This window comes from Cyanobium sp. Tous-M-B4 (assembly GCF_024345395.1).
Taxonomy (GTDB): Bacteria; Cyanobacteriota; Cyanobacteriia; order PCC-6307; family Cyanobiaceae; genus Cyanobium_A.
In genome coordinates, this window is record NZ_JAGQBA010000006.1 from 1 (window position 1) to 111,533 (window position 111,533).

109 protein-coding genes, 1 tRNA gene and 3 pseudogenes (1 of these 113 running past the window's edge) are annotated in these 111,533 nt (G+C 60.6%); 60 read left to right on the forward strand and 53 right to left on the reverse strand.

What is annotated here, in order from left to right:
- Window positions 1-208 precede the first annotated feature (208 nt).
- The gene (locus KBY73_RS11935; protein WP_254937321.1) at window positions 209-817 is read left to right on the forward strand and encodes an AAA family ATPase; all 609 of its coding nucleotides are present in this window, start codon (window positions 209-211) and stop codon (window positions 815-817) included.
- A 46-nt stretch (window positions 818-863) separates the two neighbouring features.
- Here KBY73_RS11935 and KBY73_RS11940 read toward each other — a convergent pair.
- Window positions 864-935 (reverse strand) — tRNA-Thr (locus KBY73_RS11940).
- A gap of 51 nt (window positions 936-986) precedes the next feature.
- Here KBY73_RS11940 and KBY73_RS11945 point away from each other — a divergent pair.
- Complete coding sequence (locus KBY73_RS11945) at window positions 987-1,241, forward strand: DUF3493 domain-containing protein (protein WP_254937322.1); 255 nt, start codon at window positions 987-989, stop codon at window positions 1,239-1,241.
- On the opposite strand, the gene KBY73_RS11950 is transcribed toward KBY73_RS11945, so the two are convergent.
- The 6 genes from KBY73_RS11950 to KBY73_RS11975 all read right to left on the reverse strand — a co-directional run bounded on the left by KBY73_RS11950 (window position 1,158) and on the right by KBY73_RS11975 (window position 7,988).
- Window positions 1,158-1,901, reverse strand: a complete 744-nt coding sequence (locus KBY73_RS11950) for a low-complexity tail membrane protein (protein WP_254937323.1) — start codon at window positions 1,899-1,901, stop codon at window positions 1,158-1,160. The two genes, KBY73_RS11945 and KBY73_RS11950, sit on opposite strands and share 84 nt — an antisense overlap.
- 5 nt (window positions 1,902-1,906) lie before the next feature.
- A complete protein-coding gene (infB, locus tag KBY73_RS11955; RefSeq protein WP_254937324.1) occupies window positions 1,907-5,275 on the reverse strand; it encodes a translation initiation factor IF-2 in 3,369 nt (1,122 codons plus the stop codon).
- Window positions 5,276-5,358: 83 nt separating this feature from the next.
- Window positions 5,359-5,637, reverse strand: coding sequence for a YlxR family protein (locus tag KBY73_RS11960; RefSeq protein WP_106502372.1), 279 nt, complete (start codon window positions 5,635-5,637; stop codon window positions 5,359-5,361).
- Window positions 5,634-7,022, reverse strand: a complete 1,389-nt coding sequence (nusA, locus tag KBY73_RS11965) for a transcription termination factor NusA (RefSeq protein WP_254937325.1) — start codon at window positions 7,020-7,022, stop codon at window positions 5,634-5,636. Before nusA ends, KBY73_RS11960 begins: the two co-directional genes overlap by 4 nt.
- A 31-nt stretch (window positions 7,023-7,053) precedes the next feature.
- A complete protein-coding gene (gene rimP / locus KBY73_RS11970; protein WP_254937326.1) occupies window positions 7,054-7,527 on the reverse strand; it encodes a ribosome maturation factor RimP in 474 nt (157 codons plus the stop codon).
- A gap of 182 nt (window positions 7,528-7,709) precedes the next feature.
- Complete coding sequence (locus KBY73_RS11975; protein ID WP_254937327.1) at window positions 7,710-7,988, reverse strand: hypothetical protein; 279 nt, start codon at window positions 7,986-7,988, stop codon at window positions 7,710-7,712.
- Between the two features lie 100 nt (window positions 7,989-8,088).
- On the opposite strand from KBY73_RS11975, the gene KBY73_RS11980 reads away from it, so the two are divergent.
- A complete protein-coding gene (locus tag KBY73_RS11980; protein ID WP_254937328.1) occupies window positions 8,089-9,264 on the forward strand; it encodes a trypsin-like peptidase domain-containing protein in 1,176 nt (391 codons plus the stop codon).
- A 36-nt stretch (window positions 9,265-9,300) separates the two neighbouring features.
- Window positions 9,301-10,014 (forward strand): ribose-5-phosphate isomerase RpiA, encoded by a 714-nt coding sequence (gene rpiA, locus KBY73_RS11985; protein WP_254937329.1) that lies wholly within the window; start codon window positions 9,301-9,303, stop codon window positions 10,012-10,014.
- A gap of 3 nt (window positions 10,015-10,017) precedes the next feature.
- Here the strand turns inward: rpiA and KBY73_RS11990 are convergent, their stop codons facing one another.
- Together KBY73_RS11990 and hisD are read right to left on the reverse strand one after the other, a co-directional pair.
- The gene (locus KBY73_RS11990) at window positions 10,018-10,479 is read right to left on the reverse strand and encodes a secondary thiamine-phosphate synthase enzyme YjbQ (protein WP_254937330.1); all 462 of its coding nucleotides are present in this window, start codon (window positions 10,477-10,479) and stop codon (window positions 10,018-10,020) included.
- 21 nt (window positions 10,480-10,500) lie between these two features.
- Window positions 10,501-11,817 carry a histidinol dehydrogenase gene (hisD, locus tag KBY73_RS11995; RefSeq protein ID WP_396097059.1) on the reverse strand — a complete coding sequence of 439 codons (1,317 nt, stop codon included), beginning with the start codon at window positions 11,815-11,817 and terminating at the stop codon, window positions 10,501-10,503.
- A gap of 120 nt (window positions 11,818-11,937) precedes the next feature.
- Here hisD and rpsT point away from each other — a divergent pair, with 120 nt between their 5' ends.
- The 7 genes from rpsT to rlmN all read left to right on the forward strand — a co-directional run bounded on the left by rpsT (window position 11,938) and on the right by rlmN (window position 24,019).
- Window positions 11,938-12,246 carry a 30S ribosomal protein S20 gene (gene rpsT, locus KBY73_RS12000; protein ID WP_254937331.1) on the forward strand — a complete coding sequence of 103 codons (309 nt, stop codon included), beginning with the start codon at window positions 11,938-11,940 and terminating at the stop codon, window positions 12,244-12,246.
- 17 nt (window positions 12,247-12,263) lie between these two features.
- Window positions 12,264-13,085: a TatD family hydrolase gene (locus KBY73_RS12005; protein WP_254937513.1), complete on the forward strand. Its 822-nt coding sequence runs from the start codon at window positions 12,264-12,266 to the stop codon at window positions 13,083-13,085.
- Between the two features lie 212 nt (window positions 13,086-13,297).
- On the forward strand, window positions 13,298-16,588 hold the full coding sequence (gene rpoB, locus KBY73_RS12010) for a DNA-directed RNA polymerase subunit beta (RefSeq protein ID WP_254937332.1): 3,291 nt from the start codon (window positions 13,298-13,300) through the stop codon (window positions 16,586-16,588).
- A gap of 83 nt (window positions 16,589-16,671) precedes the next feature.
- Entirely contained in the window at window positions 16,672-18,576 is a 1,905-nt protein-coding gene (locus KBY73_RS12015) for a DNA-directed RNA polymerase subunit gamma (protein WP_254937333.1), read from the forward strand.
- Between the two features lie 70 nt (window positions 18,577-18,646).
- Entirely contained in the window at window positions 18,647-22,762 is a 4,116-nt protein-coding gene (locus KBY73_RS12020; RefSeq protein ID WP_254937334.1) for a DNA-directed RNA polymerase subunit beta', read from the forward strand.
- Window positions 22,755-22,928, forward strand: coding sequence for a chlorophyll a/b-binding protein (locus tag KBY73_RS12025; protein ID WP_254937335.1), 174 nt, complete (start codon window positions 22,755-22,757; stop codon window positions 22,926-22,928). The genes KBY73_RS12020 and KBY73_RS12025 overlap by 8 nt, the downstream gene beginning before the upstream one ends.
- 41 nt (window positions 22,929-22,969) lie before the next feature.
- The gene (gene rlmN, locus KBY73_RS12030; RefSeq protein WP_254937514.1) at window positions 22,970-24,019 is read left to right on the forward strand and encodes a 23S rRNA (adenine(2503)-C(2))-methyltransferase RlmN; all 1,050 of its coding nucleotides are present in this window, start codon (window positions 22,970-22,972) and stop codon (window positions 24,017-24,019) included.
- A 12-nt stretch (window positions 24,020-24,031) separates the two neighbouring features.
- Here rlmN and KBY73_RS12035 read toward each other — a convergent pair whose 3' ends face one another.
- Window positions 24,032-25,303, reverse strand: coding sequence for an AmpG family muropeptide MFS transporter (locus KBY73_RS12035; RefSeq protein ID WP_254937336.1), 1,272 nt, complete (start codon window positions 25,301-25,303; stop codon window positions 24,032-24,034).
- A 67-nt stretch (window positions 25,304-25,370) separates the two neighbouring features.
- Between KBY73_RS12035 and KBY73_RS12040 the strand changes: the two genes are divergently transcribed.
- The 5 genes from KBY73_RS12040 (at window position 25,371) to KBY73_RS12060 (ending at window position 27,446) form a co-directional block, all read left to right on the forward strand.
- Window positions 25,371-25,496 (forward strand): hypothetical protein, encoded by a 126-nt coding sequence (locus KBY73_RS12040; RefSeq protein ID WP_254931229.1) that lies wholly within the window; start codon window positions 25,371-25,373, stop codon window positions 25,494-25,496.
- 111 nt (window positions 25,497-25,607) lie between these two features.
- Window positions 25,608-26,363 carry a HEAT repeat domain-containing protein gene (locus tag KBY73_RS12045; protein ID WP_254937515.1) on the forward strand — a complete coding sequence of 252 codons (756 nt, stop codon included), beginning with the start codon at window positions 25,608-25,610 and terminating at the stop codon, window positions 26,361-26,363.
- Window positions 26,364-26,413: 50 nt separating this feature from the next.
- A complete protein-coding gene (locus KBY73_RS12050; RefSeq protein ID WP_254937337.1) occupies window positions 26,414-26,617 on the forward strand; it encodes a DUF2997 domain-containing protein in 204 nt (67 codons plus the stop codon).
- Between the two features lie 23 nt (window positions 26,618-26,640).
- A complete protein-coding gene (locus tag KBY73_RS12055) occupies window positions 26,641-27,030 on the forward strand; it encodes a DUF1257 domain-containing protein (RefSeq protein WP_254937338.1) in 390 nt (129 codons plus the stop codon).
- A gap of 20 nt (window positions 27,031-27,050) precedes the next feature.
- A complete protein-coding gene (locus KBY73_RS12060) occupies window positions 27,051-27,446 on the forward strand; it encodes a ferredoxin (protein ID WP_254937339.1) in 396 nt (131 codons plus the stop codon).
- Here the strand turns inward: KBY73_RS12060 and rsmG are convergent.
- A complete protein-coding gene (gene rsmG / locus KBY73_RS12065; protein WP_254937340.1) occupies window positions 27,412-28,161 on the reverse strand; it encodes a 16S rRNA (guanine(527)-N(7))-methyltransferase RsmG in 750 nt (249 codons plus the stop codon). The two genes, KBY73_RS12060 and rsmG, sit on opposite strands and share 35 nt — an antisense overlap.
- A gap of 68 nt (window positions 28,162-28,229) precedes the next feature.
- On the opposite strand from rsmG, the gene KBY73_RS12070 reads away from it, so the two are divergent.
- Together KBY73_RS12070 and KBY73_RS12075 are read left to right on the forward strand one after the other, a co-directional pair.
- The gene (locus tag KBY73_RS12070) at window positions 28,230-28,691 is read left to right on the forward strand and encodes a J domain-containing protein (protein ID WP_254937341.1); all 462 of its coding nucleotides are present in this window, start codon (window positions 28,230-28,232) and stop codon (window positions 28,689-28,691) included.
- A complete protein-coding gene (locus KBY73_RS12075; protein ID WP_254937342.1) occupies window positions 28,688-28,954 on the forward strand; it encodes a DUF3143 domain-containing protein in 267 nt (88 codons plus the stop codon). Before KBY73_RS12070 ends, KBY73_RS12075 begins: the two co-directional genes overlap by 4 nt.
- Here the strand turns inward: KBY73_RS12075 and KBY73_RS12080 are convergent.
- From KBY73_RS12080 to KBY73_RS12100, 5 genes are read right to left on the reverse strand one after another with little or no spacing between them, the layout of a single operon-like run.
- On the reverse strand, window positions 28,951-29,106 hold the full coding sequence (locus KBY73_RS12080) for a hypothetical protein (RefSeq protein WP_254937343.1): 156 nt from the start codon (window positions 29,104-29,106) through the stop codon (window positions 28,951-28,953). The genes KBY73_RS12075 and KBY73_RS12080 overlap by 4 nt on opposite strands.
- Window positions 29,103-29,771 (reverse strand): dethiobiotin synthase, encoded by a 669-nt coding sequence (gene bioD / locus KBY73_RS12085; protein WP_254937344.1) that lies wholly within the window; start codon window positions 29,769-29,771, stop codon window positions 29,103-29,105. The genes KBY73_RS12080 and bioD overlap by 4 nt, the downstream gene beginning before the upstream one ends.
- Entirely contained in the window at window positions 29,768-30,577 is an 810-nt protein-coding gene (locus KBY73_RS12090) for a methyltransferase domain-containing protein (protein ID WP_254937345.1), read from the reverse strand. The genes bioD and KBY73_RS12090 overlap by 4 nt, the downstream gene beginning before the upstream one ends.
- Window positions 30,574-31,257 (reverse strand): alpha/beta fold hydrolase, encoded by a 684-nt coding sequence (locus tag KBY73_RS12095; RefSeq protein WP_254937346.1) that lies wholly within the window; start codon window positions 31,255-31,257, stop codon window positions 30,574-30,576. Before KBY73_RS12095 ends, KBY73_RS12090 begins: the two co-directional genes overlap by 4 nt.
- Window positions 31,248-32,405: an aminotransferase class I/II-fold pyridoxal phosphate-dependent enzyme gene (locus tag KBY73_RS12100; RefSeq protein ID WP_396097124.1), complete on the reverse strand. Its 1,158-nt coding sequence runs from the start codon at window positions 32,403-32,405 to the stop codon at window positions 31,248-31,250. Before KBY73_RS12100 ends, KBY73_RS12095 begins: the two co-directional genes overlap by 10 nt.
- 200 nt (window positions 32,406-32,605) lie before the next feature.
- Here KBY73_RS12100 and KBY73_RS12105 point away from each other — a divergent pair, with 200 nt between their 5' ends.
- From KBY73_RS12105 to KBY73_RS12115, 3 genes are read left to right on the forward strand one after another with little or no spacing between them, the layout of a single operon-like run.
- Window positions 32,606-35,347, forward strand: coding sequence for an RNA helicase (locus KBY73_RS12105; protein WP_254937348.1), 2,742 nt, complete (start codon window positions 32,606-32,608; stop codon window positions 35,345-35,347).
- Window positions 35,348-35,373: 26 nt separating this feature from the next.
- Complete coding sequence (locus KBY73_RS12110; protein WP_254937349.1) at window positions 35,374-35,853, forward strand: DUF1997 domain-containing protein; 480 nt, start codon at window positions 35,374-35,376, stop codon at window positions 35,851-35,853.
- A 28-nt stretch (window positions 35,854-35,881) separates the two neighbouring features.
- Window positions 35,882-36,976 (forward strand): hypothetical protein, encoded by a 1,095-nt coding sequence (locus KBY73_RS12115; protein WP_254937350.1) that lies wholly within the window; start codon window positions 35,882-35,884, stop codon window positions 36,974-36,976.
- On the opposite strand, the gene KBY73_RS12120 is transcribed toward KBY73_RS12115, so the two are convergent.
- Window positions 36,895-38,085: an exo-alpha-sialidase gene (locus KBY73_RS12120; protein ID WP_254937351.1), complete on the reverse strand. Its 1,191-nt coding sequence runs from the start codon at window positions 38,083-38,085 to the stop codon at window positions 36,895-36,897. The two genes, KBY73_RS12115 and KBY73_RS12120, sit on opposite strands and share 82 nt — an antisense overlap.
- Before the next feature lie 61 nt (window positions 38,086-38,146).
- Here KBY73_RS12120 and KBY73_RS12125 point away from each other — a divergent pair, with 61 nt between their 5' ends.
- From KBY73_RS12125 to KBY73_RS12145, 5 genes are all read left to right on the forward strand, one after another.
- Complete coding sequence (locus tag KBY73_RS12125) at window positions 38,147-38,998, forward strand: hypothetical protein (RefSeq protein WP_254937352.1); 852 nt, start codon at window positions 38,147-38,149, stop codon at window positions 38,996-38,998.
- 299 nt (window positions 38,999-39,297) lie between these two features.
- Window positions 39,298-40,140, forward strand: coding sequence for an ABC transporter permease (locus KBY73_RS12130; RefSeq protein ID WP_254937353.1), 843 nt, complete (start codon window positions 39,298-39,300; stop codon window positions 40,138-40,140).
- Window positions 40,141-40,442: 302 nt separating this feature from the next.
- Window positions 40,443-41,504 (forward strand): sugar ABC transporter, encoded by a 1,062-nt coding sequence (locus KBY73_RS12135; RefSeq protein ID WP_254937354.1) that lies wholly within the window; start codon window positions 40,443-40,445, stop codon window positions 41,502-41,504.
- Entirely contained in the window at window positions 41,501-42,985 is a 1,485-nt protein-coding gene (locus tag KBY73_RS12140) for a hypothetical protein (protein ID WP_254937355.1), read from the forward strand. Before KBY73_RS12135 ends, KBY73_RS12140 begins: the two co-directional genes overlap by 4 nt.
- 25 nt (window positions 42,986-43,010) lie before the next feature.
- Window positions 43,011-43,613 carry a hypothetical protein gene (locus tag KBY73_RS12145; protein ID WP_254937356.1) on the forward strand — a complete coding sequence of 201 codons (603 nt, stop codon included), beginning with the start codon at window positions 43,011-43,013 and terminating at the stop codon, window positions 43,611-43,613.
- On the opposite strand, the gene KBY73_RS12150 is transcribed toward KBY73_RS12145, so the two are convergent.
- On the reverse strand, window positions 43,610-44,512 hold the full coding sequence (locus tag KBY73_RS12150; RefSeq protein ID WP_254937357.1) for a glycosyltransferase: 903 nt from the start codon (window positions 44,510-44,512) through the stop codon (window positions 43,610-43,612). The genes KBY73_RS12145 and KBY73_RS12150 overlap by 4 nt on opposite strands.
- Before the next feature lie 46 nt (window positions 44,513-44,558).
- Between KBY73_RS12150 and KBY73_RS12155 the strand changes: the two genes are divergently transcribed.
- From KBY73_RS12155 to KBY73_RS12175, 5 genes and pseudogenes are all read left to right on the forward strand, one after another.
- Entirely contained in the window at window positions 44,559-47,027 is a 2,469-nt protein-coding gene (locus KBY73_RS12155) for a glycosyltransferase family A protein (RefSeq protein ID WP_254937358.1), read from the forward strand.
- Window positions 47,024-47,917: a beta/gamma crystallin family protein gene (locus KBY73_RS12160; RefSeq protein ID WP_254937359.1), complete on the forward strand. Its 894-nt coding sequence runs from the start codon at window positions 47,024-47,026 to the stop codon at window positions 47,915-47,917. The genes KBY73_RS12155 and KBY73_RS12160 overlap by 4 nt, the downstream gene beginning before the upstream one ends.
- Before the next feature lie 348 nt (window positions 47,918-48,265).
- Entirely contained in the window at window positions 48,266-48,679 is a 414-nt protein-coding gene (locus KBY73_RS12165; protein WP_254937360.1) for a nucleotidyltransferase substrate binding protein, read from the forward strand.
- Entirely contained in the window at window positions 48,676-48,912 is a 237-nt protein-coding gene (locus KBY73_RS12170) for a nucleotidyltransferase domain-containing protein (protein WP_254937361.1), read from the forward strand. Before KBY73_RS12165 ends, KBY73_RS12170 begins: the two co-directional genes overlap by 4 nt.
- 100 nt (window positions 48,913-49,012) lie before the next feature.
- A pseudogene (locus tag KBY73_RS12175) lies at window positions 49,013-49,299 on the forward strand (GDP-mannose 4,6-dehydratase); the annotation flags it as partial.
- A gap of 45 nt (window positions 49,300-49,344) precedes the next feature.
- On the opposite strand, the gene KBY73_RS12180 reads toward KBY73_RS12175, so the two are convergent.
- Window positions 49,345-49,749: a type II toxin-antitoxin system VapC family toxin gene (locus KBY73_RS12180; RefSeq protein ID WP_254937362.1), complete on the reverse strand. Its 405-nt coding sequence runs from the start codon at window positions 49,747-49,749 to the stop codon at window positions 49,345-49,347.
- Entirely contained in the window at window positions 49,746-50,009 is a 264-nt protein-coding gene (locus KBY73_RS12185) for a type II toxin-antitoxin system Phd/YefM family antitoxin (protein ID WP_254937363.1), read from the reverse strand. Before KBY73_RS12185 ends, KBY73_RS12180 begins: the two co-directional genes overlap by 4 nt.
- 87 nt (window positions 50,010-50,096) lie before the next feature.
- On the opposite strand from KBY73_RS12185, the pseudogene KBY73_RS12190 reads away from it, so the two are divergent.
- Window positions 50,097-50,201 (forward strand): annotated as a pseudogene (locus tag KBY73_RS12190) (GDP-L-fucose synthase); the annotation flags it as partial.
- A 64-nt stretch (window positions 50,202-50,265) separates the two neighbouring features.
- Here the strand turns inward: KBY73_RS12190 and KBY73_RS12195 are convergent.
- Window positions 50,266-50,457, reverse strand: a complete 192-nt coding sequence (locus KBY73_RS12195; RefSeq protein ID WP_254937364.1) for a type II toxin-antitoxin system VapC family toxin — start codon at window positions 50,455-50,457, stop codon at window positions 50,266-50,268.
- A 102-nt stretch (window positions 50,458-50,559) separates the two neighbouring features.
- Window positions 50,560-50,745 (reverse strand): hypothetical protein, encoded by a 186-nt coding sequence (locus KBY73_RS12200; RefSeq protein WP_254937365.1) that lies wholly within the window; start codon window positions 50,743-50,745, stop codon window positions 50,560-50,562.
- A 731-nt stretch (window positions 50,746-51,476) separates the two neighbouring features.
- Between KBY73_RS12200 and KBY73_RS12205 the strand changes: the two genes are divergently transcribed.
- The 9 genes and pseudogenes from KBY73_RS12205 (at window position 51,477) to KBY73_RS12245 (ending at window position 59,203) form a co-directional block, all read left to right on the forward strand.
- A complete protein-coding gene (locus KBY73_RS12205) occupies window positions 51,477-51,719 on the forward strand; it encodes an AbrB/MazE/SpoVT family DNA-binding domain-containing protein (RefSeq protein WP_254937366.1) in 243 nt (80 codons plus the stop codon).
- A complete protein-coding gene (locus tag KBY73_RS12210) occupies window positions 51,716-52,120 on the forward strand; it encodes a type II toxin-antitoxin system VapC family toxin (RefSeq protein ID WP_254937367.1) in 405 nt (134 codons plus the stop codon). The genes KBY73_RS12205 and KBY73_RS12210 overlap by 4 nt, the downstream gene beginning before the upstream one ends.
- 252 nt (window positions 52,121-52,372) lie before the next feature.
- Window positions 52,373-52,507 carry a hypothetical protein gene (locus KBY73_RS12215; RefSeq protein WP_254937368.1) on the forward strand — a complete coding sequence of 45 codons (135 nt, stop codon included), beginning with the start codon at window positions 52,373-52,375 and terminating at the stop codon, window positions 52,505-52,507.
- A 178-nt stretch (window positions 52,508-52,685) separates the two neighbouring features.
- Window positions 52,686-52,820 carry a hypothetical protein gene (locus tag KBY73_RS15085; protein WP_315858437.1) on the forward strand — a complete coding sequence of 45 codons (135 nt, stop codon included), beginning with the start codon at window positions 52,686-52,688 and terminating at the stop codon, window positions 52,818-52,820.
- A 346-nt stretch (window positions 52,821-53,166) separates the two neighbouring features.
- Window positions 53,167-54,303, forward strand: coding sequence for a GDP-mannose 4,6-dehydratase (gene gmd, locus KBY73_RS12225; RefSeq protein WP_254937369.1), 1,137 nt, complete (start codon window positions 53,167-53,169; stop codon window positions 54,301-54,303).
- Complete coding sequence (locus KBY73_RS12230; RefSeq protein WP_254937370.1) at window positions 54,303-55,274, forward strand: GDP-L-fucose synthase; 972 nt, start codon at window positions 54,303-54,305, stop codon at window positions 55,272-55,274. The genes gmd and KBY73_RS12230 overlap by 1 nt, the downstream gene beginning before the upstream one ends.
- A gap of 62 nt (window positions 55,275-55,336) precedes the next feature.
- A pseudogene (locus KBY73_RS12235) lies at window positions 55,337-55,476 on the forward strand (nucleotide sugar dehydrogenase); the annotation flags it as partial.
- A gap of 224 nt (window positions 55,477-55,700) precedes the next feature.
- Complete coding sequence (locus KBY73_RS12240; RefSeq protein WP_254937371.1) at window positions 55,701-58,133, forward strand: glycosyltransferase; 2,433 nt, start codon at window positions 55,701-55,703, stop codon at window positions 58,131-58,133.
- A complete protein-coding gene (locus KBY73_RS12245; protein WP_254937372.1) occupies window positions 58,130-59,203 on the forward strand; it encodes a hypothetical protein in 1,074 nt (357 codons plus the stop codon). Before KBY73_RS12240 ends, KBY73_RS12245 begins: the two co-directional genes overlap by 4 nt.
- A 149-nt stretch (window positions 59,204-59,352) precedes the next feature.
- Here the strand turns inward: KBY73_RS12245 and KBY73_RS12250 are convergent, their stop codons facing one another.
- Entirely contained in the window at window positions 59,353-60,321 is a 969-nt protein-coding gene (locus tag KBY73_RS12250) for a class I SAM-dependent methyltransferase (protein WP_254937373.1), read from the reverse strand.
- Window positions 60,322-60,683: 362 nt separating this feature from the next.
- Between KBY73_RS12250 and KBY73_RS12255 the strand changes: the two genes are divergently transcribed.
- From KBY73_RS12255 to KBY73_RS12280, 7 genes are all read left to right on the forward strand, one after another.
- Window positions 60,684-60,956 carry a transposase gene (locus KBY73_RS12255; protein WP_254937374.1) on the forward strand — a complete coding sequence of 91 codons (273 nt, stop codon included), beginning with the start codon at window positions 60,684-60,686 and terminating at the stop codon, window positions 60,954-60,956.
- A gap of 107 nt (window positions 60,957-61,063) precedes the next feature.
- A complete protein-coding gene (locus KBY73_RS12260) occupies window positions 61,064-61,495 on the forward strand; it encodes an IS3 family transposase (RefSeq protein ID WP_254937375.1) in 432 nt (143 codons plus the stop codon).
- A gap of 39 nt (window positions 61,496-61,534) precedes the next feature.
- The gene (locus KBY73_RS15155; protein WP_396097073.1) at window positions 61,535-61,684 is read left to right on the forward strand and encodes an integrase core domain-containing protein; all 150 of its coding nucleotides are present in this window, start codon (window positions 61,535-61,537) and stop codon (window positions 61,682-61,684) included.
- Between the two features lie 391 nt (window positions 61,685-62,075).
- On the forward strand, window positions 62,076-63,305 hold the full coding sequence (locus tag KBY73_RS12265) for an FkbM family methyltransferase (protein ID WP_254937376.1): 1,230 nt from the start codon (window positions 62,076-62,078) through the stop codon (window positions 63,303-63,305).
- Between the two features lie 38 nt (window positions 63,306-63,343).
- Window positions 63,344-65,659: a glycosyltransferase gene (locus KBY73_RS12270; RefSeq protein ID WP_254937516.1), complete on the forward strand. Its 2,316-nt coding sequence runs from the start codon at window positions 63,344-63,346 to the stop codon at window positions 65,657-65,659.
- Complete coding sequence (locus KBY73_RS12275) at window positions 65,652-66,773, forward strand: hypothetical protein (RefSeq protein ID WP_254937377.1); 1,122 nt, start codon at window positions 65,652-65,654, stop codon at window positions 66,771-66,773. Before KBY73_RS12270 ends, KBY73_RS12275 begins: the two co-directional genes overlap by 8 nt.
- The gene (locus KBY73_RS12280; RefSeq protein WP_254937378.1) at window positions 66,770-67,690 is read left to right on the forward strand and encodes a hypothetical protein; all 921 of its coding nucleotides are present in this window, start codon (window positions 66,770-66,772) and stop codon (window positions 67,688-67,690) included. Before KBY73_RS12275 ends, KBY73_RS12280 begins: the two co-directional genes overlap by 4 nt.
- On the opposite strand, the gene KBY73_RS12285 is transcribed toward KBY73_RS12280, so the two are convergent.
- Complete coding sequence (locus KBY73_RS12285; protein ID WP_254937379.1) at window positions 67,660-69,309, reverse strand: glycosyltransferase; 1,650 nt, start codon at window positions 69,307-69,309, stop codon at window positions 67,660-67,662. The two genes, KBY73_RS12280 and KBY73_RS12285, sit on opposite strands and share 31 nt — an antisense overlap.
- 300 nt (window positions 69,310-69,609) lie before the next feature.
- Here KBY73_RS12285 and KBY73_RS12290 point away from each other — a divergent pair, with 300 nt between their 5' ends.
- From KBY73_RS12290 to rfbG, 4 genes are all read left to right on the forward strand, one after another.
- Window positions 69,610-70,251 carry a hypothetical protein gene (locus KBY73_RS12290; protein ID WP_254937380.1) on the forward strand — a complete coding sequence of 214 codons (642 nt, stop codon included), beginning with the start codon at window positions 69,610-69,612 and terminating at the stop codon, window positions 70,249-70,251.
- Window positions 70,248-71,093 (forward strand): hypothetical protein, encoded by an 846-nt coding sequence (locus KBY73_RS12295; protein WP_254937381.1) that lies wholly within the window; start codon window positions 70,248-70,250, stop codon window positions 71,091-71,093. Before KBY73_RS12290 ends, KBY73_RS12295 begins: the two co-directional genes overlap by 4 nt.
- 133 nt (window positions 71,094-71,226) lie before the next feature.
- Window positions 71,227-72,000 carry a glucose-1-phosphate cytidylyltransferase gene (rfbF, locus tag KBY73_RS12300; RefSeq protein WP_254937382.1) on the forward strand — a complete coding sequence of 258 codons (774 nt, stop codon included), beginning with the start codon at window positions 71,227-71,229 and terminating at the stop codon, window positions 71,998-72,000.
- On the forward strand, window positions 71,982-73,136 hold the full coding sequence (rfbG, locus tag KBY73_RS12305; protein ID WP_254937383.1) for a CDP-glucose 4,6-dehydratase: 1,155 nt from the start codon (window positions 71,982-71,984) through the stop codon (window positions 73,134-73,136). The genes rfbF and rfbG overlap by 19 nt, the downstream gene beginning before the upstream one ends.
- On the opposite strand, the gene KBY73_RS12310 is transcribed toward rfbG, so the two are convergent.
- The 16 genes from KBY73_RS12310 to KBY73_RS12385 form a co-directional block, all read right to left on the reverse strand.
- A complete protein-coding gene (locus tag KBY73_RS12310; RefSeq protein WP_254937384.1) occupies window positions 73,114-74,406 on the reverse strand; it encodes an NAD(P)H-dependent oxidoreductase in 1,293 nt (430 codons plus the stop codon). The two genes, rfbG and KBY73_RS12310, sit on opposite strands and share 23 nt — an antisense overlap.
- Before the next feature lie 18 nt (window positions 74,407-74,424).
- Window positions 74,425-75,717: an NAD(P)H-dependent oxidoreductase gene (locus KBY73_RS12315; protein WP_254937385.1), complete on the reverse strand. Its 1,293-nt coding sequence runs from the start codon at window positions 75,715-75,717 to the stop codon at window positions 74,425-74,427.
- On the reverse strand, window positions 75,714-76,295 hold the full coding sequence (locus KBY73_RS12320) for a dTDP-4-dehydrorhamnose 3,5-epimerase family protein (RefSeq protein ID WP_254937386.1): 582 nt from the start codon (window positions 76,293-76,295) through the stop codon (window positions 75,714-75,716). Before KBY73_RS12320 ends, KBY73_RS12315 begins: the two co-directional genes overlap by 4 nt.
- A gap of 72 nt (window positions 76,296-76,367) precedes the next feature.
- On the reverse strand, window positions 76,368-77,696 hold the full coding sequence (locus tag KBY73_RS12325; RefSeq protein WP_254937387.1) for a HAMP domain-containing sensor histidine kinase: 1,329 nt from the start codon (window positions 77,694-77,696) through the stop codon (window positions 76,368-76,370).
- A gap of 4 nt (window positions 77,697-77,700) precedes the next feature.
- A complete protein-coding gene (locus KBY73_RS12330) occupies window positions 77,701-78,417 on the reverse strand; it encodes a response regulator transcription factor (RefSeq protein WP_254937388.1) in 717 nt (238 codons plus the stop codon).
- Window positions 78,418-78,456: 39 nt separating this feature from the next.
- Entirely contained in the window at window positions 78,457-79,587 is a 1,131-nt protein-coding gene (locus KBY73_RS12335) for a glycosyltransferase 61 family protein (RefSeq protein ID WP_315858438.1), read from the reverse strand.
- 51 nt (window positions 79,588-79,638) lie between these two features.
- Window positions 79,639-80,664: a glycosyltransferase family 2 protein gene (locus KBY73_RS12340; RefSeq protein ID WP_254937389.1), complete on the reverse strand. Its 1,026-nt coding sequence runs from the start codon at window positions 80,662-80,664 to the stop codon at window positions 79,639-79,641.
- Window positions 80,661-81,740, reverse strand: a complete 1,080-nt coding sequence (locus KBY73_RS12345) for a hypothetical protein (protein ID WP_254937390.1) — start codon at window positions 81,738-81,740, stop codon at window positions 80,661-80,663. Before KBY73_RS12345 ends, KBY73_RS12340 begins: the two co-directional genes overlap by 4 nt.
- A gap of 3 nt (window positions 81,741-81,743) precedes the next feature.
- On the reverse strand, window positions 81,744-82,574 hold the full coding sequence (locus tag KBY73_RS12350) for a sulfotransferase (protein ID WP_254937391.1): 831 nt from the start codon (window positions 82,572-82,574) through the stop codon (window positions 81,744-81,746).
- 61 nt (window positions 82,575-82,635) lie between these two features.
- A complete protein-coding gene (locus tag KBY73_RS12355) occupies window positions 82,636-83,412 on the reverse strand; it encodes a sulfotransferase family protein (RefSeq protein WP_254937392.1) in 777 nt (258 codons plus the stop codon).
- Complete coding sequence (locus KBY73_RS12360) at window positions 83,409-85,694, reverse strand: N-acetylneuraminate synthase family protein (RefSeq protein ID WP_254937393.1); 2,286 nt, start codon at window positions 85,692-85,694, stop codon at window positions 83,409-83,411. The genes KBY73_RS12355 and KBY73_RS12360 overlap by 4 nt, the downstream gene beginning before the upstream one ends.
- 33 nt (window positions 85,695-85,727) lie before the next feature.
- The gene (locus KBY73_RS12365) at window positions 85,728-87,038 is read right to left on the reverse strand and encodes a capsular biosynthesis protein (protein WP_254937394.1); all 1,311 of its coding nucleotides are present in this window, start codon (window positions 87,036-87,038) and stop codon (window positions 85,728-85,730) included.
- Window positions 87,035-88,063 carry a DUF6716 putative glycosyltransferase gene (locus KBY73_RS12370; RefSeq protein WP_254937395.1) on the reverse strand — a complete coding sequence of 343 codons (1,029 nt, stop codon included), beginning with the start codon at window positions 88,061-88,063 and terminating at the stop codon, window positions 87,035-87,037. The genes KBY73_RS12365 and KBY73_RS12370 overlap by 4 nt, the downstream gene beginning before the upstream one ends.
- Complete coding sequence (locus KBY73_RS12375) at window positions 88,060-89,352, reverse strand: DUF6716 putative glycosyltransferase (RefSeq protein WP_254937396.1); 1,293 nt, start codon at window positions 89,350-89,352, stop codon at window positions 88,060-88,062. The genes KBY73_RS12370 and KBY73_RS12375 overlap by 4 nt, the downstream gene beginning before the upstream one ends.
- On the reverse strand, window positions 89,352-90,113 hold the full coding sequence (locus KBY73_RS12380) for an acylneuraminate cytidylyltransferase family protein (RefSeq protein WP_315858439.1): 762 nt from the start codon (window positions 90,111-90,113) through the stop codon (window positions 89,352-89,354). Before KBY73_RS12380 ends, KBY73_RS12375 begins: the two co-directional genes overlap by 1 nt.
- Entirely contained in the window at window positions 90,110-90,331 is a 222-nt protein-coding gene (locus KBY73_RS12385; RefSeq protein ID WP_254937397.1) for a hypothetical protein, read from the reverse strand. The genes KBY73_RS12380 and KBY73_RS12385 overlap by 4 nt, the downstream gene beginning before the upstream one ends.
- A 167-nt stretch (window positions 90,332-90,498) precedes the next feature.
- Between KBY73_RS12385 and KBY73_RS12390 the strand changes: the two genes are divergently transcribed.
- Entirely contained in the window at window positions 90,499-92,433 is a 1,935-nt protein-coding gene (locus tag KBY73_RS12390; protein WP_254937398.1) for a capsular polysaccharide biosynthesis protein, read from the forward strand.
- A 91-nt stretch (window positions 92,434-92,524) separates the two neighbouring features.
- Window positions 92,525-94,534: a 1-acyl-sn-glycerol-3-phosphate acyltransferase gene (locus KBY73_RS12395; protein WP_254937399.1), complete on the forward strand. Its 2,010-nt coding sequence runs from the start codon at window positions 92,525-92,527 to the stop codon at window positions 94,532-94,534.
- Here KBY73_RS12395 and KBY73_RS12400 read toward each other — a convergent pair whose 3' ends face one another.
- The 3 genes from KBY73_RS12400 to KBY73_RS12410 are packed head-to-tail and all read right to left on the reverse strand — an operon-like array spanning window position 94,535 to window position 97,156.
- Entirely contained in the window at window positions 94,535-95,785 is a 1,251-nt protein-coding gene (locus KBY73_RS12400) for a beta-ketoacyl synthase (RefSeq protein ID WP_254937400.1), read from the reverse strand.
- Window positions 95,769-96,158, reverse strand: coding sequence for an acyl carrier protein (locus KBY73_RS12405; RefSeq protein WP_254937401.1), 390 nt, complete (start codon window positions 96,156-96,158; stop codon window positions 95,769-95,771). The genes KBY73_RS12400 and KBY73_RS12405 overlap by 17 nt, the downstream gene beginning before the upstream one ends.
- 50 nt (window positions 96,159-96,208) lie before the next feature.
- Window positions 96,209-97,156 (reverse strand): GNAT family N-acyltransferase, encoded by a 948-nt coding sequence (locus KBY73_RS12410; RefSeq protein ID WP_254937402.1) that lies wholly within the window; start codon window positions 97,154-97,156, stop codon window positions 96,209-96,211.
- 252 nt (window positions 97,157-97,408) lie between these two features.
- On the opposite strand from KBY73_RS12410, the gene KBY73_RS12415 reads away from it, so the two are divergent.
- From KBY73_RS12415 to KBY73_RS12425, 3 genes are read left to right on the forward strand one after another with little or no spacing between them, the layout of a single operon-like run.
- The gene (locus tag KBY73_RS12415; protein WP_254937519.1) at window positions 97,409-98,455 is read left to right on the forward strand and encodes a polysaccharide biosynthesis/export family protein; all 1,047 of its coding nucleotides are present in this window, start codon (window positions 97,409-97,411) and stop codon (window positions 98,453-98,455) included.
- A gap of 6 nt (window positions 98,456-98,461) precedes the next feature.
- Window positions 98,462-98,902 (forward strand): 23S rRNA (pseudouridine(1915)-N(3))-methyltransferase RlmH, encoded by a 441-nt coding sequence (locus tag KBY73_RS12420; RefSeq protein WP_254937520.1) that lies wholly within the window; start codon window positions 98,462-98,464, stop codon window positions 98,900-98,902.
- A 24-nt stretch (window positions 98,903-98,926) separates the two neighbouring features.
- A complete protein-coding gene (locus KBY73_RS12425; protein ID WP_254937403.1) occupies window positions 98,927-99,328 on the forward strand; it encodes an OsmC family protein in 402 nt (133 codons plus the stop codon).
- A 26-nt stretch (window positions 99,329-99,354) separates the two neighbouring features.
- On the opposite strand, the gene purB is transcribed toward KBY73_RS12425, so the two are convergent.
- Both purB and KBY73_RS12435 read right to left on the reverse strand, forming a co-directional pair.
- A complete protein-coding gene (gene purB / locus KBY73_RS12430; RefSeq protein WP_254937404.1) occupies window positions 99,355-100,650 on the reverse strand; it encodes an adenylosuccinate lyase in 1,296 nt (431 codons plus the stop codon).
- Window positions 100,651-100,716: 66 nt separating this feature from the next.
- Entirely contained in the window at window positions 100,717-100,929 is a 213-nt protein-coding gene (locus KBY73_RS12435) for a hypothetical protein (RefSeq protein ID WP_254937405.1), read from the reverse strand.
- A gap of 113 nt (window positions 100,930-101,042) precedes the next feature.
- Here KBY73_RS12435 and KBY73_RS12440 point away from each other — a divergent pair, with 113 nt between their 5' ends.
- Window positions 101,043-101,969 carry a TlyA family RNA methyltransferase gene (locus KBY73_RS12440; protein ID WP_254937406.1) on the forward strand — a complete coding sequence of 309 codons (927 nt, stop codon included), beginning with the start codon at window positions 101,043-101,045 and terminating at the stop codon, window positions 101,967-101,969.
- A 22-nt stretch (window positions 101,970-101,991) separates the two neighbouring features.
- Here KBY73_RS12440 and KBY73_RS12445 read toward each other — a convergent pair whose 3' ends face one another.
- Window positions 101,992-102,330 (reverse strand): P-II family nitrogen regulator, encoded by a 339-nt coding sequence (locus tag KBY73_RS12445; RefSeq protein WP_254937407.1) that lies wholly within the window; start codon window positions 102,328-102,330, stop codon window positions 101,992-101,994.
- A 186-nt stretch (window positions 102,331-102,516) separates the two neighbouring features.
- Here KBY73_RS12445 and queF point away from each other — a divergent pair, with 186 nt between their 5' ends.
- On the forward strand, window positions 102,517-102,942 hold the full coding sequence (gene queF, locus KBY73_RS12450; protein ID WP_254937408.1) for a preQ(1) synthase: 426 nt from the start codon (window positions 102,517-102,519) through the stop codon (window positions 102,940-102,942).
- Here queF and KBY73_RS12455 read toward each other — a convergent pair.
- The 7 genes from KBY73_RS12455 to KBY73_RS12485 all read right to left on the reverse strand — a co-directional run bounded on the left by KBY73_RS12455 (window position 102,939) and on the right by KBY73_RS12485 (window position 110,957).
- On the reverse strand, window positions 102,939-104,237 hold the full coding sequence (locus KBY73_RS12455; RefSeq protein WP_254937409.1) for a cytochrome c biogenesis protein ResB: 1,299 nt from the start codon (window positions 104,235-104,237) through the stop codon (window positions 102,939-102,941). The genes queF and KBY73_RS12455 overlap by 4 nt on opposite strands.
- Window positions 104,234-104,971, reverse strand: coding sequence for a cytochrome c biogenesis protein CcdA (locus tag KBY73_RS12460; protein ID WP_254937410.1), 738 nt, complete (start codon window positions 104,969-104,971; stop codon window positions 104,234-104,236). Before KBY73_RS12460 ends, KBY73_RS12455 begins: the two co-directional genes overlap by 4 nt.
- A gap of 9 nt (window positions 104,972-104,980) precedes the next feature.
- The gene (locus KBY73_RS12465; protein ID WP_254937521.1) at window positions 104,981-106,120 is read right to left on the reverse strand and encodes an FtsW/RodA/SpoVE family cell cycle protein; all 1,140 of its coding nucleotides are present in this window, start codon (window positions 106,118-106,120) and stop codon (window positions 104,981-104,983) included.
- Between the two features lie 215 nt (window positions 106,121-106,335).
- A complete protein-coding gene (locus KBY73_RS12470; protein ID WP_254937411.1) occupies window positions 106,336-106,536 on the reverse strand; it encodes a phycobilisome linker polypeptide in 201 nt (66 codons plus the stop codon).
- A 33-nt stretch (window positions 106,537-106,569) separates the two neighbouring features.
- Complete coding sequence (gene apcB / locus KBY73_RS12475) at window positions 106,570-107,058, reverse strand: allophycocyanin subunit beta (RefSeq protein ID WP_254937412.1); 489 nt, start codon at window positions 107,056-107,058, stop codon at window positions 106,570-106,572.
- 42 nt (window positions 107,059-107,100) lie between these two features.
- A complete protein-coding gene (locus tag KBY73_RS12480; RefSeq protein ID WP_094561358.1) occupies window positions 107,101-107,586 on the reverse strand; it encodes an allophycocyanin in 486 nt (161 codons plus the stop codon).
- Window positions 107,587-107,936: 350 nt separating this feature from the next.
- Window positions 107,937-110,957, reverse strand: a complete 3,021-nt coding sequence (locus KBY73_RS12485; protein ID WP_254937522.1) for a phycobilisome rod-core linker polypeptide — start codon at window positions 110,955-110,957, stop codon at window positions 107,937-107,939.
- Window positions 110,958-111,145: 188 nt separating this feature from the next.
- Between KBY73_RS12485 and KBY73_RS12490 the strand changes: the two genes are divergently transcribed.
- Window positions 111,146-111,533, forward strand: partial view of a bifunctional 2-polyprenyl-6-hydroxyphenol methylase/3-demethylubiquinol 3-O-methyltransferase UbiG gene (locus KBY73_RS12490; RefSeq protein WP_254937523.1) — the start only. It continues 785 nt past the right edge of the window; 388 of the gene's 1,173 nt are visible here — the first part of the coding sequence; it begins with the start codon at window positions 111,146-111,148; the stop codon falls past the right edge of the window.

Below are 111,533 nucleotides of genomic sequence, written 5' to 3' on the forward strand. Positions count from 1 at the left end.
CCCCCGTGGCACTGACCGCACCTGCAATCGGTTGATAGTCAACAGCCCAGCTACGGCTGGGAAATAACGGAATCCCAAAAGCTCCCTCTCACCAGGGGGCTTTTTTATTGGCTGGGTGGTTGGGCTTAGTGGGCAGGATGAATATCAACCGCAAATAGGAAAAACATCAGAGCAGCCCCTATCCTGAAATCGCAAGTTGGCGCTGGCCATGCGGATTGCTATTTCTGGATCCCATTCTCTCGGGAAGTCCACGGTCGTAAATGATTGGGTTGCGCTTAATGGCGACTACATGCGCGAGGAAGAGCCATATCGAGTTCTTGGCCTGCGCGGTCCCTATGAGATTCGTTTTCGCGAAGCCTCCACGCGATTGCACAACGGAATTCAGATGTACTACAGCATTGGCCGTCTTAATCGCTATTTCACGCCTGCTGAACAGGTCATCTTTGATAGGGCGCCAGTTGATTACATTGCTTATTCCCAGTACACGGCAAATCAACATTTGACTGATATTGATGACGACTTTGTCCTGTCAATGGTTTCTGCGGTAAGGGAATCTTTGGAGCGTCTTGATATCTTGGCGTTCGTGCCTCAGTCTGAGGATTGGCCGGTGGTCATGGAGGATGACGGAATTCGTCCGGTTGATCATTCCTACCGCGACGAGGTGGATGTTATCTTTAAGCAGATTTATCGAGATGGTCGTTTTGATATTTTGCCCAAAAAGAGTCCGCCGTTGTTAATTGAGCTGGTGGGATCGCCCGAGCGCCGTTTGCTGCAGTTGGCCCAGGCGGTTGAACAAGTGCAAGTCGAAACGCGCTGACGACATTCAGCTGTGCTCAGGGAGTCGCTGTTGGTTTTATTTCTTAAGCCGGTGATCGGATTTGAACCGACGACCTACTGATTACGAATCAGTTGCTCTACCCCTGAGCTACACCGGCAGCTCAATGAAATTAGCATTCAGGGGTTGGCCTTGATGGGAAGGGTAAGTGATGGGATCCAAGCCAGATTCAATTGATCCAGCCCTTAAGGCGAGGTTGCTCCAAGAAGCTCGTACCCCCTGGCGCGGTCTGCGGCGCGGTCTCTGGGTGGCCTTGGCCGCTTCCGGTGCTGTGGGGTTGGCCACGATGGCAATGCGATTGGCCAGCGGAGCGGAAGTTGCCTCAACTGACCTGCTGATCCAGGTCGGTGCCCTCAGCTTGTTCGGCAGTCTCTTCTGGTTGGATCGCAACCGTGCTGGCGACTGAAGAAGCTTCAGGTTGGATGACAGCCTCTGCCGCTGGAGACTCTGCTGCTGAAGTCTCTGGAGCAGTCGGCTGGGTGGTCAGAAGCGGGTTCAGCAGCAAAAGGGGCAGCCCTAGGGAGATTCGCTGGCTGACGAGCTGCTGCAGGCTCAGGGGTGGACGCTCGAGGAGCGTGGCTGGGTTGCGGATTAGCAGGGCGCTTGCCTGGATCAGTTGTTGCCACTGCCAGGTGATTACCGCTAGTAGCGGGCAGGCTACTAGCAGACCTACGAAGCGAGGGCTTGCTGTCAGTGGCGAGAGCGGCGTGGCCAGGGCTGCGTGCTGGTCTATCCACCAAAAAAGGGGCAGCAGGGCTGCAGCGCCAGCTGCCATAAGGAGCTTGAGCACCAGGCTGCTCTGCAGTGCCGCCAAGCTGAGCTGGGCCCTGCTCCTGGCTTTGATTGGTACTTGGATTACCAGCAAAGAGCAAACGTCGGCTGGGCGCTGCCAGAGCAGGATTGCCGGCCCTAGGGCGCCGATTGCCCAGGCCAGCAAGCGCTCCAGCCCAGGCAGGGGGCCAGGATCCGCCCCCGCCAGTACAAGTACCAACCCCAAAAGCTCCAGTGGCAAGGCCCCAAGGGCTACCAGCTGGAGCCAGAGCAGGGGCTCGCTGCGGGGGTTCACGGAGGTCAGATGGTGAGGGTTCGGCGCTGGGTGGCCAGTTTGAACGCCTCAACTCGATCCCCTTCCTGCCAGCCGGTGTAGCGGTCGGTGCCGATGCCGCACTCGAAGCCGGTGGCAACTTCCTTGACGTCGTCCTTGTTGCGACGCAGGGAGTCGAGGTCGCCCTCGAACACCTTCTCCTTGCCGCGCCACACCCGCACTTTGCAGTTGCGTTGCAGCTTGCCGTTGGTCACGTAGCAACCAGCCACCGCACTGCGGCCGATGGTGAATACGGCGCGCACCTCGGCTTCGCCGAGGGACTCCTCCACCAACTCCGGCTCCAGCAGGCCTTCCATAGCCATCTGGATGTCCTCCAGCAGCTTGTAGATGACGTCGTAGTCGCGCACGTCGACGCCGGTGGCATCGGAGGCCCGTTTGGCGCCAGGGGCCATTGAGGTGTTGAAGCCAACGATCACGGCGCCGGAGGCGGCGGCTAGATCGACGTCGGTTTCGGTGATCTCGCCCGGTGCTGAGAGCAGCACCCGCACCTGCACCTCGCCCTGAGGGAGCTGCTCCAGGGAGCCGAGAATCGCCTCCACGGATCCCTGCACGTCTGCTTTGAGAATCAAGTTGAGCTCTTTGAGCTCGCCCTCGCTGGCCTGGCCCGACATCGAGGCCAGGGAAACCCGGCGTGAAGCCATTTGCTGGGCCAGTCGGGTGGCCCGTGCCTCGTTGGCGCGATCGCCCACCACCGAGCGGGCGGTCTTCTCATCTGAGTAGACCTCAAATTCGTCACCAGCGGTTGGGACTTCGCTGAAGCCGAGGGCTTCTACGGCATAGGAAGGACCTGCCTCCTTAACCCGCTTGCCGGTGTCATCCACCATGGCGCGCACCTTGCCCAGTACGGGGCCGGCCGCCAGCACGTCACCCGCTTTGAGGGTGCCGTTCTGAATCAGCAAGGTGGCAACAGGGCCCTTGGCCTTGTCGAGGTGAGCCTCGATCACGGTGCCCCGAGCCATGCGGTCCGGGTTGGCCTGGAGGTCTTCCACCTCGGTGACCAGCAGGATCATTTCCAGCAATTTGTCGACGTTCTCACCCTTGAGGGCGCTCACAGGCACCATCACCGTGTCGCCACCCCAGTCTTCAGCCACCAGTTCGAGGCCGGAGAGCTCCTGTTTGACCCGGTCGGGGGAGGCGCCTTCCTTGTCGATCTTGTTGATCGCCACCACGATCGGCACCTTGGCGGCCCGGGCATGGCTTATGGCTTCCAGGGTCTGGGGCCTAACACCATCATCGGCTGCCACCACCAACACAGCCACGTCTGTGACCTTGGTGCCGCGGGCCCTCATGGCGGTGAATGCCTCGTGGCCCGGGGTGTCGAGGAAGGTGATCTTGCGTTGCTCGCCTGCGTGGGGGATCTCCACTTGATAGGCGCCGATGTGCTGGGTGATGCCGCCGGCTTCGCCCGCGGCCACCCTGGTTTTGCGGATTGCGTCGAGCAGGCTGGTTTTGCCGTGGTCGACGTGTCCCATCACGGTCACCACGGGAGGGCGACGGATCAGGTGGGCGCGATCGCTTTCCTCGATCATCTCGACCGTCTTGGCGGCCGCTGCCTCTACGTCGTCTTCAAGCACCGGCACGCCGAATTCCTCGGCCACCGCTTCGATTGTGGAGAGATCCAGGCTTTGGGTCACCGTGGCGATGACCCCCTTGAAGAAGAGGCTCTTGATGATCTCGGAGCTTTCCACGCCGAGCTTTTCGGCCAGCTCCTGCACGGTGAGGTTGCCCTCCGGCACGATCAGCATTTCAGGGCGAACAGCCTTGGCCTCGCGGGTCGCACGCAGTTCCATAGCCCGGCGACGCTGCCGCTGGCGGGTGGTTTCCTTCTTGCGCTTGCGCATCGCCGCCATGGGTTTGGCGGCTGGGGCGGGTGCGGTGCGGGGCTTGGCCGGGCGGGCCAGGCTGGCCTGCAGCACATAGGCCTCTTGTTCACCGGCGTAGCCACCGGTTTCAGCTGTGAGCGCATCATCGTTTTCGCCGATGATGTGAACCTTGGTGCGCTGCTTTTGCGGCGTGCGGCTGCGTAGGGCCTCCAGTTTGGCGCTGTCGTCCCAGTCAGGGCGACGGGGGCGTCCCGCTGCACCAGCGGGAGTTGGCGCCCGGAAGCCAGGCCTTCTGGGGGCTGCTGGCGGGGTTGCGCTGGGTCGCACCAGTTCCGGGGTGCCGCCGGGGCTGCTGGGTGCACCTGCTGGGGCTTCGCTGCGGTCGCCGGGGCGCCGCGGGGGCGGAGCTGTGGGGCGGCCGGAAGGCTTCTGGAGCTGCATCAGCTCGCCAGGAGCCATCGGCTTGCGCATGCCGGCTGGCATACCTGGGCGGCCAGGAGCTGCCGGGCGACCGGGAGCACCCAGACCAGTAGGGGCTCCAGGGGCTGCGCTATCGCGGCGAATCGGCTTGCCGACAAGCTCCAAGGGGGTTGGGCCAGGACGGCCCCCAGCTCCAGGCTGGCCGGGCCGGGTTGGAGCTGGCACGCCAGCGCGTTGGGGGCTGGCGGGACGCTGACTCAGGGGGGCCCTGCCTGCAGGCGGAGCCGGGCGGCTGCTGGTGGTGCCCGCAGGGGTGCTGATGGGCCTACCCACCAGCTGGGGCTTGCCGGGCGCTGGCCGCATCGGTAATTCCGGTTTGCGGCTCGCAGCCGGTGCCGGAGCTGCAGGGGCCGGGCGGGCCGGGGCTGGGGTGGCTGGGCGAGCTGGTTTGGATGCAATCACCACAGGCTTGCTGGGTGCAGCAGGCTTGCTGGGCGCAGCAGCGGCGGGCCTGGCTGGTGCAGGCGGCTTGCTCGGTGCAGGCGGCTTGCTCACCAAAGTGGGCTTGCTGGCAGCCGCAGGCTGTTTTACAACTTCCGGCTGTTTTACAAGCTCAGGCTGTTTGACAGGCTCTGGCTGCTTAGAGACCAGCTGAGGCTTGGCAACCACTTGTGGCTTGGAGGCCAGGGGTGGCTTGCTTGCCAAAGGGGGTTTGTTGGGCTGGGCTGGCTTACCCGCAGGAGCTGCGGCGGGGCGGGCCGGAGGCATTGCCGGCTTTGCCGCCGCTGGAGCGACCGGCCGGGGGCTGGTGGCTGGCTGGGGAGGGGCCGGCGATGGGACAGCGGTTGTCTCAGCCTTTTTGACGGAGAGGATCGCTTTCGGCGGAGCGGCAGCGGCCGGCGCCGCCGCCTTGCTGCCGTTCGAGCCGCCCTCGATCAAGGAGCGAATCCGTGTCGCTTCGTCGTCGCTGATAGAGCTGCTATGGCTCTTTGCCGCAACCCCCAGCTTCTCGGCGGCGTCGAGCACGTCCTTGTTCTCCAGGCCTAAGTCCCGGGACAGCTCATAAATTCTGACTTTGCCGCTGCTGGTCATTCAGGTCTCCATGGGTCGGGGCCCAAGGGCCGCCATGCGGGGCCGAGGGGCACACCAGGCCGCACGCGCGCTGCGGCCAATGTTCATCTTGCCTCAGAGGCGAGATCGGCGCCTGGGGTCAGGCGCTTTTCCAGCGTTTCGACAATTGCATCTGCAACCTGGCAGCGCAGGGCCCGCTGCAGACGCTTACGTCGTTTCGCCTCTTCTAGACACGCCTGGTTGGGGCAGAGATAGGCCGAACGGCCCATGCCCTGATCCAACCCGAGTCCCCCTTCGGCCAGCCGAATTACCCGCCAAAGCTGCTGGCGATCCAGCAGCGCGCGGCAGGCAACACAGCGCCGAAGCACGGCACGGCGACTCACCGGGCCTCTGCCTCGGTTGCCTGGGGCGCCTCCTCCGGAGCGGGCTCATATTCGGCCTCGGCCACCTCCTCTTCCTCGTAGTAATCGGCTTCGTCTTCTGGCAGCGGATATAGCTCCCGCAGACGGGCATCCTCCTCGGCCCGGGCGGCCTGTTCGATTTCGAGGCGGGCTTCGGCTTCGGCCTGAAGAGCCTCCTCCTCTTGCCGCTGGGCAATCAGCTCAGCCACCACCGCATCTTCCGAGGCCTGGTCGTATTCGCCGGCGTTCTTGATGTCGAGTTTCCAGCCGGTAAGGCGGGCGGCCAGACGTACGTTCTGGCCTTCGCGGCCAATGGCGAGGCTGAGCTGATCGGAGGGAACCAGCACGTGGGCGTGCTGGCCTTCAGGGTCGACTAGGCGCACCATCTCAACCCTGGCAGGGCTGAGGGAGTTGGCGATGTACTGGCCCGGGTCGGGCGACCAGCGAATCACGTCGATTTTCTCGCCACGCAGCTCGTTAACCACTTGCTGAATTCGGGAGCCGCGGGCGCCAATGCAGGCACCCACTGGATCAACTTCGCGCTCTACTGAGTCGACGGCCACCTTGGTGCGCGGGCCGACTGAGCGGGAAGGGGGATTGGCTTCCCTGGCTACGGCGACGATTCGGACCGAACCCTCCTGGATCTCGGGAACTTCATTTTCGAACAAATAGACCACCAGGCCCGCATTGGAGCGACTCACGAATAGCTGGGGGCCGCGCCGCGCCACCTCGCTCACTTCCTTGAGGAACACCTTGAAGGTGGCATTTGCTCTGTAGTTGTCGTTCGGTAGCTGGTCGCGGCGGGGCAGCTCGGCCTCGACCTCTGGGCGACCCAGTCCAGAACTCACGGCCATGATCACGCTTTGGCGCTCGAAGCGGATCACCCGAGCGGTGAGCACCGGGTCCTCCAAGTCGGCGAACTCCTCCTGGATCATGCGGCGCTGCTGGTCACGCAGCTTCTGAGCCAGCACCTGCTTGGTGGTGGCGGCGGCCATGCGGCCGAAGTCTTCTTTCTCCGGGGTGACATCAAGCACTACCGTGTCGCCGACCTGGGCGTCATCGGCAACCTGCTGCACTTCGGCAAGGGCGATCTGGTGGTCTTCGCTCTCAACTTCCTCAACAATTATCTTCGAGGCCAGAACTCGGTAGCCCTCCTCCTCTAGGTCCAGGCCCACATCGAAGTTGGAGAAGTAGTCCTCTTCGAAGGGGTCTTCGCTGATCCCGAGGTAGAGGGTGCGGCGGTAGCGCTCGTAGCCCTTGAGCAGGGCTTCCCGCAAGGCAGCCTCCACCACGGCGGGCGCAAGTTTCTTCTCGTCGCTGATGTCCTCGATCAGGTTATTCAGACCGGGGAGCAGAACCAGGGCCATGGATCAGGGGTGAGAAATGGTCAGGGAAAGGTCAGTCGGACTCGGATGGGGTGACCAGGCAGACGCTGATCACCGAGTCTCGGGGGATGCGCTGAGTGCGGCCGCGGATGTTGATGTGAACATCCGTCGCATCGCGCTCTAGGAGGAGCCCTTCGCGCCGCACGTCGAGCCCTTGGTCGTCACGGCAGAGCACAACAACGGGAAATCCGCGAAATGAGCGGAAATCCCGATCGTCGCGCAGGTCGTCGCTGACGCCAGGGCTGCTGACCTCCAGCACATAAGCATCACCAAGCAGCTCGGCTGCCTCGATCGCCTCGGCCAGCGGTGCACTAAGGGAAGCGCACTCATCCAGGTTTATGTCACTGCCATCACCTCGCTGCACCAGCACCTGCACCGTCATGGGGATGCGATGGGTGAAGACATGCACTCCTTTGAGCTCAAAGCCAGTAGCAACCACAGCCGCTTGGGCTAGGCGCTCCAGGTCGGGCAGGAGAGGGTGGGGCAATGGGGCGGGGAAGCTGGGGGCAGGCGGCCCGCCGGCTTGTGCAGTACTAAAACTGCCCTACAAACCACAGCTGTTCAGTAAAAACTGAACCCTTAGCGAAGCGCTGAATGCTCAGCGAGGCGCCAAACCGTGACTGGAGGGTATGCCCGCCGGGCAAGCATTCAGCCTAGGGGATGGACGGCTCAGGAGCCAGGCGCCGCCGCCGGAGGTATTTCGATAATCGGGGCTTCGGCGAAGTAATCGCTTTGTTGGACGGTGCCCCTTTGGCTGGCGTCCTGATTCAGGCACTGAGCTTGCTGTTCGCCGGTGCGCAGGTATTGGCATACCCGTGCCCAGAGCTTTGCCCGGGTACCGGGGCCTCCCTGGCTGAAGTGCACTAGGTCGTTGCCGCCAACCATGCCCTGGATTTCCACCTGGCAAAGGCTGCATCGCTGACGCGTGCCGGGGGGAATAGCTGCCATAGCCGCTGTGCGATCTGGATTCAATTTAGGCCGTTACAACCGCCTGCCTGCCCCTATCCCCATTCCCTGCCGACTTGATGGGCTCCCTAGCCTCATAGCCATGCGACAAAGAACGTCGATGAAGTGGGTGTTGGGGTCGAGCTTGTCCCTTGTCAGGCTGGTTTTGACGGTCGGCCTCGGCTTAGTCTTGGGGGTTGGATCCTTCAGCGCTGCTGCCTTAGCTCTGGAGCCTGCGGTCGATCCGATTGCTCAGGCCATTCCCCACAGCTTTGTGGCTGAAGCAGCTCGGGCCGTGGCGCCAGCTGTGGTCCGGATCGACACCGAGCGCGAGGTGGCTCGCCAAGCGTTTGATCCCGCCCTGCTCGATCCTTTGCTGCGGGATCTGTTTGGCGATCCCTCCGGCAGCATGCGAGAGCGGGGGCAGGGGTCTGGCGTCGTAATCGATGCAGCCAAGGGCCTTGTACTCACTAATGCCCACGTGGTCGATCAGGTCGACAGCGTCGAGGTCACCTTGGCCGATGGGCGCCATGTGGATGGTGCGGTGGTGGGCGCCGATTCGGTGACCGATTTGGCCGTGGTCAAAATCTCCGGTCCGCGGGATTTGCGCTCCGCCCGCCTGGGCGACTCCGAGGCCCTGGAGGTGGGCGATTGGGCCATTGCCATGGGCAGCCCCTATGGGCTTGAGCGCACCGTGACCCTGGGCATCGTTTCTAGCCTGCACCGCAACATCAACAGCCTGGGCTTCTCCGACAAGCGACTCGATCTGATCCAAACAGATGCGGCCATAAATCCAGGTAATTCAGGTGGTCCGCTGATCAACGCCAGTGGCGAGGTGATCGGTATCAATACCCTCGTGCGCTCTGGACCAGGCGCAGGGCTGGGATTTGCCATCCCGATCAATTTGGCCCGAGGCGTGGCCAGCCAGCTCAGCAGCGGCGGCGAGGTGGTTCACCCCTATTTGGGCTTGCAGCTGGTGCCTCTCACTGCCCGCCGCGCCCGGGACAACAATCGTGATCCCGAGGCTCTGCTGCAGCTGCCAGAGCGGGATGGTGCCCTAGTGCAACGGGTGCTGCCCGCTAGTCCGGCGGAAACGGCTGGCCTGCGCCGCGGTGACCTTGTGGTGGGCGTGGCAGACCAGCCCGTGCCCGATCCGGCCAGCCTGCTGGAGCGTGTTGAGCGCAGCAGCGTTGGCGAGCCCCTGGCGCTCACGGTGGTTCGGGGTCAACGCGAACTCAGCCTGATGATCAAGCCGGCGGCCTTGCCCCACTCCGGTTGAGCACTGCTACGGTCGCGGCCGATTCAGGAATATTTGATGACGGATCTGCAAGACCGGATGAAGCAGGCGGTGGCTGCTGCGGCCACTGAGCAGATCCAGAGCGGCATGGTGGTCGGCTTGGGTTCCGGCTCTACCGCAGCCCTAATGATTCAGGCCCTCGGAGCCAAGCTCAAGAGCGGTGAACTCACCGATGTGGTGGGTGTCACCACCTCCTTCCAAGGCGAGGTGCTGGCAGCTGAGCTCGGCATTCCGCTCAAGAGCCTTAATGCGATTGAGCGCATCGATCTTGCAATTGATGGCGCAGATGAGGTGGATCCCGCTTTTCAATTGATCAAGGGCGGTGGTGCCTGCCACGTTCAGGAGAAATTGGTAGCAGTGCGGGCCGAGCGCTTTGTGGTGGTTGTGGATTCCACCAAGCTCGTCGAGACCTTGAATCTCAGCTTTCTGTTGCCCGTAGAGGTCCTGCCTGGTGCCTGGCGTCAGGTGCAGGCCCAGCTAGCAGCAATGGGCGGAGATGCCCAGTTGCGCATGGCCGTCAAGAAGGCGGGCCCGGTGGTCACCGACCAGGGCAATCTCGTGTTGGATGTGAAATTCGCAGCTGGCATTAGCGATCCGGCGGAACTAGAGGCGGCGATCAACAACCTGCCGGGCGTGCTGGAGAACGGTCTGTTCGTGAACATCACCGACCAGGTGCTGGTGGGTGAAATTGTGGATGGCGAGCCCCGGGTGCGGGATCTGGTCAAGCGCTGAGGCTCAGTCCCCAGCCGCGCTTCCGTCTCCGCACAGCTGCAGAAGCACCTGGCGCTGACGGGGGCCATCCAATTCCACCAGCAGCACGGCCTGGTAGCGACCCAGGCCCAAGCGGCCGTCCACGACCGGCAGGGTGAGGTGGTTGCCCAGCTTCAGGGCGATTAGGTGGGCATGGGCGTTGCGCGGCTCATCGGCGGGAATGCCCGGCCGCAGGTGCAGGTCGTTGTGGGCGTAGGCCAGCTCTGGGGGCGTCAGGGCCAGGAAGTGGCGCTCGATGTCGCCCAGCAACCGTTCCTCGGCCTCGTTCACGACCAAGGCGGTAGTGGTGTGCTGGCCGGCGGCCACCAGTAGACCATTGCGGATCCCGGTCGCATCCACGAAGGCTTGCAGGTCGGCGCTGATGTCGTCGCAGCTGAAACTGGCCGTGGTGGTGCGTTCCAGCCGGGTGGAGTGAAACGTCACCATGGCGAGGCAAACTCCCCCATCTCAGTTCAGCCTGCGCTTGACGGACTCGGCGTGGCTATGCAGCCCCTCGCTTTCGGCCAGGGTGATCACAGCGGACCCGGTGGCCTCCAGGGCCTCCCGGTTAAAGCGGATCAGGCTGGTGTGGCGCATAAAGGTCTCCACGCTCAGGGCGCCTGCGAAGCGAGCCGTGCCGGCGGTGGGCAGGGTGTGGTTGGGGCCGGCTAGGTAGTCGCCGACGGCCTCGGGGGTATACGGACCCATAAAGATGGCGCCGGCGTGCTTGATCTGTTCGGCCAGGATTTCGGGGTCTTGCACCAGCAGCTCCAGATGTTCGGGGGCGAAGCAGTCGCTGAGTTGGGCGGCGCGGCCAAGGCTGTCGCAGAGCACGATCAGCCCCCAGTCGTTGAGGGCGGTGCGGGTGATTTCAGACCTGGGGTGGTTTTCAAGCTGGGCCTCCAGGGCTGCTGGCATGGCGGCGGCCAGCTCCGGGCTGGTGGTCAGCAGGATCGCGGCGGCCAGGGGGTCGTGTTCGGCCTGGGCCAGCAGGTCTGCGGCTACCTGGTCTGCCCTGGCGCTCTGGTCGGCGATCACCAATACCTCACTGGGGCCTGCCAGCGAATCGATTGCCACGCGGCCGTAGACCGCTTTTTTGGCCAGGGTCACGTAGAGGTTGCCGGGGCCGCTGATCACGTCGACCCGGGGAATGGTGGCGGTACCGAAGGCAAGGGCGCCGATCGCCTGGGCACCCCCAACCCGATAAACCTCCTCCACCCCGGCCAGGTGGGCGGCCGCCAGCACGGTTGCATGGGGCTCGCCGCCGGGGCCTGGGGGCGTCACCATCACGACCCGCTGCACCCCGGCTACCCGCGCCGGCACAGCATTCATCAGCACGGTGCTGGGGTACGAAGCCCGTCCCCCAGGCACGTAAAGGCCGGCGCGCTCCACCGGCCGCCAGCGCCGACCTAACAGTTCGCCATGGGGACCGGTGACGGCCAGGTCGGCCGGCAGTTGATGCTTGTGGAAGGCGAGAATTCGCTGGTGTGCCAAGCGCAGGGCGTCCTGCAGGGAGGCCGGTGTGGCTTTCCAGGCGTCAGCCAGCCGCTGTGGCGGAATCCGCAGGGGATCTGGGCGCACGCCATCAAAGCGTTCGGTGAGCTCCATCAGGGCGGCATCGCCTTCCGCTTGCACCCGGGCGAGGATCTCCTCGACCCGAACCATCTCTTCGCGTAGGCGCCCGCCACTGGTGCGTTCGGCGATGGTTGCCAGTCGATCAGCGGCGGCGTTTGAACCGTCATCGCGCAGGCAGCTGATCGATAGGGCAGCAGGCGTTGCGACCACGGAACGGCTCAGGGTTACGGGATTGTCAAGCTAGGCCGGCATAGCTCTTGCAGGCGGTGAGGGTCCTTAGGAGGGCCTGGCGGTAAGATCTACCTTCTCTGATCCAGCGTCCGTCCGCCTGTGGCCAATAACACCTCATCGAAGAAGCGCATTGAGGTTGCCGAGCGCAACCGTCTCCGCAACCGCACCTACAAGTCGGCCCTGCGCACCTTGATGAAGCGCTGCTTCACCGCTTGCAGCGCCTATTCCCAGACCCCTGGTGAAGACGCCAAGACAGCTGTTCAAACCACCATGAATGCTGCCTTCAGCAAGATTGACAAGGCGGTGAAGGTGGGTGTGCTGCACCGCAACACCGGAGCCAACCAGAAGTCGCGTATCAGTGCTGCTGTGAAGCAGGTGACCGAGCCGGCCACAGCCGCCCAAGCCTGAGCCAGCTCCCCTCCGTGATTGCTTCGCCAGCACCGACTGAATCGGGTTTGCCCGTTTTGGTTGACAGCCACTGCCACATCGTTTTCCGCAATTTCGACGACGATCTGGAGGCAGTGGCCCAGCGCTGGCGCGATGCAGGCGTTCGTTCCTTGGTCCATGCCTGCGTTGAGCCCGGAGAAATTCCAGCGATCCGCGCCCTGGCAGATCGTTTTGAGGAGTTGCGTTATTCCGTAGGGGTCCATCCGCTCGATACCGAGCATTGGCAGCCCGACACGCCAGAGATTTTGCGTCAGGCTGCCCAGGCTGATCGGAGGGTGGTGGCGATCGGAGAACTCGGCCTCGATCTGTTCCGTGAGCAGAATCTGGCTGCCCAGATGGCCATGCTCGAGCCCCAGCTTGATCTGGCAGTGGAGCTGGACCTGCCTGTGATCGTGCATTGCCGCGACGCTGCCGAGCCGATGCTGGCCTTGCTGAGGCAGCGGGCTTCCCTAGGTGGCTGCCCTCGCGGCGTGATGCATTGCTGGGGCGGAGATCCGGGTGAGATGGCTGGTTTTTTAGAGCTCGGTTTCTTTATTAGCTTTAGCGGCACGGTGACTTTTCCCAAGGCGGAAGCCACCCATGCCTGCGCCCGCCAAGTGCCCGCCGATCGCTACCTGGTGGAAACCGATTGCCCCTTCTTGGCGCCGGTGCCCCGCCGCGGCAAGCGCAACGAACCGGCTTTTGTGGCGGCGGTGGCAGCCCGGGTAGCCGATTTGCGTGGGCAAACCCTCACAGAAGTGGCTCATACCAGCACTTCCAACGCGGCACGGCTGTTTGGACTACCGCTTCACAATGTATGATGTTTTATTGGCCTGGAAGCGGAAGCGCTGCTTGTTGTCGACGTCTGCATTCTTGAAGCGACCCCGTTGAGCATGCCCCCGCGGGCAGCCGTTCCCTACGAGGGGAGCGGCTGTTTGTGTGGGCGGTTGCGGAGCATTCAAGTAAGCGGTGATCGGCATCAGATGCGTTCCACTGCCCAGTCCTTATCCACCCGTTCCTGCAGGTTCACCGCATGAGCAGCGCGATCCAGGTCGCCAAGACCGCCACTTACCTCCCCGACTTGGTGGAGGTGCAGCGCGCGAGCTTCAAATGGTTCCTGGAGAAGGGCCTGATCGAAGAGCTCGAGAGCTTTTCGCCGATTACCGACTACACCGGCAAGCTTGAGCTGCACTTCATCGGTAGCGAGTACCGGCTGAAGCGCCCGCGTCACGACGTTGAAGAAGCAAAGCGCCGTGATGCGACTTTTGCATCCCAGATGTATGTCACCTGCCGCCTGGTTAACAAGGAGACAGGGGAGATTAAGGAGCAGGAGGTTTTCATCGGCGAGCTGCCCTTGATGACCGAGCGAGGCACCTTCATCATCAACGGTGCCGAGCGGGTGATCGTCAACCAGATCGTGCGCTCACCTGGCGTCTATTTCAAGGATGAGCAGGATAAGAACGGTCGTAAAACCTTCAACGCCAGCTTGATCCCTAACCGGGGTGCCTGGTTGAAGTTTGAAACTGATAAAAACGACCTGCTGCACGTTCGTGTCGACAAGACGCGCAAGATCAACGCTCACGTGTTGATGCGGGCTATCGGCCTGTCTGACAACGACGTGCTCGATAAGCTTCGCCACCCCGAGTACTACCAGAAGTCGATCGAGTCGGCCAACGACGAGGGCATTTCTTCCGAAGATCAGGCCCTGCTTGAGCTCTACAAAAAGCTGCGTCCAGGCGAGCCTCCCTCTGTCAGCGGCGGCCAGACCCTGCTGCACAGCCGCTTCTTCGATGCCAAGCGCTACGACCTAGGTCGCGTCGGTCGTTACAAGATAAATAAAAAGCTGCGCCTCACCATCCCCGATGCGGTGCGCACCCTCACCCCTGAGGACGTGCTCAGCACCATCGACTACTTGATCAACCTCGAGCTCGATGTGGGCGGCGCCAGCCTCGATGACATCGACCACCTCGGCAATCGCCGGGTGCGCTCGGTGGGAGAGCTGCTGCAAAACCAGGTGCGGGTTGGTCTCAACCGGCTCGAGCGCATCATTAAAGAGCGCATGACGGTTGGCGAAACCGAGTCGCTTACCCCTGCCCAGCTGGTGAACCCCAAGCCCCTAGTGGCGGCGATCAAGGAGTTCTTTGGCTCCAGCCAGCTGAGTCAGTTCATGGACCAGACCAACCCACTGGCGGAGCTAACCCACAAGCGCAGGATCAGCGCCCTGGGCCCAGGCGGTTTGACCCGCGAACGGGCGGGCTTTGCAGTGCGCGACATCCATCCCTCCCACTACGGGCGCATCTGCCCGATCGAGACACCGGAAGGACCTAATGCAGGCCTGATTGGCTCCCTGGCCACCCACGCTCGAGTCAATGAGTACGGCTTCATCGAGACGCCGTTCTGGAGGGTTGAAGAGGGCATTGTTCATAAGAGCGGTGATCCCATCTACCTATCTGCCGATCTCGAGGATGAGTGCCGCGTAGCTCCTGGCGACGTGCCCACCAATTCCGATGGCTACATCACCGCAGATCTGGTGCCTGTGCGCTACCGCCAGGACTTTGAGAAGGTGCCCCCCGAGCAGGTCGATTACGTCCAGCTCTCGCCGGTGCAGGTGATCTCGGTGGCTACCTCCTTGATCCCCTTCCTTGAGCATGACGACGCCAACCGGGCCCTAATGGGTTCGAACATGCAGCGCCAGGCTGTGCCTTTGCTGCGGCCAGAGCGCCCCTTGGTGGGCACCGGCCTGGAAACCCAGGTGGCCCGCGACTCCGGCATGGTGCCGATCACCCGGGTCAATGGCACGGTCACCTTTGTCGATGCCACAGCCATCGTGATTCGCGATGAGCAGGGCACCGACCATGTGCACCACCTACAGAAGTACCAGCGCTCCAACCAGGACACCTGCCTCAACCAGCGCCCGATTGTGCGCCAGGGCGATCCCGTGATTGCCGGTCAAGTGCTGGCCGACGGTTCTGCATGCGAGGGCGGCGAGATCGCCCTGGGGCAGAACGTGCTGATCGCCTACATGCCCTGGGAGGGCTACAACTATGAGGACGCGATCCTGCTAAGCGATCGTCTCGTGCATGACGATCTATACACCTCGGTTCACATCGAGAAGTACGAGATCGAAGCTCGTCAGACCAAGCTTGGGCCTGAGGAGATCACGCGGGAAATCCCTAATGTGGCCGAGGAGAGCCTGGGCCACCTCGACGAGATGGGAATTATCCGCATCGGCGCCTATGTCGAAAGCGGCGACATCTTGGTTGGCAAGGTGACCCCCAAAGGTGAATCCGACCAGCCCCCAGAAGAGAAGTTGCTGCGTGCAATCTTCGGCGAGAAGGCCCGCGACGTGCGCGACAACTCCCTGCGAGTGCCCAGCACTGAAAGGGGTCGGGTTGTTGACGTGCGCATCTACACCCGCGAGCAGGGCGACGAACTGCCGCCCGGCGCCAACATGGTGGTGCGGGTCTATGTGGCCCAGCGCCGCAAGATTCAGGTTGGCGACAAGATGGCCGGCCGCCACGGCAACAAAGGCATCATCAGCCGGATCCTGCCCCAGCAGGACATGCCCTACCTGCCCGATGGCACCCCCATCGACATCGTGCTCAACCCCTTGGGTGTACCGAGCCGCATGAATGTGGGCCAGGTGTTCGAGTGCCTGATGGGTTGGGCGTCTTCCCACCTCGACTGCCGGGTCAAGGTGGTGCCATTTGACGAGATGCACGGCGCTGAAAAGTCGAAGCAGACCGTGCAGGCCTACCTCGAGGAAGCCGCCAAATTGCCCGGCAAGGAATGGGTCTACAACCCCGATAACCCAGGCAAGATTCAGTTGATCGACGGCCGCAGCGGCGAGCCTTTTGACCAGCCTGTGACTGTTGGGTACGCCCACATCCTCAAGCTGGTTCACCTAGTGGACGACAAGATCCACGCCCGCTCAACCGGCCCCTACTCCCTGGTTACCCAGCAGCCCCTGGGCGGCAAGGCCCAGCAGGGCGGCCAGCGTCTCGGTGAGATGGAGGTCTGGGCTCTTGAGGCCTATGGCGCCGCTTACACCCTGCAGGAACTGCTCACCGTCAAGTCCGACGACATGCAGGGCCGCAACGAGGCGCTCAACGCCATCGTTAAAGGCAAGCCGATCCCCCGTCCTGGCACGCCGGAGTCCTTCAAGGTGCTGATGCGCGAGCTTCAGTCGCTGGGTCTAGACATCGCCGTCTACACCGACGCCGGCGAAGAAGTGGATCTGATGCAGGACGTCAACCCCCGCCGCAGCACCCCCAGTCGTCCCACCTACGAATCCCTCGGCGTCGCGGATTATGACGACGACTGATCGCTGATTGATCGCGGATCGCTCCTTCAGCGGGCGAAGCCGTGCCTCCCATTCCTTTCTCGATCTCCGCGAGCTGCAAGCCGATGTCCAACAGCAACCTCCGCACCGAAAACCACTTCGACTACGTCAAGATCACCTTGGCGTCGCCTGAGCGGATCATGCAGTGGGGGCAGCGCACGCTGCCCAACGGTCAAGTGGTGGGTGAGGTAACCAAGCCCGAAACCATCAACTACCGCACGCTGAAGCCCGAGATGGACGGGCTCTTCTGCGAGAAGATCTTTGGCCCGTCCAAGGACTGGGAGTGCCACTGCGGCAAGTACAAACGGGTGCGTCACCGCGGCATCGTCTGCGAGCGCTGTGGTGTGGAGGTGACGGAGAGCCGGGTGCGCCGCCACCGCATGGGTTTCATCAAGCTTGCTGCCCCCGTATCCCACGTTTGGTATCTCAAGGGCATTCCCAGCTACGTAGCGATCCTGCTCGACATGCCCCTGCGGGATGTGGAGCAGATTGTTTACTTCAACTGCTATGTGGTGCTCGATCCGGGCGACCACAAGGACCTCACCTACAAGCAACTTCTTACGGAAGATGAGTGGCTGGAGATCGAGGACCAGATCTACGCCGAGGATTCGGATATTGAGAATGAGCCCGTGGTGGGAATCGGCGCCGAGGCGTTGAAGCAACTGCTGGAAGATCTTGAACTCAACGAGACCGCCGAGCAGCTGCGTGGGGACATTGCCGCCAGCAAGGGGCAAAAGCGCGCCAAGCTGATCAAGCGCCTGCGCGTGATCGACAACTTCATCGCCACTGGTGCCCGTCCCGACTGGATGGTGCTCGATGTGATCCCGGTGATTCCGCCCGACCTGCGCCCGATGGTGCAGCTCGATGGCGGTCGCTTCGCCACCTCAGACCTCAACGACCTCTACCGCCGCGTCATCAACCGCAACAACCGGTTGGCCCGTTTGCAGGAGATCCTGGCTCCTGAAATCATCGTTCGCAACGAGAAGCGGATGCTGCAGGAGGCGGTAGACGCCCTAATCGACAACGGCCGCCGCGGCCGCACCGTGGTGGGCGCCAACAACCGAGCTCTGAAGTCACTGAGCGACATCATTGAGGGCAAGCAGGGCCGCTTCCGTCAAAACCTGCTTGGCAAGCGGGTCGACTACTCCGGTCGTTCCGTGATCGTGGTGGGTCCGAAGCTGAAGATGCACCAGTGCGGCCTACCTAAGGAGATGGCGATCGAGCTATTCCAGCCGTTCGTGATCCACCGCCTGATTCGCCAGAACATCGTCAACAACATCAAGGCCGCTAAGAAGTTGATTCAGCGCGCCGATGATGAAGTGATGCAGGTGCTTCAGGAGGTGATCGAAGGTCACCCGATCCTGCTGAACCGAGCTCCGACCCTGCACCGTCTTGGCATCCAGGCCTTTGAGCCGAAACTGGTTGATGGTCGCGCCATCCAGCTACACCCGCTGGTGTGTCCGGCCTTTAACGCTGACTTTGACGGTGACCAGATGGCCGTGCACGTGCCGCTGGCGATCGAAGCTCAAACTGAGGCCCGCATGTTGATGCTGGCCAGCAACAACATTCTTTCGCCAGCTACTGGCGAGCCGATCATCACCCCGTCCCAGGACATGGTTCTTGGCGCTTACTACCTCACGGCCGAAAAGCCTGGAGCCATCAAGCCTGAATTTGGCGACCGGGCCAAGACCTTCGCCAACCTCGACGATGTGATCGATGCCTTTGAGGAGAAGCACCTTCACCTCCACGATTGGATCTGGGTGCGTTTCAACGGCGAGGTGGAGAACGACGACGAGGACAAGCAGCCCCAAAAAGAAGAAACCCTCAGCGACGGCACTCGCATCGAGCAGTGGCTCTTCCGCCGCGATCGCTTTGATGAAGATGGCGCCCTAATCAGCCGTTACCTGCTCACCACCGTGGGCCGCGTCGTGATCAACCACACGATCATCGACGCCGTGGCTGCGACCTGACGGCCGTTCCGGATTCAAGGTTCCGGGTTTCCGTTTTCCTTCCTCTTACGTCTATTAACTGCGCGCAGCCATGACAGCCACACCCGCTAAGAAAACCACCAAGAAGAGCGCCAAGAAGGCCGCCGAGGCAGCCGCTCTGGAAATTGCTGCTGCTGCAGCACTGAAGGCGAGCAAGGCGCTTAGCAAGCAGGCGCCACCCTTCCGCAACCGCATCATCGACAAGAAGGCCCTGCGCAATCTGGTCGCTTGGGCCTACAAGCACCACGGCACGGCTGCTACGGCCTCCATGGCTGATGAGCTAAAGGATCTCGGCTTCCACTACGCCACCCAGGCCGCCGTTTCGATCTCCGTCGATGACCTGCGCATTCCTGGTGACAAAGCTGCGCTGCTGGCTGAAGCCGAGGAGCAGATCACTGAAACCGAAGAGCGCTACCGGCTCGGCGAGATCACCGAGGTTGAGCGTCACACCAAGGTGATCGACACCTGGACCGAAACCAACGAACGTCTCGTGGCTGCGGTGCGCCGCAACTTCAACGAGAACGATCCACTCAATTCGGTTTGGATGATGGCCAACTCCGGCGCCCGGGGCAACATGTCCCAGGTGCGCCAGCTGGTGGGCATGCGCGGCTTGATGGCCAACCCCCAAGGGGAAATCATCGACTTGCCGATTCGCACCAACTTCCGCGAGGGTCTGACGGTCACCGAATACGTGATCTCCTCCTACGGCGCCCGCAAGGGTCTGGTGGACACCGCCCTGCGTACAGCCGACTCCGGCTACCTCACCCGTCGCTTGGTAGACGTAGCCCAGGACGTGATCGTGCGGGAAGACGACTGCGGTACAACCCGCAGCATTCCAATCGATGCCGATGAGAAAGGCAGGTTTGGTTCCAGGTTGATCGGCCGCCTTGCAGCCGAGCCCGTGGTTGCAGAGGACGGCGAAATCATTGTTGATCGCGACGGTGAGATCGACCCGATCCTGGCGCGCCGGATCGAGGCAGGAGGTGTGAAAACGGTGAAGGTGCGTTCGCCGCTCACCTGCGAGGCCTCCCGCTCGGTGTGTCGTAAGTGCTACGGCTGGGCCCTAGCCCACAACCAGTTGGTTGACCTCGGTGAAGCCGTCGGCATCGTTGCTGCCCAGTCGATCGGTGAACCCGGCACCCAGCTCACGATGCGGACCTTCCACACCGGTGGTGTGTCCACGGCCGAAACCGGCGTGGTCCGCTCCTTGGTGGATGGCACCGTTGAATTCGGGCCCAAGGCTCGGGTGCGCCCCTTCCGCACCCCCCACGGTGTGGAGGCCCAGCTAGCCGAAACAGACTTCACCCTCAGCGTTAAGCCCACGGGTAAGGGCAAGCTGCAGAAGCTCGACATCATCAATGGCTCGATCCTGTTTGTCGCCGATGGCGACACCGTGCCTGGAGACACGATCCTGGCCCAGATCGCCGCTGGCGTGACAGTTAAAAAGAGCGTTGAGAAGGCCACCAAGGACGTGATCTGCGATCTGGCCGGTCAGGTGCGCTACGAGGATGCGATCCAGCCCAAGGAGGTCACCGACCGCCAGGGCAACATCACCCTCAAGGCCCAGCGCCTGGGCCGGATGTGGGTGTTCAGCGGTGACGTTTACAACCTGCCCCCCAATGCCCTGCCCGTGGTGGGTGGCAACAAGGCCGTCACCACCGGCGAAGTGCTGGCCGAAAGCCGCCTGGTGAGCGAGTACGGCGGCGCCGTGCGCCTGCGCGATAGCGCCGGTGACTCCCGCGAGGTACAGATTGTCACCGCCAGCCTCACCCTCAAAGACTGCAAGTTGGTTGGTGAATCCACCCACTCTGGCGAGATCTGGCACCTCGAGGGCAAGGACAACATTCGCTACCGCCTCAATACCGCCCCGGGCAGCAAGATCGCCAACGGTGAGGTGATCGCTGAGCTCGCCGACGATCGCTTCCGCACCCAGACCGGTGGCACCGTCAAGTTTGCCCCTGGTTTGTCGATCAAGAAAGCCCGTAGCGCCAAGAATGGCTACGAGGTGAGCAAGGGCGGCACCCTGCTGTGGATTCCCCAGGAAACCCACGAGATCAACAAGGACATCTCCCTGTTGATGATTGAGGACGGCCAGTGGATTGAGGCCGGCACCGAGGTGGTGAAGGACATCTTCAGCCAGACCGCAGGCATCGTCACGGTGACCCAGAAGAATGACATTCTTCGGGAAATCATTGTGCGCTCAGGCACTCTCCACCTGGTCTCCGACAGCAAAACCATCAGCAAATTTGCTGACGGCAAGATGGTTACTCCTGGCGAGGAGATCGCCAAGGGTCTTAAGGCAGAGGCGATTCTGTTTGTGGAAGCAGTTGAAACCCCCGACGGTGGGGCCCTGCTGCTGCGTCCGGTTGAGGAGTACGCCATTCCAGATGCTGCCCACCTGCCCGAATTGGGCGCGGTTAAGCAGTCTGGCGGACCCTCTTTGAATCTCAAGGCCACCCAGCGCTTGGCCTTTAAGGACGGCGAGCTGATCAAGAGCGTCGATGGTGTGGAGCTGCTGCGCACCCAGCTGATCCTGGAAACCATCGACACCACTCCCCAGATGACGGTGGATGTGGAAGCGGTGTCTGATAAGCGGGCTAAGACGATCGAGCGCCTGCAGCTGACGATTTTGGAAACCCTGCTGGTGCGTCGCGACACCCTCTCCGATGCCAGCCACGGCTCCACCCACACCGATCTCCAGGTGGAAGACGGCATTGCGGTGAAGCGCGGCGATGTGGTGGCCACCACCCAGATCCTCTGCAAGGAGGATGGAGTGGTTCAGCTGCCTGATCTGGTCGATGGCGAGCCGATTCGCCGTTTGATCGTCGAGCGCGACGGCGACACCCGCAACATCGAGCTTGGTTCGGCTAAGTGTGAGGTTGGGGTTGAGCAGCGCATCGTCGATGGCGACCGGCTGGCGGAAGGGGTCGAAGCCCCCTGCTGCGGTCAGGTGGAAGCCATCAACGGCAGCACCCTCACTATTCGCCTCGGTCGCCCCTATATGGTTTCGCCCGACTCCGTGCTGCACGTGCGCGATGGGGAGTTGGTGCAGCGCGGTGACGCCCTGGCCCTGCTGGTGTTCGAACGTCAAAAGACAGGCGACATCGTGCAGGGTCTGCCCCGTATTGAGGAGCTGCTGGAGGCCCGCCGTCCGCGGGAATCCACAATTCTCTGCCGCAAGAGTGGCACCGTGCAGATCAAGCAGGGTGATGACGATGACTCCATAACCGTCTCGGTTATCGAGCACGACGATGCCATCACCGAGTACCCAATCCTGTTGGGTCGCAACGTGATGGTGAGTGATGGCCAGCAAGTGCATGCCGGTGAATCGCTCACCGACGGCCCGATCAATCCCCACGAGTTGCTTGAGTGCTTCTTCGAAGATCTGCGCAGCCGTAAGCCCACCATGGAGGCGGCCCAGGAAGCCATCTCCAAGCTGCAGTTCCGGATGGTCACGGAGGTGCAGAACGTCTACAAGAGCCAGGGAGTTGCGATTAGCGACAAGCACATCGAAGTGATCGTGCGCCAGATGACCAGCAAGGTGCGCATCGAGGATGCTGGGGATACCACCCTGCTGCCCGGTGAGCTAATCGAGTTGCGTCAAGTGGAGCAGGTCAATAGCGCCATGGCAATCACCGGTGGCGCACCCGCCGAGTTCACACCAGTGCTGCTGGGTATCACCAAGGCCTCGCTCAACACCGACAGTTTCATCTCGGCTGCCTCCTTCCAGGAGACCACCCGGGTGCTGACTGAAGCTGCCATCGAGGGCAAGAGCGACTGGCTGCGCGGTCTCAAGGAGAACGTGATCATCGGCCGCTTGATCCCTGCTGGTACTGGCTTCAGCGGCTTCGAAGAGGAGCTGCGGGCTGAGGCGGGCCCCCATCCCGACATCCTCGAGGAGGAGGCCATGGGCTATCGCCGCATGCAGAACCTGCGTCCCGACTACACCGTCGAGATGCCGGCTCCAGCGGCGTCGATGGCCGTGCTGGATGATCCCTCCGATGCGGATCTGGAGGCAACTCGCAGCCGCCATGGCATCGAAGCAAGCGTCAGCGGCACGGCAGCCTTTACCCGACCATCCGTTGAGGAGGGGCTGGAGGAGGAGCTGATCGCTGATCCCGCTGCCCTCGAGGGTCTGCAGGAAGAGGGGCTCCTCACCGATGAGTAATTCCGCCCGCACCAGCCTGAACACGCCGGTGCCCCAGCGCCGGTTGCCCCGCTTTGGCTTCCACGCCCACACCGAGCTGCTCAATGGCCGCATGGCCATGCTGGGTTTTATTGCCCTGCTGGTGGCGGAATGGAAGCTGGGCCACGGCTTGCTGACCTGGCCTTGAGCACATCGCCCGCTGCGCCGCTAGCCACTCCCCTGCTGGGGATGGGTTTGGCGGCCTTGGAGCAGTGGGCCGTTAGCCATGGTCAAGCCGCCTTCCGCGGCCGCCAGCTGCACGATTGGCTTTACGCCAAGGGAGCTCGCAGCCTCGACCAGGTGACTGTGCTTCCCAAGTTTTTCCGGGATCAGCTAACCACCCAGCCCCCCATTGATGCCGGCGACTGGATTGGTCGCTCGCGGGAGTTGCACCGCAGCGTCGCCCGCGATGGCACCACAAAATTATTGCTGGGTACCCACGACGGCCTCAGTATCGAGACCGTGGGCATCCCCGCCGAAGGCAGGCTCACGGTGTGTGTGAGCAGCCAGGTGGGCTGCCCGATGGCCTGTCGCTTTTGCGCCACCGGTAAAGGGGGGCTGCAGCGCTCCCTGGCGGTGCACGAGATCGTCGATCAGGTGCTGAGCGTGCGTGAGGTGATGGACCAGCGCCCCAGCCACGTGGTGTTTATGGGTATGGGTGAGCCCCTGCTCAACAGCGAGGCGGTGCTGGCAGCGATCGATTGCCTCTGCACTGATCTGGGTATGGCCCAGCGCCAGATCACGGTGAGCACTGTGGGGGTGCCCAAAAGCCTGCCAACCTTGGCGGAGCAGGCCCTAGAGCGGCTGGGCCGGGCCCAGTTCACCTTGGCGGTCAGCCTGCATGCCCCGGACCAGCGCCTGCGGGAGGAGCTGATCCCCACGGCCCATGCCTATCCCCTAGAAGCGTTGCTGGCCGATTGCCGCCACTACGTTGAGCTCACCGGCCGGCGGGTCAGCTTTGAATACATCCTGCTGGGCGGCCTAAACGACCAGCCCCGCCATGCCGAGGCCCTTGCGCGGCTCCTGCGCGGCTTCCAGAGCCATGTGAATCTGATCCCCTACAACCCGATCGCCGAGGAGGAATTCCAGCGTCCAGCGCCTGGCGCGGTGGAGGCGTTTCGACAGGCCCTGATCGATCGCCACGTGGCTGTGAGTGTGCGGGCCAGCCGCGGCCTCGATGCCGATGCCGCCTGCGGCCAACTGCGTCGCCGGCTCGAGGGCAGCCTGGAGCCGGCTTAAGCCAGAGCTCGATCAGGTGGCGTCGCGGTTGGGATCGAAGGCGCCGCGTGCTTCCTGTTCCCCCCAGGGGGTGAGCTGCAGCATCAGTAGAAAAGCCGGTATGGCGGCAGCGGCCGTAGCCAGGAAAAACATGGGCCAGCCCACGTTGCCCGCCACCACGCCGGCCGGGGCTGACAGCAGCGAGCGGCTGAGGGCATAGATGCCAGAAAGCAGGGCGTACTGGGTGGCCGAAAAGCGTGGGTTGCAGAGGCTCATCAGCAGCGCCACAAACACCGCGCCCACCATGCCTCCGCTCAGGTTCTCCAGGCTCACGGCGGCGATCAGCCCGCCGAAGCCCCAATTGAATTGGGCTAGGGCCCAGTAGGTGAGGTTGCCGCAGACGCCGGCGATGGCGAACAGCCACAGGGAGCGGTTCATGCCGATCCGGGCAAACAGCACGCCGCCAATCACGGTGCCGGCCATGGTGGCGGCAATCGCCCAGCCCCCCTGCACCAAGCCGATCTGGGCATCGCTGAACCCCTGCAATTTCAGGAAGGGGATGGCCATGGCGTTCAGCAGGCCATCGGGCCAGCGGTAGAGCAGCACCAGCAGCAGCAACTGCCAGGCCCGGTTTGGTCCCGCCCGGAACAAGAACTCCCGCGTTGGACCAAGCACCGCCTGCCGCAGGCTCGTGACCGGGTGTTGCACCGGTTGCAGGGCCGGGGCCCAGATCGTGATCGGCACTACGGCCGCCAGCAGAGCTGCGGCGGCAAGGAAGGCGGCCGGCCAGCCAAAGCGATCAGCCAGCAGGAATCCACCGGCACCCACCGCGAGCATGGCTGCCCGGTAGCCGAGGGTGGCTCCGGCAGCACCTGGCCCCCGCTCCACTTCGGGCAGGAGGTCGGTGCGGTATGCATCGACAGCGATGTCCTGGGTGGCACTGCAGACGGCCAGCACCAGGGCCGCGATGCCGATGGCGGTGAGGCTGGCTGGATTAGTGCTGGGTTGCAGCAGCGCCATCGCCGCAATCACGGGCACCAGAATTAGCTGCATCAGCAGCAGCCAGCCGCGGCGCCGATCGGGCCAGGCGATCGGCCAGCGATCTAAAAGCGGCGCCCAGAAAAGTTTGAGGGTGTAGGGCAGCTCAGCCAGTGGGATCAGGCCGATCAGGGCAAGAGGAACGCCGCTAGCGGTGAGCCAGCCCTGCAGCAACTTGCTGCCAACCATCAGCGGGGTGCCGCTGGCTACTCCCTCGGCGGTCACAGCTGTTAGACGCCGCCAGCTGCCGGAACTCTTATCTGCCATCACGTGGGCTTTAATCGGCGAACCCTAGGGGCGATGATGGAAGCCAGCACTCGAAAACGCTCCGGCCGTGCAATTTTTTCGCTCCACCCTGCTGCCGGCCGCGATTGTGGTGTTGTTTGGTCTGGCCCTGTTTGCCGTGAGCGCCCGCATCTGGTTGCCAGGTGACATGGCAGCCCCCGCCCCGATTGGCTGAGTCAACGTTGTGAGCGTTTCTCCCCAGTCCGATCAGCCATCCGGTGGGGCGAGTCCCTTCGGTGACGGTCCCTTCGGTGCCAGCCCTCAAGAGCTGTACCTCGACCCCGAGATGCTGGCTCAGGAGCTGGCAGAGGAGCTGCGCGGTGATCCGCTCGACGACCTTGATAGCAGTGATCCAACGGCCAGTGATGTGGCGGCCGAGTGCGATCTGGGCTTGGTGTTGTTGCGGGGCGAGGCAGGGGGAAGCAGCCATGAGCAGTGCATGCAGGGGTTGCGCATTTTTTGTGAACACCGCGATCCCCGGGCCCTGCCCCTGCTGCTGCCGCTGCTGACGGTGAGCTGTCCAATCCTGCGGATGAGTGCGGTCTACGCCTTGGGCCGCAACCCCAGTCCCCAGGCGGTTGAGCCCCTGCTGGGCCTGCTGGTCTCAGATGACAACGGCTACGTGCGCAAGGCCGTGGCCTGGAGCTTGGGCAACTACCCCGACGCTCCCATCCTTAATCCCCTAATTCGCTCCCTGCAGGTGGATATCTCCGCGGTGCGCCTCTGGGCTGCCAGCTCCCTGGCTGAGGCGGGCTGCACCGGGCCGGCAAAGGCCGATCCGGCTGCGGCCCAGCTGTTGCTCAGCCTGCGCATCGACAGTGAGCCGGCGGTGCGCAGCAACAGCGCTTGGGCTCTCGGTCGCCTCTACGGCGAGCTGGTGGAGCCCCGGCAGCAGCTGGTGGTTGAGTCGCTGTTGAACGCCATGCTCAACGATTTCGAATCCGGGGTGCGCGATGAGGCCCGGCTGGCCCTTGAGCAGCTCGAACAGCCGGAGGTGTTGGAGCGTCTGCAGACGCTGGTGGAGGAGGGGTTGCTCAGCTGACCAGGCGCAGGATTTCCTGGTTAACATCCGCAAAGCTCTCAGGCAATGGGATGGATCAGCTCACCATCCGCTATCGAATCCACCCCGATGGGCGCGTCGAGGAGCTGGTGGAAGGGCTGAATGGCATGGCGTGCGAACAGCTCACTGAGCGCATTGAGGCCAGGCTTGGAGTTGTGCAGCAGCGCCGGTCAACGGCTGAGGCCTTTCTCTGCCAGCAGCAGGCCCAGCAAAGCCAGGTCCAGTCTCTCTCCTGAACCAATTACTTCTCCTTAAATCGATGTCGCACTTCAGCACCATCAAGACCGAGCTCCGTGATTGCCAGTCCTTGCTCGAGGCGCTTGAGGATCTGGGCCACGCCCCAAGGCAGGGAAGCTTGATGGTGCGCGGTTATCGCGGCCAAACCGTGGAGGCCCAGCTGGCTGTGGTTCAGGCCAATGGCGCTGATATCGGTTTTCGCTTCAATCCTGAGACCGGTAGCTATGAGCTCGTGACCGATCTCGACCTCTGGAATCAGGCCGTGCCGGTGGAGCGCTTCCTGGCCCAGCTCAATCAGCGATATGCCCTGCGCAGCATCCTGGCCGCCACTGCTGAGGAGGGTTTCCAGGTGAGCGAGCAAGCCCAGCAGCAAGACGGCAGCATTGAATTGGTTGTTACCCGTTGGGCCTAGATCCGGCAGCTCACCCCGGCATGGTTGATCCCTCCCTGGCGTTCACCGCCACGGCCCTTTCCCCCGATTCACGGCGTAGTGGTCACGAACCACTGCTGGGCGGAGCTTTGGGTCAGAAGGCTGTCTGGGTTGACGAGGCTGTCTGCATTGGCTGTCGCTACTGCGCCCACGTGGCCGTCAACACCTTTGCGGTTGAACCCCACTGGGGCCGCTCCCGGGCGATTCGCCAAGACGGCGACTCCACCGAGCTGATACAGGAGGCGATCGATACCTGTCCCGTTGATTGCATCCATTGGGTTGCTTATGAGCAGTTGCCCGAGTTGCAGCAGCAGCTAGACGGCCAGGAAATTCTTCCCCTTGGTGTGCCTTCGCCGGTGCGGCTCAAGCGCACGTTGCCGCGCCCAGGGGCTGCTTAGCCGGCAGCCCCACGGCCCTGGGATAGGTGCGCGGGCAGGGGGCCAGCGGTTTAACCACCAGGGCGTGGCGGCTACCCCGGCCACTAGGTAATTCCCTGGCCAGGCATTGATCGATGCCAGCCTTCAGGGGGATAAGGGCGGCGTTGAGGTCCCGTTGGTCATCGGCTGACCACTGGCCGCGATAAAGCAGGGCTCGCCCCTGGGGTTGCAGCAGCGGCACCAGGTATTCGGCCACCACCGGCGCGCTGGCCACGGCCCGGGCCAGGGCCCAGTCGAACTGGCCCCGACAGGCCTGCTGCTGGCCGGTGCGCTCGATCCGTTCGCAGCGCAGCTGCACCCTCTCCCCAAGCCCTAGCGCTGCGGCCATGGCCTGCACCGCCTCCACCTTGCGCCCCACCGAATCCACCAGGGTCAACTGGGCCTGGGGAAAGGCGATCGCTAGCGCCAGGCCGGGGAAGCCACCGCCGGTGCCCACATCGATCAGCCGCAGCGGTGCCTGGGCTGCCCCCGATTGCAGTAGGGGCACCAGGGGCCAGAGGCTGTCAAACACCTGGGCTATCCAGAAGTCGTCGTCCTCCACCAGCCGGGTCAAGTTGAGCTTGCTGTTCCATTGGCGCAGCTGCTCCTGCAGGTCGCCCAGCGACTTTTCTTGGGCTGGGCTGGGCTGCCAGCCGAGCTCCTGCCAGAGGGCATTGCCGGTGAGGGTGCGAGCCATCCAGCTTGGCGACGGGTTTCTGATCTCTAGGATCCCGCAGACCGGATCGTTTTCCCGGTGCCCTGCCCTTGGCCAGCTCCCCACCCAGTTATTACTCGTTGCTCCAGGTGCAGCAGAGCGCCTCGTCCCAGGAGCTACGCCAAGCGTTCCGGGGGCTGAGCAAGCGCTACCACCCCGACACCACCGTGCTGCCGGCTGGGGAGGCTGCATTGGCTTTCCAGCAGCTTCAGCAGGCCTATGGGGTGCTGAGCGACCCGGCCCTGCGTCAGCGCTACGACGACCAGCTGCGCCCGCCTTCGCTGCCCAGCAGCCCCGTTGCACCGCCACAGACCATCATTTCTCGGCCTGCTTCGGTGCGGCGTGATCTTTCTGGTGGCGAGTGGCTGGCGCTGCTGCTGCTGGGCTTTGCCCTGGTGTTGAGCTTGGTTCTGGGTGTGGGAGTGGCCTGGATGCGCGGCGCCCAATTGGTGCAATGGCCGAGCTGGTGGCCTGAGGGCGCCCCCACCAACGTGACAGGGTTGGTTTCATGACCGATATGCCCAGTTCCCAGACACCGCTGTACCACCACCCCCTGCCTGCTCTGGAGCACTGGCTGGATCAGTTGGGTGCCAAGCGGCAGCGCGCCAATCCCTGCCTCTGGGACCTGCACCGCCCCGAATGGAGCGCCCAGATTGAGCTGGAGGTGGACGAGCTCAAAGTGAGCTGGCACAGCGACGGCCAGGTGTGTGTGCGTCACTTTCCCTATGGCTTGTCGCGGGCCGATGCCGAAGCGGTGATCCTGGCGGGGCCTTAACGGCAGATGCGGCTCTGGCGCTCCTCTGCGCTGGAGAGCGGCCCGCAGTTGACCCAGCGCACCAGGGAGGTTTCAACGTCGGTGAACAGCACCAGCACGCCGCCGCAGAGCAGCACCAGGGCGCCACTTACCAACCAGTGCTGCTTGCTCATCGGCGGGGGTTTGGGCCTGCGCCCATGGCTGCCGTCAGGGTACGGCCCAGCTCTTGCGCCTGCCATTGGGCAGCCAGCCCCGAGGCGGTGAGCGGTTCTAAAGGTGGCAGCTGGGCTAGCACGGGCGCTTGGGCCAAGGCGGCCAGGGTGGCGGGATTGTCGGGATGGAGCGGGCCATTCAGCACCAGTCCCAGCAGGGGAATCGAGCGCTGGCGCAGGGCCTGCACCGACAGCAGGGTGTGGTTGAGGGTGCCCAGGCCGCTGCGGGCCACCAGCAGCACCGGCAGCCCCCAGGTGGCTAGCTGATCGATTTGCAGCCAGTCGCGGCGCAGGGGCACCAGCAGCCCACCGGCGGTCTCAACTACCAATGGCCCGGCCACTGCCGGCAGGGCCAGCCGGGCCGGGTCGATCGTGATGCCCTCTAGTTCGGCTGCCCAGTGGGGTGACACCGGCGTCTGCAGCCGGTAGGCCTCCGGCAGCAACCGCTCCGCTGGCAGCTGCAGCAGGGCCTGCAGGCGGCCCGAGTCGCCGCCGCCTTCCAGTCCGCTTTGCACCGGTTTCCAGTAGGTGGCCCCGAGCCCCTGCACCACAAGGGCGCTCACCACGGTTTTGCCCACGTCGGTGTCTGTGCCGCAGATCACCAGGGCGTTGCTGCAGCTGCTCATGGGCCGGGTCGCTGACCAAGTAGCACTAATACTTCCCAGCTGACGCAGCCATCTGCTGGCCAGCAGTGCAGCAGCCGGCGCAACTCGGCCGCACTGAGGCGGCTGGCCCGGCTGGCGCTGGCCCCGAGGCCCTGTAGCTGCTGCAGAAAGCCGAGGCCGCTGCCGTAGGCGCGGCTGAAGCGCAGCCGGCGGCTGTAGTGAGCCATCAGGCCGCCCCGGCTGGTGGCTGCCAGCAGGGCTTCGGCGTCGGGCAGGCTCAGGGCTGTGCAGGGCACCCCTGCAGCCGCGGCGGCCTGGTGCCACTGGGGAAAACTGGCGCTTGTCGGCACCGCCAGGCCGAGCCAGCCCCCTGGCCGCAACTGCTCGCACCAGTGCTGCACTTGGGCTGGGGGATTCTCCAGCCACTGCAAGGCGAAGCTGGAGGTGAGCAGGGAGGCCTGGCCCAGTTGCTCCGGCAGCCCCCGGTTGAGGTCCCAGCCGAGCTGGCCGCCGGCAGTGGTCAGGGGGTTATGGGCCAGTAGTTCGGGGCAGATATCAAGCTGCAGGAGGGCTTCCTGGCATCCCTGAGCCCGCAGCGCCTGCCCCACCAGGCCGCTGCCGGCGCCCAGATCGGCCCTTGGGCCGGCGGCAAGGTGGAGGGGCGCGCATAGGTGGGCCAGGCGCCAGGCCACCCCCTGCTGCAGGCGGGCATGGCGGGCGTAGCCGGCGGCATGGCGGCCGAAGCGGCTGCTCACGCGCGCGCTGAACACTGAGTCATCTAACAGCGTGTCACTTAAAACCGTGTCACGCACTGGATTTGCGTTCATGGCAGGCCCTCGATCCAGCCACACACGGTGGGCACGAGGGCCGGGCTGAGCAGGCAATGCCCCACGCCCGCCAGCACCAGGGTGTCGGCGGCAGGTAGGAGGCTGCGCAGCTGTTGGCGGGCTTGCGGATTCACGATCTGATCCTCGCCGCCCTCCACTATCAACACCCGCGCCTGGAGCGGGAAGCCAGGCGGTAGCCCCGCCGTGGCCGCCAACAGGTTTAGATCTTCTGCCAGCCGCTGGCGGCCGGAGGCATCAAGGGGGGCGGCGGCGATGCCGGGTGGCAGCAGGCTGGCGGGCTGGGGGGCTGCGGCGCGCTCCATAAATGTTTGCAGCATGGTGCTCGCTTCGGGGCCGGCCAGCTGGCTTGCCATGGCCGCCACGGCGCTGCGCAGCCGGCGGCCGCCGGGGCCCTCGGGCAGGAATGCTCCGAAGCTGGCGAGCAGCACCACCGCATCGGCCTGGGCCAGCACGGAGGCGGGCAGCAGGTGGGGGCCCAGCGAGTGGGCGATCACCAGCTTCAGCCCCTGGTCGCTCTGCCAGGCCACCGGCCTGGGCGCTTGCCCGCCGTAGCCCCGTTCGCCGCACTGCCACGCCCAACCGCGGGCGCTCCAGGCGCTGTGGAATGGTTCCCAGCCCTGGGCATCGCCGGCCCATCCGTGCATGGCGATCAGCTGCATGCAGGACTCCCCAGCGCTGTGAGCAATCGCTCCAATGTGCCCGCCGGTAGGTCGTGGCGCAGCACCAGCCGCAGCCGCGCCGTGCCTTCGGGCACGGTGGGGGGGCGGATGGCCACGCTCAATAGGCCGGCTGCTTCCAATCTTTGTTGCAGCTCGAGAGCCCGGAGATCGTTGCCCACCAGCAGCGGCAGGATCGGCCCGGTGCCTGGCGGCCGCGGCCAGCCGGCCGCTTCCAGGCCGGCGCGCCAACGGGCGGCTCGCTGCAGCAGGGCCTCGCCGCGGGGTTCGGCCTGAATCAGGGCCAGGGCAGCCAGGGCGCCGGCGGCCAAAGGTGGGGCAAGGGCTGTGGTGTAGCGGAAGGCGCCGCTGGATTGCAGCAGCCAGTCCCCCACCAGGGCATCGCCGGCCAGAAAGGCCCCGCCGCCACCAAAAGCCTTGCCGAAGGTGCCGCTGATCAGGGCGATTTCGGGCTGGTTGTGGCCCAACCCCCGTCCGCCGGGGCCGAGCACCCCCAGGGCATGGGCCTCATCGAGCAGCAGGGCGGCGCCGTGTTCGGCGCAGAGGGCCGTCAGGGCCGCCACATCCACACTGGTGCCCTGCATCGAGAACAGGCTCTCGCTCAGCACCAGCAGCCGCTGCTCGGGAGCGCTCTGGCGGGCTGCTTGCAGCTGGGAGTCGAGCTGGGCCAGGTCGTTGTGGGCGAAGCGCTGCAACCGGGCACCGCTGGCGCGCACCCCGGTGAGCAGGGAGTGGTGGATCAGCCGGTCGGCCAGCACCAGGCTGTGGCGATCGGCCAGGGCCCCTACCGCCGCCAGGTTTGCCTGAAAGCCGCTGGGGAATAGCAGCACCTGCTCGCGCCCCAGCCAGGCAGCCAGCGCTGCCTCTAGCTCGCCATGCACCGGCCGACTGCCGCTCACCAGCCGCGATGCTCCGGCCCCCAGTCCCTGGCTGGCCGCGGCGGCCTGGGCGGCTGACACCACCTCGGGGTGACGGCTCAGGCCCAGGTAGTCGTTGCTGGCTAGATCCAGCAGGGGGGCACTCCTGCTGTGGGGAGTTGCCAGATCAAGGGTGGCGGCGGTTGCGGCGGGGGCAAAGCTGCGCAGGCCGCGGCGGCGCTGGGGGGGAATGGCTGCGAGTTGACGCCGCAATTGATCCCGCCAGCTGGCGGCTCTTTCCCCTGAGGGGGGAGAGGTGGTGCCGGGTTGTGTCAACGACCGGACAGGGCTGCGCAAACGCTAAATCCGAGCTTGTGCCTCGGCCTGTTGCTACTAGAGCTGGCCTGAGGCGGATCAGGCATCTCCCTCATAGGATGGATACATGATCCAGCTCAAAAAGCAGCGTGCCTGAAATGGCGCCCAATGGGCTGGATCCTGCAGCAATTTTCCCCTTCCCGCTCGACGACTTCCAGCTCGAGGCGATCGACGCGCTCAACCAGGGCCACTCGGTAGTGGTGAGCGCCCCCACGGGCTCCGGTAAGACGTTGGTGGGTGAGTACGCCATCTACCGCGCTCTGGCCCATGGCCAGAAAGTTTTTTACACCACGCCGCTGAAGGCGCTCTCTAATCAGAAACTGCGCGATTTCCGCGAGCAGTTTGGTGCCGACAAGGTGGGGCTCCTAACCGGTGACATGAGCCTCAACAGAGAGGCCCAGGTGGTGGTGATGACCACCGAGATCTTCCGCAACATGCTCTACGCGGAAGCCGATGCGGGAGATGACCCGCTGGAGGGCGTGGAGGCGGTGGTGCTCGATGAGTGCCACTACATGAACGATTCCCAGCGCGGCACCGTCTGGGAGGAGTCGATCATTCACTGCCCGCCGCCGATTCAATTGGTGGCGCTTTCGGCAACGGTGGCCAATGCGGGCCAGCTCACCGACTGGATCGAGAGAGTGCATGGGCCCACCCAGCTGGTGCTCAGTGACCACCGGCCGGTGCCGCTGGCCTTTAGCTTCTGCAGTGCCAAGGGGCTGCACCCCCTGCTCAACGACGAGGGCACCGGGCTCCATCCCAACTGCAAGGTGTGGCGCGCCCCCAAGGGCAGCCAGCGCAAGGGCCCTAAAACACCGAAACCGCCCCAGCCCGAGGCTCCCCCCCTGGGTTTTGTGGTGGCCCAGATGGCGGAGCGCGACATGCTGCCGGCCATCTACTTCATCTTCAGCCGCCGGGGCTGCGATAAGGGCGTCAAGGAGCTGGGCAAGGCCGCCCTAGTGACGCCCGCTGAACAGGCGCGCATCAAGGCCCGCCTGGATCTGTTTGTGGCAACGACCCCCGAGGCGGTGCGGGAAGGCGGTCACGCCGAGGCCCTGCTGCGGGGCATTGCCGCCCACCATGCCGGTGTGCTGCCGGCCTGGAAGGAGCTGATCGAGGAGCTTTTCCAGCAGGGGCTGATCAAGGTGGTGTTTGCCACCGAAACCCTGGCGGCCGGCATCAACATGCCGGCTCGCACCACGGTGATCTCGGCGCTGAGCAAGCGCACCGAGCGAGGCCACCGCCCTTTGATGGGCAGTGAGTTTTTGCAGATGGCGGGCCGGGCCGGCCGGCGCGGCCTCGATACCCAGGGCTACGTGGTGACCGTGCAGAGCCGCTTTGAAGGCGTGCGCGAGGCGGGCCAGCTCGCTACCGCGCCAGCTGATCCGCTGGTCAGCCAGTTCATGCCCAGCTACGGCATGGTGCTCAACCTGTTGCAGCGCTACGACCTGGCTAAGGCCAAGGAGCTGGTTGAGCGCAGTTTTGGCCGCTACCTTGCCACCCTCGATCTAGTCGAGGACGAGGCCCGTATCGCCCAGTTGATGCAGCAGCTCGAAGGCCTGGAAGATGGCTCCGGTGAGGTGCCCTGGGACGACTTCGAGGACTACGAAAAGCAGCGAGCTCACCTGCGCGAAGAGAGGCGCATTTTGCGGATCTTGCAGCAGCAGGCCGAGGAAACCGTCGCCCACGAGCTCACCTTGGCGTTGCAATTCGCCAGCGAGGGCACTTTGGTGAGCCTCAAGGCACCCCAGCTGCGCGGCCGGGTGACGCCGGCGGTGATTGTGGAGAAGGTGAAGGGGCCGGGGCAGTTCCCTTTGCTCAAGTGCCTCACCGACGAGAACCTTTGGCTGTTACTGCCCTGCCACGGGGTGGTCAGCCTCCATGCCGAGCTCAGTTGCCTGCAGGTGAGCCAGGTGGATCCCCCCGAGTTGCGCCAGCTTGGTGAGTTGCGCCACGGCGATCAGGCCAGTGGCGGCTTGGCCCTTGCCGTTGCCCACATGGCCAGTCGCCACGACATGGCCACCCCCCAGTACGACCTGGCGGGTGAGGTGCAGGACCAGGCCCAGCAGGTGCATCAGCTGGAGGAAGGCCTGGAGCAGCATCCAGCCCACCGCTGGGGCGACCGCCGCCAGCTCAAGAAGCACCGCCGCCGCATGGAGGAGTTGCAGCTGGAGATCGAGGAGCGCCAGCAGCTGCTGCACTTCCGCTCTAATCGCCACTGGGATACGTTCCTGGCGTTGATTGAGGTGTTGCGCTTTTTCGGTGCTCTGGCGGGAGCTGATGGCCTGGAGCCCACCGAGGTGGGCCGCACGGTGGCCGCCCTGCGCGGCGACAACGAGCTGTGGCTGGGACTGTCGCTGATGAGCGGTCACCTCGATGAGCTCGATCCGCCCCAGCTGGCGGCGGTGTTTGAAGCTATCTCCACCGAAGTCAACCGGCCCGATCTGTGGTGCGGCTACCCGCCGCCACCGGCCGCCGAGGAGGCCCTGCATGATCTGCGCGGCCTGCGCCGCGAGCTGGAGCGTCAGCAGGAGCAGGCCAAGGTCAACTTCCCGCTTTGGTGGGAGCCTGAGTTGATGGGCCTGGTGCACGCCTGGGCTAAAGGTGCCAGCTGGAGCGACATGATTGCCAACACCTCCCTCGACGAGGGTGATGTGGTGCGGATCCTGCGCCGCACCGTGGATTTGCTGGCCCAGGTGCCCTACTGCGAGGCGATCAGCGAGCAGCTGCGCAGCAAGGCCCGCGCTGCCCTCAAATCGATCAATCGCTTCCCGGTTTGCGAGATCGAGGATTTGTTGCCCAAGGAGCCGGCGGCGATTGCCAGGCCGGTTGAACCCGCATGAGGTTGGAGCAGCGGCGCCTCTGCCGTGTGCCGCTTGAACCTGCCCCGCTGGCGGACCAGCTGGAGCTGTTCCTGGCCAAACCCTTGCGGCCATTGCGCGGCCTGCTCGACCCCAATCGCCTCCAGTCCGATGGTGGTGATTTGTACGACTACAGATCAAGACCCTATGGAGTGGCGGGCTGGACCCTCCAACCCCGGGTTTCGCTGCGGGCTCGGCTGATTGCAGGGGAGCTGTTGATCGAGCAGGTCGCCTGCAGGGTGGATGGTTTGGGCGAGTGGCAGGAGCGGCTGCGCTTTGGTTTGGAGGCCCGGCTGCGCCCGGCTGCAATTGCACCAACAGCCCTAGAGGCCGAGGCTTTGGTGTGGGCCGAGCTGCCTGGGGTGGCCGTCGTGGCAGCCGCACCCGTGCTCAACCTGGCCCTGCAGCAACTGCTCGATCGGCTGGAGCGGCGCTGCCAGCAGGGGCTGCGCCGGCGGGCTGAAGCCTGGCTGGGTAGGGCCTCGTAGTCTGCAGCCCTTCAAGCATCGACATCGGTTGGCCGCAAGCACCTTGGTCATGCACGTGGGCATCCACAAGACCGCTTCGACTTACATCCAGCACCGTCTCAAGCGCAATCAGCGGTTCTTGCGCCAGCAAGGCCTGCTTTATCCAGGCCGGCGGCGTGACCATATGCGTCTGGTCAAGGCTCTCAGCCAGGGCAACCTGCAGCCCTGGGGCAAATTGCTGGATCGTGCAGCTCGCAAGGGCCGCACGCCGCTGGTGTCGGCCGAGCTCCTTTCGCTGCTGCTGGCTCGCCCAAGTGCCGATGGGGACTGCTCCGTACTGGCGCAGTTGCTGGGTTTTCTCAAGGAGCGGGGGGTGGGCCTCCATCTGGTGGCCTTTGTGCGGGATCAGCCGGCTTACCTCAACTCGCGCTACACCCAGCTGCTGAAGCGCTTTTACTTTGCGCTGCCTTTTGAGCGTTACCTGAGCCAGACCATGCGCGCTGGCGGTGAGAGTGAGTGCGATTACGAGCGGCTGTTCGGCGAAGCCTTGGAGCGCAGTGAGGTGCGCTGTTCGCTACTGCCCTTTCGTAGTGGCGAAGCCGATCCCTGTGAGCGCCTGCTGCAGGCCATCGGGGTAGCTAGCTGCGCCGACTTGGATCCTTTGGATCAGCGCGCCAACGCCCAACCTGGCTGGCAGGCCGTGTGGATCGCCCAGCGGATTGCTCGGCGGCTCCAGCGTCACCATCTAGAGGCCTGGCGTGATGCTGCGTGCAAGTTGAGGATCAGGAAGGGGCTAGAGCGGCTAGCTGAACGCCAGGGCTGGCCGGCTGAACCGTTTCAGGGGCTGAGCGAGCCTTTGCTCGCTCGGCTGGAACATCGCTATGGAGCAAGTAACGATCGTTTTGCCAGCCGGGTGTGGGGCTGTTCCTGGCGGGAGCTATTCCCCCGCCCCTCCCCCGCTCTTAGCCCGGAGGCACCTCGCAGCGTTGAGGAACGGCGCCAGCTGGTTGCCCTTGCCGATCAGCTGTTGGCCGATGGGCTGGCATCTTTAAAGGGGCCCGATCAGGCTGAGCGGATCAGTTCAAAGGGAATGCGCTGGAAGACGATGCCGCCGTGGCGCTGGTTGTCTCGAGCTTTGCGGTAGCTAGCCCCCGATTCCACCAGCAGGGCCACATCGCCGTTGGCGAAGCGGGCCAGGTCGCTGTAGCCAGTGAAGCTGCCGGCCCCCTGGCCGTAGCCGAACCCCCGGTTCCAGCTCTGGCCATTGTTGGTGCTGAGGCGGAGGCGGCCGTTGGTGCGGTGCTGTAGATCCACCGGATTGGCAAACAGCAAGGTGGCTTGCTGGCCGGGACCAAAGCCGTAGGTGAGCAGGCTTGCCTGGCAGCCGTTGAGCGGTTCGATCAACTGGGGATCGGGCCCGCTGCTGGCCATGGTGAGGCCACCATCGCGGCTGATGCTCACCACCCGCCGGCCGCCTTTGCTGCGGCTGTTCAGCATCAGGCTGCCGTCGCCGAGCTCGGTCACAGCGCATTCGTTGGAAGGGCTGTAGCTGGCCACTGCGCCAACCCGCCAACTAACGCCACCATCGTCGGAAAGCAGCAGGTGGGAGGCACTACCTCGGCCTTTGATGTTGTGCCGTGCAGGCACAACGATGCGTCCACTCGCGGGCTCCAGCTGCTTGACGATGCCGTGGCCGGGACCGATTCCATACCAGAGCTTCCAGCCCGGCAGTCTCACCTGGCTAGTGATGTCGCGGGAGGGGGCCCAGCTGCTGCCGTCGTCGTCGGAGAACGTGATTCGTACGTCTCTCGAGCCCCGATCAGACTCACTTGCTATGGAGGCATTCCAGAGCCACAGCAGCAGGATGCGGCCGCTGGGAAGCACCACAGGCAGGGGGATTTTGCAGGGGTTTGGCCCGTCGTTGGCCAGCACCTGCAGCGGCTCCCAGCTGCGGCCGCCATCGAGGGAGCGCCGCAGCAGCACATCAATGTTGCCCTCGTCCTTGCAGTTGTCCACGCGCCCGCCACAGAAGGCCAGCACGCTGCCTTTGGCACTGATCGCCAGGCCAGGGGTGCGGTAGCAGCTGTATCCAAGCTCCCCAGAGATGAAAGGATTACTAATCAGCTGACCTTGTTGCCCCGGCTGGGGTGCGCCGCTTTGACGCACACGGGCTATCCCCCTGCCGGCCAGAACGGTTGCTAGTCCTGCTCCGGAGAGGCCCAGCAGAATTTGGCGTCGACTCAGCTGGCTCATTGTGGGCCCTTTCGAAGACACAAGTTAGGATGGTTCTATAGGAGAAATTTTGGCTGCGCCAATGCATACACGCTCGCTCAAGCAGGAGCCCGCAACTGTTCTAGAGATGCGCGGTGCTTCTAAGCGGGTGGTTGAGGGAATTGACCACTCTTATAGGGCGTTTCACGATTTTTCTCTAAATGTCTATGCCGGTGAGCGGCTTGGCATTTTTGCAGTCAATGGTTTTGAAGCTAAAGCCATGGTGGCTTGCCTAAGTGGTGTAGAGCCACTGGATTCAGGCAGCGTTGAACATAGAGCTTCGGTGTCATGGCCACTCGGTACAAATGACGCCTTCCTCGGTAAATTATCTGGTTATGTGAATGCACGTTTTGCTGCTGAGATTTACAGCCAGCCTGGGAAGATAGAGGATGATATGCGGCTAATTCAGGAGTTGGCAGGGTTTGATGAAACAATGTTTCACGAGCCTCTGGCTGATTGGCCTGCGATCAATAAGGCTTGCCTGAAGCTGGCAGTTTCGCTCGCCTTTGAATTTGATGTGGTCACGGTGGGGAGGATCAGTTGCTGGGATCATCGAGCAATTCATCCTAGGGCTGCTCGGATTCGTGAACATTTTGAGCAGCGTATTGCTGGCCGGACTTTGATTGTAAGTGCTAGCGGGCAGTCGAATTTGGCTATTGATTATTGCGATGAGGGATTGGCATTGGTTAATGGTGAACTTGCCTATAGAGGGGATCCAGAGGTTTGTCTGGAAATGGTTAAGGAAGAGTCTAGGCGCCAGAAGCAGGATAGGCGCCAACGTGTTAATAAGCGAATTGCTGATTTGCTCGGCGATGATGATTCGGACGAGTCGAGCGAAGATGCTTTGATCGAATCCCGTGACAAGTCAGACGGGGATATATTGGTCTTGCGATGACTCGCTGCATCTTCGAATGCTATTCATAAGCATTTGTTGGTAGTAGTTGCTAGGGTTGGCGGGATGATTGCTGCGAGGTTTTAACTCGCAGGAGCTGTTGCCGTGATATTGCTTTGTGTCCATGGCAAAAACGAGTTCGCCCAGCGGGTTTGGACGTGTTCGTGGCAGAAGGTGATTCACTGGAAATTCTGGTGCAGTAGTTCATCATCCCTTCAGTGCATCAAAATCAGCACCTTGATCTGATACCTAGCAGCGTCGCCCGTAAGATGGGAATCATTGGTAGTTCCGTGAGTTGATCCATGCGTAGCTTTGCGCCCCGCTACGTGTTAGCAAAACTGCTGTTGCAGCTGCGTGTGGTGTCTGCGGTGGCCCGCCGCGAGCTCCAGCTGCGCGCCGCTAAGGGTGCAATGGGAGTGGCTGGTGTGTTTGTTGAGCCCCTGGCGCTGATCGTTACGTTTCTTGCTTTGCGAATCTTTTTGCGGGGCTCAGGTGATTCAAGCTACATGAATCCGGCACTGTGGCTTGCCCTCGGATTTATTCCCTTTTTTATGTTTGCTGAGATTGCGATTAAGGCTATTAACGGGGTTGAGAAAAGCAGCGAGATTTATTTTTATAGGCGACTTCGTCCCCTCGATTCCCTGATGGGCAACACGTTGCTGCTGGCGCAGATCTATGGATCACTACTGCTGCTATTTGTCCTTGGTAGTGCTGCCTGGGAATGGCGCCCTGTAGTTCAAGACCTTGGCTCCTTGATTACACTGTTTTTAGGATTGGCTTTGCTTGGTTTTGGTATTGGCTTGAGCACCTTGGTAGTGGGACGCCGCCTTCCGGTTGTGGCTTGGATTATGCAATTGTTCTTGCGGCGCATACTTTTGTGGACATCCTGCATCTTTTTCTCGATAAGCATTATTCCTGATGCTTTTCGCTCGTGGATTTTATGGAATCCAATCGCTCACGGTATTGAGCTGATGCGGGCGGCCTGTAATCCGGCATATCCAATTCCAGGTGTGAGTGCGATCTATTTTTGGGGTTGGGTTTTTGGCTCGGTTGGCTTTGGTCTGCTTGTGTATGGAAACAATGAGAATTTGTTATTTGTTGTAGATAAGTCCCTGCCCGATGATTCCAGCAGGGATGGCGATTGATCGTCTTCGCTGATAGACTGATTAGACGCATAGCTTCACCGGCCTTGATCCAGCAGTCCCGATCCAAGGAAGCTCGCCCCCTATTCCGTGAGCAGCAGGGTTTTAGGGACTCCGCTGCCTCAGTTCGGCACTGGGTAAGTGGGCTCAAGCAGCGCGTCGTATCCCTGATTACCACCTTGCGCCCCGGCGAGCAGGAGGCCAGTCTTGTTGAACCACGTTTAGAAGGCAATGAGTTGGTGCCTGGCTTCCGAAGTCGCTTGCGGGATCGGATTCAGCCAGTGCTGCGGTTGCCAGTACCTGTCTTGCTTGCTGGTGTGGTGGTGCTGGGCTCGGCGATTTACTTTTTCGGGGTGGGCCGCAATCGCTATCAGGTTCAATCGAGTTTCATCGTCCGATTGCCGGAAACCCCTGCGTCCACAGGGTCTACCCTCCTAGGGACCACGCTGGCTGGCCCCACCATGCTGGGCTCGCTTGAGGATGGTCGCTTCCTGGCCGTTTATCTGACTTCGCCGGAGGTGATGAAGCGTGTTTTCTTGCAGCTCCAGCCGGAAACGGCCTGGGCGCGCAATCTTCGTGATCCGTTTGCAGGGCTGAGGCGTGGGGCCACATTCGATGAGAAGTTGGCCTTTTTCCGCCGTCAAGTGTTTGTGGTCCCTCAGGACCTCACCGGGGTGATCAATCTCACCACGGTCGGATTGGCTCCTAAGCCTTCTTATCAGCTAAATAGCTTGCTGCTTAAGGAAGCTGAAGTTTTCATGAATCGGGTTAACCAGAATATTAGTGCTACTCAGCAAACATTTGCTGAGGCTGAGATCCAGAGAGCTAGAGAGCGACTTGATAGGGCAACTACGGCCTCCAATACTTTCAAAAATGATAATGGTCAGATAGACCCGGCCCAGATGGCCACTGCTACCAGTGGATACATCACTGAACTCGAGGGTAAGCTGGTAGATCTCAAGGTTGAAGAGGCGAGCCTGAAGCGTCAGTTTAAAGATCACTCCACCCCTGAAGTTGCCTATGTAACCGATCAGGTTGATGAATTGCAGCGTCAGATAAGCGAGGAGCGCGCTCTGTTGGTGAATCCTGAAGGTAAGGATCTGAACCGGATTGTGACCGAAGGCGCGAAGTTGGAGACTGAGGTATTGCTTGCCACCGATGCTCTTAAGGCTTCGATCACAGCCGCCAACAACAGCCGGCAGCTCACCCAGCAACAGGTGAAGTTTTTGGTGCGTCTTGCTAATCCAGAGGTGCCGCAGTTGCAGTCGCTAGACTGGCGATGGAAGGGATTCCTGGCAACTTTGGGGGTGTTAGTGGTGCTTTGGGGCGTCGGCACCTTCGCGTTGGGGATTGTTGATCGCCGTTGATCAGTGGTCCCTACGGTTGGTTGAACCGTCCGGTGCTGGCTGCAGCCGCAGCTAAGCAGGCGGCAGCGCTCAAGGCTGCTAACCGGGAGCCTGATTCGTTGCGTCGCAGCGAGCAGGAATTATTGAACGACCTTCACTGGCCCAGTCGTCATCACGCATTACTGATGGCCCGCGACCCGGGCCCTGAGGTGGCGCTGCTCACGGTTGCCAATGATCGTTTTTGCCGCGGCTTGGAGGCGTTGCTACTGAGCCTCAAGGCCGTTTATCCAAGCTTGAGCTCGCCGGTGGTGGTGGCCCACGACGGCAGCCTGGGCCCTTTTTTGCAGCGCCGGCTCCTGGCTATTCATCCGCTGCTGCAATTTGTGCAGCCACAGCCCGCCTGGGCTGAAAGCCTGCCGCTCGATTCCAGCAACCGCCAGCGCATCGGCCTGTTGGGTTATCTCAATGGTTATGCGTTCAGCCTGAGGGGTTACCGGCGGGTGCTGGTGCTTGATTCCGATCTGTTGATCACCGGATCCCTTGATCCCCTCTGGGGTGAGGGCGATGCTTTCCGCGCCGTGCCCGACTGCGGCGATCGGCCGTGGGCAGCGATCTCCCCCCATACGGGCAGGCCGGTGCTCAATTCAGGCGTGTTGTCGGTGCCGGGCTGGGCCCTCAATGGCGAGCTGGAAGCCCGTTTTGAGGCGCTGATTCGCTTGGCGGCAGAGCCGGTTTGTCCGCTGCTCGATCGCTTTGCGGATCAGAAGGTATGGAATCAGTTTCTGGCAAATCAGCCTGTAGAGCTGCTGCCGCTCAATTTCAACTGCAACATCAAATATCTGGTGCAATACCTCGGCGGATGCGCTGAGGGGCTTTCGGTGCTGCACTTTGCGGGGCCCAAGCCCTGGCTTAGCTGGCCTTGGCTGTCGCCCGAACCAGGTGAGCAGCGGCTTGGTGCGGTTACCGATCACCTGTTCTGGAATCGCCTTTACCGGTCTCAGCTGATGGCCTGGCGGCTTGCCTTGCACCGCCAGTACCTGGCCGCCGCCGCTCCCCTGCCGGCGGGTCCAGCCCAGTTGGCAACTGAGCCGGGCTGCCTAGCTCCAGGGGTTCGTCCTCCCGGTAGCAGCGCTCATCTGCTGCTTAGCGATCCCCAATTATTTGGAGCGGATTGGCCTGACCAGCCCTGCTGGCCTCACGCCTGGCTCCCTGCCCTAGAGGCGGCGGCGCCATTACATATCTGGGCTCCCTTGGAGTGGGAGCCGGCCTTGCGGCAGCTGCCGCCGCCGCCCGGAGTGCACTGGCATTGGCTATTGATTGAGTCGCCGTTTAGCCCTGAGCTGGCCCAAGGCGAGGATCTGATCGCCGGTCCTGGGCCTTGGCAGGAGGGCTTTGAGCCCTGGAGCAATCCGCCTCTGGCGGGTGTGGAGCGGGCGGTGCGGCGTCGCCTGCTTTCGGCAGGGGGCAAGCCCCTGCCTGGTCTCGGTGGCGAGGGCTCGTAAGCTCTAGTTAATAGTTAGGCAGGGCATGCCCAAACCCAAGCGCAACGCCACAGCTGCAGCCGGCAATCCCGCAAAGACAAAACCAAAAAAGAGGCCTAAGCCCTCCTTGCTTGGCCGGATCGCGGCACCTTTTAAAAAGTTGATCAGCCGCATTAAAGGCAAGGCCGGCGCCAAGGGAAAGGGCAAAGCAAATGCCCGGGCTGTTTTGCTTCCAGGGGCAGGCCAGAAGCGCACGCTGGCCCAGTGGAAGGAGTTGCGTCGTCGCAACACCGCCGAGGTCAAGGCCCATCTGGCTGAGCAGCAGCCGGTGCCGGCGATCAAGAAGCTCACCCGGGCCTTGCTGGAAGACCCCCAGCACCCCGCTTATCACGAGCTACTTAAAAAAGCGGTTGAACAGCGCCGCCAGCGACGCATCAAGGCTGGTCGCAAGGACCCCTGGGCCGAGCTCCCCAAGGATCTCAAGCAGGAAGCCCTGCAGCTTGAGGCCTTCAGCGCCTATGTGGATGAGCTGGAGCAGTTGTTTGATAAGGCCGGCATCCCGCCGCTGAGTGCACCGCCGCCGCCGGAGCAGCGGCAGGCGGGCAAGGCTAAAAAGTCAAGGGGCAAGCTGCAAAACGTTCAGACTTAGGCCCGAACCAGCTCGGCAAGCAGCTGGCGAGCGCGAGCTACGAAACTGTGCTCCTGCCTCACTGTGCGGGCTACCTGGCTGAGCAGTAGGGGCTGGGCGCGCAGGGCGGTTGCTAGCTGCAGGCTGGCGCGTGGATCGCTGCCGGGCCGATGGCACACCACGGCCGGCATCAGCTCCGGCGGGCAGCCTGGTGCCCCATCGGTGATCACCGGCACTCCGCAGGCCAGCACATCGAAGACGCGGTTGTTGAGGTAGCCGTAATCCAGCATGGCCTGGTGGTGGTCGTTGAGCACGGCCAGGGCGCGGCGGTAACGCGCCGGCAGCTGGGCGTTGGCGATGTTGCTGGCCTGGGCCTGCAGGCCCAGCTGCTCCCAGCCGCTGCCGATCAGCTCCAAGGGCAGGCCGGCCTGGTGGAAGGCCCGCACGATTGGCCGGCTCACCCCTCGGGTGTTGCCCACAAACAGCAGGCCCCCGCCCGCTGGCTCTGGTCGACCAAAGTGCCAGAAGCTGGTGGCTTGTAGCAGGGTGCTGGTGGGGCGGCCGCTGAGCTTGGCAATGCGGGGCTGATCTTGGCCGCTGGCTACAAATATCTGGTCGTAGCTGGCTAGCTCGGCGGGGGTGGGATTGAGCGGCCAGCTGATCAGCCAAAGGGCTTTGTGGGTGTAGGGCTGGCGCTCTAGCCAGGCCAGGGGCGGGGCGTACTTGCCGCGCAGCACCAGCAGGCCACTCCCATCCGGCGGCGGCGGACTGCTCTGGTGGCTGTCGCGGCAGAGCAGGCGGGAGCTCAGCCCCAGGCTTTGCAGGCCGAGTTGCAGCCCGCGGGCGAAATGCACATCACCCCAGCCCGCCTGGGCGGCCGGATCGGCCGGCGCGGCGATCAGCAGGTCGAGGTGCCGCATGGCGGGCCAGCTGTGGCCACCTATTCTCGCCACTGGCCCGGCTGCCATGTCGCTGATCACCGCGCACCTGCCATCTCCCCAAGGGGATTCAATCCACCTGGGCCTCAACCGCTGCCAGCTGGTGCGCAAGCTCTTCGCGCTTCCAGCTGTGCGGCGCTACGGATTTGCAACAGGCTGTGATCAGGCTCTGCTGCTGCGGGCTAACCCAGACCTTTGGCCCCAGCGGCTGGGGCCCTCCCTGATCGACCTGGAGGGCCAGCTCGGCGATCCGGCGTTGCTGCTTGCCCTGCCTTTGGCCTGGAGTCGGGGCCTGATGCAGCTTGCAGAGGCGCCGCCGCTTCAGGCGCTGCTGGAGGCGGGCGCCACCCCGCTGGCTCTCGATGCCTGGCCCGAGCTCGAGCTCTCTGAGCAGCCCCAAGCCCAGCTGCTCCCCTCCGCCCTGGCGCTGCTGCTGGCCCCCTACCGCGCCCTGCTGGCCGCCGCCGAACCCCTCGAGCCGGCCGCCGCCCTACAGCTGTTGCAGCTGGAACGCAAGCTGCGCCGCCAGCTCGCCGCTGGCTGCTGGCCTGCCCCCGCTGCTCTGGGCCGGCCCCTGCCCCTGGCCCGCTGGCTGGATTCCCCTCCGGCGGAAGCCGCTGCCCTGCAGCGCCTGAGCGACCAGCTGGTGGCCTTGCTGCACCTGCTGCCGGCGGCCGAGCAGCCCGCCTACGCCCACAGCTTGCAAGCACTGCTGCTGGCGGGTTTGGAGCAGGCCGAGCCCCAACCCTGGCTGCGGCTACTGGAGGCGCTGGTGGGCGGGATCAACAGCCGCCAGAGCGAGCTGGTGGCGGTGGCGGCTGATTTGCGCCGGTCTGGGCTGGAGCGGGGCGCGGCCCTGGATGATCCCGGCGAGCGGGGCCTGGCGTTGGTGCGTTTGCTGCAGGCGCCCTTGGCAGAAGAGCGGCCTGGCTGGCTGGCGGCCCTGGCCGGCGCCATCGATGCCCTGGTGCTGGCGATCGGTGTGGCGGCCGAGGCGGGTGAGCGAGAGCAGAAGCGGGCTTTGCAGCGCCAGCTGGAGGGGATCGTGCTTAGCGGCAGCACCAACCTGCCGCTGCTGCAGGCCCTGCTGCCGCAGCTGGCGCCAGAAACTGGCTACCGCCTGCCCAGCCTGCTGCCTCCAGCTGCCTGCCTGGTGCTGGTGAAGGGGGTGCTGCTGCTGGGCGACCCGGCAATCGCCCGGCTGGATCGGCCCTGGCGGCGGGCCCTGCTGGCTCTACTGGAGCGGGGGCTACCGCGGCTGTGGTGGCAGGCGGATCTGTTGCAGAAGCTCCTACACGACCTGCGCCGCTTCCCCCTGCACACCACTTGGCTGCAGGCCGACAACGCCGAGCTGCTGCCGGCCCTGGTGCAGCTGCACAGCCGCGGCGTGGCGCCGCCACCGCCAAACAATGGCCCCGAGCCGTTGCAGCTGCGCCCCCTGGCGCCGGAGGAGTTGCCCGGGGAGCCGGAAGATCCGCGCCGGCTGCTGCGCCTCCAGCTCACCCTGCTGTTGCGCCTGGTGACGGGTGAGGAGGAGCGCGGCGCTCTGCTGCGCCTGGCCAGCGCTGCTGGCAAAACGCCCCTGCTGCGGCTGCTCGATGGCGACGACGAAGAGGCCCTGGTGCTGGCGGTAGCAGCCGGCCTGCCCAGCCGGGCGGTGGGCTTGGCGCGGCTGGCGGCGGGGCGAGCCGGCGTGCCGGAGCTACTGCCGTTGTTGCTGCCCCTTACTGGCGGCGTGCAGGCCGTGTTTGCCGCCTGCCTGGCCCAGTGGCGCCAAATGTTGCCGCCGGCGGCGGAGCGAGCCACTCTGCCGATCACGGTGCTGTTTACCTGCCACCGGCCGCGGCTGGAGCTGCTGCGCCAGGCCCTGGAATCCCTGGCCCTGCAGAGCGTGGCGGTGGTGGAGGTGCTGGTGGTAGACGACGGCACGCCGGAGCCCGAGGCGGCTGCGCTGGCAGCGCTGCTGGAGCAGAGCGCCGTTGAGCTGGATCTGCCGCTGCGGCTGCTGCGCCAAGAGCGCAACCAGGGCCAGTACGCCTGCCGCAACCTGGCGATCGAGCAGATGGCGGGCGAGGCCCTGGCGATTCACGACGACGACGACCTCTCCCATCCCCTGCGCCTGGAGCTGCAGTGGCAGGCGCTGCAGCAGGGGGCGGCGGCGGTGTATGGCCGCCATGGGCGCCTGGATGAGGCCAGCGGCGCCCCCCAGGCCGATGGCGATGGCGGTGGCTTCTTCGGTGATGGCATCACCACCCTGTTGCTGCGCAGGGCCACGGCGCTGGAGCTGGGCGGCTTTTATTCGGTGCGCTCCCGCGGTGATGTGGACTTCCGCCGCCGTCTGGAGCAGCGCTATGGGGCGGCCAAGGTGGTGCGGTTGCAGGCGCCGCTGTATCTGATGCGGGGCTCTGCGGCCACGGTGTCGTCGGCCTATGAATACGGCTGCAGCCTGGGGCTGCCCAGCTGGCGCCGGCTGATGCGGCAAGGGCTGTTGCCTTGAAAAAGTCTGTTGCCATGGCTAAAACAGCACCAGTCTTCATTGGCCTCACCTCGATCCGCGGCCGCGAGGGCGCCCTGAAGCGCACGCTCGATTCGCTGCTGGCCCAGCAGCTGCCCGCCGACGGCCGGCTGGTGGAGCTGCATTTATTTCTGTCGCGGCAGCCCTATCTGCTGGATCGGGGCTTCGGGGCGCTGCCTGGCTTTCTGCGGCGGCGTATCTGGAGCTCGCGGCTGGGGCCGGGTCTGCGGTTGCAGGTGCACTGGACGGCAAATTGGGGCCCCTACCGCAAGCTGTTGCCGCTGCTGGAGCGGCTGACGCCGGAGCAGCAGGCGCTTGATCCGCTGCTGATCACCGCCGACGACGACACCCTCTATCCGCGCGACTGGCTGCGGCGGCTGGTGGCGGCCCAGGAGCGCTGGGGCTGCGTGGTGGCCTTCCGCGGGCGCCAGATGGTGCTGGAGCAGGGGGAGGTGGTGCCCTACCGGGATTGGCGGGTAAATGACGAGCGGCTGCTGCAGCCCAGCCTGCTGACGGTGCCCACCGGCAAAGACGGCATCTGCTACCGGCTGGGCCAGCTCGACTGGCGAGTGCGCGACGTGGAGCGGGCCCTGGCGATCGCCGGCCACGCCGATGATCTTTGGTTTAAGACCCACACGCTGCTCACTGCCACGCCGAGCCTGCTGCTGCACCACAGCATGAGCCAGCAGTTCGTGGAGCTGAGCAGCCAGGGCGTCGCCCTCAAGCGCGGGGTGCCCGGCCAGCCGATCGGCCAGACGCTGTTTTTGTCTATTAATAAGCGCGGTGGCAATGATGTGGTGCTGGCCGATTGCCTGGGCTATCTGCAGGGGCAGATGGGTGGCGAGCTGGCGCGGCTGTGCAGCGCTGATTAGCAGGGGCTCGCTTGCTGTGATGAAGCAGACCCGGCAATTCCCAGGGGCATTCAAGTCTCTTCTTTGCGGAGATTCAGATACGCCACCCAGACCAGGAAAAGGGTGGTGCGCATGGCGGAGCAACTTCCCTTCGAGCTCATGCACTGATCGAACGAATTGCTTGCCTGATCGAGCAGCGTTGCGAGCTCACATTGAGTCGCATTAACGCTGACTGAAGCCCTGGGCAAAGGGTTGGATGGGCACTGTCCTTAATTACGTACAGGCTGTACAAAATCAAGGACGCGTGAAAATTCAGCCAGCTCAGCGGGCGGCTGTTCTTCTAGCGTTGCAACCAGGAGGCCTGGGTTGATGGCAGAAGACATCCGCTGGCAACAACGCTTCAGCAATTACCACCGGGCTCTTGCTCAGCTAGAGACCTTTGTGGAGCCGCCCAGGCTGAATGAACGCGAACAGCAGGGGTTGATTAAGGCCTACGAATACACGTTTGAACTTGCTTGGAACACCCTGCGCGATCTGCTGCGCAGCCAGGGCGATGCCACCTTGATCGGATCGCGGGACACCCTGCGAGAGGCCTTTCGCCTCGGGCTGATTGAGGAAGGTGAGGCCTGGATGCTGATGATTCAAGACCGCAACCTCACCAGTCACGCCTACAACCGCGCCACAGCTGATGCCATCGCTGCGAATATCACTGGCAGCTATCTGCCGTGCTTCCAGCAGCTGCGCAGCAAGTTGGCGCAACGCCTGCAAGAGGAGAGCTCGTGACAATCAGCCAAGCAGGCGTTCAGTCCATCCCCGGCATCCCCGAGCAGGCCCAAGCGCGACTGATCCAGTTGTTGACATCTAATCCGGAGCTGCAGGCGGTGTGGCTGTTTGGCTCGCGGGCAATGGGGCGCCATCAGCAGGGTTCTGACATTGATCTCTGCCTCGAGGCCCATGTGCAGCGGGTGGGCCGCTGCCTTTGGAGGAAGGCCTGCAGACCATCTGTGAATGCTTAGGCAGCACTAGGTGGAGCGGATCAGTGGGTGAGCGCTCGAATTGATGCCTCAGCCTGAAGCAGTTGTTGCGCAGCGGTCGAGACCGCAGGAGATTCTCTGCTGGATCACGGTGAACTACCGCGAGGCCTATGGGATGTATGCCTGCAATGGCATTTTTTCAATCATGAATCACCGTGGCGCGGTGATTCATGATTGACGCGCAAGATCACCCGTGGGCTAGCTCGCATCAATGAAGGTTTGGTAGATTGTTTATATGTGGGGAACCTTGATTCGCTGCGCGAATGGGGCCACGCCAGGGATTGTGTGGAGATGCAGTGGCGGATGCAGCAGCAGCCCGGCACACCGGAGGATTTCGTGATCGCCACGGGCCGGCAGGAGTCGCTGCGGGCTGAAGGGCTTCAACGTGGTGGGGTCGATGGAGGGCTGATGGCGCTACCAGAGCAAGCGGCAGGGAAAAGCCTGCAACGCAGGATCAAGGCTCACCAGGGTGAGACCGCTCAGTTCGGCCTGGGCGGCCAGAAGCCGATCGAATGGGTCTCGATGCTCCAGCTTGTAACCGCCGGCATGCAAGCCATGCAGGAGCGTGATCGGCAGCAGCAGAAACCCTTGGGCTGCCAGCAATTCAGGAAGATCCTCAAGCAGTTCTCGGGCCGCCGGGAGCTTGCCCAGGCGCACCTTGGTTGCGATCTCCCAGCCAGACGCCGCACTTACATGCACCCGGTTGCCAGGATCAGCAATGGCTTGATGGGCAGCTGTCGAGAGGCGATCGGGCTCAGCCAGCCACCACAGCAAGGCATGGGTGTCGAGCAGCAGCTCGGGGGGATGGCTTTTGCTCACAGCAACGGCTGCTCCATCGCAGCAAGCTCCTCCTCAGGCAGTGGCTCAAGCAGCACCTCCAGAGGCGGCAAATTGAGTCGCCCATTCAGGACCCCTGGAACGCGGCGTGCATGGGGTGGTTCAAGCGGCACCAGCCGTGCCCAGGGCTTGCCGCCCTTGGCCACCACGATCGTTTCGCCCGCATGGGCTGCATCGATCAGGCGAGAGAACTGGGTCTTGGCCTCATGCACATTCACGATGCGCCCTGGCACAGCGGTCATGGACAGCCCCAATTGCAAGTGGCCCCAACAGGTTAGTCCGATTTTGGACTAAGCAGGCCGCCGCCGCTGATGCCGGGCCATGCAGCTGGCGGGATTGAAGCCAGCAACAGCTACCCGGCCGATTTCCTGCTGGAGAACCTGAAGATCCAGACCCATGTGATCGAAACGGCATGGCGCAGCGGTGTGCGGCGCTCAAGGTGGTGGGCTTGATTCAGAACCTACCCACTAATCCCTGGGGCGAGTGTGAGGTGCCCGCTCATGGGGCCATCACCTCCACAGGGCAGAGCAGGCCGGGTGCCCGGGCTGCACGGGCATCGGCGGTGAGCAAGGTGGTGCCCAGCTGTTCGGCCAGGGCCACGTAGAGCGCGTCGTAGGCGCTGAGGTTGGCCCGAAGCTCCCAGGCACGCGGCCAGCACCAGGCGGCGCAGCACCGAGAGCACCTCGGCATCGATCAGGTCGGGGGCCTGGAGGTTGGCCTAGGCCAGCCGGGCGCGGGCTGTGCCATCGATCAGCAACGCATCCACCAGCACGGAGGCATCCACCACCACCATCAGCGTTCAGTTCGGCACTGGCGCAGGGCCTCGAGAATGGCGCCGGGGTCGATGGTTGCCGATGGCAGCGCCTCGAGTAGTGCGGCATTGTCGGCACGGCGGGCTGTTTCGCTGAGCTCCTGCAGAGCAAAGGTGCTCAACGGCACTCCAGCGCGGTTGGCCAGCCGTTCAAGCCGCTCGGCCACGTGTGGCGGATGTAGAGAGTGCGCGTCACAACTGACGCCTGCTTGCTTTCTGCTAGCAGCCTAGCTGGCTCGTAGCTCTGCATTTCGCAATCCAGATCGAAGACATGGATTTGCCGGGCTATCGCCTGCATCAGCTCAAGGGGGCAGACAAGGGGCGATGGTCGATCTGGATTTCGAGGATTACCACTGATGACGCTTAATCACGGGACCCAGATGCACAACCCACTGCACCCTGGCGAGTTCATCTAAGGGGTTTATCAGGAGCCTTGCGGGCTCTTGGCAGGCCCGCCAGGGGCTGGATCTCTCAGCGCTGAGCCCGATGGAGCTCAAGGCGGCATGAAAATCCTTCTCACCTGCAAAGGGGGCGACAGGAGGGTCGGGCTGATGCGCACTAAAAGGCGCTCAGTGTCGCCTGGTTGAGGTGCCCTTGGCCATCTCCGGCCAGCAACTCAGCAACGCCGCGCTGTTCGACCTGCTTGACGCGTGAGCACCACGGTTGACCTACCGGATCTGAATGTGTGGCTGGCGCTGGCCTGTCCCGACCGCAGCCATCACGGAAGCTGATGGGCGCGGCGGTCAAAACCTCAGGAGAAGCTTCCGCTCTGGTGGAGCACGACCACGCGCGCAATCCCTGCCGCCTGGCTGGTCGCCAATAGCTGGTTCAATGACCGCGCCATCCGCTCAGTTCACGCAGCCGCCTTACACTGGTAAGACGTTCGAACGATGGCGCTATGGATGCGCTGCTCACCCTGTCATCCAAGGGCCAGCTGGTGATCCCGGCACGGTTGCGTCAGCTATTGGGTTTACAGCCAGGCGATCGGCTGGCGTTGAGCCTGGAGGCTGATGGGCTGCGCCTGGTTCCCGAGGACCGCGAAAAAAGCCGCTCTGCCCGCGCCTTGATCGGCTGCGCTGGATACCAGGGGCCACCGCTGAGCTTGGAGCAGATGGATCCGGCACGCTTCGCCGAAGCATGAGTTTGCCTGTGGCGCTCGACACCAACGTGCTGGTGCGCCTGCTGGTGAACGACGATCCGGCTCAGGCTGAGCAGGCGGCAGCGCTGATCGATGCCAGCGCCGCCTGTTTTGTGCCGATCACCGTGGCCCTGGAGCTGGAGTGGGTGCTGCGTGGTGCCTACAAATTGTCTCGTGAAGCCGTGATCACGGCCTTTGAGGGACTACTCGCCATCCGCCATCTCCATGTGGAGCAGGAAGAGCTCGTGAGGCGAGCCTTGGAGTGGCACCGGCAGGGCATGGACTTTGCCGATGCGCTCCATCTGGCTCGAAGCGAGGGCTGTGGGGCTTTGATCAGCTTCGATCGGCAACTGGCCCTGGTGGCTGGGCGGCTGAACCTTCAGCCAACAGTCAAGAACCCTTGATCTACTACTCAGGGTTCAGTACAGCTTGTACGGAATCGTTCATGCCACGACTTACCTACCGCTATCTGTTCCTGGGGCGCGGGAGAGGGCTCTAATGACGACAACCAAACGCCGCAGTAAGCATCATTTGTTCTGCCCGGTCACCGCGCTCGCTCTGTTCCGGCTCGTTTTGTCAGCTATGACCACTGGCTGTGTGCCCAATCCGCTGAGCAGAGGCAAAGGCTTTCCTGCACTCCTGAGTTGTTGAACAGAATGTTCAACAATGCCATCACGATCAAGGTATGGCTGCGGTCACTGGAGGGGGAGGTGGAAGCCCTGCTGGGTGATTCCCCACTACTGCCGACCAACCCGATGGCGGCCGAGAAGGCCCGCAGAGGCCAGGGCTGATGCGCACTAAAATGCGCACATCGCTGCATGGTTGTGATGCGTACCACCCTGGAGCTTCCGGACCCCCTGTTTGTGCGCCTGAATGCCACGCCCGCCGGCTCCGGCTCGAAGCGTTCGGCTCACACCTTGCCCCGCGTGGAGGGGCCCTTGGCCATCTTCTGTTCGACCTGCTTGACGCGTGAGCATCACGGTTGACCTACCGGATCTGAATGTGTGGCTGGCGCTGGCCTGCCCCGACCACAGCCATCACCGCCAGGCCTTGCACTACTGGGAGCAGCAGGCCTCTGCACCGATGCCTACCTGGCCGCCGTGACGATGGCCAATGGATGGCGGCTGGTGAGTTTCGATCGCGATTTTGAGCTATTTGAAGGTCTGGAGCGGTTGGCTCTACCAGGAGCACAGGCGTGAACAGCATTTTCGAAGCCGGAGCTACCCCGCCGATTTCCTGCTGGAGAACCTGAAGAACCAGATCCATGTGATTGAAACTCACCAGCCAACACCAGGGTGAGCTCCACTGCCTCATGGGCCAAGGCAGCGGGGAGGCGAAGTCCCCGGTGGTTGCCCCACCCCTTGATGGCTTGCCTGGAGAAGGGAGGCAAGGGTTCTGACATTGAGCGCTGCTGCTGGCTGTGGGAAAATAATCGCTATACAGAGGAACGATGAAAACAGCTCTGATTACGGGCATCACTGGGCAAGATGGCTCCTATCTGGCCGAGCTGTTGCTGGAGAAGGGCTACGCGGTGCACGGCATCAAGCGCCGCGCTAGCAGCTTCAATACCGCCCGCATCGATCATCTATACCAAGATCCCCATGAAAGCGATCCACGGCTGAGCCTTCACTACGGCGATCTAACGGACAGTACGAATCTGATCCGGATCATTCAGCAGGTGCAGCCCGATGAGATCTACAACCTCGGCGCCCAGAGCCATGTGGCGGTGAGCTTCGAGGCGCCGGAATACACCGCCAACAGCGACGCCCTAGGCACCCTGCGCATCCTGGAGGCGGTGCGGATGCTGGGACTAAGCAATAAAACCCGCATTTATCAGGCCAGCACGAGTGAGCTCTACGGCCTGGTGCAGGAGATCCCCCAGAAGGAAACAACGCCTTTCTATCCGCGTAGCCCCTACGGGGTGGCCAAGCTCTATGCCTACTGGATCACGGTGAACTACCGAGAGGCCTACGGCATGTATGCCTGCAACGGCATCTTGTTTAACCACGAATCACCGCGGCGGGGTGAAACCTTCGTGACCCGCAAGATCACCCGCGGCCTGGCCCGCATCAACGAGGGCCTTGAGGGTTGCCTCTACATGGGTAATCTCGACTCCCTGCGCGACTGGGGCCATGCCAGGGATTACGTGGAGATGCAGTGGCGGATGCTGCAGCAGCCCGGCACCCCAGAAGATTTTGTAATTGCCACAGGCCGTCAGGAATCGGTGCGGCGCTTCATTGAACTGGCCGCCGCTGAGTTGGGCTGGGGTGCGATCGAATGGCAGGGCAGCGGCATAGAAGAAGTGGGGCGGCGCAGCAGCGGTGAGGTGGTGGTGCGCATCGATCCCCGTTATTTCCGTCCGGCGGAGGTGGAAACTTTGCTGGGTGATCCCAGCAAGGCCCACGAGAAACTGGGCTGGACGCCCACCGCGACCCTTGAGCAACTGGTGGCCGAGATGGTGGCGGCTGACAAGGAGGAAGCGCGCAAGGAGGCGATCCTGCGGCTGAAGGGCTTCAACGTGGTGGGATCTATGGAGAACCCGCCCACCAATCCTTCGGCGGTGGCCGCAGCTGGAGACAAGGGCTGATGGCTGGCCTGATCACCCCTGCCGACCGCATCTTCGTTGCCGGCCACCGGGGCATGGCGGGCAGCGCCATCTGCCGGGCACTGCAACGGACGGGCTATAGCAACTTGCTCACGGCCAGCCGCACCGAAATGGATCTGGAAGACGGCCCCGCCGTGCAGCACTGGTTTGCCGAACACAAGCCCACGGTGGTGGTGCTTGCGGCAGCCAAGGTGGGCGGCATCCAGGCCAACAGCAGCTACCCGGCCGATTTCCTGTTGGAGAACCTTAAGATCCAGACCAACGTGATCGAAACGGCCTGGCGCAGCGGTGTGCGGCGGCTGCTATTTCTGGGCAGCAGCTGCATCTACCCGAAGTTTGCCGAGCAGCCGATCCGCGAGGAGGCCCTGCTCACTGGGCCCCTGGAGCCCACCAACGAGTGGTACGCGATTGCCAAGATCACCGGCATCAAGCTCTGCGAAGCCCTACGCAAGCAGCACGGCTTTGATGCGATCAGCCTGATGCCCACCAATCTGTATGGCCCGGGCGACAATTACCACCCCGAAAACAGCCATGTGCTGCCGGCGCTGATCCGGCGTTTCCACGAGGCGACACAGGCGAACGCCCCGACCGTGACCTGCTGGGGTACGGGCACGCCGCTGCGGGAATTCCTGCATGTGGACGACCTGGGCGAAGCCTGTGTGTTTGCCCTGGAGCATTGGCAGCCGGCCCCGGATCAGCTGCAGTTCCTGAACGTGGGCACGGGTGTGGACTTGAGCATCCGCCAGCTGGCGGAGACAGTGGCGAACGCCACGGGGTTCATGGGTGAGATCACTTGGGACTCGAGCAAGCCTGACGGCACCCCGAAGAAACAGCTGGATGTGAGCCGGATGGCAGCCTTGGGCTGGTGGGCGCGGATTGCTCTGGCGGATGGGCTGGTGGACACAGTGGCAGAGTTCCGAGCCAGCCTTGAGCGGGAGGTAGTGCGGCTGTGATGGTGCCGAGAATCGTCAAACACACCTACTGCATAGGAGCGGGCTATGTGGGCGGTCCGACGATGGCGGTGATCGCCGATCGCTGCCCGGATGTGCAGGTGACTGTGGTGGACCTAATGGCGAGAGGATTGCCGCGTGGAACGACCCTGATCTCGGCCAATTGCTGGTGTACGAGCCGGGTCTGACTGCGGTGGTGGACAGATTGTCAATGCGAAAAGCACCAGTATTGATAGGATACCCAAATACACTCAACACAAACCAACTCAAGGCTCTTGGCTGGGAGGCCGGTATTCCATTGAGCGAGAAACCTAGCAGAGCAGTAGCACTATTTCGAGAGCACCGTCACAATAAAACACGAGAATTCAATGATTAGCAATCAAAGCGAGCCAGGACAGGCCTTTGAAAAAATACAAACAAGAGACTTGTATGCCCACCATCGATCAGACCAAAACAAATGCATCAAACGTGTTGCAAGATCAAATTTCACCACATTACATGAAAACGATTTCAGCTAGCCTTTCAGCCTTTGTTGAAAGGCTAAAGATCGGAGACAAGGAAAGCGCGGCTAGCCTTCTCAGCGAACTTCAGGCTCCTTGCCAAGCTAGCCAAAAAACAGCGAAGGTAGTATCTAAAGCCTGTGATGTCTATGGATCCTACAAAAATCCTCGGTGGTCATCGCTTCGTAGAAAGCTAATATCCAATAAGACAATCAAAGTGACATTAATTAATGATGTCGGATTCAATGCTGGTGCAGGCATCGGAATGATGAGGCAAGCGGAATGCTTATTACAGTCCGGTCACGAAGTCACCGTCATTGCCGCGTCAAAGGAACAAGACCTGATTCGTGATTCTTCACAACATCTTAATAGTGGAATCTCATTTATATCATGCGCGCATATTGTCAATAACATATCAAGCCCAAGATGGGAAAAGACTCTTGGATTGATTCGGCTAATTAAAAGTACGCATCCAGATCTCGTGATAACTGGCAACTTTCACGCCCACTCTATGCCTATTGAAGCGATTGGAGCAATTCATCGGTCGGGAGTTCCCTCCGTTGTCTATTCCCATGATTGCGACTGGGTAACTGGTGGCTGTGCTCATTATCTTTGGTACAACTGCGATTCTTACACTACAGGCTGCAATGAAAAAGTCTGCAAAAAGATTGAACCTTCGTATCCGCCGCTAAAAAAAGGTGATGTATTAACAAACTGGGCAACAAGATCCGACTTGTTCTCTCTCGACAATCTGCCCATTGCAACAAATAGTCATTGGAACAAAGCTGTACACACACTGCGATTTGGCGAGTCTCCACAAATACAATTTATTCCCTTGGGCTTAGACGAATCTACATTTAAACCAGTAGACAAACAAAAAGCACGGCAAAAACTAGGCTTGACAACCAATGACAATACTACTATTATTCTTACTGGATCATGCAATTTTAATTCACGCGGCAAAGGAGGCCAAGACCTGCTTAAGGTTTTCGATGAATTATCAAATAGAGAAGACATCCTATTCGTGTATATGGGTAGCAGCGAAAAAGCCTCTCTGCCCAACAATGTTCGCGCTCTTGGCTACCTTAGCTCTCCAACAGATATAGCTACTGCTTATAACTCTGCGGATATATTTCTAAACCCTGTTTTAGTTGAAGCTTTTGGGCAAACAATGCTTGAAGCATCTGCATGTGGTGTCCCTATAGTTTCCTATTCCACAACGGGAACTACCAATATATCCATACACAACTTCAATGCTCTTCACGCAAAAACAAGTGATACCAAAGACTTGATAAACAAAATAGACACCTTAATAAAAGATCCCATGCTACGATCACGTCTAGGAAGCAATGGGCGTCTATTGACTGAAAAGTTCTTTACTCTGCGCAAACAATATGCAAACTGGAGGCGATTTATTATTGATATTTCATATATCAACCAGAACACTAATTGCTCTGATGATTGTCGCCGTCTCAGCCGAATTGGCGCTTACGCATCATCGCGTCAAAACAACTCCAACGCAGAGCCTCCGAAGAAGCCAGTTTTCACTATATTAACCCCCACCTACAACGTGGGCAATGAGTTCTATCGAACTGCCAACAGCATCCTCGAGCAAAGCCATGTTGGCATTGAGTGGATAGTTTTTGATGGACTTAGCAAAAGCCACACATCAGAAAATATCCTTAGAGAATGTAAAAATTTGATTTCTAAACTGATAAGAGAGAAAGACAATGGTATCTATGACGCTCTTAATAAGTGTGCGCCCCATATCAGTGGCGAGTACGTATTGGTAATGGGCTCTGGCGACTACCTTATTGACTCTACCGTTCTTGAGCGCGTTTCGCTAGATTTACTAAGAAACAAGCCGGATATGCTTGTTGGTAATGTTATCGAAGAGACTCAGGATGGCCGCTTTGTTACGACTAAAGCACATAATCCCCGCGAAAAGATTCGAACATTAAAAAACTCCGACTATTCAAATTACTGGTTAAAAGGATATCCTCCACATCAAAGTACATTTGTCAAGGCCAGGATATTCCAAGACTTCCCCTTCGACACTAGCTTTTCAATAGCTGCTGATCTTGATCAGATCCTTAGAATATCAGCTTCTAGCAATCTCACAGTAGAAGCTACAGAGATGATTATTTCTGTATACCCGAATGGTGGCTTTTCGGCGTCTAATACATCTAAATGGATCGACGAGGTTCATTCTATCTGTAGCCGCTATGCTAGCGACCAGGAGTCCTTAAGTACCCACTTCGCTCCAGTGCGCGCAAGACAGCAGGCTACTGATCATAAGAGAAAGGTTGAAAATACTCGGCTTTTAGCTATTGCAGGAGATCTTCTTCCTGTCTACTCATGATCTCAATGAGAAGAAAAATCTGCTATCTTCATATAGGATTTCCCAAGACTGGAAGCTCCTCTCTACAGCTATTCCTTGCATCAAAGGCGCCTATCCTCTGGGATAATCATCTTTTTTATCCAGATTTAATTGGGTTTGATCGCCACATTCAAAATGGTGTGGGTCAAGGCAACGCCTATCCTGTGGCTTACAGCCTATTGTACGATAAGTCAATTACAACTTGGAATGGTGAGATGCATACTCTCTCATCACTTGAGAGATGTCTAAGGGAGTGCAGGGAATCAGACAATGTCTTGTTTTCAACAGAGTGGTTCACTGCATTATCTGAACAGAGCCTTGGCAAAATCAAGACGACTATTCTGAGCTTTGGGTATGAACCAAGAATAGTTTCTTATTTAAGATCTCCTCATCATTGGATTGAATCTGAGATAGCCCAATCAATTAAAATCGGAAAGGTACATGCAATTCCAAGATCTTTTTATGTATCACAGGCCGACCTATATGAGCCTCTATCCGCCTTCGAAAGGGTCTTTGGAAGCAACTCCATAGTTGTAAGACCCTTTAGCCCGGCTTTTTGGTTTCGGTCAAATCTTGTCTGCGATTTTCTTCAAGTGGTTGGCCAACAAGATATGGCCACTCACATAGGAGAGAACGAGATTTCAGTGCAAACAAATAAACATATTGGAGTCAAAACTACCAATCTCCAGCGTTCTCTGCTTAGAATTGGGCTTCGTCTTACAGAGAAAGACCTTTACTTTTTAGACTCTATTGCGGCACAGGAAGGCTTCTTAGCGCCTCGCTTAATGTATAGCTGGCTTAGCAGAGATTTTCGCAGTAAGGTGGTTTCTCTGTATTTACCACAATTTTTGGAATGTTTTAGAAAGCATTTTTCGCAAGTTGAAATAGACGTAGTCAAGGCCGACTGCGCAGATTACATAAATAACAGCATCTGCTGCGAGGATATTTGCTATTCTTCCATGGAATTAGATCGAATGATTGACGTAATTTCGAATTGCAGGTGCCATGACGGATTAGTTCGACTTTTGAAAAAAACACAATTGATGCTTTAAAGAACCTCCTTTCGGCTGCATTTAATTTATGCCACTGAGCTTGAGCTGTTATTGGCCTTATTGCATGGCATGAAGTATTCTTCCGCTATGTGTTTGCGTAACCCCCTCTCTCTCTCTCTCTCTCTGGGGTTGGCCAGTTTCGTTGTGATTTAACCTTTCTTGTGGGCTATATAGGTGTAATCAAAAAACGGGCCAGCTACGTTTGCATGTGTAAAGCATAAGATCTCAATCTCTTCCTTGTAAAAACTGCAAAACTTGTCGCAAAAACTATTGGAGAAACCGTTGCCTGCGCCCAGTCTTGTTCTGAGATTGCGAACAAAATCACTTTCATTAGATTCTCTTCTGGAAGGATCGTATTTGCGCTCTCGGCCATTAGGGAGCGCCTGTACGTAAAATCCGTTGTTGCTCAACAGCTCGATGATTTCATCAGGCCTGAAAATGTGCTTGTCTTCCATCATATACTTGTTTTTGTAGTCGTCTTGTGTTCTAAACTTTAAGGCATTTACAAACCTACGGGATGAAAGCAGGTCCTTGTCGCTCAAGTTGTCTTTATTGGCTCTGCAGAATGCACTGATTAAGGGAGCAAAAGTCATTGAAAAGTCGATGCATGGCTCCGTCATTATTAGTGCAAGTCCAGGAGGTGTTGAGCTGCCAATCTTGTGAATAACATCTTTATAGTTTAAAAAGTGGTGCAAAACTGCGCCAAGAATAATTAAATCGGTATCGATTTTCACCGCCTTCTCTAAATCTTCCCCGTCTAGTATTCCGTAGCTTATTGATGCGCGTGTATATTCGTCTTGATGGGTTGAGTGTGAAAATTTCTGAATTTTTGAGTCGACTAAGTGGAGAAATGCTTCTGATATATCTGTGACAGTTAGGCTCTCAATTAGGTTGGAAAAGTATAAGGGTAGCGTGAACCTGCCAGTGCCGGCTCCTAGCTCAAGCGCATTATTGAACCTAGTCTTACCTGTGGCGTCCAAAGCTTTGGCGAGTAGATTTTTTGTTGCTGCAATTTGTGTGTTAAGGAGGCCAGTATTGAGCTCTCTTCCATACATTGAGTCGTAGGTATCTTCGCTTGTGGCATAGCTTCTGCCTTCGCTGTAATGGGTAATTTCCATGCCTTAGGTTTTTGCGGATTGCTTGAGGCTTTATTGTAGTGTAAATATTTCGTTGTGGATTTCCATGATCTCGTGCCAGCGGTTTTGCACGGGAGCCGCTCCCTATCACTTATATCTTACTCCTCCACGCTTGCAGTTGCAAGCTATTGATCAGATTTCATAGAGCTGAATATGCCGTGGCATCCGCTTGACCCCACTGAGGCGGCTGTTGCTGCTAGCGATCATCAACGGACAATGCCGGCTGGTGTGGATGGCGGATTCTAATGAGAGTTGCCGCTATTTGCGTGTGACGTGGACCCCAAAAGCTGAACCAGCCCTTATGAGAGCTTCCTTACCGGCCAGAATTGGCCAGGTGAAGCCCCATGAAAGTCAAACGCCACAGCCCCGAGCAGATCATTCGCAAGTTGCGGATCGCTGATCAGCTCTTGAACCAGGGCCAGGCCGTTGCTGACGTCTGCCGAGCCCTGCAGGTTTCTCCGGCGACTTACCACCGCTGGCAGCAGCTATACGGCGGGATGAAAGCCACAGAGGCCAAACGCCTCAAGGAGCTTGAGCTGGAGAACACACGGCTAAAGCGATTATTGGCAGACGCAGAACTCGATAAGGCCATGCTCAAGGAGCTTGTTGCGCTGTGAGGCGCACCTTGCGGTGCAACGGGAAACTTCTGAGCCCGGAGCGTCGTCGCAGGGCTGTGGTGGTTCTGCAGGATCGATTCCGGGTTTCCCAGCGGCGTGCCTGCCAGTTGACAGGTCAACACCGCAATACCCAGCGGCGCCCTGTGCCACTGGCAGACATCAAGAAGCAGAAGCTGCGCAGTCGGATCCGTGAGCTGGCGCGGCGCCATGTGCGCTGGGGCCGGCGGCTTGTTTACCGGCGGCTGAGGCTTGATGGCTGGAGCATCAATCACAAGCGAGTGCGGCGGATCTGGCGTGAGGCAGGGCTCCAAAGACCCCTGCCTCGCAGGCGCAAACGCTCTCGGCCTAACGGTGGCGGCAGGGAGCTCTTGCGCTCTGAATACCCTCACCACGTCTGGGCGATCGACTTCCAGTTCGATCAGACGATGGATGGCCGCGCCCTCAAGTTCCTGAACGTGATCGATGAATTCAGCCGCGTCTGCCTGGCGATTCGGGTGGGCCGCAGATGCAAGGCTGTTGATGTGATCAACACGATCTAGGAGCTACTCAAGCTGTATCCACCGCCCACTCACCTGCGGATGGACAATGGCCCTGAGTTCATAGCCCACGCATTGCAGGAGTGGTGCACAGGCAGTGGTACGGGAACGGCGTACATCCCGCCAGGCTCACCCTGGGAGAATCCATTTGTGGAGTCGTTTAACAGCAGGATCAGGGATGAATTCTTGTAGACGAAGTCGGCCGGATGCCACATATTGAGCTCTTCTCATCTTTACCAGAGGCAAAATTATTGGCAGAACAGCACCGAATCGAGTATGATATTTACAGACCGTATTCGGCTCTCCAGGGGCGCATGCCCCTGGAAGTTCTCCAGCAATGGAAAGCGGCCTGACTAACCCATCAGCTCTCATAAGAACTGGAGCAGCAAAGGGGGTCACGTCAAGATGAAGAGCTTTTAAGCAGACTCCACGCGCTAAAGAGCGGCCGGTTGGCTACCGAGATCCCTCAAGCGACACTCATCGAGTCGCATTCGTCCAAAACCTCGCTCGCTCGCCCCGGGGGGGGGGGAAGTAAAATAAAGGAAATTGCAGGAAGAAAGCTTTGGTGGCTGCGCTTGACCTCATGACCCCGAAGCCATGCCCATTTCCGCTTATTCGTATTGGCGGCGATTCGGATGGAGCTTATCTGATTCCAGATGACTTGGCGGATATAGAGGCGTGTTTTTCTCCTGGCGTTGATTCGTTTAAACGTTTTGAAGATCAGTTGCTTTGGGAATATGGGATTCAATCATACCTTTGTGATTTTTCTGCCAATCCAAATGATCTTGACACAGCACTCGTAGAGGTCATGCAGACTTTTGAGAAAAAATGGCTTGACGTTGATGACTCCGCTAATTCGATTACCCTTGATAACTGGGTGGCCAAGTATGTACCTGATTGCGGAAGAGACCTTATTCTCCAGATGGATATTGAAGGAGCGGAATACCGTAATATATTGCAATCGCCGTCCAATCTTCTTGCCCGGTTCCGAATAATAGTCGTGGAAGTTCACGGCCTTGCGCCATTAGAAGATGGCGGCATCGGGCCTGCTTGTCTCGATTCCTGTTTGCAAAAATTGGCCCAGACGCATGTTTGCGTTCATGCTCATCCAAATAACTGCTGTGGCGATTCTATCCATCAGCCCTCTGGTCGTAATATTCCAAGAGTGTTAGAACTTACCTTCCTTCGCAAGGATAGATTTGGGGGCTGCGATGAAAAATGCCTCGTTCCCGTCATGCTTCCACACCCGGAGGACATTGTTTTCAATGTCCAGTCGCTCCCTCCTCTTCATCTAAATGTCAATTGGTTGTTCGATTGTAAATATCCCAAAGAGTCCTTTGCCAAGATTCGTTCTGACTACGCTATTTATAATTCTGTTCGTTCGCTCGATCGGACTGCGGATAGAGCCAAGGCGATAGATATTGAGCTTGAGAGCTTGAGAGAAGAGAAGGAAGGATTGCAGAAGGAGTTGGGTGAGGTGAGAGGAGAGAAAGAAGGATTGCAGAGGGAGTTCGGTGAGGTGAGAGGAGAGAAAGATGGATTGCAGAGAGAGTTGATTGATGCCCGAGAGGAATCTGAGCTGTTGTTGCTCCAACTCCATCAGGTACAGGAAGAACTTGAATACTATTTCCTAGAGAATCAGCGCAAGGAAGAAAAGCTGCACGGGTTGCGCGGTCAGCGGGAAGTACTGCTGCGCATGCTGCGTCTGCATGGGCGTTTTCAGCAGCGCTTCTTGGCCCTGGATGGACGCATCGCTTTGCCTTCCCTGCGCCGGCAGCTGATGCCTTGGTGGCAGCGTCTCCAGCGCTCTTGACATCCCGCCCACCGTCGGCTGTTGGTCCAGCCATCTCCGTGTTGATGCCCTGCTTCAACCCGGGGCCCTTTCTTCAGGAGGCCGTCGCCTCAGTGCTGGCCCAGCCTGAATGTCTTGAGCTCCTTGTGGCCGACGGCGGGTCCACCGACGGCTCCCTGGAGTTCCTCCATGAATTGGTATCGATTGGTGTTCGGATTCGTGTTATTCATGGTCCGGACCAGGGCCCTGCCGATGCCCTCAACAAGGCTCTCGCTCAGGCAACTGGAACCTTGATCGCCTGGCTGAATGCCGATGACCTTTTTCCCCCCGGTGCTTTGGGCCGTGCCGCTGAGGCCTTATTGGCTAATCCCAACTGGCTGATGGTTTATGGGGAAGGGGAGGAGTTCAATGCCTCCACCGGCCTGCGTCAGCGCTATCCCACCTTGCAACCCGAGGTGGGCCTCAATGGGTTCCGCTCCCACTGCTTCATTTGTCAGCCCTCCGTGGTCTTTCGTCGCACCATGGTGAAGCAACTGGGGCGATTTGATCTCCAGTGGCGTACTGCCTTCGACTTCGACTACTGGCTGCGGGCTTTTGCCGCCTTTCCCGAACGTATCGGCTACATCCCCTACCTACAGGGGTTGACACGCCTCCATGCCAACACCATCACCAGTCGCCAGCGATTCCAGGTGGCACTCGAGGCTACGGCTCTATTGGCCAGGCATTTTGGCCCCGGCTCTGCCATGCGCCTGCGGTATTACGCCCATGAGCTCCAACTGGGTATCGCCCAACTTCCGGCCAACTCCGATCTGGCTATCCACCTGGCCGACCTGTTTCGTCAAGCCAGCCCCTACCTAAACAGTGAAGCCCGCACTCAGTTGTGTGAAGAATGGCTGCTCGATCCTGCGGCATCACCAGCCCTGGTGGCTGCGGAGCAGATGGCAGCCCAGGGCAATTGGCACCGTTCTTTTCCGGTGCTGTTGCTCCAGGCTTTGAATCCGCAGCTGCAACTCCAGGCTCCAGGTCCATTGGCAGGCCCTCATCTGCGTTTGCAGAAAGCTGTGCAACAGCAGGCAGTTATTTTCCCCTTGCTGCAATCTCTTGAGGCTGACGCTCAGGCCCCCAAAACGGCTGGCCCCATCCCCCCCTTCGCAGAGCGTCCTTTCGGTGTGAATCTGATCGGCCATGCCTTCGATGTGTTTGGCATCGGTGAAGATGTCCGTATGGCGGCCCGTGCTCTCGAGGCTGCCGATGTGCCTTTCTGCGTGATAGATCACCCTGCCGCCAATGGATCTGCGCGTTCCGACCCCAGCCTTGCTGCCCACCTTCATTCCAACCCTGAGGGCGGCCCCTACGCCTTCAACCTGGTCTGCATGACAGCGCCAGTTCAAGCACGCTGGCTTTTGCAGGTTGGCCTTGATGGCTTGCGGGAGCGCTACACCATTGCTGCCTGGCCCTGGGAAACTCAGCAGTGGCCCGATCCTTGGCGACCGGTGCTGCACGTGGCTGATGAGCTCTGGCCATCTAGCCGATTCAGCAGCAAAGCACTGGAATCGTATGCCGGCCCCGAGCGACCACTGCGGCTGATGCCGATGGCCGCAGAGATCAGCCAGCCGGAGCGATTCACGGCGGCGGCCATGCGAGCACATAGGCGAGAGCTGCATGGATTGCCAATCGACGCCGTGATCTTTGGCTATGGCTTCGATCTCAACTCCACCGCCGCGCGCAAAAATCCCATGGGTGCATTGGAGGCCTTTCAGCAGGCCTTCCCTCCCTCAAGTGCTGGATCAGTCGCCTTGATGATCAAGACCTTTCCACCGCGGAAGCGCACCAATGCTGCCTTTGAGTGGTTGCGTCGTCGCGTTGCAGACGACCCTCGAATTAGTTTAATTGTAGGCAGCCTTGATCGCGACGAGTTACTGGCCCTCTATGGCTGTTGCGATGTGTTTCTTTCACTCCACCGTTCCGAAGGCTTCGGGAGAGGAATCGCTGAGGCACTTCAGCTCGGTTTGGATGTTATCGCCACAGACTTTGGGGGTAACACCGATTTTTGTATTGGTCCACTTTCCCATCCGGTGCGCTATCAACCAGTGCCGATTCCATCCAATACCTATCCTTGCGCCGATGGGCACCTCTGGGCGGAACCAGACCTTGCTCACGCCATATGCTTGATGCGCCAAGTAGCTCATGAGCGCCAGTCAACCCTCGCCAGTCTGCAACCAGTCAGCACACGGCAGGCCTACCACCAGATGTTCAGTGCCGCTCATGCAGGCTTCCGTTACCGCACCAGGCTTGAAGAACTCTGGGGTCGACGAGATCAGATTGGTTCCAAATTGCGATGGCGTGCCGGCAGCAGCCCAATCCCCTATGCCTAACCCTACCAATCTTGAATACCGTGGGGATCAAGAACAGCCCACGTTGTACCTCCATATTGGTCATCCCAAGACTGGATCCTCGGCTTTTCAGGCATTTCTTGCATCTAATGCTGATCATCTACGAGCTGCAGGCATCTTCTATCCCCATCACGATAGTTTCGCCGCAGCAGCTAGAGGTTATGTAAGTTCTGGCAACCTTCCCCTTGGAGATCTTACAGACAATTGGTTGTTGGCTCGTGTGCTTCCAGTGGTGCAGCAGTGTCCGGAGGACTGCCGAGCCCTTCTCTTTTCCAATGAGAACTTGTTGCATCGTATGGCAGAATTCTATGATGCAGTTGATTTTGTGCTGCCTTATTGCAAGCCTCACGTGCTGTTAGCAGTTCGCAATCCTCTTGATCAACTTGCCTCGGTGTATCAGCAGCTCGTGAAGCGCCATGGTTTTACTGCGGACTACAACAGTTTTCTTTCGCAGCATCGCTACCGCTGCAACGCTTTGCATAAATCTGCCCAGATAGCTGAACGATTGGATCAAATGGGGATTGACTATACTTTGCTTAATTATTCCGTTCTTGGCCGTGGAATTGTTCCCGCTTTGGGTCGGTGTGCTGGATTTCCTGAAGAATTGCTGTCTTCTGTCGCTCCGGAAGCGGAGGATGCATCTCCTGTGAATCGATCCCTTTCCGCGTCGGAACTGCAGCTGGTGTTGCTGACCAACTCGATTCATGGGCGGGATGCGGGTCGGCGCCTTGCGGATGCTCTAGTTAACCGGCTACCCGATGTTCAGCCTGTAAAGCTGGCTATGGACCCTGTTGCCCGGCACTGCGTTGAATTTGAAAACCAGACGGCGCTCAAGGTCCTGAATGCACGCCTTCCGGCTGAAGCACCCCTTACGTTTGCAGGCTATCAAGGTGATCCTGTTGCCTTTCACTGTGGGCTTACCTCGGAGCAATTGGCGCTTTGTCGAGATGTTTTTAACCGGGCTGCTGGACGTGATAGCCCGAGGGTCTATGACATGCAGCGCCAATTGCTTGATCGTCTGATTAAGCTACTGAATAAAATTGCCGCCCAATGTTTGAATATGTCGAAGGCCAGTCGCCGTGCCAATAGTGGATGATGCCTGATCTTTTTCTCCACATTGGCACGGAAAAAACGGGCAGCACAGCCATACAGCGATTCCTTGTTGAGCAACATGAGGCTCTTACTCAGCTCAATGTGCACGTGCCCCAATGTCTGGGGCATGCTGAGCACTGGCTCTTTCCATTATTATTCTATGCTGATGACCAGCACGATGACCTCACTGAGCGTGCAGGCTTTCAGCGGTTTTCCCCAGTGCAGCGCCGCGCGGCACTGGGTGAGCTTCAGGCAGCTCTGGATCACGAGCTGAAGAGCACGACAGCCAAGACTTGGATTATCTCCAGCGAGCACATCCATTCTCGCTTATTGTTTCGAGATGGCGGAATGGAAGCTCTGGTAGCTTTTCTACGTGAGCGCTTTCATCGGGTGCAGGTTATTGTCTACCTGCGCGAACCCTTGGATGCGGCGCTTTCCCTTTGGTCCACGGCGGTTCGAAACGGGGCTCCTCTCTTCGTTCTCCCTTTGCCACAGCCAGGATACTGGCACCATTTATGCGATCACTGCAGCACAGTTAAGCGTTTAGAGCGCTGGTTTCCTGGTGCATTCTTATTGCGTCTATACCTTCCCTCTGAATGGAAGTATTGTGATGTCGTGAGCGACTTCATTGAAGCCCTGGGGCTTCCGCAGTATCTGTTTCAACCGGCTGATGCGCCACGAGTGAATCGATCTCTGTCTTGGCTTGCTCTACATATGCTGGCTCGTTTAAATGCCCGAGTGAAGCCATCTCGTCAACATGTAGCCGCAATTTGTGAGGCCTTTGATCGTTATCCGCCGCCTCGGGCCACCCGCGAACAGAAACTACAATATGATTCGGCTTTTCACGAGTCAAATGATTGGGTATGTCGTAAGTATTTCCCAGAGCGTTCTCAGCTTTTTCCTTCGAATGGTGGGGATTGAATTCTAGCTCTTCCTGCACCGATACCCGCTTGCTCAAGATCAGGGTGATCAGGAGAGAAGCCATTGATGATTACGCTGTCTGCTGAGTAGATTTGTGCGTCGTCGCTTTCAATTCGATATGCCCATCGTCTTACGAATTGATGCCGGCTCCATCTGCTGTGGCTGAATCGACCCGGTGCTCGGCTCTCGCCATGCAACACGTCGATGCCCCCCATGCTTAAGCAGGCAGCCCGCTGAGGTAACCGCAGCAATCTTAAGCAGAGGTCGATGTCTTCTTGACTGTTGATATATCGGCAGTCAAATCCTCTAATGCTGGCAAAGTCTTCGGCGCGAACGGCCATGCAGGCTCCCGTAAGTGCTTGCAAGAAGTGGTCTTTCTGCGTGCATAGCAAGGAGCTTGGCTGACCAGCATATAGAGGGTATCCAAGTGTCTGAGAATAATTAAATACAACCCCTAGAGATTGCACACTTCCATCGAGTTTCAAGAGTCTTGGTTGCGTTGCAGCGATGCGGGGGTTCTCCAGTGGTGCGATTAGCTCGTCAAGCCAGCCGCTCTTTACCTGGCAGTCGTTGTTGAGTACAACAAGCCATGTGCCCGAGCTTACGGAGAAGCCCAGATTGCAACCCAGGGCAAACTGAAGATTCTCTCCAGGCCATATGGCACGGATTCGCTTATCTTCTTTTCTGTGCCTATTGATTACGCTGCAGCTTGCTGCAGATTCATCATTCATCACTGCAATGATCTCCCATTGGAGCTTGTTCACTGCTTTTCGCACACTTCTTATGCAGCTATCAGTTTCTCTGGCATCCCCATATACAGGAATGACAATGCTCACGCATTTTTGACCCCGATCCATCAGTTTGAGCGCTTCCCAGTTGATGGCGGAGTCATTCTTCTCGCAGAAACGTGCTGCCATTAACGGGCTGCTTATTTCAGGTGACAATGCTTCAAGGCTGTTTAGCTGAGCACCATCCACGGCTAGGCGTGGTCCTAGTGCGATCGTTCTCCAGTTCTCCTGCTCCAGCTTTTCGGAACTCCCATCGAACCTCTCACTGCAATTGATCGCTATTCGCTTCCATAGCTCTCCTGTAAGGTCGTCGATGGCAGGAAGACAGCCTAATCGAGTCTTTAACTCGTTGATGGAAATACCCACTTCGTACCTAGCCTCCCCGTCACTTCTATCTTCCACAAGTACGGCCGCTCCCCAGATTAGTTTGTAGAGCATGCCTATAATAACTAGTGGCATCGATACCCCTTGGAGGATTAAGCAGTCTGCCGGGTTGTTGCCAATCTTTTCCAGTCCCCACCTTATCAAGTCATTGTGATTTGATGGTATTGTTAATTCGACTATGCTGATGTTGGCGTATTGATCCTTGAATGCTTCGGTCACCCGATGAGTTGGTTTGCCTGGGAAGTCTTCGGCTGCAATAATGAGCATGGTTTCCTGCTGCGCTTCGCGGATGACCCGTTGCCTCAATCGCAGGTAATCACCCCGCTCCGTGTTCAGTGCGCGTGCAATTGAAAGACTGGCTTCTGGTATATGTGTGAGTATCGATAGATTCCTGATGATGGCTTTTTGGCAGGCGCGCTCTAGTTCGGACACACTTGTGGTTTCCATGGCATGGTTGCGGGTATTGAGCTTGGACCTCTTTAAGGATGTGACCCATCGAGTTCCTTTGATGAACTTTAATAATGCTCCATAATTGGCATGACCAGTTCTTATACCCTTAGGGTGAACCGTATGCAAGTGGTCACGAGCTTTAATTCTGCCGTTTGGAGGGGAGGCGCTGTTAACCGGTAGATTAGGTAAGCGATGGGTTGGGATTGAGTGCCTACCAACTGGTACTGCCCTTTTCTTCTGGCTCCCTCCGCTGAGTCCAGATTATTGTCTGCTGGGCTTAGGCCTCACATCGGCCCCGTGGATTCGCTCCCCAGCGGCAGCATTCTGGTCTACGACTCCCCTGACCGTGTGCTGGAGGTGCTCCGTTTGCGTGAGCCTGTTCCAGTGACTGCTTCTCAGCTTGTTGAGCGCTATCAACGACTCGGTGGAATGGCTTGTTCCCATCGATTAATTTCATGTTGGTGCTTATCGCAGCTTTCTCTGCAAGAGCTTGAAGATTGGGCCCTTAACCCTGACGGATACGACGCTACTTATTTTTCTGATTGGCTGCAATTTACCCCAGTCGAGCGCCCTCCTGTTGCAGCGTTGACAGCTGCAGTTCTCTTTTCATTTCTTAACGACTTCCCTGAATGCGTTGACGTCTATATACAGCTTGACCTGATTTCTGAGCGCTTTGGTGCGCCACCTGATGCTAACTTCTTGCTCAGAGCTAGTCAATCCCTAGGGGCTACTTCAATGTTGGACGACTGGTGGCAGCCATTCTCCGATCATCATTTGCTCAAGTTGCAGCTTGAGCAGGTTGAGGAGGAGCTGCTTACTCTTTTTCTTGCTAATCAGAGACAGCGTGACCTGCTGGCTGCTCAGCATTTATGGCTTCGGCGCTTATTTACTGACTTTAGGCGTCTTCACGGATTGCTGAGTCGGTTGGTGAGCTCATGAGTCCTTTGACTTCTCCTGTCGCCATTCAGCTGTGGGCCCCTAGTCTTGACGTCGAGCTTCTTCGATCTGGTTTAAGCGCTGCAGGGTTTGAGGTTTTTGATGTCAAATATTTTCGTGAGATTTCACCTGGACTTCCGCTTCTCCTTCCTTATGCTGATCCTTTCGTTCTGGGTCTACAGGAGGAATGCGATAAAGCTGCTATGGCTTGCTGTGAGTTAATTGCATTGCTTGCTTCGCTCGACACCTCATTGGTGCCATTCCGGCTGGTTAACCTCACATGTATCCATGTGCCTTCCATAGTTGGATGGTGTATCCAGCCTTATGACCCTCCTGGCCAGGAGGCGATTGCTGTCTTTCCTCAGCCTGATCCATTGCAGGCATTCCTTGCTTTAGAATTGCTAAAGCGGCACCCATCTCTAGCGACTGTTTATATTGCCCTCGAAGAGCATCCTCTTTCTTGTTCTCTCGATTGCCGGCTGCCAGACAGCCTCTTTCTAGATCGTTATCTGACAGCTTGTAGTTGGGATTCCCTCCTAAAGGCTCGAGCTGAGCAAGCAGCCTTTGAGCGCGAATTACGTGAACTTGCTCTGAAATTAGGTGTCTGTGAGACGCAGCAGCTCACGATTCAGTTGCAAACCGAGCAGCTACAAGATCTTGGCTCGCGTCTTGAGGCGTTGAACGTCCTACGAGATAGCTGTATTCAGAATTCTCTTGTCATTCAATCCCAGCAGGATGATCTTGAGGTTCTTTGCCGGCGGTTGGCTGTGCTTGAGGATCTTATTTCGAGGGCCAGTCATTCGTCGGAAGCTATTCAGTACTGCTTTGCTCAGTTGTTAGCCTGACTTCTAAGTTTAACTCGCTTCGGCTGCCTAGTGTTGATCGATGATGCCACAGCATCCACTGTCGCTCGTCGACTGATTTTGTTTTTACCGGTTTTCTCTGTTCGTGTTATTATCGCAAGAGCACTATTTTTTCATGAAAGCCGTCATTCTTGCCGGTGGCCGGGGCACCCGCCTCGCCGAAGAAACCGTGGTACGCCCCAAGCCTCTGGTGGAGGTGGGTGGCCTGCCAATTCTCTGGCACATTCTCAAGATATATAGCTCCTTTGGCATCAACGATTTCATCGTGTGCTGTGGCTACAAGGGCTACATGATCAAGGAATACTTTGCCAACTATTTCCTGCACACCAGTGATGTGACTTTTCACATGGATGTAGGCAATCACATGGAGGTGCATCAGCGCACCACTGAGCCCTGGAAGGTCACCCTGATTGACACCGGCGACAAGACCGAAACCGGCGGTCGCTTGGGACGAGTGCGCTCCTATCTCGACGACGAGCCCTTCTGTTTCACCTACGGCGATGGGGTGGCAGATGTCGACATGACTGCCCTGATCGCCCAGCACCGTCAGCAGGGGTTGCAGGCCACCCTCACTGCCGTGCAGCCACCCGGTCGTTATGGCGCCCTGCATCTAGAAGACAACCGCGTTGCCAACTTCCAGGAGAAGGCCGACGGTGAGCAAGCCTGGATCAATGGTGGCTTCCTTGTGCTTGAGCCCAGCGTCTGCGACTTAATCCACTCCGACGCCTGTCTGTTTGAAGCCGACGTGCTTGCCGAGCTCTCCAGGAGCGGCCAGTTGGGTGCTTACCGCCACCACGGCTTCTGGCAGTCGATGGACACCCTGCGTGAGCGCAACCGTCTCGAGGACCTCTGGGATAGTGGCCAGGCCCCATGGAAGCTCTGGAGCTGATGGCCCGCCCTGGTTGCAGCCCTGATCCTTCCTTCTGGGCCGGCCGGCGGGTGCTGCTCACCGGCCACACCGGCTTCAAGGGCAGCTGGCTGGCGCTTTGGCTTCTGAAGCTTGGTGCCCGCGTCACTGGCGTGGCCCTCGACCCCGACACCAGCCCCAGTCTCTTTGGCGCCATTGATCTGGCCGCAGCCGCTCTGCCCGGCGAGCTGCAAGACAGCCGCGCCGACATTCGTGACGCCGACGCCCTGGCTGCGCTGGTGGCGGCAGCCGACCCCGAGGTGGTGCTGCATCTTGCGGCCCAGCCCCTGGTGCGCCGCAGCTACCTCGATCCCCTCGGCACCTGGGCCACCAATGTGATGGGGTCGTTGAATGTGCTCGAGGCCCTGCGCGGCCTGGATCATCCCTGCTCGGTGGTGATGGTCACCACCGACAAGGTGTATGAAAACCGCGAGTGGTGCTACGGCTACCGCGAAACCGATCGCCTCGGCGGCCACGACCCCTACAGCGCCAGCAAGGCCGCTGCCGAGCTGGCTATTGCCTCCTGGCGCGCCAGTTTCTGCGGCAGCGCCCCCCACCAGACGCCCCATCTCGCCATCGCCACTGCCCGTGCCGGCAATGTGATCGGCGGCGGCGACTGGGCGGCAGATCGGATCGTGCCTGATGCCATGCGCGCCTGCGCCGCCGCCGAGCCCCTGGTGTTGCGCAACCCCAGGGCCACCAGGCCCTGGCAGCACGTGCTCGAGCCGCTTTGCGGTTATCTCAGCCTCGCCGAAGCCCTGGCGGCTGACCCCGCCGCCTATGCCGAGGCTTGGAACTTCGGCCCCCAGCTGGAGGCCAACCGGCCCGTGGGCGAGCTGGTGGAGGCCCTGCATCAGCACTGGAGCGGCCAGTGGCGCGACCTCAGCGATCCCGGTGCCCCCCATGAGGCCGGCCTGCTGCATCTAGTGATCGACAAGGCCAGCCAGCGCCTCGGCTGGCAGCCCCGCTGGGACTTCGCCACCACCGTGGCCCGTACCGCAGCCTGGTACCGGCAGGTGGCGGCCGGCGCCTCCCCGCTCGCCTGTTGCCGCGCCGATCTGGAGGCTTACGCAGCCACTTTTAATTCGCCAGGGGCTACGGCGCCAGGGGCATCTTGAGCTGTTCGGCGTAGAGCTGGTGCGCCAGCTGCTCGCTCGGGGCCTCCACATCGCTCCAGTGGATCGGCTGATCCTTGGCGATGGCACGCTTCAGCCGGCAGCCCTCCGCTAGCCCCTCGGGCAGCAGCCCCTCGGCCCGCACCACGCTCGCCTTCTCCGCCTGGCCGTAGGTCAAATAGCGGCCAAACGAATCGAGGCTTTCGCCCGCCAGCAGGTCGCGCTTGGCGATCGCCACCACCTCCACCACCGGCGCCCCCAGGGGTTGGCCCACCGCATCGCCGAACAGCACCGCTCTCGCCACGCTCATAGGTGCCTCCAGATAGCAGAGGTGATAAGGCTGGTAAAAGCTGTAGAGGGGTCCGTCGCCCAGCTTGTAGAGCGCCAGATAGGAGGCATGGCGCTCGTCCTCCATCTCCGCCAGGCAGAACACCCCCGGGGAGGGGCGGGCGCCGATCACGAAATCCACTACGCCGCCCAGCTCCCGCAGTTGCTCGAGGTCGTAGGCGGCGGTGAGCTCGTCGATGTGGCCCCGGTGCTCCCGCCGGCTCATGCCCCGCTGGGCCACGGTGAAGCCGGTGGCATTGGCCACGATCGCCTGCTCGAAGTTCACTTTCGAGCCATCGGCAAACGAGGTCACCATCGTTACGTCCTGGTGCCACTGCTCTGCAAACCCTTGCTGGGTGGTGGGGGTGCGGTACTCGTCCTGCAGGCCCTTGATGTTGCCCAGCACCCGTGGCGTTAGCCCCAGTCCCTGCACGTAGCGCCAGAGGTTGAGCTCCACGCCGGGCTGGTCGCCGTCGCAGCAGGTGAGCAGCACCCCCGCCCGGCGTGCCTTCTCATGCAGGATCGGCCCCACCGTGGCATCCACCTCCGCATTCATCAGCACCAAGGGCTTGCCCTCGCCGATCGCCTCTAGGGCCCGGGCGGCGCCGAAGTTCACGGCTCCGGTCATATCGATCAGACAGTCGATGCCAGCTGAGCGCGCCAGCAGGCTGGGGTCGTCGGTGATCGCCGGCGTCCCGGCCGCTATTGCCCGATCCAGTTCCGCCAGGTTGCTCACCGCCACGGCCCCGCCTCTGCCGGCAAAGCCATAGGCGTCAGCTGCTTTTTGCAGAGTGCGGTTGGCGATCGCCACCACCTCCATGCCTGGCACCAGCTCCGACACCTGGGCCACAAAGCCCCGAGCCATCGCCCCGGCCCCATACATGCCAACCCGTACCGGGCGCCCTTCGCTTTCGCGCTGGCGCAAGGCGGTGTCGACAAGAATCATCCAGGGCCAGCCGTATGGCTAAACGCTACCCCACCTCTGCTGCTGCTCGGCGTAGAGCTGGTGGGCCAGCTCCTGGCTGGGGGCCTCCACGTCGCTCCAGTGGATGGGCTGGTCTTTGGCGATGGGGCGCTTCAGCCGGCAGCCCTCCACCAGACCCTCTGGCAGCAGACCTTCGGTCCTCACCACACTGGCTTGCTCGGATTGGCCGTAGGTCATGTAGCGGCCGAAGGAGTCGAGGGTTTCACCCGCCTCCAGGTCGCGCTTGGCGATGGCCACCACCTCCACCACGGGCCCACCGATCGGTTGGCCCACCGCATCGCCAAACAGCACCGCCCGCGCCAGGCTCATCGGTGCATCCAGGTGGCAGAGGTGATAAGGCTCGTAGAAGCAGTAGAGCGGCCCATCGCCTAGGCCCTTGGCCGCCAGCATCGGCGCGTGGCGCGGGTCGGCCAGCTCCGCCAGGCAGAACACCCCCGGCGCCGGCTGAGCGCCCACCACGAAATCCACTACTCCACCGAGCGTCCGCAGCTGGTCCAAGTCGTAGTGGGTGGTGAGGTCTTCGACCGGACCGCGATATTCCATCCGGGAGGTGCCGCGGCGCAGCACCGTGAAGCCGGTGGCGTTAGCCACGATGCACTGCTCAAAGTTCACCTTCGAGCCGTCGGCAAACGAGGTCACCATCGTCACGTCCTGGTTCCACTGTTCGGCGAACCCCTGCTGGGTGGTGGGGGTGCGGTATTCGTCCTGCAGGCCCTTGATGTTGCCCAGCACTCGCGGGATCAGGCCCATGCCCTTCACCTTGCGCCAGAGGTTGAGCTGTACCCCGGGCTGGTCGCCGTCGCAGCAGCTGAGCAACACCCCCGCTGCCCGCGCCTTCTCGTGCAGGATCGGCCCGATCGTGGCATCCACCTCCGCGTTCATCAGCACTAGCGGTTTGCCGTGCTCGATCGCCGCCAGCACAATGGCGGCGCCGTGGTTCACCGAACCGGTGATGTCGATCAGGGCATCGATCGCCCCCGAGCGCACCAGCAGCGCCGGGTCGCTGGTGATAGCTGGTTCGCCGGCGCTCAGGCTGCGTTCCAGCGCAGCCAGGTCGGAGGCGGCCACGGCTCCGTCGCGGCCGGCGAAGGCGTAGGCATCGGCCGCCCGCTGCAGGGTGCGGTTGGCGATCGCCACCACCTCCATGCCGGGGATCTGGTTGGTGATCAGGGCCACCACGCCCCGGGCCATCGCCCCGGCCCCGATCACGCCGATGCGCAGGGGCCGGCCCTCCTGTTCGCGCTGCCGCAGGGCCGTGTCGAGCAGGATCAAATTTTCAGACCCTCTGACAAGGTCATTTGCTCGCGGATGCTGGCCAAGCTTTCGTTCAGCAGCGGCCAGGAGGCATCTTTGGGCGAGATTTCACTGACCTCCAGAGGCCAGCTGATGGCCAGCTCGGGATCATTCCAGCGCAGGCCGAATTCTGCTTCTGGGGTATAAAACTCGCTCACCTGATAAAGAATCTCTGTGGCATCAGTGAGGGTCTGGAGTGCATGGCAGCAGCGCTCCGGAATCAGCACTGCTTGGTGGTCTTCCGCGCGCAGTTCCACCATTTCGGTCTGCAGAAAAGTGGGTGATTCAGGGCGCAGGTCCACCAGCACATCTACCAACTCTCCACCTACGCACCGCAGAAACTTGTGTTCTGCATAGGGCGGAAACTGAAAGTGAAAGCCCCGCAGGGTGCCAGCTCGCTGGTTGTAGGAGCGATTGATCTGTCGCACCTGGAAATCCACCCCATGCTCGAGCAACTCTTTCTGGCAGAAGGCTCTTGCAAACCAGCCACGCTCGTCGCCGATGGGCGGGCTCGTGACCTTGAAAGCGCCTGCGATGGCCAGGGGTTCGTACTGCATCGGAAGGGTGAGGTAGCCCCAGGATGGCAAAGGTAAATCAATTTACCGTTTGCTTTGCAAAATTGCTTGCACTTAGCTCTGGTCCTTGGCTCTGAGCAGCACGGGTAGGCGCAGTTCCGCGCGCAAGCCTCCGCTTGGAGCCTCAAGTAGGGCCAGTCTTCCCTGGTGATCGAGGCAGAAGCGTTCCACGATTGCTAGTCCCAGCCCTCGATGGCGTTGGCGTTGGCGGTCGTTGCTGCGGCTGGGGCCGGGCATGGTCAGCAAGGTGTCAGTGGCAATACCCGCTCCGTGGTCGTCCACCCGCAAAAGCACCTGGCTGCCCTGGCGCACTGCACTCAGTTGCACCGGCGGTGCGCCGTACTCCAGCGCGTTGTCGATCAGGTTGTTGAGGGCTCGCTCCAGTCCGTCGGGGTCGAGTTTCACCAGCAGCCGCGGCATTCGTAGGCGGATCAGCTGGGAGGGGTGACTGGCCACGATGCGGCCGCAAAGGTCGTCGAGGGCGCAGGCCTGACGCCGCTCAGCCGGCAGCTCTTGCTCTCCCAAAAGGGCCAGTTGGTCAGTGAGGCTTCGCAGTCGTTCGAGATCCATAGCCATCGCTTTGGCTACTTCCCCGTTGCCGCCATCGAGCCGCTCGCAGAGGATTTCGGTGCGCAGCATCAGCCGGGCATGGGGGCCGCCTAGGTCGTGGGTGAGGCCGTGCAGCAGCTGGCGTCGCGCGGTCGCGGTGTTGTTGATCCGCTCAAGCAGCCGGTTGATGCGGAGGCTGAGTAGACGGATCGGCGCGATTCCCTCCTCGGGCAGCAGTCGCAGCGGGCCGGCTAAATCTTGTTCGCTCAGGCGCTGCAACATCAGCGAGAGCGGCTGCTCCACATTCGCCCTCAGAAACAGCACCAGTCCGCCCAGGCCCCCCACCGCAATCATCAGGATTCGCAGCAGGGGCAGGTACCAGAGGCTGTTGCTGAGCCGCTCCGACTGGTAAAGCCATAGGGGGTGGCCGCTTGGGTCCCGGCTGCTCAGCCGCACCCAGTGCCCTCCCCATGGATCCTGAAGCGGCGGCTGGTCCCGCAGGATGCGGCGCTCGAGGCCGAATTCCCGGCGCATTGCCTCATGCACCAGCCGATCGAAGCGGCTTTGTACCGTTGTTTGCGACTGGGACAGCTCGCTGTCCGGGCGGATCACTACCCCGGCAGGCAGGCCATCCGGCAGGCGAATTTGCAACACTTGCTCCACCAGCACCACGTGCTTGCTTAAGCGCAGGGCGCTCTCGCTCACGATGCGCGGCTCCAGCAGCAGGCGCATGGCCAGGAGCAGCCCCAAATAGCCCGCCGTGCCCCCGGCCAGCAGGCTGGCCAGCAGCCGCAGCCAGTCGAGGCCGGTGAGGCGAGCTCTGCCCTTGGCCATCGGCTCAGTTCCCTCTGGCCGGCAGCCGGCGCACCGGTGCAGTTAGTCGGTAGCCCTGGCCGCGTACGGTCTCGATCATCTGCTCCCCCGGCTGCAGCTCCAGCAGCAGCCGCCGCAGTCGCGACAGACGCACGTCGATGCTGCGGCTCTGCTGAACATCCACCAGGCTGCCGCTGGCCTGGCCCAGCTCCTGTCGGCTCACCACCTCACCGGCCCTGCTGCAGAGCAGCTGTAGCAGGGCTACCTCGCCACGGGAGAGCTCCTGGCCCTGGCCATCGGCCCGCCCCAGCCAGAGATGCAGGGGATCTAGGCGCAGCTCCCCCAGCTGCCAGACCTGATCCGCTGGCGGCAACGGCTGCCCCACCCTGAGCAGCTGCTCCACCCGTAGCTGCAGCTCCCTAAACAGGAACGGTTTGCCCAGGTAGTCATTTGCCCCGGCCTCCAGTCCGGCAATCCGGTCGCGGGGGGCGCCCAGAGCGGAGAGCATCAGCACCGGCAGCTGGGCATGGCCCTGGCGCAGCCGCAGCAGCACATCCGTGCCCCGCTGGCCGGGCAGTAGCTCATCGAGCACGAGCAGGTCTGGGACCGCCTCGTCCAGCGCCTGCTCGAGTTCGCGCGGATGCTGCAGGTGGCGAGCCTGCCAGCCCCGCTGGCCGAACTGCTCAAGCAGCAGGCTGCCCAGGTCAGCGTCGTCGTCGAGGATCCAGATGCAACCGGCCATGGGATCAGTGGCGCGTGGGGCAGGGACCCCTGCAGCTCATCATTGCTCGGCCAGTTGGCGCATGGTGTCGATCACCTGCCCCACGGCAAACGGGTTGCGGCGCTGAAAGCTGCCGTCGTTGTCCCTACCTAGCTGCTCACCAGCGGGCGTGCAGTCGAGCAGGCGGTCGCCAAATCCGAACACCCGGTCGAGGTTCACCCAATTGCTGTTCAGGCTTTGGGGCCCAGCTGTGAACAGAAACAGGGACGCGAGCTCGCTGGACTGGTGGAAAGGCACGAAATACTTGAGGTGCAGGGCGGCCTGGGGGAAGCCGGTGATCAGCGGATAGCGGCGGAACAGCTTCAACTTCTCCCGGATCGAGAGTTCCTCCGGGCAGATCACATCCACATTGGACAGCTTGGCGAGCGCCTCCACTACCTCTTGTTCGCCCTCGAAGCAGGTGGTGCCCTGCTGTAATTTGTGGCGGGAGAAGTAAGCGATCCGCCCTTGCAGTTGCTCCTCTTGCAGGAGCCGCTTTCGTAGTCGGGGCGCAAGGGCGGCGCGGGCGGCTTGGGGGAAATCTGTGGTCACAAATTCCCGGTCGCGATAAAGCACGCTGGAAGATACCAGCATGGAGCTTTCTAATTTGTGCCGGATCAGGCGTGCCCGTTTGCGAATACCGAGGCAGCGCAGCCACTCGTCGACCAGTGGATGGTCAAAATATCGCGCTTGTGTTTCTTTCGGATTTATGTTGCTTTTTCTGACCAATTCAGGGTAGTGAAACCAGATCGGCTCTTTGCTTCTGCGGAATAGCCGAAGTAGCTGGTAAGTGCGCGTCAGATCTAGGAGAAGATGTCCGAAGTGTTCAAAAATGCTTCCTCCATACATGACTAGCTCTTGCTGTCTGCGCGACTGTCCATGCTCTGCATGCTCCTCAGTGAGTTGGGGCAAGGGATAGATCAGTCGGCTGCCCCGTCGATCCGTAAGGGCGTCGATCGGGCGGCCCTGTCGGTCCAGCGCTCCTTGCTTGCTGGTTTCCCACCAATGTGCAGTTGGCTTGCCAGTATTGCGGGTAGGCTCCAACCTGGCGTCAGGCTCGATTAGCCAGGAGGCCGTATGCGGGATGTTGATCTTTCCCCAAAGGCAGGGATGATCGTTGGAGAGATGGGCTAGTTCCTCAGCAATTGGCATTGAAGCCTTCGGAGATCATGAATTAGATCAGGATATAGCGAGACTTTGCTTTTAACTCAATGCTCGGCTGAAATTGTTTTCGCTGAGAAGCGGAACTCCCAGGGAGGTCGCGAGTTTGCAAAGCTGTTTTTTGCGTTCAGGGATGCTGCTGAGCAGGCGCTCTCTCTCCTTGCGGTTTTGCCAGCGGGGTAATTGATACTGTTCAAGGATGTCTTCGAAAGTCTTGCTGCGCATCAGTTCCCACACCGATTCGGTCTGCTGGTAGTGGGTCACAGCCAGGATGTTTGCGAGCTCGACGCTGTGGCGAGCCACTTGAAGGCGCCAGTGGCTCGAGGCCCGCAGCCTGGCAATTAGCAGATTCGGACTACCTTCCACCGGGTTGTAGCGCCAGCGCAGGGCCAGTCGTTTGTTCTGGCGCTGAATGCGCGCTAGCAGAGTGTTGCGGAAGCCGCTGAAGAAGGGCTGCCTGGCCAGCTGCTGGGGGTCGGCGATCAGTTCACTGTCGAGCCTGGGGGCTTCTGAGTTCTTGCCCGCCATCTTCTGGCCCTGCTCGCGGAAGCTTTCTGGTTGAAACAGCAGCGGCTTGAGCTTGCGTTTCTTTAGGCGCCGGTAGAAGTCCACGTCATCCCCCCCCCAGCCCGACATATGATCGTGGTATCCACCGGCAGCCTTCATCAGGTGGCGCGGAGCTAAGCACAGACCCGATGAAGTTCCCATTTTGCAGTATCCCTTGAAGAAGATGCCGGGTTCGTCGGCCATCCTCTCCACATAGGGCCGGATGTTCACGGTGGCGACATCGGCGTCGGTTTTGAGCACCAGGTCGGCCTCGGCTAGCCCCAGACCAATGTTCTGGGCCCGGCCCTGGCGCCAGAGCGATTCATCTTCTACCCGCACCACCGTGACCCGTTCGCTGCTCAGGTCACCCAGTTCCTCGATCACCGGGGTGGTGGAGTTGAAGTCCACCACGATGATCTGCTGCAGCTGCGGGCAGGCCAGCCAGGAGGGCAGGCTGTCGCGCAGATACTCCACCCGGTTGCGGCAGGGTGTGATCAGTTCGACGCTGGGGAGCTGGCTCATGGCGTGGGGGAGGGGGTGAACCACGCGGCGGTGGGTTGCTTCTGGCTCAGCATCCAGCCCAGGGTTAGGTACTGGGCTTCCCGGGTGAGGGGGGTGATGCTGCTGTCGTGAGCCTGGTCTTTGATCGTGGGGCCTGATACGAATTCAGGGCAGAAGCTGGCACGAATCTGGTCGTCGTCGGCCAGAAAACTGCGCCGCAGGCGGCGGATCTCCCTCGGAGTGAGCCAGCTGTTGATCTGTTTCAGCGAGGCCACGGCACCGGTATCGCTGTTTTTTGCAAATCGCCGGCGCCCCTTGTTGTACATCCGGATAAGTTGTTCGCGAGGTAAGCCCTCCATGGCGTTGAGATAGCGCTTGAACAGCACACAGGGAATCGGGTGCCCTATGTTGAACTGAGATTTCTGTTCTCCCGCGTCTGGAGGCGGTGAGATCGAGCCGGCCAAGTTGTGGAGGAAGCGCTGGGTGATGTCCTGCTGCTCGCACAGATTCTCGTAGCTCAATGTGCGCACAGGAAAATGCTGCTGCCAGGCCTTCAACTGCCTTTGGTATTCAGCTACGTGCCGAAAAGACTTAAGAAACTTCTGGATCGACTTGCGATAGAAGGTGGCAAGGATGAACTCACTGTAGCTGCTCTGCAGGTAGCTAGACCGTTCGCGGATTACGCACACCACCTCCACATCCATTTCGCTGCCGAGCAGTCTGCGAATGAGCTCTACATTTTCGGCCTTCTTTTGCCACATCTGATCGGGACCGTCATCTCCATCGATGCGCCCAAAGCCGATTCTCCAGAAGGCTTCCGCACTAATGATTGTGTGGGTGTAGCGCCTAGACCGTTCTCGCAGGGCTTGCGCCATCTCCTGCAGTTGGGCTTCGCTGTAGGGCTTCGGCTTGCTGGTGCAGTCGAGGGAGCGGGCAAAGTTAAGGTGGTTTGGGGCATTCCGACCGCCGCTGAGCAACTCAGCCTCCCGGGGATACCACAGGCCTTGAGTGGCATAGAAATCGGCGTTGCGCCCTAGATGGCGCTGAATTGCAGTGGTGCCGGTTTTGTGCGTGCCGATGTGCAGAAAGATAGTCATCGCCTACAGGTCCCAGGTATTCAGAGGCTTGTCCATGTAGGCCAGCATCTGTTCGGCATCGGGCCGCACCACCCCCAGCACCTGGCTGCGCAGCTTGTCCGTCCAGGCGGGAGCCGCCACCATGGCTCTGCCCTTGTCACCGGCTTCGTTTACCCGTGGTAGCTCGCCATCATCAAGCAGCAGATCTAAATGCTCGGGGTCTGTTGAAGCTCCCAGGAAATTCAATAGAACTGTAAGTGTGGGGCGAGGTGCTGCGATCAGATCTTCGAAAGTAAGACAGTGGATCTGGTCGTCAGGATAAAATTTGCGAAAGGCTTGCAGGCGTTCGTGATATAGAGAACAGCCCACCACTAGGCGACGCAGGTGGCCAGAATTCATCAAACCACTGAAATCACGGGTGCCAGGTTGGCGCCCCTTGCGATGGCGCCACTGGGATACGATTCTATCGAGTGGATGGCGTACCACATACACCAATTTCAGATTGGGTAGATAGCGGTGCATCAGTGCTGGAGCGTTGGTAGAGCTCTTGAGTGCGCTGGCGTACATGGTGCTACCTTCGCCGCGCAATTTGCAGGCCTTGCCAGCTTTAAAAAGACGGCCATACCATTTCCAGCCCATGTCGTAGCGCCGACCAAAGAATTTTGGCTCTTTCGGTTTGCTGATGAAGAAGTCGGGGTGGCGAGGCAGTATTGAAGTGAGTGTTGTTGTGGCAGATTTTGCCGCTCCAATAATGATGAAATTTGGCAATCTGCGGCCCAGTGCTTGCACTTCGGCCTCGTGTTCGCCCCGTAATCCGGCCTCAATTACTTTTCGCAATTGACGGTTGAGGCCCAAGACGATCTCCTTAGTGGGTGGGGTTTGGTAGTGAGTATTTTACGTCAATCGCCTAGCCTGATCAGGCGGGCAGCATCGCTGTGATGCGTTCCAAGGGGGTTGGTGTCACGCTGAGCTGGCCTCGGGCAAGTTTATACAAGTCGTGATCGCCGTAAAATAGCTCCACGTCCTCTCGGTAGCGCTCTCTAGCGAGGCTGATCAGGTTTTCGTCGCTGAAGTGGGCGGTAAGGTCAGTCTCGCCAGCTCTGCGCACGTTTTTACTGGGTAACTTGCCAAGTGCTGGCAAACCAGCTTGACGCATGCGACGGCGTAGCAGCTGCCAATGGTCTGCCATTGCTTCCATTTGGCCTATGAATCCAGGCACCGGCACACCGTCTATGCAAAGAATGCTGCTTTGGGGGAGTAGGTGTACGTCTAAATCAGCATCTGCTGTGGCGACCACCACCTCCAGAAAGCGTCGAAACGGCATATGACGCTCCAGCCCCATTCGTTGCATCGCAGTCGACAACGTGTCGTTTTCGATCAGCTTGTTGTTATAGGCCGACACCAAGCGATCGAAGGGGTTGCGCACGAAGCTGAAGCAGAAGTGGCTGCTACGTCGTTGCATAGCCTCCATCGCGTCGACCATCGTGGTTTCGCCATGAGTTCCCTTGCGCCAGAGGGCATCGGCGGTGGTGCGGTAGCCCTCCTCTGGCGGTTGATCAAGCAGTCGGGTAAGCGCGGCCTTAACTGACGAATTGGCCACCTTGGGCACCCGCCCATAAATCAGCGGCAATTGTTGGAAAAGGATGAAGTGCTCATCCACTGCCGCCGGCATCGCAGGGTTGGCGGCCGTCATGCTGCTACCAAATTGGGACCTACAGCTAGTTGATGCTGTTCCAGTCTCTCTAGGGCCAGCCAAGCCCCTTCCCCATTGTTTTTGTGTCCCTGCCAGATTTCCGGAATGAAGGAGGCTGTCGGAGCCATCTGGCGCAGCAGATTAAAAACATTTGCCCAGTCGATATCACCCTCATCTATTTGCAGGCCCTCTCCATCTACTCCGCTGGAGTCGGCTAGGTGCAAGTGAGCTGTTAGAGGCAGAATTCGCTCTAGGAAACTGGAGAAGGGCTGGTGTAGATGGTTGCAGGCAAGCTTGGAATGGGAAACATCCAGGCATACCCTTAGACCATGATTTCGGCAGAAGCTTTCGATGCAATCCGCATCGACAAATAGGTTGTGATATCGCTGGCCGCCGAAGTGCCAGGGAAACGGTGGCATGGTTTGGGGAATGATCTCCACTCCGTCGCAGTGCAATTCGCGCAGACTGGTCGCTAGTTTGTCTAGGAGCGGCAGTCTTTCCTGGCTGCTGAGATGGCGGTTCGCAGAGAAGCCCCCCACATTTGTCACCAGCAATACTTCGCCTGGGCACTCAAAGCGTTTACTCAGCCGGGCGGAGAGGTCGAGCACCCGCTGCAGTTCCGTCACTGAATGGCGTCGATAGTCTTCGTCTTGGCTGCAAAGGTCGAGGGTGTGGTCACCGGTGAATAGCTCAGGTGCGTGTATCACCAACCCCATTGGCACCCGTTTTGGTAGCACTGCGTCGATATCTACCTCCACATCTTTGTAGCTGAGATGTATTTCCACGAGGTCAAGGTTGCTGGCACCTTGGAACGCTTCGAGGTCGTGGTACCTCACTGGCACACCAAAGGGATTAGCGAAGCTGTAGGGCCTCGGGGTGGCTGCCGCGCGTTTCAGGTCGGATTCGAAGAAGCATTCGCCCTCGGCTTTATCACTGCTGATGCTCTGGCCTATTAGGTCGTTGAGCCGATAGGGCTGCAGTCCCTGTCCCGGACTCTGAATCCGCACCATCTCGCGGCTGATCGGAGTACCAGCTGCGATCGGACAGGCAGCCACCAGGCTCTTAGCCAGTACCTCCCGATTCATCAGCTCGCCCTGGCTGATGCTGCGGGGGGATTCCGAGCCCATCGACTCCTCCACCGCCCGAATCCCAGCCACCATGGCCGTGAACTCCTCGGGCAGCAGACTCACTTTGTGGTCGTTGCCCTCCATCCCTTGGTCGAGGGTGATGTGCTTTTCGATCACTGCCGCCCCGAGAGATACGGCTGCGATTGGTACGGCAAAACCCCGCTCGTGGCCCGAGTACCCCACCGGCGCCTCAGCCAGCTCCGCTAGCCGCCGCAGATAGCGCAGGTTGACATCTTTGAAAGGGGTGGGATAGGTCGAGTTGCAGTGCAGCAGCGCGAAGGCAGCTCCCTGCTGACGCAGGTGACGAATGCCGGCACTGATTTCGAGCTCGGTGGCCATGCCGGTGGAGGCAATCAACGGCTTGCCAGTGGCGGCGATGGCACTGAGCAGATCGTGGTTGGTGAAGTCGGCCGAGGCCACCTTGTATCCCGGCATGCCCCAGCTATCGAGCTTCTCCAGGCTCGTGGTGTCCCAAGGGGTGCAGAGCGGGATCAACCCCTGGCTCAGGGTGTGATCGAAGCAGCGGAACAGGTCATCGTCGCTGAGCTGGAAACGCTCCAGTAGATCCAGGGTGTACTGGGTTCCCAGGTCTGAGGCCATGTCGTTGCTGTCGCCCGCGTTGACATACAGCTGGTTCATGTCACGCATCTGGAACTTGGCGCAGTCCGCACCGGCAGTGGCTGCTGCGTCAATCAGCTGTAGGGCGATCTCCAGGCTGCCGTTGTGGTTGTTGCCGATTTCCGCGATCAGAAATGAAGGGGCGCCCTCACCGATCGGTCGGCCTGCTAGCAGAAGCTGCCGCTGACCGCCTCGGGCCACTGCCACCACCCTGCCGTGGTCATCGAGCAGGGGGATGACCTGGATCTTCTGGGAGAAAAGGGCCGCCAAGTCGGCTGCTGCGCTGGCTTCGGCTGCTGCCACGCAATCTGGATTCATGGCATCGGTGACCGGCCTGTTCAGGTCAATCACGTCGCTTGCCGCGATCCAGCGGCGGAAGTCGCCATCGCTGAGCACCCCTTGGAGAATGCCTGCTTCTGACACCACAAAGATCAGCCGGCATTTGTTGGCCGTGATCTTGTTCAGTGCCGTCAGGATCGCGTCTTCGGCGAAGACGACGAACTGGGTGAAATTCCGCTCGATCTGAACCGATTGCACGTCTATTTCGCCCGCTGTTTCCAGTTGCGGACTCTAGAGCCGGAACCGGGGGGTAACCAGTAAGGCCAGACGGCGCAGCCAGCGGTTGCTCTGTTGCAGTGCTGCCAGTCGGCGACTGATATTGCGGTTGTCCGGCCGCTGTAGCAGCGCAACTTCGAGCAGCCGCCGGGCTTCCCCATAGTCTCGGCAGCGTATGGCGGCCTCGGCTCCACGCCGTAGCTGGTTTGTGGAGAGGTCGGCGGCATTAACTACATAACCAGGATGGTTCAGGTTTAGAAGGCTGTTCTGCGAGTTGTGCCCCAGTTGCTTCAAGGCCTGCAGCAGGTTGGCTGGGGTGAAATCGGTGTGATACCCAACCCAATGCAACCAGTCGGGATCCGGATCGGGGCCCCCATCCAGGCTGTCGAGATCCTCTGCCGTTGCCAGGGATCGCAGTAGGCCTGAGCCGGCAAAAAACGGCGTGCCGAGGTCGTGACGTAAGCCAAAATCGTTCACGACCACCGGTCTGCAGCCCAGGTCGAGGGCGTCGAACAGGGCGGTTGACGACACGGTGGCCAGCAGCCGGCTGTTCAACAGCAGTTCCGCAAGGGGTTCGTAGCTGAGCCGCAGGTTGGCTGGAGGGCTGCCCAGGGTTTCCACCAGGGTGTGGCTGATATGGCTTTCGACCGTGTGAAACGTCGTTTCATGGGGGGCGACCCGCGGTTTGATCACCACCTCCCATTCGGGTGAGCGGCGGGCCAGCCGCGTCAAAATACGGATTAGGTGTCTCCGCTCAGAGACGGCCGCTGGCATCACAACCTGTTCGGCGAACACCAGCCTTTTTGGTCGCTCCCCGCGCTCCCGCACTGGAAGGTTGCGGCCTAGGCCAGTGAGCACGCTGCGCTGCTGTTGAAAGGGGGTGTGGCGCAGCAGCAGATCCAGGCGGGCCTGGTCACGCGGGCCATTAAGGCAGATCAGGTCGTAACCCAACCTCCAGGCAATTGCTTCCTCGAAGCGCTCCAGCACCACCCCGTTGAAGCCACAGAACAGGGGACGAGCTTGGCGCTTCTGCTGCAGGCAGTTGCGGTGGTAGCAGCTGCGGAATTCGGCCAACTTGCTGCCAGTGAGATACACCCCGATCGCGTCGAATTGGTCGAGCCGTCGATCTGCCAGCAGAGCCTGGGCATTCAGCCTCCACACCGTTCCGATCAGTTCCAGTCCCTGGAGCACGCCTTCCGGGGTCCCATCGCGCGGAATGGCGTTCACCGTGATTGTTGCCCCGTTTGCGTTGCTGAAGCGAGCCAAGGCCTGGCAAGCCAGTAGCTGGCTGTCGCTGTCCGCAATCAGCAGGATCTGGAGGGTCATGGCCGCGGCTCCACCAGCTGCTTCAGCCGCCGCAGTAGCCGTTGGGGGCCATTGGCGATGGCCCAGCCCCGATCTGCCAACCATTGGCGATTGGGCCGCTTCAGCTTGGCGAGTCGATCCAAGGGCACACAGTCGGCAAGTTGATGCATGGCACCAGAGCCGAAGAACAGCGGTCCGTTGAAGTCGGTGCGGATGCCGTAGTCACCGAGCACCACGGTTGGCTTACCCCACACCATGGCCGTGAGCAGCCAGGGAGAGGCGATGCCAAGGCAGGCGCTGGCCTGGACCAGGGCAATGGCCAGGTCATCAACCTGGCCGAGTTGAAGGTTGCTTGGGGGGTGCAGATCCTGCTGGAAGTGCCAGGCCAGGGAAGTTGAGGGCTCCTGCGCCCCCTCAGTCCCCAAGGGTGCATCGGGCTGTATGCGGATCTGCCAGGAGGGGCAGTCCAGGGCGATCGTGCGCAAGCGTTGAAACAAGACACCGTTGGCAAAAGGGGAAGGGGGGATGTCTTGCTGATCAAGCACCAGCAGCAGTGGTGCTTGGCTGTTGGCGTGGCCCACCGGCTCGGTTGGCAGGCACCAAAGGCCAATGGCCTCGCTGGCCTGGGATGCGCTTTCGCTGCCGCGCACCAGCCAGGCCAGTTCCTGCATCTGAGCCTTGCCCTGCAGGCAAATCAGGTCGTAGCCCAGGCGGGGCAGCAGGTCTGCCATCAAGGTGTCCCCATACAAGGGGCGAATTGGGCCCGTAAATAAGGGGCAAGGCCGCTTCCCCCTCAACCGAGCCGACTCCAAATGCACCTGCCGGAATTGGGTCAGCTGGGCCCCCTCTAGAAACACGCCAACAGCGTCAAGCCCATTGAGAAGGTCGCTGCTGGCGGCAACTAGAGGCTGCAGGGGTAACCAGTGCTGATCGCTGGCTTCGGGACTGATCAGAGTCACCTCCGCTCCCAACAATCTCAGTTCCGCCGCGAGTAGCTGGCAGGCTCCCAGTCCGGGCTCTCCGTCGCAAACCAGTGCCAGTTTCATCGGCCCTTAAAAAGCCGCTCCAGTCCCCAGAGACCTACCACCCTCTGGCGTGCCCGTCGCAGCAGATTCCGTCCGCGATGACTCGCCACTAGTCGGGAGCGGGCGCCGGCAGAGCTCAGCATTTTCTTACCCCCTTTTGCCAGGGCGTAGGTCTGCCAGGAATTACTACCCCAGCCCGGGGGACCTTCCCTATCTGCCGACTCGGAAGACTGGGGCGGATTTATCAGTCGGCTGGCCAGGGCAGCAATAAAAACCTGGTCACCTCCAGGAATGTGACCATGGCCCTCCGGCCAGGCCTGATCGAGGCGGAGGCTGAAGGGGTCTCGAATGATTGAGTCGAAATCGGCGATGGCTGCCGATTCAAGAAAGTAATGATTGCCCAAGGTTTCATTGACTCCCAGGTCCGAGACAATGCGGGTGCTCACACCCAAAGCCATTGCTTCCATGGCAGCGGTGGAGGACACAGTGATGGCGCAGCCGCACTTTTTCAGCAGAGTCAGGCTGGGCTTGTAGCTGATCTGCAGGTTGGGTATGCGGCGGCTGAGCTTCTCAACCCGGCTGGCCATCTCACCATGCTGGCGATGCAGCGTGGCTTCGATTTTCGAGGTGCGTGGCTTAAAGATCACCGGATGTGCCGGCCAGGCCTGGGCCAGATCGGCAAGGCGCCTACAAATGTATTTGCGTTGAATCGGGTTGTCAGGCACTGAGGGCTGCTCGAAAAACACGATCGAGGCGGCATCCGGTACTTGGAGTCTTGGTTCGATCGACCAGAGGATCGGCAGTCCAGTCACAACAGCATTGCTGCTGTCCAGCCCTAGGGCACTGCAGGCCTGACGATAAAGCTGGGCGTCGGTTTCTCCGTTTAGGCACAACAGTTCTACGCCGGAGCGATCCATCATTCCCTCCAGTTGATGGCGGAACAGAATGCCCGGATAGGCGCTAATCAGTACGGGCCGCCGGAGCTGATCCATCCAGGCCGATTGCAGCAACAGCTGGGTCTCTCGGGTGCGGCGTCCATCCAAACCGAGCACAAGGGCATCGACTTGTACAAGATCGGTGCGCAGCTCTCGCAGTTGGCCCCACTCGTGCTGCTTGATGGCGGTGCGGGGATCTATGCGGCGGATCTCCAGCACCTGGCGGCGTGAGAGTTTGCGTCCAGGCAGTTCAAGCAGATGCAGGCTCGTCGATGCTCCTTCCTTCCGCGCCACGCGCAGCAGGTTCATGGCGGTTTTGCCGAAGGAGTCGAAGCAGGCCAGGGCTGCCACCTGGCGCCCCTGCAGGCTGCCCATCAATTGCATTCCGATGAAGTGTGTTCCGATGAAGCTTGATTGGCCCCATTCAACAGGGGCGCTAATCGATCGCAGAGCTCAAGGTCTTGCATGCTGTCTATCTCAGGGGCTAACCCTTCCAGGGGTACGGGCAGGGTGGGCTGGATGAACCGGGTTCCGTGTTCCAGAAACGCTTTGGTACGAATTGCGTAAATGGCACCGGTCTCTAGATACGCGGGCTCCAAGTCCTGGCGCCGGCGGCGGGGTTCGTTGGAGTTGTGATTAATTCCTACCCCGTGGCCATTGCCATCGATGCACCACAAGAAGCCGTGCCATGGCATCACGCTGAAAGCCATGTTGGCCTGGCTGAGTTGAAGGGCGTTCACCACAGCATCAATCTGGGGCCCAGTGGTGAAGGGCGAAGTGCACTGCAGAAAAACAAACAGGGCGGGCAGAGGGCCGCGCTCTGCTAGTTCGTTGAGGGCGTGGAGCAGGGCCAATTCTGATGATGCTTGGTCGCCCGAGAGCTCACTTGGTCTCTGCAGCCAACTAGCACCCTCCTCTTCGCCAAGGTGGCCGATGCCGGCATCGTCGCTGCTCACCCAGATGGCTCCGACGCTCGAAGCTACCCTGGCGGCCCTTATGCAGCGTGCAAGCAAGGGAATCCCGCCAACGGAGCGAAGATTTTTGCCGGGAACCCCTTTGGAGCCCCCGCGCGCAGGAATCAAAACAAGCGGAGCCAGATCTGGATCCATTTGGATCGCCAAGGCAGGAGGACTCATCCAGCGCTACCGCTGGGGGGGCGCAGCCTGCCGTTGGCACCAAGGGGGTAGAAGCGCAGGTGATCTTCAGGTCCTTGGGGCTCGGGAGCCGACTCGACGCAGGTGCTGCTTTGGTGTCGCTGGAGCGCGAGCACAACTTTTTTGATCCGGCCAGCAGGCATGCCCGTTTCGGCCGAGATAGCGGCACACAAACTGTCTAGGGGGTCTTGGATCTGCATGCGTCGGATGACCGGCCTACTGCTTTCAGTACAGAAATCGAAGCTAGCAGTGTTCACCTGTCGGTACCTTGGTTAAAGGGAATCCGTAGCGCCACCCGCCTTTGGTCTATCCATCCTCCGCAGTTCGACTGGGCCTGCCGGATGCAGGAATGTTCCGTCACGCAACCTTGAAGGCCCTGCTGGCTCCTTTCAGCTTGGTGCGCGGTTCGGGTCGTTGCGGTCGTGAGCAGTTGGATGCCCTGCTGGCCTGGGGACGCAAGCCCAGCGCTCGAGCTGCTGAGCGGCTGGCTGTCGCCCGTGATCTACCCATTTGGCGATGTGAAGATGCCTTTGTTCGTTCCCTGGGTTTGGGAGCAGACTGCCCGCCTCTTGGTCTGGTCCTAGATGATTTAGGGATCTACTACGACGTCTCAGAACCCAGCCGTCTTGAGCAGCTGATTGCCCGTAATCACAGCCCTGACGAGCTGGCGCGTGCGATCAAGCTGCAGCGCCTCTGGCGCGAGCACCGAGTCAGCAAGTACAACCAATCAGCCGATGTACCGGCACCTGTTCAGCCCTACGTACTTGTGGTTGACCAAACCGTTGCCGATATTTCGATACGACTGGGTTCAGGTTCTCAAGATCAGTTTGCCGCCATGTTGGCCGCGGCGCTTAGAAATCATCCTGGTCTCAAAGTGGTGGTCAAAACCCACCCCGATGTGGTCGCTGGCAGAAAGAAGGGACATTTTACGGCCGAACAACTAGCCGATTCACGCATAATTTTAGACTCTAGTGGTGGTCATCCCGCGGCTCTGCTTGAGCAAGCCGAGGCTGTGTATGTGGTGACTTCCCAGCTGGGCTTTGAAGCCTTGATGTGGGGGAAGGAGGTCTACTGCTTCGGACTTCCTTTCTTCGCTGGCTGGGGACTAACCCATGATGAGCTGCCTTCGCCGCCTCGACGGGCTTCCGCAGGCCAGCGACAGCTGGCTGATCTTGTGCATGCAGCTTTGGTCGAGTATGCAGTTTATATCGATCCTCATACTCTTAAGCCCTGCGAAGTTGAAGATCTACTGTGTTCGATTGGCTTGCAACGTCAGAGATTGGCTGCCGATCCCGCCCGGGCTGTGGCGCTTGGCTTTACACGCTGGAAAAGACCCTTCTTGCGGCGCTTTATGCCTGGTTGCGAGTTGTCTTTTTTGCGCTCACGCGAGCGGCAACGCCATAGGCGGATTGTGCACTGGGGCCGGGCTTCTGAGCAGCTTTTGTTGGCCCATCCTGGTCAAGTAATTCAGGTTGAAGATGGCTTTCTGCGTTCAGTTGGATTTGGCAATAAGATTCATTTGCGAATAGTTCAGCTACTTAATAATGTTGGGATCAGGGCTGCTCGTCCCCCCAGCCCTTTGTCATGGGTGGTAGACCACCAGGGTGTCTATTACGACTCCACCCGTCCTTCAGCGTTGGAAAGCTGGCTTGCGACTGCTGATCCCAGTATTGAGCAGCTCGAACGGGCCGCTGCCCTGCGCCAGCGTCTAGTTCAAGAGGCAATTACTAAATATAATCTTTCGGCTCCAGCTTGGCATAGGCCATCAGGCTTGCGGCGGGTAGTGCTGGTGCCAGGCCAGGTAGAAAGTGATGCTTCAATTCGTTTTGGGGCGCCAGGAATAAGAACCAACTTAGAGCTGATTCAAGCCGTGCGCAATGCGGAGCCAGATGCATATATTATTTATAAGCCCCATCCCGACGTAGTCGCGGGGTTGCGTCGATCTTCGGTTGCTGAAAGTCAAGCCTTGTTGGTTGCTGATTTGGTGCTAAGAGAAGCTTCTGTGCAGCAATTATTTGCTCAAGTAGATGCGGTTCACGTGCTCACCTCTTTGGCCGGATTCGAAGCTCTGCTGCGAGGCATAGAGGTCCATGTTTGGGGGCTTCCCTTCTACGCCGGCTGGGGGCTTACCAAGGACGCAAACAGTTGCTCTCGTCGAGGGAGAAAGATTAGTCTAGATGCCCTTGTGTATGGGGCATTAATAGCTTACCCGCGCTACGTCAGTCGTCGCAGCGGCTGGCAGATCACCCCGGAGCAGGCTATCGACGAGCTGGTGGCATGGCGCGCATCTTCTACTGCTTAAATATGGACACTTTTATTGTTCTAAGCATGGCAAAATTAACTCCAAATCTAGCTCAAGGGATACTCGTTTGAACTCTTCCAGGCCTGCGACCTTGGTTCAAGTACAGATTAATGGCCCTGTGTTGCTGTTGATCGGCCCGATTGGTCTGTTCTTTGCACGCTTCTGTAACTACCTCCGCGGCTGTGGTATTCCAGTAGTCAAGGTGGCGTTTCCCCTGCATGAATTTGGTTTTGCGCGAGATGTGCGCGTGCCATTCAATGGCTCAATGGAGGAGTGGCGCCCCTTTTTGCGCCAGCTGCTGGTGGAGAGAGGAATACGCCACATCTTTATGTATGGAGATTTTATAATTCCCCATCGCGTCGCAATTGAGGAGGCTCAGCGCATTGGCGTTGAGGCTTGGGTGTTTGAACTCGGCTATATCAGGCCTAATTACGTAAGCTTGGAGCGGGATAGGGTGAACTCCCGCTCTAACCTAAATCAACCACTTGAATTTTATAGGGCCCTGCCGCCTGTAAATGTCTTGCCTGGTGGTTGTCTGGAGCCAGGTTGGAGGTGGCGCAAGATTTGGAAGGCTCCAACTTTCCTTCAGCATGCTTTCACTCGTTATCCGATTATCGAGGGTGAGCACAAGTTGCAACCCTCGCCTCAGTTTGTCTGGTGCCAGCTGCGCGGTAATTGGCGTTTCTGGCTTTATAGATTTAGTGAGCGTTCGATCAAGAGGAGGCTGCTTGAACATCTCTCCTTCTTCTTGGTTGTGCTTCAGGTCTCTAGTGATTCGCAGATCCAGATGGGCTCGCCCTATCGGGGCATGCATGATTTTATTGAGGATGTAATCAGTTCGTTTGCTGCGAACGCCCATGCCTCTGATCACCTTGCCTTTAAGCATCATCCACGTGATCGTGGATATAATCATTACGGTAGGCTCATTCAGCTTTTAGCCACCCGTTATGGAGTCTCCGGACGTGTGCATTATTTTCACGATGGAGCCTTGAGTCGTTTTCTGCGTGCCTGCAGGGGCGTTGTAACGGTCAACAGTACGGTTGGTTTGCAGGCCTTGTTTCATGCTGTGCCTACAAAGGTTATGGGGCAAACTTTTTATAATTTACCTGGCCTTACTGATCAAAAGCCTCTGGATCAATTCTGGCAGCAGCCCCAGACTAGTGATCGGCCACTCTTTTATCGCTTTTACTCCCACCTTGTCACTAGCACTCAGGTTAATGGCAATTTTGATGGCGATTTCCCCTTTCGGACTACTTTCCCCATAGGTCCAGATGCTCGCCGGTTAGCGCCTTCTCCCCAGCTGCCAGATGCCCCCGTGCCCAGTCGCAGATCCGGCGTGATCCTGCTGCCTCGTCTGCTAGGCCGTTTGGGCTGGGCTGCAGGGTTTTTTGCGATTTATGGCTTGCAGTTACTGGCACTTGCTTTGGGCTTTAAGCGTGCTGCTTCCTGGTTGCTTGCTTGTACAGCTGGGGCGGGACTAAGGGCTCTTGGTGTACAGGTGGTCCTTGATGACAGCCAGCCCAGCGAGCCAGTTGGTGTGCCCTTGGTTCATATCTGGAATCACACAAGCCCGATAGATGTGCTGGTGGTGCAAGGGGTGATCAGGTTGCCAAGTATCACAACTGCCAACCTGCACATGAGCCACTTCATGCCTTGGTTTGCCCAGTCGGCTGCTAATGCGGGCCATGCGCTGATGAATCATAAAGATGGGCGATCGCGCACTGCTGCTTTATATGCTGCCTCCCGCACGCTGGCGGAACGGGGACAGGTGATCCTGGCGCCCAATGGTTCATTGGTTACGCCAATACATCAGAGAGTTTCGGCGAGCCCCTTACTGCTAGCCCGTCGTCATAGTGCCCTTGTTGTGCCATGGACCTTTGTGCAGGAAGGATTGCCGAGTCCTGAAGACTTGCGCTATCGCCCCCTTAGATTGCTGCTGTCAAGACTTACAGCTCCGATTGGCACCATTTATTGCCGGCGAGGGCGTGCCAGGGATCTGCTGCTGCCTGAATCAAACTGTGACGTCGGCAGCTTTAAGGCAGCGGTGCAGGCTTATTACGCCCGCACCACTAACCTTCCCAGTAGAACTGATAAGGGGTGATCAGGCCGCCAGGATCAGGCTGATGTTGTGGCCGCCGAAGCCGAAGGCATTCTTGAGGGCATAGCGCTCGCTGTTACGGCTTGGCAGTGCTAGCGACTCCTGTTGAACCACTGCAAGATTTATGGCTGGATCGAGAGGGTTTGAGTTCAGGCTGCGCGGCACTATTCCTTGACGCAAAGCTTGCAGGGCAAGGATCGTTTCCACTGCGCCTGCAGCTCCGAGTAGGTGTCCAAACTGGCCCTTAGGCGCTGTTACGGGCATGTGGTCTAGGGCATTGCCTAGGCCGCGGCGCAGGGCTCGCGACTCTGCCAGGTCTCCCACTGGTGTGCCCGTGGCGTGAGCCTGAACGAAGCTGAGGTCCGCCACTGTCAGATCCGCCCGTTGCAGGGCATCGGCGATCGCTTGGCTTGCTTGCAGGCCTTCTGGTTCAGGAGCAACGATGTGGTGACCATCGCTGCTGCAACCGCAGGCCTGGAGTATTCCCAAGGGAGCAGGTGCTCCGCTGGCTAGGTCCCGCTCCCTTTGCAATACCAATACGCCTGCGCCCTCTGACAGCACGAAACCGTCCCTGTCCTTGCCATAGGGCCTTGAAGCCTGCTCAGGCTCCTCGTTACGACTAGAGAGGGCCCGCATTGCGGCAAACCCGACCAATCCCAGTCGATTCACAGGGGCTTCTGTGCCACCGGCTAAAACCACGTCAGCCCGATTGTCATTGATCAGTAGCTGGGCCAGCAGCAGGGCTTCGGCGCCAGATGCGCAAGCTGAAACCGGCGTATGGGCCCCTCCGTGCAGTCCAAGGTCGATCGCAATATGGCTTGCCGCTGCATTTGGTATCAGCATTGGCACGGTCAGGGGGTTCACCCGCGTCGGGCCCGCATTCAGCAGGATGGTGTGCTGGCGCTCAAGTGTGGCCAGGCCACCGATCCCTGTGCCGATCACAACTGCAATTCGGGCAGGATCTACACCTGAGAGGTGCGGTGAAGCCTGAGCCCATGCTTGACGGGCTGCTAGAAGGGCCAGCTGGGAACAGCGATCCAGGCGCCGTTGTAGTAAAGGCTCCAAGGTCTCAATTAGATCTTGCTGTACGCAGCCTGCCAACCTGATCGGCAGGTCTTTCGCCCATTCATCAGCGAGTGCCCTAACTCCGGAGCGTCCAGAGAGAATTGCTTGCCAAGTGCTTTCGGGGTCGTTCCCTAATGGGTTTATCGAGCCCCAGCCTGTAACCGCCAGCCGTTCAGGTGGCTTGCGCATCGGGTTGCTCCATGGACCTCAGATGATTCTGAATATCGCCCACCGTTTGGAATTTGAGCAGGTCTTCCTCCCTTATTTTGATGCCGAGGCACTCATCGGCTTCGATCAGAATTTCGTAGAAGCCAAGGGAGTCAATGCCTATGTCTTCGATCAGGCGGGCCTCTGGGGTGATCCGGGCGGGGTCAGCGCCTGAGATCTGAATCAGAATCTGAGTCAACCGATCCTGAAGTTCCTCGGGGTTTTGAAGCGAGACTGAAGCAGTTGAATGCCCGGGGTTTGTAGGCAGATTGGCCTCTGAGCTTGGTTGGCGGGAAGGGTTCGCAGGGCTCAACGGCAGGAGTTCAGTCTGGTCGTTTTCAGGGTTCGCGCGCATCGAGGACCCCAAAGCGACTGCATGGAAACGTACCAGCCCAGAGGGCTGGTTCAGCTGCCTCGGTACCAGCTGAAATGCCGGTAGACAGGTTGGTGGACGAAGTCGATGAAGTGCTGTAGCCGGCTGCTGGGGATGCGGCTGAGGTCGGCAGCCATCAGGATTTCGGTGATTTGATTGAAGTCACGGGCCAGGGAGAGGTTTCGAACCCTGGCTTCCATCAAGTTGATGTACTGGCGGAGCAGCACGGGCAACCGAAAGCTTGGCTCCAGCTGCTCCCTGATCTGCTGTTCAAGGCCCTGAATGGTCTCGATGGATCCCTGGGCTTCCATTGGTTCAAGCCAGCTAAGCGAATGGCGGGGCTGGGGACAGGGCAGCTCCGTTTCCAGAAATGGTGCCCGCATCAGGCTGCCTAGAAAGCTTTGGTTGACTGCGTCGCTGTAGGCAAAATGGTTGTAGGAGACCAGTCCATGGATGGATTGGTAGCCAGAGGAAACTGCCACCTGAAGTCCGCCCCTAAACAGGCACATCAAGGTGTGAGGCTGGCGCTGGAAGCGGGGCGCAAGAGCTACTCGACCAATTTCCAGGTGATTGCCTCGCTGGGCCAGCATCGTTTTGATGCCTGGATAAACGTGCTCCAGGTAGGACTGATGGCCTGCTGGAGTTGGCGTCTTGTCACCTGCTTGGCCGCTTTGGCCGAAGTCATGTCTAGGCACGAACTGGAGCCGGGCGGAGCCCGCCAACTCGCCGCTACAGCCCTCCACCAGTAGGAAATGGTCGTAGAAGCAGTCCCTGCTATCGAGGTCACGGGTCTGCCCCGAGCCAGAAAGTTGTTGGCGGTAGGTCAGTTCCCGCAGGATGCCTACTGGGTCTGCATAGGGTGCAAAATGTTCACCAGGCAGCAAATAAAGGTCGAGGCCCTGGGAGCTGAACAAAAAGTAAGGGGCGAGCTCTGCCTCTACCTGCTGAAGAGGAAGGGCTACCGGGGCTGGCTGATTCAAGATGGTCCCTTCCTTCCCCTTCACGCTTGGGCTCAAAGTAGGTGAAGATTAGCCCCGACTAGAGACCGCACTGGTTTAGCTGCTACGCCGATTTCCAAACCCCATCGCCTTCCAGGACCCTTGCCTGCAGATTTCCATTCCCAACCGTCTGCTACCCGCAGGCCCCTGGCCAGGCTGATCGTGGCCACAGCACTGGGTGCCCCATTCAGCTGCCTTGCTGCTCTGGCTCAGCCCCAGCTGCAGTCTTACCCCATGCCAGGGGCACCAGGAGCTCTGCCGAGCGCCTCTGCTGTGTGGCCAGCGGATCCGGGCAGGAGCTTCCGCTATCGGCTTGGTCCAGGGGACCGGTTGCGTATGTCCGTATTCAAGGTTGAAGGCTACGCCGCAGAAGTGGAGATACTCAGCGACGGCACTATCAACTTGCCACGGTTGAACTCAGTGCCCGTCTCGGGCCTCAGCCTGGATGAAGCTCAGAAACGGATTACAAGCTTGTATTCCCGTTACCTGCGCAGACCTCTAGTCTATCTCGATTTAATTGCTCCCCGTCCGGTGCGGATCACCGTGGTGGGGGAGGTTCAGAAGCCAGGTTTCTATAGCCTCACCCAGGAGGCCAAGAGTTCCAGCCTCCAGGCTGTCGGCGCCCAGCAGACCACTATTACAAGCGCTGGTTGGCCCACCTTGGTCGATGCGGTTCAGAAGGCAGGAGGCATTACTGCTACTGCCAATCTCTCTGATGTTGTGCTGATCCGTCAGGGAAGCAGGCCTGAATCGCCCAAGACCAGCTTTCGCTTTGATTTTCTAGCTACTCTTTTGGGCCAGTCCCAGACGGTCAATCCCCTGCTGATGGATGGGGACACAGTTCAAGTTTCCAAGCTTGAAGGTGTTACTACTAATGAGATTTTGATCAGGGCTGGTAAGTCGAATCTTTCCGCTGATGCCATTGCCGTTACGGTCGTGGGAGAGGTTAATGTTCCTGGCCTTAAGCAAGTTCGTTCCAATAGCTCGCTTACTGAGGCGGTAATGGCAGCCGGAGACTTAAATCAGCTGAGAGCCGATGCCAATTTCATTCGCCTGTTGAGGATGCAGAGCGATGGCACAGTTGTTTCAACTCGATTGCGTTTTCAGCCAGGAGCCACACTTGGATCAATCAACAATCCTGCTCTGCAGAACGGTGATGTAATTGTTGTAGCTCGTAATGGCTGGACGAGTTTCAATCAGCGTCTTGCCCAAACTGTGGAGCCCCTTGGTCCCTTGCTGAATGCGGCTTCCCTCTACAACATTTTGGTTAAAGGCCCCTAGGCAGTGATCAACCCAGCCCGCATCCGCATCCTGGCAGTGGGCAAAGTGCGCAAGGGTTGGGTGCAGGAAGGTATTGCCCTTTATCGCAGGCGGTTGCCCGGGCTTGAGATCGCGGAGCTCAGAGACTCCACGATGGCTAAGGAGGCGGAGGCGATCAGCGCAGCCCTGCGGCCTGAGGAGCGGCTGGTGGTGCTCAGCGAAGAGGGATGCACCTTGGATTCGCTGGCCTTTGCCGAGCAGCTGCGTGGATCTGGTTCTGATCGGATTGCCTTCGTGATCGGCGGTGCGGATGGCCTGGAGCCGGCGCTCAAGGCCCAGGCTGCCTGGCGCCTCAGCCTTTCGCCGATGACCTTCCCCCATGAGTTGGCGCGGCTGTTGTTGCTCGAGCAGCTTTATCGCGCCAACACCATTCTTCAGGGTGGGCCCTACCACCGCCCAGGCGCTTGAGTGGGGTGGTGCTTACGCCACGCGATGCCCACGATTGATAGCCGCTACGAGGGAGCCCTGCGCTGCCACTCCAGCCATGGCCCCTCTGCCTCTGTGCTCGAGACCGATGCCCCCACCGACAACCAGGGCAAGGGGGAGCGTTTCTCGCCCACCGATCTGGTGGCCACGGCCCTGAGCACCTGCATCCTGACGATCCTGGGGATCGTTGCCGAGCGCCACGGCTGGCCGCTGCAGGGTGCAACCGCCCGGATTGAAAAAACCATGACCCCTGAGGCGCCGCGGCGCATTGCCCTACTGGAGGTGTGGATCAGCTTGCCGGCGGGTCTCAGCGAGCAGCAGCGGTCCGTTCTGCGTCAGGCCGGTGAAAGCTGCCCGGTCAAGCTGAGCCTGGAGGGGTCAGTGCCGATGCGGCTGCACTGGGCCTGAATTGCCTGCCAGCTCAAACCCCCGGCTCAAATCCCCAGTCGCTGCCAGATCACGCCCAGGTTGGCCTGATGCAGATCGGTGCTGAAACACTCAGCCAGCTGCTCAGCGCTGAGCTTGCTGGTCACCTCCCCATCGGCTTCAAGGTTGGCGCGGAAGTTGCCGCCATCTTTGTTCCAGGCGCTGTGGGCGTTGCGCTGCACAATTCGGTAAGCGTCTTCGCGGTTGATGCCGGCTTCCACTAGGGCCAGCAGCACCCGCTGGCTAAAGACCACGCCTCCGTAGACGTTCATGTTGCGGGCCATGTTTTCTGGGTAGACCCCTAAGCCCTTCACTACCTCGGTCATCTCCCGCAGCATGAAGTGCAGGGTGGTGGAGCAGTCGGGCAGCATCATCCGCTCTACAGAGCTGTGACTGATGTCGCGCTCGTGCCAGAGGGCACAGTTTTCCAGGGCCGCCACCACATAGCTGCGCAGCACCCGCGCCAGGCCGCTGATCCGCTCGCTGCGGATCGGGTTGCGCTTGTGGGGCATGGCCGAGCTGCCCTTCTGCCCCTTGGCGAAGTTCTCTTCCACCTCGAGCACGTCGGTGCGCTGCAGGTTGCGGATCTCGGTGGAGAAGCGCTCCAGCGCCGCGCCCACCAGGGCCAGGGTCTGCACGTATTCGGCGTGGCGATCGCGGGCGATCACCTGGGTGCTGGCCGTATCTGGCACCAGGCCGAGCTTGGCGCAGGCGATCGCCTCCACCTGGGGGTCGGTGTTGGCGTAGGTGCCCATGGCGCCGCTGATCTGGCCCACGCTCACCACCCGCTCGAGCCGCTCGAGGCGCTCGCGGTTGCGTTCCACTTCCGCCAGCCAGCCGGCCACCTTGAAGCCGAAGCTGATCGGTTCGCCATGGATGGCATGGCTGCGGCCGATCATCACCGTGCCCTTGTGCTCGCGGGCTAGCGCCCTGAGGGCATCGGCGAGTGCGTCGAGCTCGGCGCGCAACAGGGCCACCGATGCTTTCATCTGCAGGGCCAGGCCTGTATCGAGCACATCTGAGCTGGTCATGCCCACGTGGATGTAGCGGCCCGCATCGCCCACGTGCTCGTTCACATTGGTGAGGAAGGCGATCACGTCGTGGCGCACTTCGGCCTCGATCTCGAGGATGCGCTCTACCGAAAATCTGGCCTTCGCCTTAATCGTTGCGACCGCCTCAGCAGGCACTCGCCCCAACTCACAGTTGGCCTCGGTGGCAGCGATCTCCACGTCGAGCCAGCTCTGAAACTTGGCCTCTTCACTCCAGAGGTTGCCCATCTCGGGCAAGGTATAACGCTCGATCAAGGCCGCGCCTGGCTCACTGCCAGACCAATGTATGGGTGCGCCCCTGCCTCCCTTAGTCAGCGCTCTTTAGGCAGCTGCCGTCAGGCGCTGGTGCTCCACCTCCCACTGCACCAGGCTGCCCCAGGCCTGCTGCCGCACCCAGCATCGCCCCCCGCGGCACTGGATCAGCTGGAAGGGGGGCAGGTCGGAGGGTTGATTGCGCAGTTTGACGAAGCTGCCGGGATAGAGCAGTTCCAGCACATTGGCTGCAGCATTCGCGCTCCGGATTGAGGTGGCCATCGGTGCCGGATCAACTTCTCGGCGCCATCCTCTGCCGGGTTTTGGTGCGGAGGCGGAGATGCTTGGAATCTGTTCCGGTTGCGTTGTGGTTTGATCACAAAAGGTGGAGCGCCATGGCTCGCAAGCAACGACTGGATTTGGAGCTCGTGGCCCGCGGACTGGCGGCTAGCCGTCAGCAGGCCCAGCTGTTGATTAGGGCCGGCCGGGTGCGCCAAGGCGACAAAGTGCTCGATAAACCAGGCACCGAGGTGCTGCCGGAGGCGGAGCTGCTGGTGCAGCAGCTTCCTCGCTACGTATCAAGGGGTGGCGAAAAGCTAGTGAGGGCACTAGAGGCCTTCCCAGTAGCCGTGCAGGGTCGCGTTTGCCTTGATGGCGGCATCTCCACTGGCGGCTTCAGCGATTGTCTGCTTCAGCACGGGGCCTGCCGGATTTACGGGATCGATGTGGGCTACGGCCAGACGGCCTGGAGCCTGCGCAGTGATCCGCGGGTAGTGCTCAAGGAGCGCACCAACCTGCGTCACCTCACCCCGGCCGAGCTCTACGGGCCCGAGGACCCCTGGCCAACCCTGGCTGTGGCCGATGTGTCGTTCATTTCCCTCGCCCAGGTGCTGCCGGCCCTGCTGGGGTTGCTCCTGCCCGAGGCGCCGCTGGATCTGCTGTTGCTGGTTAAACCTCAATTTGAGGTGGGCAAGGGCCGGGTGGGCAAGGGCGGGGTGGTGCGTGATCCGGTTGCCCACTGCGATGCGATTGCGGGGGTGATGGCGGCGGCCGGGGCGTTGGGGCTTGAGGCCTGCGGCCTGGTGGCCTCACCGATCACCGGGCCTGCCGGCAACCATGAGTATCTGCTCTGGCTGCGGCGCTCTGATTGCGATGGGCAGGTCGGAATGGGTGATGTTGCCGGTGATGTTGCAGGGGATGTTTTTGAGCCTGTTGAACAGCTTGTTGAACCAGCCCAAACCGACCCGAAATTCCGCCCTGGGGCAATCAGCCCAGAGCAAATAAAAACCCTGGTAGCCAGCACGCTGACTCCCAGGGCATAAAAAGCAAAAGGGGCGCTGGCGCTCAGATGGCGCCGCTGTCCCGATCACCGGTGCGGATTCGAATCACCGAATCAATTGTGCTCACGAAGATCTTGCCGTCGCCGATTTCGCCGGTGCGGGCCGCGTCTTGAACGGCGCTCACCACGGTGTCGACCTTGTCGTCATCGACAACGATCTCAAGTTTGAGTTTCTGGAGGAATTCGACGGTGAATTCAGAGCCGCGATAGCGCTCCACCTGGCCCTTTTGACGGCCAAAACCCCGCACTTCGCTCACGGTCATGCCCACGATCCCCGCATTGACCAGGGCGACCTTGACGTCCTCGAGCTTGAAGGGACGAATGATGGCCTCAATTTTTTTCATAGGAACAGCTCGGGCTGGGTAGGAAGTCTCTCAGGAAATCCCTGCCGATGGTAGGGAGTAAAGCCATTAGGCCCGAGCTTTGCGGGGGTCGTCGTAGCGATTGCTACCGGCTCGGGCAGCTGTTGGCTGCGGCCACTTTCCTTAAGATCGCCTAGTGGCACTGGCCCTTTCCCTTTCCTTGCTCCGATGTCTTCCAGCCCAGTTTCTGCCAGCGCGTCCTCCCTCACCCAGACGCCCATGTATGGCGAGCGCGCCATCGCTGAAGCGGAGCTGATCTGTTTTGACAATCCCAGGCCTGGCCGTGCCTACGAGATTTCGATCGAGCTGCCGGAGTTCACCTGTAAGTGCCCGTTTTCCGGTTACCCCGATTTTGCGGTGTTGCGCTTGATCTACCAGCCCGGCCCCCGGGTGGTGGAGCTCAAGGCGATCAAGCTCTACGTGAACAGCTACCGCGACCGCTCCATTTCCCATGAAGAGGTGACGAATCGCATCTTGGATGATCTGGTTGCCGCCACCGATCCCCAGTGGATGCAGCTGGAGGCTGATTTTCACCCCCGCGGCAACGTTCACACCGTGGTTCGCGTCAGCCACGGCACGCGGCTGGCTTGTTAGAGCTGGGCGAGCATCTGGGGCAGCTCGGCAGCGAAGCCGGTGAGATTGCGGTTGCAGAGTCCGGCAACATGCAGCTGACCCGCCTGGCCGGCTGGCTGCTCGGCAATGGCCCAAAGCTGACGCGTAGCAAGCAAGCTGAGCCCGCCGCCGGCCAGGGCGATCGCAAATCCTGCGTACACCAAAGGCACGCCAGGATCACGCTTCAGCAGGATGCCACTGGCGGGTAGAACGCTTTCGACCCGTATCGGCAGCCCCTTTACCTCCACAGCTGCGCCGCCTGGGGCTAGGCGAGCTAGGGAGATTCCGTCGGCGCCGTAGATCTCAATTGGTCCTTGTTCGCTGCCCAGGCTGAGTAGCACCGGCTCGCTGCCATCGGGACGGGTGGGCAGGACGATGCCCCAAATCTGTTCGCCTAGCTGAGGAAAGCTCTGCAGCGGCAGCTCCAGCAGGGGGCTTTTGCCGAGTTGCAGGCTGATGGTGGCCAGGGCCCAGTCGGCTTGATAAAGGGTGACCCCCTGGAAGCGCAGCGGATGGTTGACGCTGATCTCGGCCTGCTTCAGCAGGCTGCCGCCGCTGCCATCGCCCTCGAGGATGCGCAGCTGGGAGGTGAATTGCTCAGGTCGCCCGGCGGGATCGCGCTGGATTGAAAAGCCGTCGAGGGCAAGGGTGAGTTGGCTGCTGCCCCGGCTGTCCATCAGCTCCAGGCTGCGGCCGGGGGCCAGGTATTGCTCAGCCCGTTGCCCACCAAGTGCTCCCCAGGCCGCTCCGAGCATCAGCACCACCATCCCGGCGTGTACCAGCAGGGGCCCGACCCGGCCCAGCAGCCCCTTGCGGGCGGCTAGGCGGTCGTGATGGCGCTGAATTTGCCAGCCCTGGAGTTGCAGCAGTCCGGCCAGCTGATCGAGGCTCTCCTTGGGGGTGTCGGTGCTGAGGGTTTCAGCCACGCTCAGCTTGCTGAGCTGGCGGGGTGAGCTGTAGTCGATCCAGCGCAGGGCGGCCTGCAGGGCGGGCCACTGGCGGCGCCAGCTGCAGAGCAGCAGGGCTAGGGCCAGCCAGGCCAGCAGCCCTAGGAACCAGCCGCTGGAATACACATGGTCGAGCTGCAGGGCAAGCACCCCATCAGCGTTCAGCAGTCCAAGCCAGGGCTGGGGGTCGTAGAGCCGGTGGTAGAGCTCTGCGGGTTCCCGCTGGGGGATGGCCGTGCCGACGCCACTGGTGATGGCAATCACCAAAAGCAGCACGATCGCCACCCGCAGATCGGAGATCCAGCCCACAACTCGCAGCAAGGCTTTCATCGCCAGTTGGCCACAAGGGTGAGGGCGCCGGTTGTCACCAGCACCACGCCGCTGATCGGGGGAACCCATTGGCCCAGCCGCCTCAGGCTCAGCAAGCCCGGCAGGCTGGCGGCCGCCGTGCCGGCCAGCAGCAGGGGCACCACCTGACCCGCTCCGAAGCTGGTGAGCAGCAACATGCCTACCAGGGGTTTGCCGTTTTGGGCCATCCAGGCCAGCAGCACAGCCAGCACTGGCGTTGTGCATGGGGTTGCGGCTAATCCAAAAGCTAGGCCTGCGGCTATGGGAGCCAGGGGTGCCGGCACCCGGCGACGCCAGATTTCAGGATCGGGTCCGGCGGGCAGGGGCAGCTTCAGCAGGCCCAGCAGGTTTAGGCCCATCAGCAGGGCAAGCACAGCCACCACCGTGGGAATCAGCCCGGGGATTTGGCCATAGATCCGGCCCAGTAGGCCGCTAACCAGGCCCAGCAGCACTAGGGAGGCCACGATGCCGGCCGCAAAGCTGAGGCTGCGCTGCCAGGGAGCCTGGCTGGGCTTAACGCCGGGCGTGCCGCCAAAGCCAGCCAGATAGGCAAGGGTGACCGGCAAAAGCGATAGGGAGCAGGGCCCCAGGCTCGTGAGCAGGCCGCCAGCAAAGACAACCCCAACGGTGGTGGGGGTGGGGCTGGCCAGGGAGTGCTGCAGCAGCGCCTCGCTGCTGCGGGCCCAATCGGCCAGTTGGGGCCCAAAACTAATCATGGGATCAGCCTATCGGGCAGCTGCGGTGCGCCGGCGCCTGGGGGTAGGGGCAAGACCGCCTGCCTCCAGCGAGCACCGGATCAATAGGCCGCAAACAAGCAGGCTGGCCATCAAGGAGTTGCCGCCATAGCTGATCAGTGGCAATGGCAGGCCGGTGGTGGGCATGGCACCGCTGGCTACGGCGATATTGAGGATGGATTGGCCCACCAGCAATGTGGTGCAGCCGATGGCGATCAGGCGCTGCTGGTTGCTGCGGCAGCTGAGGGCAACCCTCAGCCCAACAAAGCCAAACAGCAGCAAAAACAGCAGTAGCACCACCGAGCCCACGAAGCCAAATTCCTCAGCAAACACTGCAAAAATAAAATCGGTGCTCTGGATCGGCAGGTATTGCAGCTTCTGGGTGGAAAGGCCAAACCCCTCGCCTAGGAAGCCTCCTGAGCCGATCGCCATCAAGCTCTGCACCAGTTGGTAGCCGTCCCCCTGGGCATCTCGCCAGGGATCCAGGAAGGACACCACCCGCAAACGCTGGTATTCGTTGATCATGATGCTGGCGCTGCCAAGCAGCCCCCCCGCTCCGGCTGCCCCGAGCAGCATGGGCAGAGAAAGGCCCCCAGCCAGGGCCAGCAGCCAGAGCAGCAGCCCGGATAGGGCCGCGGTGCTGAGGTTTGGTTGCTTGAGGATCAGCAGGATCAGGGCGCCAAATGCCCCTAGCCAGAGCAGTTTCTGGTCGTTGCCGATGCGCTTCCAGTGGGCAAAAAGAGCAGCGCCCTGCAACACCACAAAAGGCTTGACTAATTCCGATGGCTGCAGCTGTACCGGTCCAAGCACCAACCAGCGACTGGCGCCGTTGACAGTGCTGCCCATCACCAGGGTGGCTGCGACCAGAACGATCCCAACCCATAACCCCAGCGGTGCCAGGTGCAGCCAGCGCCGCAGGCTGGTGCGCAGGCCGAGCCAGAGCAGCCCCCAGCTGGCAGCCATCCAAATCAACTGGCGCTTGAGATAAAAGGCGCCGTCACCCATCTCCCGTTCAGCTACCCACCAACTGGCAGAGGTGAGCACTAATAGTCCGATCACGCTCCAGAGCGCCACCATGCCCAGAAGCAACCTGGCCTCTGCTGGCCACTGGGACCAGGGCAACGGCAGCAGCGCCCCAGCCTTCGGAGGACCGCCGACAGCGTCGCGGTGGGGGTTGTGAGTTGCGGTGCGGGCCAAGGCTGAAATTGGGGAGTGGCGGAGGTAGGGCCATCGTCAACCCATTGAGCCGTGCCCGGGGGGGTGTTGTCGACCCCTGGCAACCAGAGTCAAACAATAAAAAAGCCCGGCATCTGCCGAGCTTGGGGAGAAACCAAAGGCACTGAATGTCAGTTGCCGACGTTCTGTTGGCGACGCCCAGTGGCTAATTCCACTTTGAGGATCTTGCCGCCCTGTTTCATGATCCGCTGCTGCTCAGCGAACCAGCTGTCGTAGGGCACCCATTTGGTGAAATAGGTGTTTTGAAGCTCACGCTGGGAGCGGCTCTTTTCCGGGCAAGGAATGCAAGCCGTGATCTTGAACAGACGCATGGAGATGATCCTCGGGTGTGCCGATGGCAGGGATCAGTTGCCCAAGCCGGAGCAGATGTAGTCGAAATAGACGGCCATTTCACGGCCAGCATCAGGACCCACCAGGGCAGCGGTGGTTTCCTTCATGGCCTGGATGGATTGGACGGTGGCACCAATGGGTACACCCAGGGAGTTGTAGGTCTCCTTGAGACCATTCAGTACACGCTCGTCGAGGATGGAGGTGTCCCCAGCCAGCATGGCGTAGGTGGCGTAGCGCAGGTAGTAGTCCAGATCGCGAATGCAAGCTGCATAGCGACGGGTGGTGTACATGTTGCCGCCCGGACGGGTGATGTCCGAATACAGCAGCGACTTGGCTACGGCTTCTTTGATGATGGCCGAACCATTGGCGCTGATGGTGGCAGCGGCGCGGACGCGCAGCTCACCACTGGCGAAGTACTGCTCCAGGCGGCCCATGGCGGAGCCGTCCAGGTACAGGCCCTGAACGTCGGCCTGGTTAATGACGTTGGTGATCGCGTCTTGCATGAATCCGGCTGTGGTGGCGGGGAGTAGTAAAAGAACGCTGCCTCAGGAGAGGGCGCCAATGACGTAGTCGAAGTAGAAGCCGGCTTCTTCAGCGTCAGAGCCGGTGAGTAGGCCCATGGCGGCATTCTTCATTTCCCGCACGGACTCAGCCATGGCATCGAGGGGAGTGCCGAGGGAGCGATACATCTCCTTGGCGCCGATGATGCCGATCTCTTCGATGGGCGTCACGTCGCCGGCGATGATCCCGTAGGTCACCAGGCGCAGGTAGTAATCCATGTCGCGGAGACACGAAGCGGTCATCTCCTCGCCGTAGGCGTTGCCGCCGGGGGAGATCACGTCGGGACGCCGCTGGAACAGGGCGCCACCAGCGGTTTTGACGATGCGCTCGCGGCTTTCGCTAAGCACCTGGGCGACGCGAAGACGACGTTGACCAGCGCCCACGAAGGACTTGATCTGGTCGAGTTCGCCAGGGCTGAGATAGCGGGCTTCGGCGTCCGCGTTGATGATCGAGTTGGAGACGATGCTCATGCAGTTCTGCCTCGAAACAAGCGGCCGCCTTGACGGAGACCGATATCCGGTGGGTAAGGGGAAGGATCGACTTGCGCCGATCGCCGAATCATTCTGCGGCAAAGCCCCTCGCTGCCCCCTTGGCGGTAACAGTTCTTCATGGCGTTTATGCTTGAAAAACCCCTTGCGCCGCAATGGCTTTGGTCGATCTTGTTAATAGCGGCTTGGCGCAGCAATTATTCATGATTTTGCTTCGCTAATCGCCCCACTTGTTTCGACTTGCCGCTCAACTTTTACGACAATTGTTATGTTGACCATAAAAAACCTCCCGAAGTGTCTCCGGGAGGTTGGGTGTGATTTGGCGTTTTGGGTCAGATTGCAGCCTTTGGCCCGGGGGTGAGTCCCGCATTGCCGCCATAGAGCTGGGCGGTGCGGTTGACCGTGCTGAGAGGAATGCCGTCGGCGCTGGCTAGGCCCCTTAGATAGGGAACCGTGTTTTGGCCAAAACTTTCGGCATATTCCTGGCTGCCCAACAGAGTTTCGATGGCCGCCAGTTGGCCCCGGCTGGACCTGGTTCCCAGGTATGCACTCACCTCATCGGGTTGGGCAGCTCGACCGAGCAGGGCGAGATAGGCCGCTGAAGCAGCGCGCAGGGGTGCCATGCGGTTGAGGCGTTCCTGGAAAAGGTCGCTGCCAGCTACTTGGCTAACAAGCTCCGCCACCGTGAGTTGCTGGTTGCGGAATTGGGATTCCATGTCTCCCAGGCGCTCGGCTGCAAAAGGAACTCGGTTCAGCAGTTGCTTGTAGACGCTTTCCAGCGCTTCCTGAACCTCGGTTTCACTATTGGTGCGGCCAAGTTGTATGGGGCGCCCCACGCTTTGGCGGCGGCTGAAGCCTTGAGGCCTTCCTGGCTGAATCGCCTTTGCCATGGCAGCGCCTGGCTGGTTGGCAAGGCCCGTGCTTTGGCCGCTGCCGACAGCTGCCCGCCAGCCCCCTGAGATGGCAGGGCGAGTGGCCGCAGCTGCGCCGCCGCTGGCGGGGCTGGAGCTCCAGAAGCCGGTGGTCGTTGCGGGGGTGCGGTTCCAGCTGCGGCTGGGTGCGGGTGCTTGGCGAATGCTGCCAGGTCCGGCGGTGCCACTGCCTTTGGGTTGCGCCATGGTTTCGCCTCCCACGATCTGGGCTGTCCAGCCCCCCACGATCATTAGGCGGCGCGCCGGCAGATTGCGATTGGTCAGATCGCTGGTGGTGCGCAGGGTTTGGACTGCGGCCACGTCGGGGCGCTTGCCCGGTGTGAGGTCGGCGTATGCAGATGCATCGAAGGGGCGGTTGAGGCCGGGCACCTTGCGAGCATTGCGATCAGTAGCGGTGACAAAGCGCTCGTAGGGGACTGTGTCTTCGCCGTAGGTTTCGTTGTATTCGCGGCTGTTCAGAATCCCATCTACGACCCCATAGAAGCCGCTGCGAGCAGCGGTATCGAAGTAGGCGTCAATTTCCCATCGCCCGAAGGTTGGGCGACCTAGCAGCCGGCGATGCATCACCTCGATAGCCTTGGTGATGTAAAGGCCGCTCCAATAACGGCGGCGGAAGGCCTTGGAACGGGCGACTTGGCGGATGAACTCCCGCAGGCTGATGTCGCCGTTCTCGAGCTTGATTTCCTCAACCTTATTGCGCTCTCCGGCATAGCCAGCAGTGCCTAAAACTTGCACATAGACCGCATTAATAACGGCCTGGGTGCTGGCTTCAGTGCCACGGATGCTGGGTTGGCCGCCGCGGCGCGGCACGGAGCTGCCCCCGGTAGCAATCTGCTGGAGGCGTACAACCTTGGGTCCCACCCGGCGTGGTTTGGACTTGCGGAACTGGGCGCTGTCCATCTGGCCAGGCTGGGCCAGGCCATTGCCGATCAGGATGCGGCGGCTGTCGTAGCCGTAGGGCGCTGGCCGGGTTGCCACTGAGGCGGTGCCGGAAGGGAAAATCGCGCCGTAAGTAAGGGCCAGGGGATCGTTGCCGCCGCCGTAGACGTGCTGATCGGCGAAGGGTTGGCGATAGGAGGCGTAGAGGGTGACGTATTGGGGTGCGCCTTCAAACGGAGCGCTGAAGCGGAATAGCTTGCGGTTTGATCCCCAGCCGGCACTCTCCTGGGCTTCTTCACCGAGATCCCGCAGGTAAGGCACGGTTTCCTCGCCAAACACCCGCGCGTATTCCAGGGTGTTGATCAGGGAATCCACTAGGCCATTCAGGCCTTGGACGCTGACGATGTCGAAGTAGCGGGTGAATTCCTCACGGGAGCTGATGCCGCGGCCTAGGAAGTGGCGGAAGGCCAGCTCAACCGCCCTGCTATTGGAGAAGCGGCCGAAAAACTGTTGGCGATATTCCTTGCTGTGGCCGAGGGAGCGGATGAATTCCCGCATCGACAGCTGGCCCTGGCGCACCTGGGTGGCTTCTACCGGGCAGGGCGTCTGGCTGTAGGCCTTGGCGATGTCCCGTTCGAAAACCTGGCGATAGGCGGCTCGAATCACTTCGGCTTTCTGGGCACCACTTAGGCGCGGCCGCATGATGAAGCGCTGCTTGCCGTCTGCGGCTAGCGCATAGGTGGCAGGCAGCTGCAGGCCCTGGTTTTCAGGGCTGCCGAGGCGCTGCCGGGTGCTTGGTGTGGCCACCTGCAGTTCAGCGATCAGCACGTTGAAGTACTGGATCACCAGCTGGCGGGCCTGGGGATTGTCTTTGCAAAGGCCGGCGGCTGCGGCGCGCATTTCCTGCAGAGCCACATTGGTGGCAGCCAGGGAGCAGGCCTTCTCCAGCACATCCCTGAGGCCACGGGTGTTTACGGCCAGGATGCTGGGGTCTCCTGCCACCAGGGCATAGCCCACATAGCGGAGGAACCAGGCCATGTCGCGCAGCGACTTGCGCATCCGATCGGTGCCGTAGCGGCCTACTGCGATCGGGCTGAAGCCGGTGGGCAGCACTACCCGCACGTCGGCATCGCCACCAGCACCCTCAAGCAGGCGGCTGATCAGGTTGCCGCCGGAGTCGCCGGTGCCCTGGGCGAAGGTCTGCACCGAGCGCTGGAAGGCGGCCTGGTCTGCGGCCAAGGGGGTGGCGTCGCTGGCCCCCCCACTGACGACGCTCAAGGGAGCATCTAGGTAGGAGAGGGGCGTGCCGCCGGAGAAGATCCGGTTGGCCGCCTTGGCCACGATGAAATCAGCGTTTTCGGAGATGCGGCGTGCAGCTTCTAAGCGCTGCTGGCCACTCTGGAAAAACGCCACCAGGGTTTCAAGCTCCCCGCCGTCTGGGAAGCGATCCTGTTGCTCCGCCTGACGGACGCTGGAGAGCGGCAGGGTGTCGTAGCGCTGGGGTGAAACCCTGGTGCTGCCGCTGCTGGCGGTCACGGTCATTGACGAGAGCGAACCGGGCTGGGCCACGTTACGGCGGGCCCTCGGGGCCTTTGCCAAGCCATGAACAAATGTTTGCAGCTTCGCTGGCTTGCTGATTCCAATTGACTCGTTCTAATGGCCGCTGGGCGTGAAAAGCTCAGCCGGTTGCCGCTGAACCGTCCTTGCCCGCCAGTGATGCCGCCACGCCGATGGTGAGCGCCTTTTACGACCGTTTCCCCTACCCGGGAGACCCCCTCCAAGACGGCCCACCCCCTGGATACAACTGGCGCTGGTGCGTCGATAGCGCCTGGGCTGCTGCTACTGGAGCCCTGCCGCCGCGCCCCGACCAGGGTGAACGCCCTTGGCGGATTCTCGACGCCGGCTGCGGCACCGGCGTCAGCACCGACTACCTCTGCCACCTCAATCCGGGTGCTGCGGTGTTGGCAGTGGATATCAGCGCCGGAGCGCTTGAGGTCGCACGGGAACGCACCCGTCGTTCAGGTGCGGCAAAAGCAGTGCGGGAGTTGCGTATCGAACAGCGCAGCCTGCTGGATCTGGCGGGGGAGGGACCCTTCGACTACATCAATTCCGTCGGCG

What these genes read in the sequence shown, in the direction of transcription:
- KBY73_RS11935 (WP_254937321.1), top strand. Translation starts at nt 209, where the DNA reads ATGCGGATTGCTATTTCTGGATCCCATTCTCTCGGGAAGTCCACGGTC.
- KBY73_RS11945 (WP_254937322.1), top strand. Translation starts at nt 987, where the DNA reads ATGGGATCCAAGCCAGATTCAATTGATCCAGCCCTTAAGGCGAGGTTG.
- infB (WP_254937324.1), bottom strand. Translation starts at nt 5,275, where the DNA reads ATGACCAGCAGCGGCAAAGTCAGAATTTATGAGCTGTCCCGGGACTTA.
- nusA (WP_254937325.1), bottom strand. Translation starts at nt 7,022, where the DNA reads ATGGCCCTGGTTCTGCTCCCCGGTCTGAATAACCTGATCGAGGACATC.
- KBY73_RS11975 (WP_254937327.1), bottom strand. Translation starts at nt 7,988, where the DNA reads ATGGCAGCTATTCCCCCCGGCACGCGTCAGCGATGCAGCCTTTGCCAG.
- KBY73_RS11980 (WP_254937328.1), top strand. Translation starts at nt 8,089, where the DNA reads ATGCGACAAAGAACGTCGATGAAGTGGGTGTTGGGGTCGAGCTTGTCC.
- rpiA (WP_254937329.1), top strand. Translation starts at nt 9,301, where the DNA reads ATGACGGATCTGCAAGACCGGATGAAGCAGGCGGTGGCTGCTGCGGCC.
- KBY73_RS11990 (WP_254937330.1), bottom strand. Translation starts at nt 10,479, where the DNA reads ATGGTGACGTTTCACTCCACCCGGCTGGAACGCACCACCACGGCCAGT.
- rpoB (WP_254937332.1), top strand. Translation starts at nt 13,298, where the DNA reads ATGAGCAGCGCGATCCAGGTCGCCAAGACCGCCACTTACCTCCCCGAC.
- KBY73_RS12015 (WP_254937333.1), top strand. Translation starts at nt 16,672, where the DNA reads ATGTCCAACAGCAACCTCCGCACCGAAAACCACTTCGACTACGTCAAG.
- KBY73_RS12020 (WP_254937334.1), top strand. Translation starts at nt 18,647, where the DNA reads ATGACAGCCACACCCGCTAAGAAAACCACCAAGAAGAGCGCCAAGAAG.
- KBY73_RS12025 (WP_254937335.1), top strand. Translation starts at nt 22,755, where the DNA reads ATGAGTAATTCCGCCCGCACCAGCCTGAACACGCCGGTGCCCCAGCGC.
- rlmN (WP_254937514.1), top strand. Translation starts at nt 22,970, where the DNA reads ATGGGTTTGGCGGCCTTGGAGCAGTGGGCCGTTAGCCATGGTCAAGCC.
- KBY73_RS12035 (WP_254937336.1), bottom strand. Translation starts at nt 25,303, where the DNA reads ATGGCAGATAAGAGTTCCGGCAGCTGGCGGCGTCTAACAGCTGTGACC.
- KBY73_RS12045 (WP_254937515.1), top strand. Translation starts at nt 25,608, where the DNA reads ATGCTGGCTCAGGAGCTGGCAGAGGAGCTGCGCGGTGATCCGCTCGAC.
- KBY73_RS12050 (WP_254937337.1), top strand. Translation starts at nt 26,414, where the DNA reads ATGGATCAGCTCACCATCCGCTATCGAATCCACCCCGATGGGCGCGTC.
- KBY73_RS12055 (WP_254937338.1), top strand. Translation starts at nt 26,641, where the DNA reads ATGTCGCACTTCAGCACCATCAAGACCGAGCTCCGTGATTGCCAGTCC.
- KBY73_RS12060 (WP_254937339.1), top strand. Translation starts at nt 27,051, where the DNA reads ATGGTTGATCCCTCCCTGGCGTTCACCGCCACGGCCCTTTCCCCCGAT.
- rsmG (WP_254937340.1), bottom strand. Translation starts at nt 28,161, where the DNA reads ATGGCTCGCACCCTCACCGGCAATGCCCTCTGGCAGGAGCTCGGCTGG.
- KBY73_RS12075 (WP_254937342.1), top strand. Translation starts at nt 28,688, where the DNA reads ATGACCGATATGCCCAGTTCCCAGACACCGCTGTACCACCACCCCCTG.
- KBY73_RS12080 (WP_254937343.1), bottom strand. Translation starts at nt 29,106, where the DNA reads ATGAGCAAGCAGCACTGGTTGGTAAGTGGCGCCCTGGTGCTGCTCTGC.
- bioD (WP_254937344.1), bottom strand. Translation starts at nt 29,771, where the DNA reads ATGAGCAGCTGCAGCAACGCCCTGGTGATCTGCGGCACAGACACCGAC.
- KBY73_RS12090 (WP_254937345.1), bottom strand. Translation starts at nt 30,577, where the DNA reads ATGAACGCAAATCCAGTGCGTGACACGGTTTTAAGTGACACGCTGTTA.
- KBY73_RS12095 (WP_254937346.1), bottom strand. Translation starts at nt 31,257, where the DNA reads ATGCAGCTGATCGCCATGCACGGATGGGCCGGCGATGCCCAGGGCTGG.
- KBY73_RS12105 (WP_254937348.1), top strand. Translation starts at nt 32,606, where the DNA reads ATGGCGCCCAATGGGCTGGATCCTGCAGCAATTTTCCCCTTCCCGCTC.
- KBY73_RS12120 (WP_254937351.1), bottom strand. Translation starts at nt 38,085, where the DNA reads ATGAGCCAGCTGAGTCGACGCCAAATTCTGCTGGGCCTCTCCGGAGCA.
- KBY73_RS12125 (WP_254937352.1), top strand. Translation starts at nt 38,147, where the DNA reads ATGCATACACGCTCGCTCAAGCAGGAGCCCGCAACTGTTCTAGAGATG.
- KBY73_RS12130 (WP_254937353.1), top strand. Translation starts at nt 39,298, where the DNA reads ATGCGTAGCTTTGCGCCCCGCTACGTGTTAGCAAAACTGCTGTTGCAG.
- KBY73_RS12145 (WP_254937356.1), top strand. Translation starts at nt 43,011, where the DNA reads ATGCCCAAACCCAAGCGCAACGCCACAGCTGCAGCCGGCAATCCCGCA.
- KBY73_RS12150 (WP_254937357.1), bottom strand. Translation starts at nt 44,512, where the DNA reads ATGCGGCACCTCGACCTGCTGATCGCCGCGCCGGCCGATCCGGCCGCC.
- KBY73_RS12155 (WP_254937358.1), top strand. Translation starts at nt 44,559, where the DNA reads ATGTCGCTGATCACCGCGCACCTGCCATCTCCCCAAGGGGATTCAATC.
- KBY73_RS12165 (WP_254937360.1), top strand. Translation starts at nt 48,266, where the DNA reads ATGGCAGAAGACATCCGCTGGCAACAACGCTTCAGCAATTACCACCGG.
- KBY73_RS12185 (WP_254937363.1), bottom strand. Translation starts at nt 50,009, where the DNA reads ATGACCGCTGTGCCAGGGCGCATCGTGAATGTGCATGAGGCCAAGACC.
- KBY73_RS12195 (WP_254937364.1), bottom strand. Translation starts at nt 50,457, where the DNA reads ATGCCGAGGTGCTCTCGGTGCTGCGCCGCCTGGTGCTGGCCGCGTGCC.
- KBY73_RS12205 (WP_254937366.1), top strand. Translation starts at nt 51,477, where the DNA reads ATGGATGCGCTGCTCACCCTGTCATCCAAGGGCCAGCTGGTGATCCCG.
- KBY73_RS12210 (WP_254937367.1), top strand. Translation starts at nt 51,716, where the DNA reads ATGAGTTTGCCTGTGGCGCTCGACACCAACGTGCTGGTGCGCCTGCTG.
- KBY73_RS12215 (WP_254937368.1), top strand. Translation starts at nt 52,373, where the DNA reads ATGTTCAACAATGCCATCACGATCAAGGTATGGCTGCGGTCACTGGAG.
- gmd (WP_254937369.1), top strand. Translation starts at nt 53,167, where the DNA reads ATGAAAACAGCTCTGATTACGGGCATCACTGGGCAAGATGGCTCCTAT.
- KBY73_RS12230 (WP_254937370.1), top strand. Translation starts at nt 54,303, where the DNA reads ATGGCTGGCCTGATCACCCCTGCCGACCGCATCTTCGTTGCCGGCCAC.
- KBY73_RS12240 (WP_254937371.1), top strand. Translation starts at nt 55,701, where the DNA reads ATGCCCACCATCGATCAGACCAAAACAAATGCATCAAACGTGTTGCAA.
- KBY73_RS12245 (WP_254937372.1), top strand. Translation starts at nt 58,130, where the DNA reads ATGATCTCAATGAGAAGAAAAATCTGCTATCTTCATATAGGATTTCCC.
- KBY73_RS12250 (WP_254937373.1), bottom strand. Translation starts at nt 60,321, where the DNA reads ATGGAAATTACCCATTACAGCGAAGGCAGAAGCTATGCCACAAGCGAA.
- KBY73_RS12255 (WP_254937374.1), top strand. Translation starts at nt 60,684, where the DNA reads ATGAAAGTCAAACGCCACAGCCCCGAGCAGATCATTCGCAAGTTGCGG.
- KBY73_RS15155 (WP_396097073.1), top strand. Translation starts at nt 61,535, where the DNA reads ATGGACAATGGCCCTGAGTTCATAGCCCACGCATTGCAGGAGTGGTGC.
- KBY73_RS12265 (WP_254937376.1), top strand. Translation starts at nt 62,076, where the DNA reads ATGACCCCGAAGCCATGCCCATTTCCGCTTATTCGTATTGGCGGCGAT.
- KBY73_RS12275 (WP_254937377.1), top strand. Translation starts at nt 65,652, where the DNA reads ATGCCTAACCCTACCAATCTTGAATACCGTGGGGATCAAGAACAGCCC.
- KBY73_RS12280 (WP_254937378.1), top strand. Translation starts at nt 66,770, where the DNA reads ATGATGCCTGATCTTTTTCTCCACATTGGCACGGAAAAAACGGGCAGC.
- KBY73_RS12285 (WP_254937379.1), bottom strand. Translation starts at nt 69,309, where the DNA reads ATGGAAACCACAAGTGTGTCCGAACTAGAGCGCGCCTGCCAAAAAGCC.
- KBY73_RS12295 (WP_254937381.1), top strand. Translation starts at nt 70,248, where the DNA reads ATGAGTCCTTTGACTTCTCCTGTCGCCATTCAGCTGTGGGCCCCTAGT.
- rfbF (WP_254937382.1), top strand. Translation starts at nt 71,227, where the DNA reads ATGAAAGCCGTCATTCTTGCCGGTGGCCGGGGCACCCGCCTCGCCGAA.
- rfbG (WP_254937383.1), top strand. Translation starts at nt 71,982, where the DNA reads ATGGAAGCTCTGGAGCTGATGGCCCGCCCTGGTTGCAGCCCTGATCCT.
- KBY73_RS12310 (WP_254937384.1), bottom strand. Translation starts at nt 74,406, where the DNA reads ATGATTCTTGTCGACACCGCCTTGCGCCAGCGCGAAAGCGAAGGGCGC.
- KBY73_RS12320 (WP_254937386.1), bottom strand. Translation starts at nt 76,295, where the DNA reads ATGCAGTACGAACCCCTGGCCATCGCAGGCGCTTTCAAGGTCACGAGC.
- KBY73_RS12325 (WP_254937387.1), bottom strand. Translation starts at nt 77,696, where the DNA reads ATGGCCAAGGGCAGAGCTCGCCTCACCGGCCTCGACTGGCTGCGGCTG.
- KBY73_RS12330 (WP_254937388.1), bottom strand. Translation starts at nt 78,417, where the DNA reads ATGGCCGGTTGCATCTGGATCCTCGACGACGACGCTGACCTGGGCAGC.
- KBY73_RS12335 (WP_315858438.1), bottom strand. Translation starts at nt 79,587, where the DNA reads ATGCCAATTGCTGAGGAACTAGCCCATCTCTCCAACGATCATCCCTGC.
- KBY73_RS12340 (WP_254937389.1), bottom strand. Translation starts at nt 80,664, where the DNA reads ATGAGCCAGCTCCCCAGCGTCGAACTGATCACACCCTGCCGCAACCGG.
- KBY73_RS12345 (WP_254937390.1), bottom strand. Translation starts at nt 81,740, where the DNA reads ATGACTATCTTTCTGCACATCGGCACGCACAAAACCGGCACCACTGCA.
- KBY73_RS12355 (WP_254937392.1), bottom strand. Translation starts at nt 83,412, where the DNA reads ATGACGGCCGCCAACCCTGCGATGCCGGCGGCAGTGGATGAGCACTTC.
- KBY73_RS12365 (WP_254937394.1), bottom strand. Translation starts at nt 87,038, where the DNA reads ATGACCCTCCAGATCCTGCTGATTGCGGACAGCGACAGCCAGCTACTG.
- KBY73_RS12370 (WP_254937395.1), bottom strand. Translation starts at nt 88,063, where the DNA reads ATGAAACTGGCACTGGTTTGCGACGGAGAGCCCGGACTGGGAGCCTGC.
- KBY73_RS12375 (WP_254937396.1), bottom strand. Translation starts at nt 89,352, where the DNA reads ATGGGCAGCCTGCAGGGGCGCCAGGTGGCAGCCCTGGCCTGCTTCGAC.
- KBY73_RS12380 (WP_315858439.1), bottom strand. Translation starts at nt 90,113, where the DNA reads ATGAGTCCTCCTGCCTTGGCGATCCAAATGGATCCAGATCTGGCTCCG.
- KBY73_RS12385 (WP_254937397.1), bottom strand. Translation starts at nt 90,331, where the DNA reads ATGCAGATCCAAGACCCCCTAGACAGTTTGTGTGCCGCTATCTCGGCC.
- KBY73_RS12400 (WP_254937400.1), bottom strand. Translation starts at nt 95,785, where the DNA reads ATGCGCAAGCCACCTGAACGGCTGGCGGTTACAGGCTGGGGCTCGATA.
- KBY73_RS12405 (WP_254937401.1), bottom strand. Translation starts at nt 96,158, where the DNA reads ATGCGCGCGAACCCTGAAAACGACCAGACTGAACTCCTGCCGTTGAGC.
- KBY73_RS12415 (WP_254937519.1), top strand. Translation starts at nt 97,409, where the DNA reads ATGCCAGGGGCACCAGGAGCTCTGCCGAGCGCCTCTGCTGTGTGGCCA.
- KBY73_RS12425 (WP_254937403.1), top strand. Translation starts at nt 98,927, where the DNA reads ATGCCCACGATTGATAGCCGCTACGAGGGAGCCCTGCGCTGCCACTCC.
- KBY73_RS12435 (WP_254937405.1), bottom strand. Translation starts at nt 100,929, where the DNA reads ATGGCCACCTCAATCCGGAGCGCGAATGCTGCAGCCAATGTGCTGGAA.
- KBY73_RS12440 (WP_254937406.1), top strand. Translation starts at nt 101,043, where the DNA reads ATGGCTCGCAAGCAACGACTGGATTTGGAGCTCGTGGCCCGCGGACTG.
- KBY73_RS12445 (WP_254937407.1), bottom strand. Translation starts at nt 102,330, where the DNA reads ATGAAAAAAATTGAGGCCATCATTCGTCCCTTCAAGCTCGAGGACGTC.
- queF (WP_254937408.1), top strand. Translation starts at nt 102,517, where the DNA reads ATGTCTTCCAGCCCAGTTTCTGCCAGCGCGTCCTCCCTCACCCAGACG.
- KBY73_RS12455 (WP_254937409.1), bottom strand. Translation starts at nt 104,237, where the DNA reads ATGAAAGCCTTGCTGCGAGTTGTGGGCTGGATCTCCGATCTGCGGGTG.
- KBY73_RS12460 (WP_254937410.1), bottom strand. Translation starts at nt 104,971, where the DNA reads ATGATTAGTTTTGGGCCCCAACTGGCCGATTGGGCCCGCAGCAGCGAG.
- KBY73_RS12470 (WP_254937411.1), bottom strand. Translation starts at nt 106,536, where the DNA reads ATGCGTCTGTTCAAGATCACGGCTTGCATTCCTTGCCCGGAAAAGAGC.
- apcB (WP_254937412.1), bottom strand. Translation starts at nt 107,058, where the DNA reads ATGCAAGACGCGATCACCAACGTCATTAACCAGGCCGACGTTCAGGGC.
- KBY73_RS12480 (WP_094561358.1), bottom strand. Translation starts at nt 107,586, where the DNA reads ATGAGCATCGTCTCCAACTCGATCATCAACGCGGACGCCGAAGCCCGC.
- KBY73_RS12485 (WP_254937522.1), bottom strand. Translation starts at nt 110,957, where the DNA reads ATGACCGTGACCGCCAGCAGCGGCAGCACCAGGGTTTCACCCCAGCGC.